Below are 115,343 nucleotides of genomic sequence, written 5' to 3' on the forward strand. Positions count from 1 at the left end.
CAGGGCATTGAGCCCGACACCGATCAGCGCGACCGCGCCGGTGGCGAGGATGCCGACATAGGGCACACCTCGTTTCGACATCAGTCCGGCCATCGCGGGCGCACTGCCGTTCATCGACATCGACCGCAGGATGCGGCCGGTCGAGTACAGCCCTGCGTTGAGGCTGGAGAACGCGGCGGTGAGCACGACCAGGTTCATGATCGTGCCCGCGCCGCCGACACCGATCTTGGAGAAGAAGGTGACGAACGGGCTCTCGCCGGACTTGAAAGCGGTGTAGGGCAGCAGCAGCGAGAGCAGCACCAGCGAACCGACGTAGAACAACGCGATACGGGCGATCACCGAGTTGATGGCCCGCGGCATGATCTTTTCGGGGTTCTCCGCCTCACCGGCGGCGGTACCGATCAATTCCACTGCGGCATAGGCGAAGATGACGCCGGTGGTGCAGAGCACGATCGGGACGATGCCGTTCGGCAGCAATCCGCCATGATCGCTGATCACGCTGATTCCGGTGTTCTTGCCTTCGATCGGGCGCCGGCCCGCGAGGAAGATGGTGCCGACGATGAGGAAGCCCACCAGCGCGACCACCTTGATCAGTGCCGCCCAGAATTCCATCTCACCGAACCAGCGCACCGACACCATGTTGATGGCGACCACCAGGGCCAACGCGACGAACGCGATCACCCACTGCGGGATCACCTGCATGCTGCCCCAGTAGTGGACATAGGTGGCGATCGCCGTGATATCGACGATGCCGGTCATACACCAGTGGAAGAAGTACATCCAGCCGACGCCGAACGCCAGCTTCTCGCCGTAGAACTCGCGAGCGTAGGAGACGAACGAGCCCGACGACGGACGATGCAGGATCAGCTCACCGAGTGCCCGCAGGATGAAGAACACGAAGACGCCACACACGGCATACGCCAGGAAAAGCCCCGCGCCGGCGTCTTTCAGTCTGCCGCCCGCACCTAGGAACAGCCCGGTACCGATCGCGCCGCCGATGGCGATCATCTGTAGTTGGCGTGGGCGTAGCGCCTTGTGATAGCCCGCGTCCTCGGCATGCAGGGCCCGTGCGGCCGGCTCCTGCGTCTCTGAGGGAGGTCGAACGATGGTCATGCCTGGGCCTTTCATGTGACGGCAGTCATATCGCTACGTAACGTACCGCTGTTTAACGGCACGTTCAATAGATGTACATGAATGTCATCTCATGAAACTCGATCGTCATACGGGCTCGGCTGACCTCGGACAGCGATCACGCCAGGTTTCGGTGTGGTTTCCTTGAGCTATGGCAGCAGGTACGGAGTTTACGATCGACGAGCTGGCGCGTGAGGCCGGCACGACCGTGCGGAGCCTGCGCGTCTATCACGAGCGCGGCGTGCTGCCGCCGCCACAGGTGAAGGGGCGCACCGGTTTCTATGGGTCCGATCATCTCAACCGGGTACGCACCATCGGCCGGTTGCTGGATCGTGGCATCAAGCTGAACGGCATCCGGGAATTGCTGGAGGCTTGGGACCGCGGCGACGACCTCGGCGACATCCTCGGAGTGCCCGACGAGGAGGGCATGGTCGAGCCCGGTGCCGTGGCCGAGATCGGCGCGCCCAGCGATCCGGGTTCGATGCATGCCGTCCGTGAAAAGGTCGTTGCTGCAACGGAACTCGCCGATCGATACCGGGATGTTCCGCATGGTCTCGCCCGGGTTGTCGCGGCCGGGATGTATGAGCCGCTCGATGCCGCCACCTACGTGGTGGCCGACCAGCAGCTCGTTCGGATCGCCGAGCAATTGACGGCGGCGGGGGCGTCGTCGGCCCAGGTGCTCGATGAGGTGGAGCGGTTGCGGGGCGATTGCGATCGTATTGCCCGGCGCTTCGTCGACGTGTTCGAGCGGACCGCCTGGCAGTCGTATCAGCAGTCGGGGCGTACGCCGCAGGATCGGGCGGTGCTGGCCGAGCGGGTGGCTGCCGCGCGGGTCGTGCCTGGTCAGGCTGCGGCCGAGCTGGTCAATCGGTTCGTCGCGTGGTACCTCGAACGCGATATCGCCGAGCTGGCCGACGAGCTGCCCGACCAGTAGAACAAGCTGTTCCTGCGGGTGGGATTGCCGTTTTGGAACTTGCCGCTAGACAGCGGCACATTGATTGATGTAACATCAAAGTCGGGATCTGGGGGCATGCACAAAGCGACGCCAATCTGCGCATGCCCCCGGAACCTGGCAGTCGGGCCGCCCCGTAGGCGCTCGCTGACTCCCGCGACGTAGCTGATGCCGTGCGCGGTCGAGATTCCCGCCGATGAGATGGCTTAGCCGTTTTCGCTCAGTCGCCGAACGCCAACGCGCGTAGCGCATTTCGTTAGATGAACGGCTAAGTGTACCCAGTTGTTGCATGTAACTGTCGCGGCACTTTCCGTTCACGTGCGAGCAACAGGGGGGTTGCTATCGGGTGTCATCGTCGGATGCGTACGAGCTGATGTAGGTGCGGGTGACCCGCACATACGCGGAGGGAACGCGGTGGCGGACAAATTCCAGTACGACTCGGTTCTGTTCTACAAGGCAGCCCAGAAGACCGGAGACGCACGCGACCGAATCAACACGGTGCTGCACACTCTGCAGGCATCGCTCAACGCGCGCGGAAACCCTTGGGGCAACGACTCACTCGGCCGCAACTTCGCGACCGGCTATACCTCCTCACGGGACAACATGATCACCGGCGCGCAGAACATCGCAGGCTCGCTCGACAACTTCTCGACCGGCCAGATCAAGAGCGCCGAGCTGCTCGAAAAGATGGAACACGGCAACCGCGACGGTTTCTCCTGACCGAGGGTCCGGCACGGATGACGATCGGACCGGCCGAGGCCGGCCGCCGAAACCCGTTGCGGGGCGGCCCGGTCGCCCGCGTGAGCCGCTGATATCGGAATAGTCGAACATGATCGAACTGCCGGGCTTCCTGGAGTGGCTCGAGCCGATTGTCGGCATGGAGTGGCCCGAGGGCAACGAAGACGAGATGTGGGCCCTCGCCCAGGATTGGCACACCGCCGCCGCCGATCTGCGCACCATCCTCGGCGATATCGACGCCGCGAAGAGCGCCTCGCTTACCGCCTATCCCTCGGGCGACGGCGTCGAGGAGATGATCAAGGGCTTCGACAGCATGCGGTCCGGCGACGGTTCGGACAAGGACCAGTCGCTGAACAAGCTGGCCGAACTCTTCGACCAGATCGGCGAATCCGCCAACGGCGTCGGCACCGAGATCGAGTACGCCAAGATGATGTACTGGTCGTCGCTGGGCCTGCTGGCCGGTGAAATGGCTGCGGCGTGGCTGTTTCCGCCGACCGCGCCCGCGGTCGAGGCGGCCGCGATCGGGCTCACCCGGCTGGCCGTGCGCATCATCGGTGAGCGAGTGGTTTCCGCGATCATCCGGCACGCGGGCAAGCTGGTCGCGTCGAAGTTGGCGCAGTTTCTGCTGCGGCACGTGGCGATCGATACGGTGCTCGGCACGCTGCAGGAACTCGGTGTACAGCAGTGGCAGGTCGAGCACGGTCACCGCAAGGAGATCAACTGGGACCAGGTCGTCGTCACCGCGGTGAGCTCGGCCGCGGGCGGTGCGGCGGCGGGCCCGTTCGGGGACTGGCTCGGCCATCGGCTGAGTTCGGAGATGAAGCCGTGGATGCGGGCCGCGATCACCGGCCCCGCGGCCGGTCTGGTGGGTGCCGGTGCGGGATTCGTCGCCGCCACCGGCACGCAGTTCGGGCTCGACACCGCACACCACGGTGTGGGCGACGCGTGGAACAACCTGAAGAACACCCAGGTCGATTGGCGGATGTTCACCGCGGGCGCCTCGAACGGCGCGATGTCCGGCTTGAACAAGGTTGGCGCGCAGCATGCTTGGGGCAACATGCGACCGGACCTGTTCAACAGACCGGGGTTCGGGGCTCGCTTCGACGATATCTTCAACGGCTCCGGCGGTGATGGGGCGAATTCGAGTGATGGTGTCCGCGTCGGGCTTCGGCCGGATGGTGCCGGACTGCCCGCCGGTGCGGGGGATGGCAGCGGCCGTGGCACGGCCGGTGACGGCGGTGCGACCAGACCCGCCGGGGACGCGAACGGCCGGGCCGGGGGAGATAGCGGCGGCCGACAGCACGGCGCGGAACCGGGCAACGGGCGGAATTCGGGCGAGAGCAACGGATCCGGCGACAGTCGGAATTCGGGCGAGACCAATGGGTCTGCCGATAGCCGTGGAGCGGGTGACGCGCGGAACTCGAGTGACACCAACGGGTCTGGCGATAGCAGGGGTCAGAATCCGGGCGAGACCAATGGGTCTGGGGATAGCCGAGGCGCAGGTGACGGGCGGAACTCGAGCGAAACCAATCGGTCTGGCGATGACCGCGTAGCGGGCGACAGTCGGAACTCGGACGGGATCAACGGGTCCGGTGACAGCCGTGGCGCGGGTGACGGCCGGAATTCAGGCGATACCAACGGATCTGGCGACAGTCAGAGATCGGGCGACGCCGGAAGTCGATCAGTTGACGCGTCGAACACGGATCGGGCGGCCGGGGATTCGACGCGGGCCCATGCCGACGGGGACGGCCGAATCAGGAACGGCGACGGCAGCGCTCGGCCAGTCGACAGTGCCGCCCCAAGCGCCGATCGCGCTGTGGTGCATGCCGATTCGGGCGATGCCGCAACCCGGCGGGCAGGCGTGGCAGCGGAGGCGGATGCCGTGCGTGGCGCGGGTTCCGACGGACGGATAGACGCCACATCGACTGGCAAAGACCAGGTTTCGCTGCACAACGGCGATGGTGTACTGGGCACCAACTCGCCTGTCCATACCGCCAACCCGGGTGCTGCTCCCGCCCATCCGACCTCGGCCAACCCTGCGACGGGGGGCGAAAGCCGCAGCACCCCAGCATCATCCAGTTCACCCCGCGCGTCGTCCGGCGAAGTGCGGGCACACACCGGCTCGGACGCGCCGCGCGTCGAGCAACCGCGGGCCGGAACTCCGGATGGACGACCGGCGGGCGACGGGCGACCGGCCACCGATCGTCCCCGCGTGAGCGATGTCCGCGGCGACGGCACCGCGCCGCGGACCAGGTCCGAGCCGAGTCGCTCCGGCGTAGCGGACGCACCCCATGGCACCGACCATCGGTCGGGCGTGCAGTCGGGTTCGAGCGGTGAGCACTCGCCGCGAGCACGGGCCGACGCGGATAACTCCGTGCCGCGGCAGGTCGACTCGCCTGCGGATGGTCCGCAATCTCGACACGAGGGCGACGGCCCGTCGCTTCTCGACGCCGCAGGTTTGCCGCCGCTCGCCCCGGTGACAGGTTCGGATTCGTCGCCGCGCGCCGATCGGACCACGTACCCGGATCCCGTCGCTGGCGCCGAGGACGACCACACCACCGCACGGCCGGATCCGTCCGACACCGATCAGCCGCGCGACTGCGCGATCCGCAGTCTCGAACTGATCCGCCAAGTCACCGGCAGCGACGTGATCGACGTGCCGACCAGGGAAATCGGCCTGGACGGCGTGTCCCAGGGCGAAATCGAGCAGGCGGCCAAGGCGCCGCTGCGAGATGTCGCGGATCACCACGAGATTCGCGACGCGCTGAGGTACGAGACCAGGCCGGACGGGAGCTTCGTGCTCGACGCCGACGGCAACCGGATCGAGCGCCCCGACGGGGTGGCCGCGCTGGTGGTCGACGTGTACGGCAAGTCCGACGAGCACAATGTCGGCGCGCACGCCTACGTGTTGCTCAAGGAGAACGGCGAGATCGTGGTGCACGATTCGACCGTCGGCCCGCCACACGACTTCCCGCCGATCCTGCCGGGCTCCGACTATCCGGTGCAGGTCACCCGGACGATCCTGTTCGACGAGAACGGAGTTCCGCACCAGCACGGTGATACCGAGGTGCCGCCGCGGGAACCGGCCATGCGCAATGTCGATGTCGGGCAACGGCCGCCCGGCGCGGACGGCGATCCGGTCGAGCCTGCGCCGGGCGCGGACGGTGGTGGCAAGAAGCCGCCCGACGAACTACCGCCACCGGCCTCGCCCGGCGATCCCGGCGACGGCTCGAACCCGAACCGCGACAACGACTCCGGCATGCCCAAGGCCCTGGAACCGGACGAGGCAGTGCTGGCCGACGATACCCATCCGCTGACTCTCGACGTCGACGGCGAGCAGGTGCCGCTGGCCCTGCATCCGGACGGCGAGGATCGTTGGCGCGCGGTGCCCGTCGATGACGGCGAACCGCCTGCGCGGCAAGAGGATTCGGGTGAGGTCGAGAGGAAGTCGCCGGTTCGCCGGGCATGGGAACGCATTCGAGACAAGATCTACATTCGCGGCTACGAGGGGGACAACCCCAAGTACCCGTCCGGCTCCGGTGAGGACGGCCGCGGGCAGACGGCGCTGCGCGATGGCGTCGCCAACGCGCCACATCTGTTCGAACCGGCTCCCACGCCCACGCCACACGTGCCGCAGTCGCCTGACGTCCCGCATGTGGGGCCCGCGCCGGATTCATCGGACAAGGCGCCCAACGTCGCTCGCATCCTGAAAGAGGGTGCGACGATCTGGAAGAACCGCGAACACCTCCCGATCTTCGGTCAGTTGTCCGGCCGAACCCCCGATGTCGCGGGCGATTTCGTGGCTCCGCGCACTGCGGACGGCGAGGAATACCGCTTCTGGGTCAGCGACGCCGACCCGGATCTGGTGCGCGAGACCATCACCGATCTCTTCGAGGTCGAACAGATTTCGGCGGACGAGGCCAGAGCCGTCCTGAAAGACGCACTCGCCGTGTCCGATCCGGATCAGCGGCAGCGGATCGTCGACGACATGGAGCGGTTGGGACTGGTCTCCGAGGACGAGGCCAGGGCGCTCGAGCAGGAACCGCCCGAGCATCCGGAGCCCATCCCCGAGCCGGATGGTCCACCGCCCGAGCACGAGTCGCTTTCGGACATGGCGGATCGGCTCGGCTTCGACCTGCCCGATGAGGATCCCGCGTCGGTGCGCCGGGTGATCGACGAGCAGGAGTACCGCACGCTGCGCGAGGCCGCGGCGATCGAGGGCCTCGCCGACGCACACCGGCGATTCAACGAGGAACAGACCAGGCCGTACACCAATGAGGAGGTAGCAGGCCAGGATTCACGCCCCGCACTCGACGAAGGCGAGCAGCGGAATCGGCCCCCCGGTGAAATCGAAGGGCCCGACGCGCGCAGGCGCGAGGAGGACGAGGACTTCTTCCTCGACGAGGACGAGTTCGACGACGATTACGCCCCTCGTCCCGCCCGCCGCGGCGAGCCCGACCCGGCCGGGGTACCCATCCCGTACTCCGACGAGGTCAGCTTCTTCGACGAAAATCCGATGGGCCGCTTCCTCAAAGAGATCAACGCGGCCTTCGCGGGCGAACCGGGTGTGCAGCAGTACACGCCGGTCGGCAACGGCGCGGACCCGCTGAAGGAGTGGGGTGATATCGGGCCGGACGACAACGAGCTCGGCCGCGACCAGGGACCGCGCGCGTACTTCGAGCACGCGCTGCGCCGTGACCAGCTGCGTGACGAATTGTCCAGCTGGGCACAGATGTTCGGGCTCGACATCGACACGGTGACCACGCAGCGCATCGATGAGCTCCGGGCCGCGAATCAGGCGCGCGCCGACCGGGTCGCCGAATTCGCCGATGCCGCCGAGATTCGCGTGCATCCCGAATCCGACGAGCAACCGCCGATCGGCGAACCGTTCGGCGACCAGGTGATCCGGATCCCGGTCGGCGAGGACGTGCCGGACCGGCTCGTGGTCATCGATGGGCCGCAGGACCGAGCCGCCGCGCTGGCCCGCGCGCTGGCCGACAATCCCGACCTCGCGCGCGCGGTGAACCGAGGTGACGTCGAGGTCGACTACCACAAGGCGCGCACCGATCGGAACGGTAACATCCAGCTCGAGCCGGTCGAGACGCCGGACGTCTATCACCATCGCGAGACGATCGATGGCCGCGATCTGGCGGTAACGCTGTTGCGCGACAGCGACGGTCAGTGGCGGCCGGTGGTGCTCGACAACGCCGACGCGCCGCACCCCGGGCCATCGGCGCCGGACGCACCACCGCGACCACGCGCCGAAGTCCGCACGGACCTGGTGGATTTGGCGCGGACCCTCGGGCTGCAGCCGGAGGCGCTGCATCCGGACCGGCTGGCGCAGACGGTCGCGGATATGAAGCTGGACAACGCCGTTCGGGCCGGACAGGTCGAGGCGCTCGCCGATTTCGCCCGCTCGATGAACGATATCGAGTCGTTCAACGACATCGGCGACGCGCGCAGCCAACTGGCCACCCGTCTCGGCATTCCCGAGGCGGAACTGACTCCGCAGCGCATTGCCGAGGCGCTGACCGACAGTTCGTTCCGAAATGCGTTGCGGGCGCAGCAAGTCGGCGACATCGTCGCGTACGCCAAGCAACTGCGCGATCTCGATCCGGACGCCTTTGCCGCCGCGCGTGATCAGCTGGCGAAGCGGCTCGGGGTCGAGCCGTCGGAGCTGTTCCCGCCGAAGTACCACAAGAACGACGCGGGCAGGCTGGTTCACGGGCTCGACGCGAAGAGCCTGGATCCCAAGAAATTGCGCAGGCTGCTCGCGCAGCTGGAGCGCGGCGGCAAGCAGGACCTGGTGCGGAGCGCGCTCACCGAGTACGCGGGCGCGTTGATCAAGATCGATCCGTACTCCGATGTGCCGCGCGGTGATCTGTCCGCCGACCCGCGGGTGACGGGCGAGCCGCCGATCCATGATCCCGAGGCGATCCACGCGCTGCGCGAGATCATCGCTGACGCACTGCGTTCCGGCGATGCGCTCGATTTCGGGCAGACTCTCGCGGATCACCCCGGCCGGCCCGAGGGCGACGGCACCTGGGATCGCGACAGCGACGCCGGGACCGGCCGACCGGATCCCAACCGGGACTGGGCCCGGCTGGTCGGCGTCGATCTCGCCGGGGCCGACGACGCGACCTTCCGCAAGGTGTACGAGGCATACCGCGACGGCAAGATCGAAAAACACGAAGGACTGAGCCCCAAGGAGCTGGCCGCGGAAATCGCGAAGATGCGCGACGAGGTTCGGCAGCGGGCGGCGCAGATCCGCGACCTTGCCGACCTGGCCGACCAGTTCTATCGGGCACCGGAGCAACTGCCTGCGGGCGAGCAGTCCGGACACCCCGGCGACGGTGCTACTCCACCGAGGTGGGACGGGCCCGACGAGAACGGTCCGGCTCCCACCTCGACCACCGACCCGCCGCCGCGCCTGCCCGGATCAGACGGTGCCGCCGAGCGTCCGGCCATCGAGGGCAACGGTCAGCGGCCGGGAGAATCTGGCGGTTCGCGGGACCGTTCCGGCACGGATAACACTGTGCGGCAGCCTGATTCGGAACAACCACCGCATGAGGCGAGGGACCGGTCAAAGACTCCCGAGGAGCCGCCGAGCGCCGAACCGGAAGTGCGCGACGATCGGTCGGATGCGGATACGCAGCCGGACCCGCGCACTCGGATCGATGAGGCGTTGTCGCGTGAGTTGGCCAAGGTGGACGAGGCTTACCGCCGCCATGCGGATGAGTCCGATGCCCAGCTGCGGCGGGTGCTCGATCATCTCGAGCAAGTCGGTCGTGAGTTGGCTGGACAGCTCGATACGCATGGGGTTGTGCCGGAATCGGATTCGGTGGACCCGCGCACTCGGATCGATGAGGCGTTGGCGCGTGAGTTGGCTGCGCTCGATGAGTCGTATCAGCGTCATTCGGTCGAGGCCGATGCCGATCTGCAGCGGGTGCTCGATCACCTCGAGCAGGTCGGTCGTGAGTTGGCCGGACAGCTCGACACGCATGGGGTTGTGCCGGAATCGGATTCGGTGGATCCACGTACCCGAATCGATGAAGCGCTGGCCCGCGAGCTGTCGAAGCTGGACGATGCATACCAGCGTCATGCCGAGTCGGCTGACGCCGAGCTGCGCCGGGTGCTCGATCACCTCGAACAGATTCGCAGCGATCTCGAGGCGCAGCTCGAACACCAGCAACTGATGGCGGACCTAGACGACGCCCATCGAGAAATAACCGCCAAGTTCGACGAGCTCGACCGCCGCCACTCCGATGGACCGGACGAAGAACCGTCCACCACCGCCGTGCTCCCGCAAGGGCCGCCATCGCGCCCACCAGGGTCAGCGAACCGCGATCCGTCAGTACACCAGGATCCCGCCGCAGCCGAGGAACCGTTGGCCGGTACTGAGCTGCCGTCGAACCGGGAGTCCTCGATGGACCCCGAACAGTCGCCGCGCAGGTCTAGTTCTGAACCGCTGACGAACGGAGCGTCCTCAACGGATTCGGAACAGTCACCACCGCGCCAGCCGGGTTCAGCCGATAAGTTCGCACCGAGTCCGGACAACGCCGATGGCGGCTCGCGTACCAGTCGAGGGCATGGCATTGAGCGGGAATCTGAGGCTGGGTCTGAGCGGTGGCCGCGCAAATCTGGGTCGTCAGATAAGTCTGCGCTGAGCCAGGGGACCGGTGATGGTGGCGCGCGTACGAGTCGAGGTGACGGCAGTGAGCCGCCGGAAACTGTTCCAGGTCAACGGCATTCACGGCCGCCGCAGTTGCCCGGTCGGGCGCTGAGGTCGCATATTCCGCATCCACCGCGGGACTACGAGTTCGAATTCCCCAACCCGGTGGACATCACGCCGAAACCATGGCCGGTACCGGACCCACAACCGCCGACGGTTCCGCCGGAGCCCCCGAAGGTTCCTCCGCAGCCGCAGCCGCAGCCGCAGCCGCAGCCGCAGCCGCAGCCGCAGCCGCAGCCGCACCCACCGGTGCCGCCGCAGATTCCGGCGCCGCCGAATCCGCCTATGCCACCACGGGTGCCGGTGCCGCCGGTCCCGCCGACGCCGCCGGTCCCGCCGGTGTCACCTGTGCCGCCGTTCCCACCGAATCCGCCGTTTCCGCCGAATCCTCCTGTCCCACCGCAGTTGCCGGAGCCACCGCACCTGCCAGAACCGCCGCAGTTGCCGGAGCCGCCGGAGCTTCCGGTACCACCGAACTTGCCTGTGCCACCGGAGCGGCCCATCCCACCGGGGCTGCCGGTGCCACCGAACTTGCCGGTCCCGCCGTCGTTGCCGCCGCATCCGCCGATTCCATCCCCCGGCGTTCCCGGCATACCCGGAGTGCCCGGACCGTCGAATCCGCTACCGGGCGGCCCGATTCCGTCGGGCGATCCGTCCGGGTCACCCCTGCCCCCGTGGACTCCCATGCCTCCACCGCCGATGGGCGGCGCGCCCCAGCTGGGTGGCAACGGCGGCCGCAATGGCGGCAACGGTCACGGCCGACGGTCATTCACCCGCGAAACCGGCAGTGACACAACAATTGTCGTGCGCCCATACGTCGGCTACGGTGTGTTCGCCGAGTTCGATCCGATGACCGGTGCTCTCCAAGCGACGCAGGCAGCCACGCCTCAATTCGGCGGCGTCTATGGCGATCTCGGCGATGCCGCGGTGGTGCTCTACCGTCACAACGGCAGACTCGGGTTGCGCGTCGGCGACCGCGACATCGATCTCGATGGCCCGGTCGCGGTCGACTGGTATCCCTACGATCAACGCAACACCAGATTCGTGGTCAGCGTCGCCGGCGTCCCCGCCTTCGACGTGATCTACCGTTCCCTCCCCACCGAAATGGATCTCGGTCTCCTGGTCCGCGACGTCCTTTCCGACCCGTCCCGCCGCGTAGCCATCTTCGCCTGACCGAGGCGGGAGGCAGCAGGTCAGCACTCGGCCCTGTGTCAAAGAACAGCAGGTAGACAACGCATTTGTGCACTGTGCCAGGTTGATCCGCCCGTTATTGCCAGGGCCGGTTCGGTTCGGTTCAATCGGTAGATGATCGATGGTGATCCGGTGTCCCTGGCCAGTCGTGGCGTGATTTTCGCGTTGCAGTCCACCCTGCGGCCACTCGGCGCGCGGCTGCCCGCCAATCGGTTCGGGGTCGCCGGCGCGCGGCTCGGATTGGCCGTCGCCTGCCGGATCTGGTTCGATCGCACGCTGCCGACCACGTCGGTCGATGTCGCCGGGCCGCGCGGTCGCGCCATGGGGGAGTGGGTCGGCGCGGTACCGCACCCCGGCCAGTCACTCATCTATTACCTGCACGGCAGCGGCTATGTCGGCTGCAGCCCGGCCACTCATCGAGGCCTGGTGTCCGAGCTGGCCCGGCGACTCGACCGCTCCGCGTTCACCCTGCGCTACCGCCGCGCCCCGGAGCATCGATTCCCCGCAGCACACGACGACGTGCTGAACGGTTACCTCTGGCTGCTCGAACAGGGCCATGCCGCGCAAGACATTGTGCTGATGGGTGATTCGGCAGGCGGCCACATGGCACTCGGCCTGTGCGTCCAGTTGCGCGAGCTCGGCCTGCCCCAGCCCAAGGCGCTCGTCGGCTTCTCGGCGCTGGTCGACTCGACCTGGACGCTGGCCGACGCCCGCCGCACGGAGGTGGACGAGGCCTTCATGTCCTTCGGCTTGGCCACCCGAATGACCGGTCTCTACACCGGCACAGCCCACTTCGACGACCCACGCCTCAACGTGGCCGCGCACGTCGGCCCCGACCTGCCACCGATGTTGTTGCAGGCCGGCGGCAGTGAGATGCTCAGCGCCGACGCCGAACACTACGGTGCCGCGCAACGCGCCGCGGGCGGCGAGTGCGAGGTGCAGCTGTGGCCAGGCATGTTCCACGTATTCCAGGTGGGGCACCGGTTCCTGCCGGAGGCCCGCGCCGCCCTCGACGGTGTCGCGCGGTTCATCGCCGAGATCGAGCGTGCGCAGATCGCCCGGGGTCCGCTGTCGGCATAGTGCCGGCCGCCGTCGATTCGCCGGACGCTGCCTGTTGTGCGTGGTTACCCGTTGTGGCACAGTCGATCGCGCGGAAAAGACGAGGTCCGACGGTAGAGCTAGGGTGATTGCATGACGGAATGGCATGCGTTGACCGACGTGGAAATCGTCGAGCTGGCCAGTCGACTGCGGTCACTCGACTGGTCATGGCGGCTCGACGACGCGGAGCAGCTGGCGTCGGCGATGGGCTGGACCGTGGTGGTGGCGCGGGGCAACTGGGTCATGCTCGACTCCGGGTTCGGGGCGGGCAGCGCCAAGCTGACCGGCCGAGACGGCCAGGTGGGCGAGATCGAGGTCCAGGTCGCCTCCGACGACGAGGCCGAACCCGGGCAGACGCGTGATGCGTTCGTGGGCATGGTCGCCGCGCTGAGCGGTGCGTTCGGTGAGCCGACCGCCCAGATCCCCGGTGCGGTACCCGAGATCCGCTGGGCAGGCGCCGAAACAACGCTCATGCTGCGCGATCCGGGCACCACGCTGGAATTGTTTCTGATGGCCAACTCCTGGCTTGCCGACCATGACGAGACCGTCGAGCTGGAGGAACAGGGGCTGCTGTGACGGGGTGGGCAGAGTTTGCCGACGGGCTGGCCGAGCAACTGGCGACGCTGCCGTCCGGCGCGGTTGTGGTCATCGGTGAGGCCCCGACCTCCTCGGACAAGAGCAGGATCGCGCAGTTCCGGCAGTTCGACGACAGCGTCTGGGCCCAGCTGTCCGGCGACCGCTGGCTCGATCCCACGGTGCAAGCGGGCGCGACCGGCCGGCATCTGATTCGCGAAGCGGGCTGGCGGGAACCCGACGCCGACCACGTCGAGAATTGGTGGGTCGAGCTGCCGTGGCCGGTGGCTTCGGCGGCCTATCGAAGGGTGGCGGACATGGTGGTGACCGGGCTGCGGGACGCCTTCCGGATCGCCGCCCCGACGGCGCTGGTCTATCAGGCGTGGAACGAAAAATCGGCGAACAGCCCGATCGAATTGCCGCTGCTCGGACTGCCCGTCGAGGCTTGACGCACGCCACCGCCCATCCGCGCACCAGCACCTCGCCGCTCGGCGATCTGTGCCAGGATTGGCGGGGGCGGCTACCTCTTCGGAACGGCCGCCGTTTCGGTGCGCAGATTGAGGAGATTTCCGCGACGTGACCAGTCCAGACGACCAGGCTCCGGACCAAAGGCCGCGCGACGAGTCGGCCCAGGAACACCTGCGCCCCGGCGGCGAGACAACCGCTGCCCAAACGGCTTTCATGCGGCGGTTCCTGGTATCGCCCGGCGCGCAAGACGGTATCGCCGAGCCGGTTGATCACGAACCCGGTGACGTCGACGACCAGGAACCCGACGTCGGCTTCACTCTCGCCGGCGCGCCGCCCACCCCGTCGCCGGTCGAGGATCCGGCCGAGCTCGCCACCGCGATCAGCCATCAGATCGTCCGGCAGTTGGCGGCCGACGGCCCGGCAGGCTGGCAGCAGTTGGAGGCGGTCTTCGCGGTGACCGTCGCGGCCGAGGTGTCGCTCGCCGTTTTCACCGACGACGAGGACCGCATGGCGCGGGCGTATCCGACGGAGGACGTGCTGGCGCTGGTCCGTCAGCATCGGCATGTGTCGGCGCAACTCAGCGACGGGCCGTGGTGGCGCTACCGCATGACGTTGACCAGCAGCGGTCAGGTCGAGGTCGATTACGACTACGGCGATGAGCCGTTCCCGGACGAACAACTCTTCGCACCGGAGATCTATCGCGCCGACCTCGAGATGTACCCGCGGGACACACTGCCGGTGTGGCTGGCGGCCTACATCGGTCACGCCGATCGGCAGTCGCGGACGCCGCAGGAGGCCGCGGTCCAGGCGCGGGCCGATCGGGACGCGGGCAGGCGCGGAGTGCTGGCGGCCACCGACTTTCCCGCGTTCCCGCTGTTGGCGGCCCGCTGGGCGGTGATCGCCGCGGGGTTCGTCGCGGCCGGTTCGCCGCTGGGACCGCGAGTGCTGCCCGCCTTGAGTTGGTTCGAAGGTTCCCGGCGCAGCGGTTCCACGCTGTACTCGGTGCCGGGTGGCCGGGCCGTGTTGTCCGGCGGGGTATGGAATGCACCGGAATTGGACGCGGTCTACAACCGCGGCGTGCCGATGCCCGACTTGTACGCGGGTGCGCCGGAGTGGGTCGCCAATCCGGTGCTGAATTCGCGTGCGGCTACCGGTCTGCTGTCGTTCTGCTACTGGTGGGAGGGTGGCAACTGGTATCGCGGTAACTCGCCGATCGCCGACGAGCTGAGTGACGCGGTGCCGGGCATGTGGTCGCCGGATTCCGTGGTCGATATCGTGTCCGGCCTGATCGCGGAAGCGCCGAGCCCGCGCCAGCGCCAAGCTGTCGCGAATCTGGTGTCCGCCGCGGAGATCGGTGTGGTCACCCGGTCCACTCTCGTCGATGTGTTCGGCGAAGACGGCTCCTTCGATATCGACGGCGCTCTCTATCAGCTCACCATGGCCGGCGTGACGATGACGGTGCCGGAGCCGATGCCGCAGGAGGACGCGATCGCCAGGGTGCGGCAATTCATCCTGGACAGCGACATGGATACCTCCCGGTATCCGATGGACGGCCTGCGCGCGGATCGGATCAGCGTCGGGTGGATGGTGTACGTGCCGACCGCGCCGGGCGAGATCGCGATCGGCCGGGCGCTGTTCTACATCGCCGATGACGGCGTGCTGGAACAGTCGTCGTCCTCGGTGGCGCCGTCGCTCTACATCGCCGAGTTCGAGCAGCGATTCCAGCGGCGACATGGCCAGGTAGACGCTTGATAGCGGGCCCGATGCCCCCAGGACTGGGGTGTTCCATTGGAGTGGTCCACCACTAGCGTTGGTGTTACGGTTTATTGACTGACGGCGGAGATCGGGTGAACTGATCATGAACTCCGCCAATGATTTCAGGATCGAGCCGGGGGTTGGCTGCCCTCACACTGCGGGAAAGGGTGCATTGTGGCGGACGAGAAATTCGAGTTCCACCCGGACGAATTCCGTACTGCCGCGGGCAAGACCGCTCATGTCGGTGACCGGATCACCGACGTGGTAAACAACTTGACTTCGACCCTTGCCGGTCGCGGTTCCCCATGGGGCGACGACAAGATGGGCAATCAGTTCGCGAACGGCCCAGGCGGCAGCGATGGCTATCATTCTTCGAAGAAGAACCTCGTCGACGGCACCACCGGTATGGCGGGCACGTTCAAAGACGTGGCCGCCAACCAGCGCAAGGTTGCCGACCAGTTGCAGCACGACCTCGATGAGCGCAATGGCGAAAGCTTCGATAAGTGAGTAAGGGTCGGTAGCCGTGGCACACGATTTTTCTCGGGGAGACGTCGCCGACCTGATGGAAGAGGTGCAATCGCAGCTCCATTCCATCGCGCGATTGCAGCAGCAACGCGTTGCGCTGGTCGGCAAGGCGACGGTGCGCGGTGGCCGGGTGACCGTCGTGGTCAATGCCGATGGTGCCGTTATCGAGACCAAGTTCGGTCGTGGTATCGAGGATTTGGAATACGCGGAATTGGCGCGTGCCGTGACCCAGGCTGCGCAAGAGGCCATCGCGGATGTGCGCCGCCAATCGCAGGAACTGCTCGCGCCTTTCCAGCAGGAACGGGCGCGCCTGCCGAAACTGTCGGATCTGGTCGAGGGCATGCCGGACCTGAGCGGCCAGATGCCCGCGCAGACGTACGCGCCGATGAGTAAACCCGATTCGTTGGAGCGGGCCATCACTGCCGGAACCGACAGCGCCGCCATGACATTCGACAATGTCGAGTCGCTCGACAATGTGAAGTCCCGGGAGCGTGGGGTCACCGATTCCGGTTGGTGATCTAGATGGACTTGTGGGACGGGCTCCTCGAAACCCTCGGGTGGGTCGCCGGTAGCGATTGGCCCGAGGGCTCGGAAACCGGCATGCGGGATCTGGCCGGTGACTGGCGCAAAGCCGCCGAAGAGCTGCGCGGCATCATGGCCGACATCAACACGGCGAAGTCCGCCGCGCTCAAGGCATACCCGTCCGGCGCGGCGCGCGATGAGATTGCGGGCGTATTCGACAAGATGCGCGATGGCACCGGTGCCAGCGGAGACGAGGCGAACAACAACCTCAAGAAGCTCGCGGAGTTCTTCGACAAGATCGGCGAATCCGCAGATGGCGTCGGTACCGAAATCGAGTACGCCAAGTGGATGATGTGGTCCTCGCTGGGCCTGCTGGCGATCGAACTCGCCGCGGCGTGGCTGTTTCCGCCCACCGCACCCGCCGTGGAACTGACCGCCATCGCCGCGACGCGGGTGACGATCCGGGTGATCGCCCGGCAAGGGCTGATGGCCGTCCTCAAGCACGTTCTCAAGTTGGCCATCACCAAGGGCGTCAAGTTCCTCTTCAAGCATGTCGCGCTCGACCTGGCGCTCGGCACCATCCAGGACTTGGGGATCCAGTGGATCCAGAAGGAACAGGGCCACCGCAAGGACATCGACTGGAACCAGGTCGGGATGACCGCGCTGTCCTCGGGGGCGGGCGCACTCGGCGGCGCGGCGGCCGGCCACGGGCTCGGACACCTTTTGAAGGGCGCCCATTTGGGCCCCGGCATGAAGGGCGCGATCACCGGCCTCGGCGCGGGCTTCGCCGGGTCGATCGCCGGGTACGCACCGCAATTCGCGATGGACCTCGCGCACGGCGGCTGGGATGAAGTGGCCAAGAACTTCGACCCGCGCATGTTCACCGCCGGCCTGTCGAACGGCGCGATGTCGGGCGGGAACAAGGGGCGGGCCACCAAGTTCCACTTCGACCGGATGGGCGCGCCGATCGGTGTCGGGCCGACGAACGGGGCTCGGATCGGCGGCCTCGGACCCGAAGGCCTTGGTACGCACAGCAATGGCGGTCCGGACATGCGTCCGGCGGGCACCAATGGTGCGAGCACGACGCATGACGGTGGGGTCGGCCAGGGCGAGCACGGCGGCACGAGTGGTGACCGGACCGGCGGAGACAACGTCGGCGGCGGGGTCAACAATCGCAGCAATGGTTCGGGTGACGGGTCGTCCACGCGGACCGACGACACCTCGCAGGGTGGCGACTCGTCCCGCACGGGCACCTCGGATCGGACCTACAGCACCGACAGTGATCGGCCGCAGGGCGGTGGTTCGGAAAGTCGTGGGACCGACGGTGGTCAGCAGCAGGGTGGTTCGGAAAGTCGTGGGACCGATGGTGGTCAGCAGCAGGGTGGTTCGGAAAGTCGTGGGACCGATGGTGGTCAGCAGCAGGGTGGTTCGGAGAGCCGTGGGACCGATGGTGGTCAGCAGCACGGTGGTTCGGAAAGTCGTGGGACCGATGGTGGTCAGCAGCAGGGTGGTTCGGAGAGCCGTGGCACCGACGGCGGCCAACAGCACAACGGCGCGTCCGAGAGCCACGGCGGTTCGTCGGAGCAGCACGCCGGAGCCGACGGTGGCGGCGCGGATCGCAGCCGGGCGGGCATTGCCGACGGTGGCACCACGCACGACAGTGGCACCACACACGACGGTGGCACCAGCGACACGGGCACCGGTGCCGATCGGTCGGTGACACCGCAGCACACCGGTGCGGATCCGGGAAGTGCTGCGGCAACGCATAATTCGGGTGATGCGGGGCGCGGCGGTGACGGCGCGACGGCGCGGACCGGCGGTGACGGCGCGGCAGCCCGGTCGGGCGGTGACGGCGCGGCAGCCCGGTCGGGCGGTGACGGTGCGGCGCCTCGGCACAGCGGTGACGGTGCGGCGCCTCGCCAGGCCGGCGACAGCGCGGCACCTCGGCCCACCGGCGCTGAACCAGCGCGTGGCGGCGAGACCCGGCCACAGTCGGGCTCCGAACCGCGGGCGGGCGACTCTCGGACCGGATCGCCGGACGCCAAGCCGAGCGTCGATCGTCCCCGAGGCGAATCACGCGCGGGCGTCTCGGAATCGAATCCTGCTCGGGCAGGCAAGGATTCGACTCCCGGTGTCCGCGCGGAGTCGAGCGGCTCCGAGGCGCCCCGCGCACCGGAACGTACGGCAGGCGCGGCGGACGAGCATGTGCAGGTACACCCTGATTCTGATGAAAACGCACGGCCGCACCAGGATTCGGACGAGAACGCTCGGCCACACCAGGATGCCGATGGGCCGGAAGTCAGAAATAAGCCGGAAGCCGGTGTACCGCAACAGGATCGGACGCACGCCGGTGCCGAGCCGCACGCCAGGGACGAAGCGGGCCGCCCGCACGCGAACGACTCTCGGCCGGCCGGCGACGCTCCGGGCCGGGCGGGCGACGGCGATCCCGCGCGACGCAGTGACCACGGTGACGACCCCGAGAACCGCCAGCATCACGACGACGTAGGGATCGTCCCGGTCGCGGACGCGGGCGCGGCCGCCCATCCGCGGCAGTCGGGAGCCGACGGCACGCCGCGTCAGCATGGCGCCGACGGCGACGCCGCGACGCCGCGACAGGACGGCGACGCCGACAGCAAGCGACCGCTCGAGCCCGACGATCCGAATCGCGGCAAGTGCGGCGAGCTCTCGCTGCGGGAACTCCGTGACCGGTTCGGTGATTCGATCCGGCTGCCGGAGCGGACAATTGGCGCCGACGGCATGACCTCACGAGAACTGGTCGGCGCCGCGGGCGGGCAGCTGCGCGAGTTCGCGGGCGGCCACGAGGCGATCGAGCGGCGGCTGCTCAAGATGGGCGACGGCGCCACGGCACTGGTCGTCGACACCTACAAGGGTCCGCGCGACGAGCACGGTGTCGGCGCGCACGCGTACCTGATGGTGAACGAGGGCGGCCAGATCAAGGTGCACGACCCCAGCATGGGTGCCGACCACGGCGCCCCGCCGCGGACACCGAAGGAACTGCACAGCGCCAGCGCGATCATGTTCAAGCCGGACGGCACGCCGGTCGACAAGGTGCCGAGCCGCATTCGGGACGAACTGCTCGCCCCGCAGCGTGACCTCGCCGATGCGGGACGGATCGGTAATCTGCCCGGCCAGCACCACGATTTCTTCCCGGCTGATCGGCCGGTGCCGCAGGGTATGCAGCGCGGCGCGGACGGACTGTTGCGCCAACCCAGTGACCCGCCTCAGGTCTACCGCACGCCCGACGGCGTCTGGCATCACGTCGACGATGCGCCGGGCACGTTCCGCGACAAGGGCTTCAACCTGACCGACGGCCACCGATGGATCAAAGACCATCTTTCGGGCAAAGACCTGGCGTTCAAGGCCGAGGTCGCCGAGGAAGGCGATTATCCGGTCAAAGATCCGGATGCGCTGAAAGCCTTGGCCGACGAGTCCGCCGAGCGGATCAGGCTGGGCAAGCTCCGTACTGATGCTTACGATTTGCTCAAGCCGCACATGGACGAGTTCAACGTCCGGGGCAAAGAGAACAAACTCGATGTCAATAAGCTGAGTGAGCGGAACCTCAAGGACACGGTTTCCGAGATCAAAGAGGAGATCAGGAAGCAGACGCGACTCCCGGAAAGCGATCCCCGGCATCTGACACCCGAGCAGAAAGCCGACAAGCTCACGCGCCTGTACGAAATGGTGGACAACGCGAAAGAATACAATCTCCGCGGCAAGGAGATGGTGGCGAGTTCCAAGCGGCTCGGCGAGTTGGGCGCTACCGCATACGGTTTCGACCCGGATCTACATCCGGGCGCAGTGCAGATCACCCCATTCGAGGGCGCGTTCGACGGCAACAACTCCGTGGACATCGCGGTTTTCATTCCTCGGGACGGCGACACCCCGGCCCGGCTGGTGGTGATCGAGGCCAAAGGTGTCGGCTCGGAGCTGGGCAGTGCGACGACTCCCGCAGGCCGGGCGCAGCAGGGCTCGCCGGAGTACCTGCGACGCACGCTCGCCATCGATGAGAATCTCCGGACGATTCTGACCGAGCCCGAAGCGGATCTGCTCGCGCGGCCAGAAGGCCCGGCACTGCTGGACATTCGTAAACAACTGCTGGAAGCGCACCACGACGGCACGTTGGACATCGAATACCACAAGGTGCACGTCGATATAAACGGTAAAGCGGACTTCGCGAAATTCAAGCTCGACCACAATGGTGTGCGGGTGCCGATGCACGATATCGGCGGCGTCGTATCCAGGGACAGTCTGCAGCCGCAGCATCAACCCACCGCGTCGACGCCGGATGCGGGCGCTCCCGACCCCGTAGGGAACGGACCCACCCAGCATTCGCCGGATAACCCGGTCACTCATCCGGATGATCGCCGCGGTCGCTGTGGTGAATTGTCACTGCAAGAGCTGCGGGCGCTGTACGGCGAGGACCATGTTCAGCTGCCCGAACGCGCGATCGGCCCGGATGGCATGACCCCGGAGGAACTGCAGCTGGCCGCGGGTGGTCACCTGCAGCCGACCACCCATGCGGACGCGCACCAGCGACTGCTCGACCTCGGTGACGGCTCGTCGGCGTTGATGGTCGACACGTATTCGGGTTCCCGGGACGCATACGGCGTAGGCGCCCACGCCTATCTCCTGGTGAACCAGGGTGGCGAGATCATCGTTCGCGACCTCGGTGCCGGACTGGCCGATCACCGCTATCCGCCGCAGGTTTCGCCGAACATGAGCGGTTCGCACGCCATCGTGTTCGACGGGCAGGGGCGTCCCGAACATTCGCTGAACGCGGCGGATCGGGCGCGGTTGACCGCCGATGCCGGAGCGCATACGAATTCCGGCGACCGATCCCGGGTCGGCCAGCCCTTCGACGGCCGGCCGCATGACGACGGCAACCTCCCCCGCAACGACGACACCGATGGCCTGATCTCCCGGCCGAAACACGAGGATGCGGAGATGCCGCCCCGCGTGCAGGTCGAGCAGGCCGAAGCACTGCGCAGGCTCTCCGATCAGTACCCGCAGGACGAGGCGCTGCGTGCGGAAGCCGATCGGGCGGCCGAGCGGGTGCGCGAACTCGCCGATAAGGGGCTGATTCCCGAGAACGATGGCTCGGGAATCAGGAAGCCGCTCGAAACGCCGAACGCCGCCGACCCGGTCACTCGGCCGATCGACCATCCCGAGTCCGAGGGTGCCCCTCGGCAACAGCCTGCCGACAGCGCCGGTCCGAACAAGACACCGGAATCTCCTGCTCATCCAGCGGCCGAACGTGCTCCGCGGCAAGAACCTTCGGACAGCACGGGCCCGAACAAGGCGCCGGAATCGCCGACGCCGAACGACCCTGGCGACGGCCGTTCGCGGGATGTGCATCCGGCGGATGCCTCTCTGGCGCAAGAACATCCGGTGTCCGAGCCGCGTCCGCGTCCGGGCGAGCAGGACAAGCCGCTGCCCGACTCCCACCTGCCGCGCGAGCGGGAATCCGCGTCGCATATGCTGCCGCCCCGTCGCCCGGCGGAAGTGCCCCGGCTGCAAGGAGATCCGGCGTCCGAGCCGCGTCCACGCCCGGGCGAGCCCGGCAAGACGCCGTCGGACCACTTCCTGTCCCGCGAGCGAGAATCGGCCTCGCACATGCTGCCGCCGCGTCGTCCGGGGGCGGATCCGGTGCACGGAATGGACGGCAGCGTCCCCCATGACGGTGGGCAGCCGGAGCCGCACATCGTCGACAAGTGGACGCCGCTGGACGCGGCACAGGTCGGCGAGGAGTTGGCCAAGGAGACCGGGCTGAAGGTCTACGGGTTCGACCTGCCCGGCTTCGATGCCGAGGTGGCGCGCGAGATCGCCAGGGGCGTCGTCGAAATGCGGGCCAAATATCCGCACGTCGTCCTCGGCGGCGTCGGTGTCGGTAGGTTCCCGAGCGGGAACCTGGCGGAGCTGATTCCGGGCCGCCACCCGGAGACGGGCGTGCGGTACGCGCAGTCGATCAAGTTCAATCAGGAACTCGTCGGAAGCCTGGACGCGTTCCGGAGCAAAGTCCAGGCGGGCGTGGACCTCGGACGGTTCGATCAGTCCGGCACCACTCGTCCCGTCTACAAAATACTGTTGCACGAATTCGGTCACGCGGTGGATTTCCACGGACAGCGCACGGCGTTGCGACCGCTGCACCCGAACGATCCGCACTCGCTGACCTATACCGACAAGGTCCTGCAGGATCACTACCGGCACAAAGCCGAGCTGGACCCGGCGGTCCCCAATACCAGTGCGGGATACCGCAGCTGGCTGAAACAGCTCGGCCCGTACAGCTTCGATGAACACGGTGTCTTCCGGCCCGGCGAAGCCGTCGCCGACGCCTTCCGCGACGTAGAACTGCACGGCGACCGGGCGAGTGAGCCCGCACAGGTCTTGCACAAGATGCTGACCGACTTGGCGAAATTGGGACCCGACGTGCTGGCCCCACGGCTGCAGGGCCTCGACGGTGTGCCGCATCCGGCGGACCAGCCCGCGAGGATGGCGATCGACCCACCGCACGATCCCGACGCCGCCGGGAACGACAACGGCCGACACGAGAGCGTCGCGGACTGGACCGACCGCATGCGGGCCGAGACCGCCGAGTGGACGGCGCGAATGGCCGCCGAGCACGCGGCGGCCATTCGACACCTCGCGGATACCGAACCGGTGGACTGGGCCACCCGGATGCGGGCCGACCACGCCGAATGGCGAGCGCGAATGTTGGCGCTGCGGGCCGAGTTCGCCCGCGACATCGCCGACGGCGTGTTGCCGCGGCCGGTGGTGGAGGTGCCGCTGGAGGAGGCGGGCAAGCACCGCACTCCCGAGGGTGAACTCCCGCATCCGGGCGATGTGAAAGTGGCACCGCGCGAGGATTCGTCCGCACAGCCGGAGCCGGAGGGGGCAGGCGGCGGGAAGAAGCCGCCGGAATCGCCACCGCGCGTTGGTGATCCGGGCGAAGATGGCGCGAACGATCGCGATCGGCAGCCCGGCGACGGTGCCCCGCCGCAAGAGTCCGACGGCACCCCGCCGCATGACCCCGATGGCACGCCGCCGCACGAGACCGATGGGACACCGCACCCCGAGGACCCGTTCGACGCGCGTCAGCACGAGCTGAACGCCGAGCGAGACCGTGTCGTGGCTGCACGGGACGCGCTCCAGCAGCAGCGCGATCAGCTGGCAGGCCGCCTGCGCGTCTCGTCGGAAAATGACTGGGCGGCACTGCATCCCGACAATATTGCGCGAACGTTGGAGGAGTTGCGCGGACGCACCATGGAGGTGCGCACGGAGATGCCGCGCGAGCATGCCCGCATCGATGAGCTCGAGCAGCTGGCCAACCGGGTCGCCGACGCGAACAACGACATCGCCAGGATCGATCGCGAGCTGGCATCGCTGGATGCCGAACGTGCCGCCGCGCGACTCGAGACCCCCGAGGGCGAATACGCTCGCTTGCTCGAGGAACGGCGTGCGCTGGACCATGAGCGCGAATTCGCCAGGGCGCAGCGCGATGAGCTCGCCGCATACCTCGGGTTCAAGGATTTGACCGGCCCCGCCTTCGAGCGCCGCATGCTCGAGCTCTATGACGAGGCGCAAACGCGGCGGACCCGGATCCCCGGCAACCTGGACTCCCCGGAACGGATCGTCCGGGACCAGGTGAGCGGGTCGGAGCGCGATTCGCATCTACGTGAGATGCGCAAATTGGGCGATGCCATGCGCGAATGCGAGCGTCTCGACGCGGCCATTGCCGAGAAGGACGGGCGCCTCGCGCAACTGCGGGACGAGGGCGTCGTCGGCGAGCGCCCGCGCTCCGGCGATATTTCCAGCGTCCTCGATCGGATGGCAGCCGAGCACGCCGACCTCCTGCGCGAGGTCGAGGCGCGCCGGTCGGTGATGGAAGAGCTGGCCCGGCGTCTCGGGATTCCGCTATCGGAGCTCGGCCCGCGGCCCCGTGATGTGGCAACGGCGCTGGAGTGGCTTCGGTCGCGCACGATGCGGGCCGACAACGGCGAGCAGGCCGAGCGCCATGGCATGTTCGATGCGCTGGAAGCTGCCGCGGTCGACGTGCTCGCCGGCGAACACGAAATGGGCAAGCTGCGCGACGAGATGGCTCGGCTCAACGATCTGTGGCAAGACATCGTCAAGGCCGAGAGCAAAGACGGCTGGATGGTCACCGACCGGGTCGGCATCATCCCCGGTGAGCGTCCGCGCATCATCGTGTTCGGCCCGCGCGCGGAATTCGAGCCGTCGCGCACCGGCCACGACGACGCACTGGCACACGCCATACGCACGGAACCTGCTGCCGCACAGGCGATGATGCGGCATCCGCAGATCGAATACCGGCGGATAATCGTCGAGCCCGACGGCACCGTGCGTCAGGAACAGCTGGGTGGCCCACCCGTCGAGCGCACTGCCACCGGATGGCGCAACGGCGACCCCGGCCTGCTGGTAGTGCGCTGGCAAGACTCGGACGGCCGATGGCACGCCGTCGATCCGAGCGTGCCGAACCGGCGCACCAATCGCGGTCCCGAAGCGCCCGAGAAATACGACCCGGGCAATCCGGATTGGTGGGGCGGCCTTTCCGACTACATCAATGACCTGGCAACGCCGTTCGCCGATATCCCGCCGGGGCATATCGCGAAGAACATGCTCGAACTGAATCCGATGAACGTGGAGACCCGGTACTTCGACAACGGCGTACCGGCGGACGACATCGTCAGCCTTCATCTCGGTGGCGATATCGCTTCTATTCAACGGAATATCCGCACCTTGTTCATGGCGATCGACCATCCCGCGGTCCGGGACTGGATCCATCGGCATCCGGCGATCGGCGACTGGGTGCTGGCGCGTCCGTGGCTGAAGCGGTTTTTCCCGGTCGGCACCATGTGGTCGTCGTTCCAGTGGCATCGGCCGCCGGAGACCAACTTTCAGCCGATGTACCGCACCTGGGAGCCGGCCGAGCATGCCAGGACCGAGATTCCGGAGTGGCTGCGGCCTGCGATCGATCAGGAGGTCGCGAACTGGCGGCGGGTCCAGGAGTGGGCCGACGGCGAATACGACCGGTTCCGGGCCGACGACCAGCTCGCCGACCGCATGGTCGAACCGCTCGCCGAGTACCGGCGGGAACAGATGCGGGTCGGCGCACAGGATTTGGTCGATCGCATCCGGAAGGAACTGGTCGATGCGCACCGCGGTGTCGACCCGGGCCAACCCGATGTCGACCGGCGGGTGCAGCGGATCAATGAAGCCATCAACCGGATCGCCGACGATTCCTTCGACCATTTCGCCACCGATGATCGGGTCGCGATCAGACACACGATCGCCGATATCCGGCAACGCCTGCTGGACATCAGAAACGAGCGCTCGATCACCGACGCCGACATCACCCGGATCGTCGACGAGCTGACCCCCGGTATCCGTCCGCTGCCACCGAAGATCGAAGAACACAACTGGCCCGACCCCTTCCCGGAACGTCCGCAACCCGACGGCGCCCCGCCGCGACCCGAATTCCCGGCCTTCACCAGGGACCAGATTCAGCAGATCCTCAATCATCTGTTGACCGACGAGCACCCGGCCAGCGATTACGCCGATCCCTATGGCACGCCGAGGACGCGGCGGATGGATCAGGTCGCCGATGTGGCCGAGGCGATCAACCGGATCGTGGACGGTAATCCGCTGCCCGCGGATGTGGTCCTCATGCTCGACGCACTCGCCGAATCCAACTTCTTGCGCACTCCCGCGCCGCCTAACGAGCGCTGGACCTGGCATGACGCGAACGCGCACGCGGTCGCCGAGGGCTTCCATTGGGACGCGAACCGGCCGCCGCTGACCGGTGATCGCGCGGGCATTCCGTACGCGCCGGAACCGCTCGCCGCGCCGGAGCCGTTCCTGCCGCGTGATCGGTTCGAGCTGCAACTGTCCGACGCCAGACAGCGTTGGGAGGCCCGCTCGGTCGCGCTGCTCGAGGCGGTACGGCTGGCCGGGATCGATCCCGAGGCCCTGTTCGGCGCCGCCGATCCCGCCGACCGGCTGGCCAACCTGCGGAACCAGCAGCCGGATGCGGCCGGGCGGCAGCGGATCGATGACGTGTCGCGCGCGTTGCGTGACTTCGACGACGCGGGCGCCGAGGTCACCCGCCTGGAGCAGCGCCTCGCGCAGCACGACGTCAACCTCGACCGCGCCCGCGCGGCGGCCCGCGGCGAGCGGCCGGAATTGCCTGCGTCGGAGCGGGATTCGACCGAGCGAGCAGCGGATCCCGAGCAGGCGGCGGCCGCCGATCGGCAGCGCAGGGCAGCCGAGCAGCAAAGGGTTGCCGAGGAGCAACAAGAAGCCGAGCGGCAGCGAAGCTACGCCGAGGCGGATGCGCGGCAGCGGAGCAATGAGATCGATCGGCTGGAGCGGGCGAAGGCCGACGCGGTGCGGGCCAGGGACGAGGCTGCGGAACAGTTGCGGCAGGCGGGTGATCAGGCTGCGGCAGAGGAGGCGTTCGAGCGGCATCGTTACGCGGAACGTGATGCGGCCGAGCGTGATCAGCAGCTCACCGATCAACTGCGGAAAGACACGTTGCTCGAGGCGGGCGCGGAGCCGCTGGACGGGGTGCCGCAGATAGGCATCGTTCCGGGTGATCCGCCGCAGGCGGTGGTCGTGGTGCGTGGTGCGTCGACGGACCCGACCACGTTGCTCGAGCGGGCTGCGGCGCAGCACCCGGAGCTCGGCGATCTCGTCGGGCCGAACCGCGACAACGTCACGGTCTACCGCCTTGTCCCCGGGGAGGACGGTCGCACCGAGGTGCACCGGACCGATCCGCCGGAAGATCCCGCGCAGTCCGCGGAAGCCTTGCAGCGCCGGCAAAGTGAGGACGAGGCGGATGCGCGGCAGCGCAGTAACGAGATCGATCGGCTGGAGCGGTCGAAGGCCGAGGCCGTGCGTATCCGGGACGAGGCTGACGAGCAGCTGCGGCAGGCGCGCGATCAGGCCGAGGCCGAGGAGGCGTTCGAGCAGCAGAAGCATGCCGTGCGTGACGCGGCCGAGGCGGATCGACTGCTGACTGATCAGCTGCGGAAAGACACGTTGCTCGAGGCGGGCGCGGAGCCGCTGGACGGGGTGCCGCAGATAGGCATCGTTCCGGGTGATCCGCCGCAGGCGGTGGTTGTGGTGCGTGGTGCGTCGGCGGACCCGATCACACTGATCGAGCGGGCCGCGGCGCTGCACCCGGAGCTTGCTGATCTGGTCGGGCCGAACCACGACAACATCGTCGTATTCCGCCTTGTCCCTGGGGAAGACGGCCGCACCGAGGTGCACCGGACCGATCCACCGGACGCGCCACCGCTGGCCGCACCCCGTCCTGAACCCGACGCCCCGAGCGATGGTGGCGGCGCGAAGAAGCCGCCGACCGGCGACGCGCCGGAACCGGGTGAGGTGGAGAGCGCTCCGGTAGCGGATGATGCTGCGGCACAGATCAAGTCGGGCGAAGACCCGAGCGCGGCGGACAAGCCTGAAGTAGCGGCGGACAGGCCCGCGAGCCAAGCGAATAGGACTGGGGGAGAGGCGGATAAGCCCAGCGAGGCGGCCACGTCTGTGCGCGAGCCCGCCGAGGACGGCGCTGCGAACAAGCCGGAGCCGCGCGCCGCAGGCGACGAGGATGGCGCCGACACCGGCCACAACCGTGTGCCCGAGGGGGTAGCCGACGCCTATGCGGACGCGGTGGCCCGGCGCGATGAGCTGGGTGCGCGCCTGCGGGAACTGGGCAGGCAAATGATGTACCAGTTCCCCGAGGGGGCGTTCGATCCGGCCAACCTCGAGGCGACCACTCGCAAGCTGACCGAGATCGCCATGATCGGCGCCGATTTCGACCGTGGCGACGAGATCCTCCGTCTCGCTCCGGAATTCCTTGCCGCGGATGCGCGCGTGCGTGAACTCGGCGGTGCCGCACCGGAACTGACACCCGCTCTGCAGGCCGGTGACCCAGGTGATCCGAGCAGCCCGGGCGATCCAGGCGTTCCGAGCGGTCCGGGCGACCCGGGCGGTGCTCCCCGTCCGCCGGCGGGCGAGCAGACCGGGCAGTGGTCGACGGTGGGCGAACCGCGCCCCTACGAACCATCTACCCGGACACCGGAATTCGAGGAACTGGTCAACCGGATCGCCGCAGCGGCCGATAACGGCCAACGCCTGCTCGATCAGGCGCGCACGACACTGCGCGGACTCGGCGTGAATCCGGACGGCCTGAATGCCCGCGAGCTGGAGCAGGCTGCTCGGGATGCCGCGGACAACGCCGCGGCCCGGGTCGCGGAACTGCAAGCCCAACAGCATGTTCCATCCGAAGAGATGGTCAAGTACTTCGACGATCTGCACGCGGCGCAGCAGCACTACGGTGAGGTCACGCGGGTGACCGGCGAGCTGACCCGGACGCTGGGGCAGTACCACGAGTCGGTGCGGACCAAGCACGAACTGCGTGCCGAGGCGGCCGCGGTGATTGCACGCGACGTGCTCGCGTCGGAGGGGCGGCCGCTGCCCAAGGCGGACGGTATCGCCGTGCTGCCGGGCGAGGCGCAGCGGTTGCTGGTGGCTTCACCGTTCCGGGCGCCGGAACACATCATTGAACCCGGTCTGCGCGCGCGGCTGGCCGAACAGGGTGTCGAGGTCGTCTACCGGCAGGTGCTGGTCGATGATCAGGGTCGGGTGTCCGTCGTCGATCTGGTGCCGCCTGGCGGTCCGGATCCCTCGGGCGGACCGATCCATACGCCGCCCCAGCCCGGTGGTGGCACACCGGCACGGACCGGTTCGTCGAATGACGGGGCCGGAGCGAACAGGTCGCCTCGCGAGGAACCTCGCCAGGACAACGGATCGCGGCCCGGCGATGTGAAAGCCGAAGAGATACCGGAGAATTCGGTGCCCGAGCCCGCGACCGGTGGCGACGATGGTGGCCACAAGCCGCCGCAACCGCCGACGCCGCCAATGGCAGGCGACCCCGGTGACGGTGGTTCCGATTCCGGCGGTCACCGGCCACCGGAGGGCGGTCCCGCCGACGAGCCGAGCGAAACGAACTCGGACGCTGCGGCTCTCGCGCAGGCGGTGGCTCGGGTGGAAGCGGCGCCGGAGTCCGGTGAAGTGGTCCGCGTCGAGGTCCTCAGTGAGGGCGCGCTGCTGATGGCCGAGCGGGTCGAGCTGATCACCCTCGACGACGGCACGCAGCTGATCCGCAAGACGCTCAGCAATGTTCGGCACGCCGACGCGGAAGTGCTTGCGGCAGAGGTCGGTCGGGCCGTTGGTGCCGGCGTGCCGCACATCGTGCGGGTCAGCGACAACGTGATCTACATGCAGTTCATGCCGGGCGATTGGGCCAGTGCGCAGCACCCCGGCGCGTGGAGCCCGCAGCAGACCGGGTTGACCGAGACGCCGGGCGGCGTTCGGCTAGGCCTGCTGGACACGTTGATTCGGATGCCGGACCGCGGCATGACGAACTGGCTGGTCACCGCGGCCGGACTCATCAGCGGCATCGATCACAGCCTCGCGTTCGGCAACGGCAAGCGCCCGGATGCCGAGACCACCAGCGGGTTCGCCCACCACTTCCTCGAGCGCGGCCCCGACGGTACGGTGCGGTGGCTCCAGCACGACCTGAGCGCGGCCGAGCTGGCCGAGATCCGCGGCCGGATCGAGGCGCTGGCACCGGCCTTCGCCGAGCACCCGGACTGGCATCAGTCCGTCCTCGACCGGTTGACGAAGCTCGAGGAGAACGTGCGGCCGGAGACCGATCCGCCCGCGTCGGACGGATCGTCCGGCAGGCCGGACAAGCCGGGTGACGGTGGGCCGGGACGACCGGGCGGACCGCAGGTTCCCGGTGGTCCCGAGCGGCCGGGTGGCTCCGAGAATGGCAGCAGCACAACGAGATCCGAGGGTTCTCCGGAAGCCGCGGGCACGCATCGACCCGAGCCGATTCCACAACCCGACCCGAGGCACGAGGCGGACGACGCCCAGCGCCGAGCCGAACTGACCGCGGCGCGCGACCTCGCCATCGAAGACCACGACGTCGCGCTCCGCAGGCGCAACGAGCTGGCCACCTTCCTCGGCGTGGATCCGTCCGACGATTTCGCGGCGCTCCGGCCGGGCGACAACCTCGCCGACACACTGCGGGAGTTGCGTCAGCACCGCGTCGAGGGGATGGAGCGGTCGCCGCACGAGGCGCTCCGGATCAAGGAACTGGAGCGGCTGGCCAATCGGGTGCCTGAGGCCGAGGAACAGATCGGGCGGTTGAATGACGAACTGGCCCAACTGGATGCCGACCGTGGCTCGGGCCCGCTGGAAACCAGGGAGGCCGAATACGACCGCCTGCTCGATGAGCGCGGTGCGCGGGCTCGGGACCGCGAATCCGCCCGCGCGACAAGGGATGAACTCGCCGCGCGACTGAATGTGACCGAGCTGACCGGCGATGCGTTCGACCGGCGGGTGCTCGAGCTGTACAACGAGTCGCGCTCCCGGACCGTGCGGATGCCCGGCAGCCTCGACAGCCCGCCAAGGGTGGTGCACGAGCCGGTGGCCGGGCCCGAGCGGGAAATGCGCGACCGGGACATCCGCCGACTGGTCCAGGCCGTCGACGAGTTCAACCGGCTCGATCAGATAGTCGACGGGATCGACGGCAGGCTCGAGGAACTGCACCGCCAGGAGGTGGACCGGGACCGCCCGCTGGCCGATGACGTTGTCGCCGCATTGGATCGGCTGGCGCGCCAGCGGGCCGCGATCTTCCTCGACAGCAGGCCGCGCCGCTCGGTGCTGGAAGAGCTGGCGGAGCATTTGGACGTTCCACTGGCCGATCTCGGCCCCGATCCGCGACAGCTGGCCGAGACGATCGAGCACCACCTGGGGATCGTCGACAGCACCAATCCTGAGCGACCGCGCATGCTCCAGGAACTTGCGGACGCCGCCGCCGACGTGATCAAGGCCGACACCGCGATGCGGCGCGTGCAGGACCAGATGACCCAGCTCACCGAGCGGTGGCACGAGGTCGTCGCATGGCGCGACGAGATCGGCGCCGAAGGTGGGCGGATGGCGACCGACCGGGTCGGCCTCATCGAGGGCGGCGAGCGCCCCCGGATCGTGGTCTTCGGTCAGCAGCCGGATACGGCACGGCCGCGCGGCGGCCACGATGCCGCGCTCGAACATGCGATTCGTACGAATTCCGCTGTCGCGCAAGCGATGTTGCGGCACCCGCAGATCGAGTACCGGCAGACCGCCCCCGGGCAGGAGTCCGTGGTCCATTCGGGTCCGCCGGTGGAGCGCACGGCGACGGGCTGGATCAAGGGCGAGCCGGGCATGCTGGTGGTCCGTTGGCGCGACAGTGCCGGGGACTGGCATATGGTCAACCCGAGCAGGCCCGACTGGTCGACCAATGTGCGTGAGGACGGCACCCTGGCCTCGCGGCGTGAGCTGGACGGCTACAACCCCGGTGATCCGGATTGGTGGGCCGGTCTCGCCGACTTCATCAATGACCTGGCAACACCTTTCGCCGATATCCCGCCGGGACACATCGCGAAGAACATGCTGCCGATGAACCCGATGAGCGCGCCGGTCGAGTACTTCCAGGACGGTGTCCCGGCCGACGACATCGTCACCATCCACGTCGGTGGTGATTTCTACGCCATCCAGCGGGATATCCGTACCCTGCTCGCGGCGATCGATCACCCGAAGGTGCGCGACTGGATCCATCGGCACCCGGCGATCGGTGATTGGGTCGAGGCCAGGCCGTGGCTGCAGAAGCTGCCGCCGTTCGGGACGGTGTGGGCCGGGTTCGACTGGCACAAGCCGCCGGAGACGAATATCCAGCCGATGTACCGGGATTGGGACGAGGGCGAGCACTCGCGTCGCTATGACCACGTCGAGATCCCCGACTGGTTGCAGCAGCAGTTCGACCAGGAGGTTGCCGACTGGCAGCGGGTGCAGGACTGGGCCGACGGTGAATACGACCGGTTCCGCGCCGATCCCCAGCTGGCCGACAAGATCGCCGATCAGTTGGCGCACTACGGCGAAGATCAGCAGACGGGCGCCGCGCGCAAGCTGATCGACCTGGTCCGCAAGGAGCTGGTGGACGCCCACCGCGGCATCGATCCGACCCGGCCCGACGTCGCCGAGCAGCTGGCCAGGATCGACCAGCAGATCGACGACCTGGCCGGACGCACCGTCGGCATGTTCGAAGGCAACGATCGAATCGCGGTCCGCGACACCATCGCCGACATTCGGAACCTGCTGCTCGACGAGCAGAACACCGGTCGCATCACCGACGATCAGCTCAATCGAATGGCCGAGGAGCTCGCGCCGCACATGTGGCACGACATCACCGCCGAAGGCGCGGTGCCGCCGCCGCGCTTCACCAGAGAGCAGATCCAGCAGGTCATCGATCACCTGATGAACGACGAGCATCTGGTCACCGACTACGCCGATCCCACCGGCCAGGTGGTGCGCAAGCGGATGGATCAGCTGGCCGACGTCGCCGAGGCGATCAACCGTCTGGTGGCGGGCGAGCCGCTGAAGCAGGACATCGTGCTGCTGTACGACGCGCTGGCCGAATCGGAATTCCTGCGCGATCCGGAGAACTGGAAGAAGACCTGGCACGACGCGAACACGCACGCGGTCGTGCTCGGCTTCCACTGGGACGCGGACCGGCCGCCACTGACCGGCTGGCGCAAGGATATTCCTTACGCCGTCGCACCGTTGGCCGAGCCGGCACCGTTCCTGCCGCGCGACCGCTACCAGGTCGAATTGTCCGAGGCGCGAGCCGTTTTGGATGCGCGCACCGACGCGCTGCTCGCGCTGGAACAGCGACTCGGTATCGACCCTGCTTGGCTCTTCGGCTCCGATGAGCCCATCGACACCCGATTGGCGCAACTGCGGTCGCAACAGACGGACGCGGACGGCCGCCGCCGAGTGGACGACCTGACGCAGGCCTACCGCGACTTCGAGGACGCGACGGAGAACGTCCGCCGCCACGAGCAGAACATCGAACGCCACGACCTCGCGCTCGAACAAGCACGTGCGCTCGTGCGCGATGGGCAGCGCGAACTCCCCAACCCGGTCGCCGAGACACCGCAGCAACCTGAGGCGACGCAACACGATTCGGACGCGCAACGTGATGCCGCCGCTCGACAGGAAGTGGAAGATCTCCGGGAGCGTCTCGAATCGGAGTTGGTGCACGCCCAGGATCGGCTCGATCGTGCCGAAGCAGCGCGCGCCGCGGCCGCCGCGAGCCTGTCCCTGACGATCGAGCCGCACGAGCTGCGCTCCGAGCGCGAAATCGAAGCGCGCGCAGAAGATTTGCGCGCACGGACATTGGACATCACCCAGCAGCAGGCCCGCCTCGACAAGGTCGCCGAACTCGAGCGCGCGGCCAAGGACTACCTGATCGCCGAAGCCGAGGTGGGTCGCATCGAAGCGGAGCTGGCACACGCCGAGACCCGCGCCGAAGAACTGACACCACTCGACCCGAACACCGGCGACCGGCCCCGTCCGACCGAGGAGAACACGAACCAGCAAGAACCACTGGACGATTCGACCCCCACGCCGCATCGTGACAGCGACGACTCCGATCCCGCTGAGCAGTCGGCTGATCCTGACTCGGCGGTGAGTCGTGATCGCGACGACTCCGATCCCGCTGAGTTGTCCGGTGATTCGGGGTCGGCGCGGGATAGGACTCGTGAGTCCGACGGGGACTCCGATCGCGATGATTCCGACAGTGACGATTCCGGGTCGGATCCGGATCGCGGGACTACCGATGACGGTTCGAATCGGGATCGCGGCTCCGACAACGGCGGCGACGATGGCGGGGATGCTCGGTTCCGCGGTGGTGAGCCGGACCCGGCGATGTTCCGTTCGCGCATCCCGCATCCGCCGCATGAGTACGAGTTCGATTTCCCGCCGGAGGTAGGGCCCCCGCTCAACATTCATGTACCCATGCCGGATCTTCCGGAGCCGCCGCAACCCCCGCACCCACCCGCACCCCCGCACCCGCCGGTTCCGCCGCACCCGCCTGCTCCACCACGGACTCCGGTACCGCCGACACGGCCGCACACGCCGCGTCCGGTTCCGCCGACCACGCCGACGACACGGCCGACGCCGCCGACAACTCCTCCGACGACGCCCCCTACAACGCCGCCGACGACGCCTCCGACGACGCCGCCGACGACGCCTCCGACGACGCCGCCGACGACGCCTCCGACGACGCCGCCAACGACGCCTCCGACGACACCGCCTACAACTCCTCCGACGACGCCGCCTACAACACCCCCGACAACTCCTCCAACGATGCCCCCGACAACGCCACCGACGTTGCCGGATCCGACGCAGCCCCCCTCGCAGACTCTTCCCCCATACCCGGGAGAGCCTGGGGCAGCGCCATTCCCAGGTCAGCCATCACTTCCGGGGCAACCCGGATACCCGGGCCAGAACGGCCAGAATGGCCACTCGCCGAACCCGTGGCCGTCCAACGGCTCACCAGTCGGTGACCAGCAGCAACCGCCGATGGCCCCACCGATGATGCCGCCGATGGCAGGCTCACCGGCCGGCACCGCGGGCCAACGCAATGGCGACCGCCGCCGCTGGAATGGCGAGAACCCCTCGCCCAGTGGCGAAATCGTCATCCAGCCACTAGACGGCGGCCGCCTGGCCACCTTCGATCCGGAAACCGGCTCGTTGCGCGCGGCAGGCACGGCCACCAGCCCGGTCGGCGGCGTACTCGGCTACTTCGGCGACGTCCTCGCCGTCTTCTACCGCAAGGCGGGCCGCCTGACATTGCGCTTGGGCCCCAACGAGTTCGACCTCGATGCCCCCGCTGTCGACGTCGGCTGGCAGCATCTCGGCCCGCAGCAAGCACGTTTCCAGGTGCGCGTCAGTGGCGAACCCGTCGTCGATTTCCCCTACCCGCTCGGCGGCGCCGGTACCGACCTGGGTTTGATGATCCGCGACGTCCTGGCCGACCCGCGACAATGTGCCGGAGTTTTCCACTGAGACAGACGAGGAGGAACCATGCTCTTGGACTACCCGACCGAGGACGAACTGCGGCAGAACTTCGCCGAGGCACTGGCTTCGGTCCGCAGCGGCGGCGGCGTCTCCTCGGACAACGGCCTCGACCTGCGCACGGTGGAAGCACTCTGGCAGATAGCTGACGCCCATCCCGCAGTTCCCGACGAACTGATCGCCGCCGCGAACGCCGCCTTCGCGGGCCAACTGGACGGTACCAACGCGGCCGCGCGGCAGGCCGCGATCGACCGTGCGTTCGAGCAGGACGAGTGAGCGAGCCGAGCCGCAGCAACCCCGTGGTCATCGGCAAACTCACTGGTCAAAGCGCGTTCAGCGCAAGCGTGCCACCAAGATTCGGGTCTGTACATGCGGGGTCGACGCTAGTACCCATAGAATTGGCACGCTGTAGGAACTAGCTGCGATGCCGACGTGCGCACACAACGTCAGCAGCGTCGTAGCTACGAGGAGGGCCAGTAGCGGATGAGAGATCCAGTGCACGAGCGCCGTTCGATGCGCAGGGCAGGCGGGTGGCCTGTCCCGGTCGTGTCGGTCTGCGGCCGTACTCGGAACTGTCCGCCGGCAGGAGTGTGACCAATGGGTGACCCGAAGGACGACTGGAAGGGCTTCAAACGGCCCGGCGCCCTCAAATTGACTGATGACGTTGCGAAACAGGCAGCGACCTATTGCGCCGATATGCTCGACGTCATCGATCTTGTCGCGGCAGATGTCAGCAGAGTCGTGCCGACCCAGCCTGAAATGTTCGGCCATTTACTCTCGGGGCATCAGTTGACGGACGAGTTCGTCAAGGCCGGCAAGAGGTTTCGTGACGAGGTCCTGGACAGCCATAAGAAGATTTTGACGGATATGGCCCAGTCGTTCCTGATCGCGGGCAACCATTACAAAAATGCGGACGAACAATCGCAGACCGATCTGGACGCGATCAAGAACAGTCGGGAACCCAGGGAAGGCATCGTCCGTGTCGGGCAGTCCTGGCAGGTCGTCCTGTGCACCACAAAAGGCGATGTATACGGTTGGGCCGACACCCCGGTCCACGATCCGAGCAACTACCAACGGGCCACGCCGGACGACAAGGGTAACTGGCAGGTCGGCAAGTACGGGGGATTGCCTTCTGGTCTGCAAGCTACCGATAAGGGGGCTGCGATCAGTGCGGAACCTGCCGTATCGCTGATATACGAAGATTTCAACAAATTGTTTTCCAGCCTGGGTGGCGTGTACGCAGCCAGGGATGTGTCGCAGGGCTGGAATATTATGGCCGGCAAGCTGGACGCGGGGTTCACCGACTTCAACGCGAATATCTCCGGCCTGGTGGACTCGGAGAAATGGACCGGTTACGGCGCCGAGAGTGCAAAGAACGCGGTGCACGTCTATACCGCCACCGGCAAGGCCTTGGTCCAGACCATGTACAACATGGGCACGATTTCGCTGGACGCGTACAACTGGGGGAAAACAACTCAGGTCAATATGCCGAGCCAGCCGGCTGCGTCGATGTCCGATCGAAACAAGATTCTGGAATTGGGGCTGGCCCGCGCGGCCTACGGCGGCTGGTATGAGCAGGGCATGGCCGCGACCTCTGCCGCCATCCCGACGATTCCCCTTCCGCAAGGCCCCAAACCGCTGCAGAACAACAGCACGCCGGGAACTCCGGGTCCCCCGGGGCCTCCGGGTGCGCCAGGCAAGGCGAGTCCCGGCGCCCCCGGACTGCAGAACCAGCAACAGCAGGAAGAGCAGCAGCGCAAGCTCCAACAGCAGGCCGATGAGCAGCGCAAGGCCCTGGAAGACCAGCAACGGCGGGCACAGGAACAGCAGGATCAGCGCGAGAAGCTGCAGCAGCAGCAAGAACAGCAGCGCGCCACCCAGCAAGCCGCGCAGCAGGCGAGCCAGCAGGCCACCCAGATGGCGTCGCAGATCGGGCAGCAGCTCTCGCAGGCCGCCCAGCAGATGGGGTCGCAATTGGCCACTGCCGCACAGCAAGCCGCGCAGCAGGCAGGCTTGGCCGGACTGCCTACCCTCCCGAGCATGAAGGATCTGGAGGAGCAGGCGAAGAAGGCGCTCGGCACCGCCTCGGCGAAAGGCGCAGGCGGTCCTGGTCCAGGCAGCGCGGCGAAGCTGGGCGGCGTCGGTCAGACCCTGGACAAGGCCGCCAAGCTGTTCCCGCGTGCCGAGGCGACGACAAACGCCGCCGCGACCGGCGCGCGAGCGGGCCTCGCGTCGAGTGCCGGAATGGGCATGGGTCCCGGCCCCGGCCCGGGTGCCCAGGGGCAGCAGAAGGAGCACAAGCGAGCCGACTATCTCGACTCCACCGAGCATCTCGAGGATGCGATCGGCGAGGCGCCGGTAGTGGTCAAACCCATTGTTGAACAATGAACCGCACGTGGAACTTTACCGACCTCGAACTCTTTGCCCTGTGGGAACGGGCAACGACGACGTGGCTGCCGTGGCCGTTGGTCATGACCGCTCGGGTGCGCACCCGCAGCGAATTGGATTCGCAGATGCGGCAGGCGCTGAATCGGGTGGAACGTGCGCACCCGGAGTTCATCGATACGGTGTTGGCGACACTGCTCGAGCCTGATATCCAGATCGCAGTGCACGGATCCGACGGCAGCGACAGTATGAAACCGGATACGCTGGTGCGCGTGTACGCCGCCCGCCGTGGCGATACCGGCTACGTGGTAAGCCAGAAACCCGGTGAAACCTATTGGCACAGTGGCGGATATACCGTCACCGAGTGCGATGCACTGAGATTGGCCGATCTGGTGGTGCAAGCAATTCCCGAGGCCGAGGCCGGTCGGGAGGCGGACTACATCCTGCCGACCGAAGACCGGGCCGAAGAGTTGGATTATTCATTCGCCAGTTCCGTTGTGCAGGATTCCTTCACAGACTCGGTGCACTCGCGCTCCGCACGGTTTGTGGCCGCCCCGGACCAATTTGTGGGCACTATCGACATCACCCAGGGCCGCTCCCGGTTCGGCCCGCGTGGAGTTACTCGCCATCGACTCGACTGGCGCGACATCGAAGGCGACGGTCGTTATGTCGTCATTCCCGAGGGGACCCCGGCGACGGCGGTCGCGGCGGACAGCAAGCGGTTCGTGCAGTTGATCAACGGCCGAATCGCCGAGGTGGTCCGTGCCATCAAAGACGAGCGCGCATAAGGAGTTGTTAAGGAGTTGACATGCGTGAGACGCTGTTATTGATCCCATGTTCGGAGAGGGAGCGGCCGTGACGGTACCCAATGGCGATACGCCACCGGAGTTTCCGACGGAATTCGTCGTGACCTCGCTGACCGGTTCGATTGCCGTGCGCACCACCGAGCAGGGGCTGCCGCTGGGCATCAAGCTGGACCAGGATCAATTGCGGCGTGATCCGGCGGCGTTGGCGGCCGAGATCTTACGGCTCTGCAAGCAGTCGGCGAACCGGGCCGGGATGGCCCGCCGGACGCAACTGCGAGACGCGGGCTTCACCTCCGAGATGCTGGCGATGACCGGGCTACCCACCGAGCAAGAGGTGGCGCGACAGGAGATCATCGAAGAGCAGGAGTACGAGACCGAGCCGCAGAGCTGGCTTCGATCAGTCTGACCAGGACGGGAATTCGGGAGGTAGTCATGGTCGACACGATGGACGAACTGATCGCGCGGGTGCAGCAGCAGATGTATCGGCTGCGTGACCTCAACGAGGCGACCACCGGCATCTTGATGACCGAGACGTCGGAGGACGGCGCGGTCACCGCCTCGGTGGACGGCAACGGCGCGCTGGTCGAGCTGAGCCTTTCCGGTGCGGTAGCGAAGCTTTCGCCTGCCGAGTTCGAGCAGACACTCGTCGGCACCGCGCGGGCAGCGGCTTATCGCGCCTTCGCCGAGCGAGCCCGGCTGGTCACCGCATATAACGAGGAAAGTGCGGCGAGGTGATCGAGAAATTACGCCGTGATCAGCGCATACATGCTTCTCTAGGTAAGGTCTGACGAAACGCCTTATGGTGTTTCGGGATTGGATGTCAAGTCATGAATCACATTGAAGTTGTTCCAGATGCGGTTCGGGCCTACGGCTCCGCTTCGGCCGCGATGGCAGCGGGCGTCGCCTCGGCCGGCGCGGTGGACCAGGCGGCAACCATCGCCACGGTCGTGCCGGTGTTCGGCCTGATCGGCCAGGAATTCCTCGCCTCGTTCGCGTTCGCGCAGGCGAACCATCTGAGCTCGGTGGCCGAACTGGCTGCGGTGCACGCGGGTACGGCGTTGACCGCACACCAGGCCGCCAGCACCTACGAGTCCGCCGATGGCGAGTCCAGTATGGCCATCGGATCGGTCAACTCGAAGTCATGACCATTCCCGGGGCCATTCCACCGCCGGGTGCGGAGCCGCTGGATCCGACCGTGCTGGATCTGTTGCGGGGCAGTTCCTTAGCCCCGATGCTCGACCAGCCGGTGAACCACATCCTGCAGGACATGGGGCTGCCGAACCTGCCCGAGATGCCCTCGTTCATCCACATGCCCGAGATGCCGCCGCTGCCGCCGCTGGATCTCACCGCGCTGATGCGACCGCTGACCGATCTGGCGGCCGCGTTCGGCAGCGGAAAGCTCGGCGCGCCACCGGCACCGGCCCCGGTCCCGACGAGCGCCGACGGCACCCAGAACGCTGCGGCGCCGCCACCGCCGATGGACCCCACCCAGCTGTTGACCGGTATCTCGACCGTCATGCAGACCGTGATGCAGGTCGGCACCTCCGCCATTCAGACGGTGATGTCGGTGTGGCAGGGCATGGCGGCGATGGAGGCGGCCAAGAAGTCGGGCGAGGCCGCGACGGACGCGGGCAAGCTGGAGACCCAAAGCGTCCAGGAGAAGGTGGGTCTCACCAACGCGGCGGGCAGCGTCTTCGTCGGCGCCGGGCTGATGTCCGCGGTGGTGGCGAAAATGTCCACCACTCTCGCCCTGGCTCCGCTGTACGCGGCAACCCCGGCGGGACAGGTGTTCCTGGCGGCCTCGGCGGTCGAGTCGATGGCCGAGGCGCTCGGCATCACCGTCAAGACCAAGGGCGAACTGCTCGGTCACAGCGCCACCATGACCACGACCGGGACGAAGGTCCCGATCACCAACGCCCCCAAGGGCGTTGCCGGTGCGGGCGGCGCCGACCAGCTGAGTCAGCTGATGAGCATGGTGACGCCGCTGATCAGCACCGCGAGCACGGCGGCGCAGTCGCTCGGTCAGCTCGCCCAGGCGAGTTCGGCGCTCAGCGCGCCGAAACCCGTCGTCGACTCGAAAACCCATGAGAGCAGCCAACTCTCCGATGACGAGAAGGCGAAGGCCGAAGCCGATGCCGCGAGTGGTGTCGGCGGCCCCGGCGCGTTCGGTGGCCCCGGCCCCGGCGCGGCGGGCGCACCTGCCGCTCCGTTGAACCCGTGGCAGGGCACTCGAGTCGCGAGCGGTTCGATGGGCTCGCTCAGCGGGCTGAGCGGTGTGGGTGGGTCGAGTCCCGCCACCACAGCGGCGATGTCGACCGGTGGCACCGGCGGCATGGGTGGCGGGATGCCGATGTCCGGTGTCGCCGGTGCCGGACTCGGCAAAGACGGCGGGTCGAGCACCGATGCGCTGCGCGGCCAGCTGGTGACCAGCCAGCACGGCGACGAAGTCGTCGGCCGGATCGAAGGGGTCTCGTTGCCGGTGGTCGGCGCGGCCGACACCACCTCGGAACTACCGCCGGACAAAGAACTCACGCTCTGACTTTGAGGAGGGTCTCATGAGTAGTGACAGCGCGTTCGCGAGCGTTCAGTTCGACGCAGTCGCGGCCGGGGAGGCATCGAGTGGACTCGATGTGCTCGCCGACCGGTTGGCCGCGGATCTGCAGGCCGCCGAACAGGCATTGACGATCCAGCCGGCGGGGGCCGACGAAGTCTCCGGCCGGGCCGCGCAGACCGGGAACGAGGTCGCGTCCTCGTACTTGGCGAGCGCCCAGGCCAGCGTGACCGAAATGCGAAAGCTGGCGGCCACGTTGCGGATGCACACCAACGAGTTCAGCCAGATGGAAAGCGACAGCGTCGCGGACTTCAACGCGGCAGGCGGCACGTCCGCCTGAGGCACGGGTCCGCGGAAAGGCCTGTCTTGGAAAGGCACAGCGCAGCAATGATCGAACCACCGAAGCCAGGGTTCACCGGCGTGGTGTGGGAAGCTCGGCAGCCGGATCGGCTCGCCCGAGACCTCACCACGGGCCCGGGCTCTCTGCCGATGGCCGAGGCAGCCGCCGAATGGGCGCGGCTCGCCACGGTTTTCGGTGCGGCGGTGCTCGAATACGAGCGGGTCCTTGCTTCGCTGCGCACCGCGTGGCAGTCCGGTCGTAGCGGCGAGGTTATGGAAACGGTGACCAAGCTGCGGGATTGGCTGGTGGACGCGGCCACCACCGCGACAACGAACGCCACCCGGCTGCAGACTCAGGTCGCCGCGTACGAGGTGGCCAGGCTGACCATGCCGAACACCGCGGACATCCAGCAGATCCAGCAGGTGCAGGACATGCTGAAAAGTATGGGCGCCATGCTCGGCGCACCGATCCAGGCGATCGCCGCCGACACCGACGCGGACGCGGATATGGCGAAAGCCGTTGCGTCGCGGGTGATGCGGAGTTACGAAACGGCCGCTGAGCCGTTGGCGACGCCGTGGCAGCATCAGGAACCGCCGAAGATCGCGCCGGAACAGGCGCTGGCCGCCGAGCAGTCCGCCGCCGCGGCGGCGGCTGAAGCACCGAAAGTGATGCCGAGCTTCAGCGGCATGCCGATCGGCTCGATCGCGATGCCGACCTTGCCACCGAGGGCACTGTCGTCCTACCGCGCGCCGGTGTACTCGCAAGCCACCACGACCACCGAGCCGACTACCAAATCGACCCAGGTCGGCGCGACGAACGCGACCGGCCAGACCGCGCCGATGGCGCCCGGCGCGATGGGTGGTGCAGGCGCATCCCAAGATTCGGCCCGGTTCCCGCGCGCCAGCTTGGCGGGCGAGGCGGACCAGATCGGGCTCGAAGGCGAAATCCAAGCCGCGCCAGCGGTTCTCGGTGGCACCGAGTCGGTGACCAAGGCGCCCGCCGAGACTCGGACCGAAACCGGCGGTGCGCCGTGACCACGCTGACCAACGACGCGTTGCTCGCCGTCGCCGACCGGCTCGGGGTACAGACCCTGCCGCTGGCGCTTTCGGTTGGGCCGCAGCAGGATTCATTCGAGGAATGGCAGCGCGCGCAGGAGTACGCCGTAGCCACCCTGATCGGCGACGGCCTGATCGACGCGCACGGCGAGGTGGTTTCGGAACTGGCCGAAACGCTGTTCACGCTGGCCGTGCCGGAGCAAGAGCTGGTGGCCCGCATCTACACCGAGAATGGTCCGCGCCGAGTCTGCGTGGTGCGTCGCGGTGACGCGCACGCGGTCGCCGTCCGCTCCGGCGACGACTTCGAGGTGCGGCAGGTGTGGACCGATGGGTCCGCGGCCGATTTGGTGCGGCCACTGCTGGCCGCCATGGATCCGTGCCAGCCCGCCGAGATCCCCAATTTCAGCGTCCCGGCCGCAGAGCTGGCCGAGCGGCTCAATGCCGCCGCCACCTCCAGCGAGCTCACCGACGCTCTCTATGCCCTGGGTGCCACCGAGCGCGACGCCACCACATTGGGGCTCACGTTCGGTGCGACGCACGCTTACGCCGAGATCGTGGCGTGCGCCCATGAGGATGGCGTGACCACGCGAGCGCCTGGTGCCGTCGCCGTGTATGACACCGCCCGCGGGCGGATTGTCGCGGCGCCGACGGTTTCCCCGGATCAGCAGGTCTGGTCCACGGTCACGCCGGGTTCAGACCACCGGGTTGCGCAAGCAGTCGCCACGTTGATCGAGGGGCTGCCCGGGGGGAGGTGGCTGCCTCAGTAGTTCTCGGGTGGCAACTTCGGTTGCTCGTAGTTCAACGAGATCGTTCTCCTGCGAACGGTTATCACAATGACGAAAGGTCAATGAAATGGCACTCACCAACCTCGGTGGCTCGGGTCAGACGGTCGCCCTCGATTCGGCTGGTATCAACAACGTTCACCAGCAGCTGACGGATTCGATCAAAAACCTCCGCGACTCGGTCAGAGCAATCGACGATGCCGCACAGGCATGTACGCGAACGGGCTGGGTGGGTGAGGCGGCGGATGCGTTCACCAAGGTTGCCACCGTCTGGCACGACGAGACCACCGATCTGAACAATCGCTTCGACCGGTTCTCCGCGGCTGTCGAAGAAGGCAGCACGCACCTCCAGAAAATGGACGCGAACCACGGCTGATCAGCCCGCTCTGTTTAGAACTCACCATTCGAAGGAACTGAATCATGACTTCTCTTACTTACGATCCCGATGCTATGAAGAAGCTGTTCGGAGATCTGCAGGACCACGGCGGAAAAATGAAGGCCGAGATCGACGCGCTCAACGACGCCGCGAAAAACTTCCACAACAACCTGGCCGGTGAGCAGGCCAAGGCGGGCTTCGACGGCATGCACAAAGACCTCCAGCAGGGGCTCTCGGACACCATCGAGAAGCTGAACAAGCTCGCCGAAAACGTGGAGAGCTCGCTGCAGCGCGCGCTCGACGCCGATGGCAAGGTCGGCGACGGTTTCGCCGCTTACAACCACTGACATGTCCGTCACCTGACGGCCGGCCGGAACAGCCAGTTCCGGCCGGCCGTTCCGGTTTTCAAGCCAGCACAGTGGTTTTCAGGCTCATCGCGCGGCGAGCGATTCGCCGATGTAGTGCATCTCGTCCGGCGTGGTCACCATGAACACGGTGGCGCTCGCGGTCGCGGTGCGCACGGTGATCCGGTTCGGTGCGTCTGGATCCTGGACCAGCGTGACGTCGGCGTCGATCGACCCCGGCGGCTGATCCGGCGTGCGCACATGCACGATGGTCGCGCCGCCCGCGTGCGTGGTCGGCGCGATCCCGTCGAACACCACGACCGTGGTGCTCGGGTAAGGCGCGGCGGGTAGCGGCGGTGCGGCGGGTGCGTGATAGCTGGCGCCCGCGGACCGCGGTGCGATCGAAATCACATGCGGCGCATCGAGATTGGTCACCATGGTGTGCCAGGCGTCCGGCCTGGCGGTATGCACGATGGCGTGCGCGCCGAGCGCGGTCGCCCGCAGGATCACCTGCTGGGCCAGGTCCAGGTTGCCGATCACCTCCAGGTGCCGGGTGCCCTCGCCGACCAGTGGTACCGCGATGCCCTGGCCGACCTCGTCGGCCCCGATCAACTGCCCGCAGCCCGCGGTCGGCACCGCGATGTCGGTGAGCGCGGTCATCGTGCCGCGATATCCGGTGTCCGCGCCCCAGCGACCGCCCGACCCGATCGGCAAGGTGTCCAACAGGATTCGCAGCTGATTGCCCGGCAGTTCGCGCAGGCCGGGCAGTGGCGGCTCCTCCGGTTCGAAGGTGGTGTCGAACCGGACAACGGCATTGAGCACCACAGTGCCGGCATGGTCGGCGCGGGTGTTGTGCCGCTGCGCACCGGGACGCAGCCGCAGGATCACCGTGGTGGACAGGCTCTGCACCGTCCAGATGTCGGCCAGCCCGCGCGGGGCGATCAGGTCCGCGCCGATCTGATAGTGCGTCATATAGCGGCCCTGGTACTCCAGGGACCGCGGCGATTCGGCGAGCTGGTCGAGCTCGAAGCCGTGGGTGAGTTCGCGGACCGCGGTGTTCATTTCGGTGGCGGTCAGCACCGAGGTGGCGATGTCGTGCGCGGCGAGCCGGTTCGCCACCCGACGGGTGGCGATCATCGCGGTGCGCAGTGCGCCCGTGCCGCCGCCACCGCGCTTGTCCACCGCCTCGGCATTGGCCAGCGGATCCAGCCGCAGCACCAGCCACAGGGTGCGGTGGGCGATGGCGGGCAGCGGGCCGAGGATGCTGTCGTACAGATGCGAGATGATGCCGGTGCCCGCCGTGCGCGCACCCGTGCTGACGATGTCGACACCGGCCAGGGTCAGATCGAATTGATCGAGGCAGCTGGCGATCTCGGTGAGCGGAAGCAGCTGGTCGGTGCTCAGCTCGCCACGGCGAAGCAACGTCAACGTGTCCGGTGGCGGATCGATCCGCAGCATGGTGAGCAGCAGCTCGCCGTCCCAGCGCACGCCGTAACCGCCGCCCTCGCTGAACGGTACATCGAAGGCGGGTGATTGGGTCAGCAGATCGGCGGGCCGCCCGGTGCGCCGCCGGGCCAGTGCGGCACCGATCCGCCCGGCCGGGGTGCGGTCGCGGATCGGCAGCAGGAAGATCACCGCGAAACCGATACCAGCGCCGATCGCGCCCCACAGCGAATGCGTTGTGGCGAGCACGATCCAGGCCACCGTGGCGGCCAGCACCACCACCGGCACGACCACCCGCAGGGGATAGACGCGGAAGAGCCAGAACTCGGGGTCGCGCAGCGTGTCGTAGGCCGAAGCCGGGTCGGCCGGTGGCGCCGGCGCACTATCGCCTTCCGGCTCGGTCGCCCCGTCGGGCCTGGTCTGCTGCTCAGTTGTCGTCACCGCGTTGTCCCTGTCTGCCACCCGTACAGCCACCACCCATGACCATGAAATCATCGGTTCAGGGCCGTCCTGGAATTACGGTACCGTGTCGATCAAGATGGTTCTCGACAGTTCATGGAGACCTTGTGCCGGCACAGCTGACCACCCGAGCCCAGGTCAACGGGTACCGATTCCTGTTGCGCCGACTCGATCACGCGCTGGTGCGGCGCGACGTGCGCATGCTGCACGATCCCATGCGGTCCCAGGTGCGTTCGCTCATGGTCGGTCTGGTGCTCGGGATACTCGTGATCGCCGGTGCGGCCATTCTGAGCTTTCTGAAGCCGCAGGGTGCGGTCGGCGACTCGGTGATCGTGTCGGGCAAGCAGAGTGGCGCCTTGTATGTCGTGGTGCAGGGCGAGAACGGCACCAAGACACTGCACCCGGTCCTGAACTTGGCCTCGGCCCGGCTGATCACCGGCAGCAATGCCGAGCCGAACGCGGTGAAAGACAGCAAGCTCAACGACATGCCGCGCGGACCGATGGTCGGCATCCCCGGCGCGCCGAGCGCGCTGCCGGGATCGTCGCAGGGGCCGCGGTCGGAATGGGCGCTGTGCGAGACGATCACGCTGTCGCAGGGCGGTAGCGCGGCCTCGGCCACCGGCGGCACCACGACGGTCATCGCGGGCCACCCCGCCCTCGGCGATCGGACTCGCACGGTGGGCAAGGACGAGGCGCTGCTGGTGAAGCGCAGCGGCAAGACCTACCTGGTCTACGACGGCAAGCGGGCCGAGGTCGACCCCGGCAACTCGGTGCTGGTGCGCGCGCTGAACCTGCCTGCCCACCGGCCGCGTCCGATCGGCACCGGAATGCTCGGCGCGACAACGGAAGTCCCGCCGCTCGCGGCGCCGCAGATCCCGCAGGCCGGTCAGCCGGGCCCCGGGCCGCTGTCGAATGTTCCGGTCGGTGGCGTCATCTCTGTTCGCGATGCCGGCGACGGCAAGCCCGGGCTGTATGCCGTGCTGGCCGACGCGCTGCAGCCGGTGAGCCCGTTCACCGCGCAGCTGATCCGGTTCGCCGACTCACACGGGATGAGCGATATCCCGACCATGCCGCCGGACGTGCTCGATCGGGTGCGGGTGGTGCGTGATGTGTTGCCGATCAACGACTTTCCGGTCGAGACCCCGAAGATCCTGAATGCCGAGGACGCCCCGGTCACCTGCGTGGCCTGGTCCAAGACGCCGGGCACGGCCCCGGCCAACCGCAAGGTCGACGCGGGTGACGGACCGGCCGAACGCGCCTCGGTCACCCTGCTTGCCGGTGTGCGCGTGCCGATCGCGGAATCGGCGAAGGCCGTCGACCTCGCCACCGCCGACGGCACCGGTGACCGGGTGGACGCCGTGTACGTCCCGCCGGGCAGCGGCGAGTTCGTTCAGGTGACCGGCATGGATCCGGGCAGCCCGCGGCGCGGCAGCCTGTTCTACGTCGCCGATAACGGTGTCCGCTATGGCATTCCGGATATGGCGACCGCGGGCGTGCTCGGTCTCGGCGACACCCCGCGGCTCGCGCCGTGGGCGGTCATCGGTCAGATGGTTCCCGGCGCCACGCTGTCGCCGAAGGAAGCGCTCATCGCGCGCGATCAGCTGCCGCTGGAGCCGCAGCACTAGCCGTGCAGCGTCGGCTGCCGTTCATAACCTGAACGGCAGCCGTATGTCAGCCGGTGAAGCCGACATTCAGCGAGGCGAGGATGCTGGAGAGCGCGGCGTGCATATCGGGCGCCTCGATGCGCATCAGCATCTTCTCGTCGATATTGGCCAGATCCAGGGTTTCGTCGTTGGCCAGCCGGAATTCGCGCTCTTCCTCGGCGGTCTCGATGACGTTACGGATGAACCGGCCGTTGCCCGCCAGGTCGACGCCGCGGCGCGGCTGACCGCTCTGGTCGGTGCTCTGCAGTTCGTAGAGCTGGGTGCAGGCGGTGACGAGCAGCGCGAGCGCCTCGTCGGACAGCTCCGAGTCCCGCTTGCGCGCGATGACGTTGCCGATCTCGCCGAGCTCCGCCGGGGTGTAGGACGGGAACTGCACGCGCTTGGAAAACCGGGATGCCAGACCATCGTTGGCGGCCAGCAGGCGATCGATCTCGCCGTCGTATCCGGCGATGATCACCACCAGTCGGTCGCGGTCGTTCTCCATCCGGGCCAGCAGCGTATCGATGGCCTCCCGGCCGAACGAGTCGCCGCCCTGCAGGCCGGTCTGGATCAGCGTGTACGCCTCGTCGATGAACAGCACGCCGTCCATCGCGCTGTCGATCAGCGCCTCCGACTTGACTGCGGTGCCGCCGAGATGCTGGGCGACGAAGTCGACGCGTTTGGCCTCGACCACCTTGTCGGTCTTCAAGATGCCGACGCCGCAATAGATCTTGGCGACCACCCGGGCAATGGTGGTCTTACCCGTGCCGGGCGGGCCGGTGAACGCGAGGTGCTGACCGCGCGCCCCGGCGGCCAGGCCCTTCTCGGCGCGGATCTTCGCCATCTGCGCGCTCGACTGCAGCTTGGCCACCTGGGTCTTCACCGAGGTCAAACCGATCTGGGAGTCCAGTTCGGCGCGGGCGTCGGCGAGGATCTTCTTGGCCCGATCCTCGGTCTCGGCCTGCTCCATGGCCTTCATCGACGGCGCGGAGGCCGGATCCCACTTGTCGGTGCGGGCGTCGATCGTTTCGCGCGAGGTGACGCTGATCCGATAGGTGCGGTCGCGCATCGCGGCGGTGTTCGCCTCGAAATCCGGTGCCTGCGAGTAGACCTTCTCGAACAGCCCCTGCGCCACTTCTTCGTTGCCGGATTCGCGCAGGCACAGGCCGCGGCAGAACATGGCGGTCGACCGAGCGGCCGGGATCGGGCCCGATTCGGCCTGTTCCATCCGACGGATCGCCTCACCGAACAGACCGAGCTGCGCGCAGGCGGTGCCGACCATGACGTTCGCGCCCGCCGCGAGATACGGGTCATCCCACTCGGCCGAACCGGCCAGCACGGTCATCACATCGGACCAGCGCTGGGTGTTGTAGTGCATGACGCCGCGGACATAGGCGCAGATTCGGTTATCGATCGCGCGATCCGGGTCGCTCAGCTGAGACCTGCGGTACGTGTCGAGTTCGTCGAGCACCCGCTCGGCCTCGTCGTATTCCTTCTCCGCGATGAGGAACGCGGCCCAGGCGAGCCAGATCTCGGTGTAGCTGGCCAGCGGGTAATCGATATAAAGGCCGGGCAGGAACCGGCCTGCCAGGTCACGCGGCTGCAGGCCGAGCCTGCGTTGCTCCCGGTAGAGCGTGCTCGTGCTGGTCTTGTGCATGTTGAACAAGACGTCCTTGGTGAGCTCGCCCGCGGCGGCGCGGCCGAGCCAGGCGTCGCACATGGTGGGATCCCACTCGGTGGCGCGCTGGAAGGCGAGTTTCGCGTACTCGAGATCGCGCGCGGACTCCTGCCCCTCGATGGACAATCCCAGCGACAGAATTCCGGCGTCGAAGGCGCGTTGTGCTTGGCGATTGCCGGTCATGGCTGTCGGACCCCGAAGTCTTCGTTCGTAGTAGCGGATGAGTTCTTTATGCCCCCCAGACTACCGATCGCGCAGTGCCTGGTCTGTCCGTTACATTAGGTTCAGCTGCCCAGAGGTTGCAACGCATGTGTTGTCTAGGTGAGAGTTCTACGGGTGTCGAAGTCGTTCACTCAGAAGACGTTCCACCCAGTGCCGTCGAGGCGTGAACAATCGTCAGTGGAGAGGCCGGGGGTCCGGGGTCGTTGATCGAGTCACCAACCAGTGGCACGCGCGCCGCTGAACCGGAGTTGAGTCGGGTTTCTGTCATCGGCGGGAACACTCAGCTCGATGTCGGGCTGCCCGCAACCGTGCCGATCGCAGGCTTCATCGGCGACCTGGTGGCCCTGATCGAATCCCGCAATCCCGACCAGTTCGACGCCGAGGACGACTCGGTGCCGCTGCAGGCCCAGCATTGGACGTTGGCGCGGGTCGGCCAGGATGCGTTCGCACCGAGCCGCACGCTCAACGACGCCGACGTGCACGACGGTGAGTTGCTGGTGCTGCGTTCGGTCACCGCGAAGGAAGCGCCCGCGCTCTTCGACGACGTGATCGACGCGGTGTCCCGGCTCACCGCGGAGGAATTCCGCAGCTGGACCGGCGGCTCCGCGCGCTGGATGGGCCTGGTCTCCTCGGTGCTGACGGTGCTCACCGTGTTGGCGTTGCTGGTCAATTCGCGCGGGCACGGCGATCCGCTCGCCCCCGCGTTCGCGCTGTCGGCCGTGGGCATCGGGGCCTTCGTCGCCGCGGGCTTCGCCGCGCGCAAATACCTCGACCAGCTCTCCGCCGTCTGGTTGTCGCTGGACGGTCTGCTGCTGCTGTTCGGCGGCGCCGCGCTTTTCGTGCCCGGCCCGCTGGGCAGCGCACATCTGTTGCTGGGCTGTTCGGTGACGATCGTGGCCGCCGTGCTCGGCTTTCGGATCATCGGCGCGGGCGCGACCTTGTTCTCCGCCGCGGGTGCGCTCAGCGTGATCGCGGGTATCGCCGCCGCGGTGCTTCTGGTCTGGCATCCCGCGCTGCCGAAGCTGGCCGGTGGCCTGGTGGTGGTCGGCATCGCGCTGCTGTCGATGGTGCCGCGACTGGCCGCCGGGCTGGCCCGGCTGCCGATCCCGCCGGTGCCGACCGCGGGCGGAGCGATCGACCCGGCCGATCATGAACAGCGCCCGACCATCGAGGGCATCGGCGCGATCGGCGCCACCGCGCTGCCGTCGGCGTCCGGCCTCGGCGAGCGGTCCCGCGCGGCCAACCAGTACCAATCCGGCTTGATCACCGCGTGCACGGTGACCGCGGTGATCGGCGCGTTCGGCGCGGCCGACCCGCTCGGCTCGGACCGCTGGCAGGGCATCGTCCTTGCCATCGTCACCGGGATCATCCTGTGCCTGCGCGGCCGTTCCTTCGCCGATCTCACCCAGGCCGCGACGCTGATCGGGGGTGGCTGCGTGACCTTCGTCGGGCTGGCCGCCGGTGCGGCGCTGGGCAACACGGAATTCGAACTGCTGGGCGTCGGCCTGCTCGTCGCCTTCGCGGCGGGCACGGTGGGCTTCGGCGTGATCGGACCGCATATCGAGGTCACGCCGATCACCAGGCGGATGATCGAAATCTTCGAGTACCTGCTGATCATCTCGTTGATCCCGCTGGTCTTGTGGATCATGGGCGTCTACTCGATGGCCAGGAACATATGAGTGCGGGAACCGATGGGACCTAGCGCTTTCCGTCGCAACCTGCTGCGGATGGCCGGTGCCGCCGCAGTGGTCGGCCTGGTGAGCGCACTCGCATCGCCCGCCGCCGCGATCTCGCCGCCCGGCATCGATCCGGGCGCGCTGGGTATCGCGCAGGCGTTGAGTGGTCATCCCGCGCCCTTGGAACCGACCCAGCAGGCCGACCAGTGCGCCGAACCGGCGCTCACCGGCTCGCCGCCGAATGAGCCGCCGATCTCGCAGCGGGTGCTCGATCTGCCTGCGGCCTGGCAGTTCAGCCGGGGCGCCGGGCAGAAGGTCGCGGTGATCGACACCGGGGTGCAACGGCATCCGCGGTTGGCGGCTCTGCAGCCGGGTGGCGATTACGTCTCCGATTCCGACGGCACCGTCGACTGCGACGGGCACGGCACCCTGGTGGCAGGCATCATCGCGGCGCAGCCGAGTCCCGGCGACGCGTTCACCGGGGTCGCGCCCGATGCGGAGATCCTGAGTATCCGGCAGCTCAGCCTGGCCTACGAGAAAAAGGATCGCGGCGGTGAGAAGCCGCCCGGCACCATTCGGGCCGACGGCTACGGCAGCGTGCTCACCCTGGCCGCGGCGGTGGTGCGTGCGGTCGATCTCGGCGCCACCGTCATCAACATCTCCGAAGTGGCGTGTAGCCCAGCCGGATCCGACACCGCCGACTCCTCGCTCGGCGCCGCGGTGAAGTACGCCTCGGAACGCAATGTCGTCGTGGTGGCGGCCGCGGGGAACGTCGAGAACAACGGTCCGTGCCAGAAGCAGAACGACGGTTCCGGCTGGGACTCGGTCAACACCGTGGCCAGCCCCGCCTGGTTCTCGCCGTATGTACTCGCGGTGGCCTCGGTGGACGCGGACGGCAAGCCGTCGGACCTGTCGTTGCACGGCCCGTGGGTCGGCGTCGCCGCGATCGGCCGCAATATCGTGTCGCTGGACAGCAAGGGCGGCGGCGTCGGCCTGGTGAACGGCGTGCAGACCAACGAGGGCATCCGCCCGGTGGACGGCACCAGTTTCGCGGCGCCTTACGTCGCCGGGCTGGCTGCGCTGGTACGGTCCCGATTCCCGAATCTCGATGCGCGACAGGTGATCGACCGCATCATCCGCACCGCGCAGGCGCCGGGCACCGGCCGCGACGACGCGATCGGCGCCGGCCTGATCGACCCGCTCGCCGCGCTCACCGCGCAGCTGCCCGACAAGTCCGTCAGCGACGGCGCCGATGTCGCACGGGCGATCGCCGCACCTGTGATTCCGCCCGGCCCCGACCCACGGCCGCGCCGGGTCGCGGTGATCGGCTCGCTGACCTGCCTGACCGCCTTGGCAATTGGTATCGCGGTATCGATTCCGTACCGCCGCCGACGGCGGGAGATCGACGCCGAATTCGACCCGTAGCGCAGGCTGCCCGCCGAACGCAGACAGCTCGACCGATCGAAGGACTCCATGGCTACCGAAGGTTTCGTACGACGCCCCCGGATAGCGCCGCCACGGGCACCCGGTGGTGAGGTGGCGCTGACCCCGCCGCCGGAGATTTCGCGCGCGCTGCCCGCCCCCATAATGATGAAGCTGATGCCCGTCGTCATGGTGGTCGCGGTGGTCGGCATGATCGCCATGATGGCAATGATGGGTCGCAACCTGCTGGCCAATCCGCTGTCCATGATGTTCCCGATGATGATGCTCATGTCGATGGTCGGCATGATGGCCGGCTTCCGCGGCGGCTCGGGCAAGCGGGCGGTCGAGCTCAACGAGGAACGTAAGGACTACTTCCGCTACCTGGATCAGATCCGTAAGGACGTGCGGCGCACCGGCAATAAGCAACTGGAGACTCTGGTCTGGAGTCATCCCGACCCGGCCGACCTGCCGTCGCTGATCGGGACCAGGCGGATGTGGGAGCGCAGGCCCAACGATCCCGACTTCGGGCACGTCCGGGTCGGCATGGGCAGCCACCGGCTGGCCACCAAGCTGGCGCGGCCGGAAACCGGTCCGCTGGAGGACCTGGAGCCGGTCTCCACCGTCGCGCTGCGCCGGTTCGTGCGCACCCACTCGGTGGTGCACAGCTTGCCGACCGCGGTGTCGATGCGCGCCTTCCCGGCGATCAACATCAGCGGCACGCCCGAGGACGCGCGCATGCTGACCCGGTCCATGCTGATGGAGCTGGTCACCTTCCACGGTCCGGACCATCTCGCGGTCGCCATCGTCTGCGCGGACCCGGACGGGCCGTGGGCGTGGGCGAAATGGCTTCCGCACCTGCAACATCCGACCCTGCGCGACGGCATGGGCTCGGCCCGCATGATGTACACCTCGCTCGGCGAGCTGGAGACCGCGCTGTCGGCCGAGCTGATGGAGCGGGGGCGTTTCATGCGCAACCCGCAGCCCACCCAGGGGCGGTTGCACCTGGTGGTGATCATCGACGACGGATACGTCAACGGCAACGAACGGCTGATCAGCGAATCCGGACTGGACTCGGTGACCGTGCTCGACCTCACCGCCCCGGAGGGCGGGCTGGCGGCGCGACGCGGGCTGCAGCTGGTCGCCGTCGACCGCGACGTGTCGGCCCGCAGCGCGGCGGGCGTGGAGAAGTTCGCCACCGCCGACGTGGTGAGTTGGGCTGAGGCCGAGGCCTTTTCGCGGACATTGTCGCGCTACCGGCTGGCCACCGCCGCTCAGATCGTCAGCCTCGGCGAGGGCTCGACGGCCGATCCGGGGCTGATGGCCCTGCTGAAGATCCCGGACGCGGCGCAGATCGACCCGGCCCGGGTCTGGCGGCCGCGCACCGCGCGGGAACGGCTGCGCGTGCCGATCGGCATCACCCCCGACGGCACCCCGGTGGAGATCGACATCAAGGAGTCGGCCGAGAACGGCATGGGCCCACACGGCCTGTGCATCGGCGCGACCGGCTCCGGTAAATCGGAATTCCTTCGCACCCTGGTGCTTTCGCTGGTCACCACGCACTCGCCGGACGCGCTGAACCTGGTGCTCGTCGACTTCAAGGGTGGCGCGACCTTCCTCGGGCTGGATTCGCTGCCGCACGTCGCCGCGGTGATCACCAACCTGGAAGAGGAACTCTCCCTGGTAGACCGCATGAAGGACGCGCTCGCCGGTGAGATGAACCGGCGGCAGGAACTGCTGCGCTCCTCGGGCAACTACGCCAACGTCACCGACTACGAGAAGGCAAGGGCCGCAGGCGTTCCGCTCGATCCGCTGCCCGCGCTGTTCGTCGTGGTCGACGAGTTCTCCGAACTGCTGTCGCAGAAGCCGGACTTCGCCGAGTTGTTCGTGATGATCGGCCGACTCGGCCGCTCGCTGCACGTGCACCTGCTGCTCGCCTCGCAGCGCCTGGAGGAGAACAAACTTCGCGGCCTCGAGTCGCATCTGTCCTACCGCATCGGCCTGCGTACCTTCTCGGCCAACGAGTCGCGCGCGGTGCTCGGCATCACCGACGCTTACCACCTGCCGAGCGTGCCCGGTGCCGGATACCTGAAGAGCGACGCCTCGGATCCGTTGCGGTTCAACGCAAGCTACGTGTCCGGCCCGTATGTCGCGCCGGTCGGCACGGTGACCGGCGAGGACGGCGCCCCGGTCGGCGGCCAGCGGCTGGCGGTGTTCACCGCGTCGCCGGTGGAGATGCCGGAACCGGTCGAGTCCGACTCCGCGCTGGATCTGCCGCCGTCACCGATGAACCCGATGCTCGAACTCCCGCCGCCACCGTCGGCCTTCGGCGCGCCCGGCTCGGAGGAGGGCATTCCGGACTCGCTGCTCGACACCGTCGTCAAGCGACTGACCGGGCACGGCCGCCCGGCGCACGAGGTGTGGCTGCCGCCGCTCGACGAATCCCCGACGGTGGACATGCTGCTGCCCGACCCGGATTGGCGCTCGCCGGTCAACCGGCACGGTCAGCTGTGGATGCCGATCGGCGTCATCGACAAGCCATACGAACAGCGCCGGGACGTGCTGACCATCAGTCTCGGTGGCGCACAAGGCAATGTGGCGGTCGTCGGCGGTCCGCAGTCCGGTAAATCGACCACCCTGCGCACCATCATCATGGCCGCCGCCGCCACCCACACCCCGCAGCACGTGCAGTTCTACTGCCTGGACTTCGGTGGCGGCTCGATGGCGGGCCTGGTCGGGCTGCCGCACGTCGGCTCGGTGGCCGGTCGCCTCGACGGCGACCGGGTGCGCCGCACCGTCGCCGAGCTCACCTCACTGATGCGCCAGCGCGAGGAGCGATTCGCCGAGCTGGGCATCGAGTCGATGGCAGAATTCCGGCGGCGCAAGTTCGCCGCGGCGGCGCACGTGCCCGACGGCGCGGCGTCGGCCGGTAATCCGTTGGCCGACGACCGATTCGGTGACGTATTCCTGGTGATCGACGGCTGGGGCGCGATCCGCGAAGAGTTCGACGTGCTGGAGTCGCAGATCACCGCCATTGCGGCACAAGGCTTGTCGTACGGGATCCACCTCATCATCGGAGCGTCCCGGTGGGCCGAGATCCGGCCCGCGATCAAGGATCAGATCGGCACCAGGCTCGAGCTGCGCCTCGGCGATCCGACGGACTCGGAGATGGGGCGGCGCACCGCCGTTCAGGTCCCGGTCGGTCGCCCCGGTCGTGGTCTCACTCCGGACCAGCTGCACATGCTGATCGCCCTGCCGCGACTGGACTCCGACTCCGATCCTGGCTCGCTGGCCGACGGTGTCACCCGGGCTCGGCTGGAACTCGCGGAGCTGCACGCGGGCAGGCGCGCGCCGGAGGTGCGGATGCTGCCGGGGCAGCTCGACCGCGACGAGCTGCTTGCCGCCGCGCGGGAGCTGGGCATCGAGCTCAGCCCCACCAAGGTGGTCGTCGGGCTCGGCGAATCCGAATTGCAGCCGCTGGTCCTGGATTTCGGCACCGAGCCGCATTTCATGGCCTTTGCCGACGTCGAATCCGGCAAGACGACGCTGCTGCGCAACATCGTGATGGGCGTGGTGGAGAATTCCACCGCGGACCAGGCGAAGATCATCATGATCGACTACCGCAGGACCATGCTCGGCGTGGTCGAGGGCGAGCAACTCGCCGGGTATTCCACCTCGTCGCAGACCTGCGGGCCGATGATCCAAGAGGTCGCGCAGTACCTCTCCCAGCGGATCCCGGACTCCGATATCACCCCGCAGCAGCTGCGCGATCGCAGTTGGTGGGAGGGCCCGGAGATCTACATCGTGGTCGACGACTACGACATGGTGGCGACCGCCAGCATCAATCCCTTTTCCCCGCTGATCGAATACCTGCCGCAGGCCCGCGATATCGGCATGCACTTCGTGGTCACCCGGCGTATGGGTGGCGTCTCGCGCGCGCTCTACGACCCGATCATCGGCGGCATGAAGAACCTGTCGGTGGAGACGCTGATCATGAGCGGCTCCCGGGACGAGGGCAAGATCATCGGCGAGATCCGCCCGAGCAAGCTGCCACCGGGGCGGGGCACGTTGGCCTCGCGCAGTAGGGAGCAGGAGATGGTGCAGATCGCCTACCTGCCACCGACCATCTAGGGCTCAGTTATTGGCCTGGGCTCTCCGCGTATTCAGGCCGGACTGGGTGCCGCGGCAGTGGCGTTGGCGGCCGGCGGTGGGGAGCCGGCCAGGTCAGCCCGTACCCGGCGAGTTACCCATGTGCCAACGAGATATCTTGGTGCGTGGGGATGAAATCCCAACTGTTGGTGCGTCGTTCGAAGAGTGCACGGGAGGGTCCGGTCGCGATCGGGCCCGCGATGCGGGCGAATTGGAAGCCCTCCCTGCGGTAGTAGTCGTGCAGTTCGGTGTTGGTGGTCCACGCGTCGAGGCGAACCCAGTCGCGTTCCTGTTGGCGCGCAAGCATTCCCGCGTGGGCGAGTAGATGGTGACCGATCCGGTATCCGGCGAAGCGCAGGTCGACGATCATGTAATGGACGACGACCGCGTCGGATAGTTCCCACGGTGACCACAGCCCGGGGTCGGCATGGTGATCGACGGTGATGGTGCCCGCGGGTTCGCCGGCTACCTCCGCGATCCAGGTCTCGCCCGCGTCCAGCGATCGGCCGACCGCTCGCGCGAATATCTCGATCGGTTTGCCGCGGCCCGCGACCGTCCACTGATCGGAGCCGCGCGCGGTCAGCCACGCGGTGCGTTGCAGCCGTAGTCGGCAGATGAAGCCCAGATCGCCAATTGTGGCCTGGCGGAACGCGATGTTACTCATGCTGACGGCACACCTGGCTCATACGGCACGCCGAGCGTGCGTCCGATAACGCCGAGACCCTCGGCATCGCCGAGCTGATAGGCGAGCCGGTTGCTCGCGGCGATGGAGCGATGGCGAGTCGCCCTGGTGACTCGCTCGTGATTGGCGCCGATGCGCAGGTGGTCCAGCAAGATCGTGCCTGCCGCCACGCCGAGCACGGTGGCTTCCTCGGCGGAGGCGGGCCGCGCGGTCAAGGTGTCGCGGTGCGCGGTTTCCGCGTGACCGCGATCGGCCAGCCGCCGGGTGGTGCCCTCCGGGATGTCGTGCGGGGAGTCGATTCCGGTGGCCTCGGCCAAGTCTCGCGGGTAGAAGCTGACCTCCCAGGACCACGGCTCGTTATCGAGGAACTGGACGACCGTCCGGGCCAGCACCCAGGAATCCTCCGGCACGCCGAGCCATAACGCGACCGCCGGACCGGCCGGCTCCATCTTCGCACTGAACTCCTTGGACGGCATCCGGTGCGCGGCGCGCGCGATCTCCTCGAAGATATCGTGCGGCGATTTCGGCCGGTCCTGTCGAATATGGTCGGTGACAACCGATTCCAGGACCTCCTGGTTTCGCACGATGGTGCCGCGGGAAGTCGCTGTGTAGACGAGATTTTCGGTGACCAGCACCTGAATCGCATTGCGAGCGGTCGTAAGCGAGACCTGCATGTGCTCGGCCAGCTCCGTGTGGCTGGGCAACCGATCACCCGGTTTCCACTTGCCTGCGCGGATCTCCTCGCGGAGGAGGTCTGCGATCCGGTGGTACGTCGGACCGTCCGCCATCTTGCTCCTCGGTTGGTCGTGCAGGTAACGAAGTGTACTCTTCGTGACTTCCTACGGCCCGGTAACGCTTGACAGGTGCCTTCAGAGGTTTATTGTAATGAACGTCCTGATCCGGTGTTGTGCGGCGATGACGGCGAGGCAACGTGGCAGGTTCGGATACAACAGTCGTAATGGCTCTTCCCGGCACACTGCGGTGTACCGATTCGGTGGTGCAGTCCCACGTTCCTGGACTGCTTCCCACCTCGGATCTACTTGTTCGGGCGTGTCGTGGACACCGCGTAGTCGGCGGTCCGCTGCTCTGGTTCGCCCGCGATCTCGCGGTGCTGCACGAGCGGCGACTGGTCGGCCGCGGCGGTTCGGTGGACACCGACCCGCTGGTCGTCCTCGAAATCGAGCGCCGCAGAGTCGAATTGGTCATGGCTATCGACGACTGGGTCGCCCGCAGCGTGCCCCAGCACCGACTCGGTGCGACCCTGCACACCGAAACCGTCGGCGCGGTCATCGACCGCCTCGCCGAATCCTCGGTCCGCGCGCACCACGCGCTGATGACCCTCGACGCCCACGACGAAAGACTCCACGGCGCATGGCATCACCTCGCCGAACTCGCCGACGCCTACGACGACCTCGTCCGCGACATCCTCGCAGGCAGACGCCGCCTCCCCGAGTGGTAACCCCACCCCCCTCCGTCCCCTCAGCGGGTGCGAGTTTGCTGGATCGCGAGTCCCACAGAGCGTGCATACTCCTCACAGGGCCTGTAGCCCCTGTGAGGAGTATGCACGCTCTGTGAAACCCCCTCCTCACCAATAGGTTTCACGACGGCGGAGTTCTCGGGGCGCGACCGCGGCCAGGTCACCCGGCGAAACCCCTTCGGTGCACCCATTGTGTTCGCCTCGCACCTTCTGTGTGCTGGGTGAGCAGCGCGCGCAGTGGCTGTACGGCTCACACGGCCGGTTACGCCGCTGTGAAGGGTGCGGGCACTGTATGAAAGCCTCTGCTCACCACCAGGTTTCACCACACCACAGCCCCCTTGTGACGCAACCAAGGCCAGGGGGCCACCTCGGGAACCTATCCGGGCACCCACTGTGTGAGCCTCACAGCAGCTGTACGGGGTGTCGGGCTGACACAGTGGGTGCCCCGGGGCTGTCTTGACCACCTCGGGAGCCGGGATTGGCTGATTCTCGAAGTTCTCGAAACGCCACCACAGCCAGATGACCACCTGCACAACGCGACACCGCGCGCCTGACCGGTAACTAAAGCCGGGGACGGCAGGCGACGCGCCCAGCACTATTCGGTCATTCCCTTGGATAAGTACACCTATCCGGGTAAGTGCACCTGAGGACTTCCCAAGGTGACCTGTTCATGAAAGCTGAAGACAGTCCCCGGTTTTCCCTGAAGTAGTGTGGGCGCGCCGTGTGCCGTACCCGGCCTTAGGTGCACGTCAGGTGCGCGATGTCACGTCCCCGAGGTGGTCATCTGGCTGTGGTGGCGTCTCGAGCATTTTCAAGATCAACAGAGTCGTATGGTGGCTGTTCAAGATCGTTTAGCGACCCTATGACTCGACTCGATGCTCGCCTCGTGTGCCGTGCCCCGCTTTGGGTGCACGTCAGGTGCGCGATGTCGCGTCCCTGAGGTGGTCATCTGGCTGTGGTGGCGTCTCGAGCATTTTCAAGATCAACAGAGTCGTATGGTGGCTGTTGAAGATCGTTTAGCGACCATATGACTCGACTCGATGCTCGCCTCGTGTGCCGTGCCCGGCTGTGGGTGCACGTCAGGTGCGCGATGTCGCCCGCGAGGCGCTCCGGGTCGGTATTCCCCGAGATCTGCACTCTTACTCGGGATCTGCACTCGGAATAGGGCCCTAGGGTCGGTGCTGATCCCGAGTGAGGGTGCAGATCTTTGGCGTAGGTGGTGCTAGCCCCCGTGTCACGTGACGGTGTGACACGGGGGTGTTTCAGGGTTGGTAGCGGCGGTGGTCGGTGGCGAAATCGTCGGCGATGGTGGCGGCGAGTTCGACGTAGGCGCGTTTGGTTTGTTTGTGGAGGCGGTGTAGGTCGATCTCGGCGCCTTCGGACATGTGTGCGTCGAACGGGATGATGTGTACGGCGCGGCAGCGGGACAGGAAGTACTCGCGTAGTTGTTGGATGCCGACATTCGGTGATCCGGCGCGTGGCGAGTTGATCACGACTACCGCGTTGCGGACCAGGTGGTCGTGTCCGTGCAGCGACAACCAGTCCAAAGTTGCTGCGGCACTGCGGGCTCCGTCGATCGCGGGGGAGGAGATCAGCACCAGGGAATGGGCCAGATCGAGTACGCCCGACATCGCCGAGTGCATGAGTCCGGTGCCGCAGTCGGTCAAGATGATGTTGTAGAAGCGCTGCAGGATACGGGCGACCGCGCGGTACTCCTCCTCGCTGAACGCCTCCGACGCCGCTGGATCGCGTTCGCTGGCAAGCACTTCCAGTCGGCTGGTGGCCTGGGACGTGTGCCTGCGGACATCCGAGTAACGCTGGATCGACGGGTCGAGCAGCAGGTCGCGCACGGTGGACCTGGTCTGTAGCGGCACCCGCTGCGACAGTGTGCCGAAGTCGGGGTTGGCGTCCACCGCGATCACTCGGTCGCCACGAATGGACGCGAAGATCGACCCGATACCCATTGTCGTGGTGGTCTTTCCGACGCCACCCTTCAGCGACAGCGTCGCGATCCGGTAGTCGCCGCGCACTGGTTGCCTGATTCGCGCGACCAGTTCCTGTAGTCGCAGCTCCTCCGCGGACAGGCCTGGATTGATCGCGCCACCCGAGACGTGATGCACAGCCTTACGCCAGCCGCTACCCGGCGACTTCTTGGCCCGCCGCATCGGTACGTCGTCCAATGACGGCGGCGGCCCGGACTGATACTGCACACCCGGTTGGTACTGCCCACCCGGCGGGATCTGCCCTGGCGGGCGGCCCCACTGTCCCGGCGGCGCAGGCGGTGCGCCGCCAGGCGCCTGCCCGCCCATCTGCGGTCCGGCGAACCCGCCGGGCGCCCGTGTCGGTACCTGAGGCTGCTGCGGCCCGAGCTGCTCGCCGCCCGGCGCCTGCCCACCCACCAAAGGCGTTGTCCGGCCAGCGGTTTCGTCGGTCGGTGCTGGTGTTCCTTGGTTGCGCCAGGGTTCGCCGGGTGCTTGCGGGCCGCGTTGTTCGCTGCCCGGTGCTTGTCCGCCCGCGAAAGGTGGTGTCTGACCGGTGGTTTCGTCGGTCGGTGCTGGTGTTCCTTGGTTGCGCCAGGGTTCGCCGGGTGCTTGCGGGCCGCGTTGTTCGCTGCCCGGTGCTTGTCCGCCCATGAAAGGTGGTGTCTGACCGGTGGTTTCGTCGGTCGGTGCCGATGTTGCCTGGATGCGCCACGGCTCGCCGGGTGCCTGCGGGCCCCGCTGTTCGCCACCCGGAGCTTGTCCGCCAACGGAGGACGGTGTCGGCGTGATGATTTCGTCTGCCCACACCGGGGCCGCCGCGTTGCGCCACGGTTCCGCCGCCGCCGGCGGGCCTGGCTGCTCGCTGCCTGGTGCCTGGCCGGCGGCCGCGGGGGATGGGTAGCCGGTCTGGCCGCCCGGTGCCTGCGGACCGGTCGACGGCAGTGCGAAGTCGTTCGGCTGCGGTGCTTGCGGGCCGGGCTGGTCGACAGCTCCCGGATGCCCCTCGATCTCGGAGGGCAGGCGGTGTCGTCCACTGTTTGTCGTCCGAGACGTTCCGGCGTTGGACGAGGGCACCCAACCTGGTGCCTGCCGACCGGAGTCGCGTTGCGGCGGACCGGATTCTGCCCGCTCGGCGCTACTCGGTGTCGATTGTCCGGTCAGCCAGTCGGGGGGTTGCGACGCTACCGTGCCGTTCGGGCTTTGCTCGGCGGCTGGGCGATCAGGCTGCGGTGCACGGTGTGGGCCGGTGTCGCCGGGTGTCTGCGGTCCGCGCTCCGGGCCCGACGGTGTCGAGCCCGCCGCCGGTGCTCGGCTCGGGAGTTCCTGAATCGGCGGTGTTCCAGGAGGGGACGCCGCACCGCGCTCGGGTGCGTGCTGCGTGCCGCCTCCGGTGCCAGGCTCCGGAGTTGTTGTCGCGCTTGGTCGCTCGGTACCAGGTGCGCGGCCCGGCTCCTGCGCTGCCGGAGGCGTTGCGGGGCCTGGTTGTTGGGTCGCTGCGGTGTCGCGCGGCGACTGCGGTTCCCGGCTCGGGGCAGGTGGTTCCTGTCCGCGGTGCGGTGGACCATCGACCCCCCGCGTCGGTGCCTGCTCGGCGGGTGGCGCTGCCGATCGGCCGACCGGCGGATTGCCCTGCGACGGTGGGGGATCGGGCAACGGTGGACGCCGGGGCGATTCGACCGGGCCGGTCGTCGGCTGCTCGGGCCGCGGTCCGGCCAGCCACGGCGGCGGGCCACTGGACTCGGGCGGTGCGGAACGCTCGGCGGATGCTTGCGACACACCGGTCGACGCCTGTGGCGGCTCGGCGGTCGGCGCCTGCTGCGGCGGATCCGGAAGTGGCGGTGGTGGCGGCAGATCGGGCCGTGCCGACTGGTGCCGGGTGGTCAGCTCGTCCGATGCGGGCGGCTCGGCCGCAGTACGCCTGCCGAGCGGCTGGAAGGCCGGCGGCGGTGGGCCAGGGTTGCGGGTAGGCAGCCCCTGCGCGGGCGCTCCGGTGCGCTGCTGCGGCGCTTCCGTGCGGGGTGCTTCGGCGCCCGGTGCGTCCGGCCGCTGCGGCGGACCGGCCTGCCACGGGTCGTCCTGGCGCGGCTGGACGTACGCGTCCAGACCCGGCTGGCGCCACGGGTCGTCGCGCGGAGATTCGGGCTGCGGCGCCTCCGGCCCGCGCGGCGTCGGTTCCGGCGCACGTCCCTGCGGTGCGGGCGGCTGCTGCTCTTCGGCGGGCTGCTCGTTGTTCTTGTCGCGACCCCAGCGCCTGCCACGCTTCTCTTGGCGCCGTCTGCGGCTCGGTCCCTCTTCGATCAAATCGTCGGAGGGTAGGTTCTGTACCGGCGCTTCGTAGCCGACCTGTGTGACATCGCTCTCGGACAGCCACGGCGGCAGCATGGGGAGGCCGTCATTATTACGGCTCACTGGTCCCCCTCGATCTGCTCGACCCTTGTTACCTGGACAGCGGTCAGTTTACGCGACGTCCGGACACGGCAGCGGGGCAGGAGGGCAAGGCGTGCGGGCCTGGATTTCATGCTCTGATCGGGGCGGAAAGACTACCGGCGGCCGGTGCTGGCAGGGGGCATTTTTGCCGGAACCATCCGGTACCGGTAAGCTGGAGCGGCGGTGCACCTATGCGCCGACTGTTTGTGTGTCTACCGGTCACTTCGACCGACAGATCCATGTAAGCAGAAACAAGCCAAACAAACCAGGTTGAGCGTAACCGGGATCGCGGAGGACATGGCGAAGAAAGACGGGGCCATCGAGGTCGAGGGTCGAGTTGTCGAGCCGCTGCCCAATGCGATGTTCCGGATCGAGCTCGAGAACGGTCACAAGGTTCTCGCGCACATCAGCGGGAAGATGCGGCAGCACTACATTCGTATCCTCCCCGAGGACCGTGTGGTCGTCGAGCTGTCGCCCTACGACCTGTCGCGCGGCCGGATCGTCTACCGCTACAAGTGAATCGAGTGGGCGACCGCTGCTCGCAGAGAGCGCTCGCCGGAAGTCGATTCACTTGGTGTTTTGTGGGGGTGCAACCCCCACACTCCGCACGGCGGGCTTCGCGTCCGGACCCCCGGAGGGGGCTCGGTAAGGTGGGACCTCGCCGACGTAGGCGGACCGTCGCCCGATAGGGCGGCACAACAGAGACTTCCCCAGCCGTCAGGCTGGGGAAAAACTGTGTTCACACCCGTGTGAACCACAACAAGATTGGACGGACGTGAAGGTTCAGCCGAGCGTCAAGAAGATCTGCGAGAAGTGCAAGGTGATCCGCCGTCACGGTCGGGTCATGGTGATCTGCGACAACCTGCGCCACAAGCAGCGCCAGGGCTGATCGAACGGGGGCAACCCCATACCGATCCGAGGCTTGCCGAGGGTCGAATCGACGCAGCACCAGCCGGGCACCGATCACTGATCGGCTTGGCCAATAAAGAAGAACTCCCAGCTCCAGCCGCACGCTGCGGTATTCCGGGTTCGCTCGGAAGGCGTGTGCGCCAACCACCGGTACGGAGGCCGGTGCCCCAACAAGACGCGGGGACGGACAGGGAGCAGACCTCCGCAACAGTTGAAGGAACCTGCCACATGGCACGTCTCATGGGCGTTGATCTCCCGCGCGAAAAGCGCATGGAGATCGCGTTGACCTACATCTACGGCGTCGGCCGTACCCGCTCCAAGGAGATCCTCGCGGCCACCGGCATCAGCCCGGACCTGCGCAGCAAGGACCTCAGCGACGACCAGGTCACGCAGCTGCGTGACTACATCGAGAGCTCGCCCGAGCTCAAGGTCGAAGGTGACCTGCGCCGCGAGGTGCAGGCCGATATCCGTCGCAAGATCGAGATCGGCTGCTACCAGGGCCTGCGTCACCGTCGTGGCCTGCCCGTGCGTGGTCAGCGCACCAAGACCAACGCGCGCACCCGCAAGGGCCCGAAGCGCACCGTCGCCGGCAAGAAGAAGTAGGGGATAACCGATGCCTCCGAAGTCCAGGGCCTCCGGCCCCAAGAAGACCCAGAAGTCGCGTCGCCGGGAAAAGAAGAACGTCCCGCACGGCCACGCGCACATCAAGAGCACGTTCAACAACACCATCGTGTCGATCACCGACCCGGCCGGCAACGTCATCTCGTGGGCGTCCTCGGGCCACGTCGGCTTCAAGGGTTCGCGCAAGTCGACCCCGTTCGCCGCGCAGCTCGCCGCCGAGAACGCTGCCCGCAAGGCGCAGGAGAACGGCGTCAAGAAGGTCGACGTCTTCGTGAAGGGCCCGGGTTCGGGCCGCGAGACCGCGATCCGTTCGCTGCAGGCCGCGGGCCTGGAGGTTGGCACGATCTCCGATGTCACCCCCCAGCCGCACAACGGCTGCCGTCCGCCCAAGCGTCGTCGCGTCTAGCGGGAAAGGAAACAGATAAAAAATGGCTCGTTATACAGGCCCCATCACCCGCAAGTCGCGTCGTCTGCGCGTCGACCTCGTCGGCGGCGACCAGGCGTTCGAGCGTCGCCCCTACCCGCCCGGCCAGCACGGCCGCGCGCGGATCAAGGAGAGCGAGTACCTGCTCCAGCTGCAGGAGAAGCAGAAGGCTCGCTTCTCCTACGGCGTCATGGAGAAGCAGTTCCGCCGGTACTACGAAGAGGCCAACCGCCTCAAGGGCAAGACCGGTGACAACCTGCTTCGCCTGCTCGAGTGCCGTCTGGACAACGTCGTGTACCGCGCCGGTCTGGCCCGTACCCGTCGTCAGGCGCGCCAGCTGGTTTCGCACGGTCACTTCACCGTGAACAACCGGAGCGTCAACGTTCCCAGCTTCCAGGTGACCCAGTACGACATCATCGATGTCAAGGAGAAGTCGCTCAGCACGCTGCCGTTCCAGGTCGCGCGCGAGACCGTCGGTGACCGTCCGGTTCCCGGCTGGCTCCAGGTCATTCCGGGCCGCCTGCGGATCCTGGTGCACCAGCAGCCCGAGCGTGCCCAGATCGATGTGCCGCTCTCGGAACAGCTGATCGTCGAGTACTACTCGAAGTAACACCAGGTGCGAAGGGCCGTCCTGGTTAAACCCCGGACGGCATACGCGCAGGTGTGGTCCATCGAATCGGTGGACCACACACAACCCCTTAAACGAGGCGTCAAATAGCGGGCGCCCAAACAGGAGGATGATCCTAAATGCTGATTTCACAGCGTCCGACACTGACCGAAGAGGTCGTTGCCGAGAACCGCTCGAAGTTCACCATCGAGCCGCTCGAGCCCGGTTTCGGTTACACCCTGGGCAATTCGCTTCGGCGTACCCTGCTGTCCTCGATTCCGGGGGCCGCGGTCACGAGCATTCGTATCGACGGCGTGCTGCACGAGTTCACCACCGTCCCCGGCGTGAAGGAAGATGTCACCGACATCATCCTGAACCTCAAGGGTCTGGTCGTGTCCTCGGAGGAGGACGAGCCGGTCACGATGTACGTGCGCAAGCAGGGCCCCGGTACCGTCACCGCCGGTGACATCGTGCCGCCGACCGGTGTCGTCGTACACAACCCGGACATGCACATCGCCACCCTGAACGACAAGGGCAAGCTGGAGATCGAGCTCGTGGTCGAGCGCGGTCGTGGCTACGTCCCCGCCGTGCAGAACAAGGCGTCCGGTGCGGAAATCGGCCGGATCCCGGTGGATTCGATCTACTCGCCGGTGCTCAAGGTGACCTACAAGGTCGAGGCCACCCGTGTCGAACAGCGCACCGACTTCGACCGTCTGATCCTGGACGTGGAGACCAAGAACTCCATCAGCGCACGGGACGCGCTCGCCTCGGCGGGCAAGACCCTGGTCGAGCTCTTCGGCCTGGCCCGTGAGCTCAACGTCGAAGCCGAAGGCATCGAGATCGGTCCTTCGCCGGCCGAGGCGGACCACATCGCCTCGTTCGGTCTGCCGATCGAGGACCTGGATCTCACCGTCCGGTCCTACAACTGCCTCAAGCGCGAGGGTGTGCACACCGTGGGCGAGCTCGTCGCCCGCACCGAGTCGGACCTGCTGGACATCCGCAACTTCGGCCAGAAGTCCATCGACGAGGTCAAGGTCAAGCTGCACGCGCTCGGCCTCTCGCTCAAGGACAGCCCGGCGTCGTTCGATCCTTCGTCTGTGGTGGGTTACGACGCGAGCACCGGAACGTGGAGCGACAGCGGCACGTTCAGTGACACCGACGGTGGCGAGCAGGACTACGCCGAGACCGAACAGCTCTAGGCCGCTGGGGTAGGCACCCCGGCCCGGCCTCACACAAGGAGAACAAACAATGCCCAAGCCCAAGAAGGGTGCTCGCTTCGGCGGGTCGGCGTCGCACCAGAAGGCGATTTTCGCCAATCTGGCGACGGCGCTCTTCGAGCACGGTCGTATTTCGACCACCGAGTCCAAGGCCAAGGCGCTGCGCCCCTACGCCGAGAAGCTTGTCACCAAGGCGAAGGGCGGCACCCTGGCCGACCGTCGCGAGGTGCTCAAGGTGATCCGCAACAAGGACGTCGTGCACGAGCTTTTCGCCACGATCGGCCCCTCGTTCGAGGGGCGCGAGGGCGGCTACACGCGCATCACCAAGACGCTGCCGCGTAAGGGTGACAATGCGCCGATGGCCATCATCGAGCTGGTTCGCGAGAAGACCGTGACCAACGAGGCCGACCGGGCTCGTCGCGTCGCGTCCTCCAAGAAGACCGAAGAGGCCCCGGCCGCTGAGGTTGTCGAGGAGACCGCTGACGAGGCTGTTGCCGAGACCGCCGAGGTCGAGGCGCCTGCTGCCGATGAGGCCGCTGAGGACAAGAAGGACGAAGACAAGGCCTGAGGTCGCGTCCAGTTCTGCACGAACCCGCCGCCCGCTTACGCGGGTCGGCGGGTTCGTTCGTTGACCAGGAGATCGAAGTGAGCGCGGAGGACTCGATGCTGTCGGCTGCCACGTCGTCGGATTCGGCGGAACCGAAGCAGGATTCGGTGTCGGCCGACGTGACCGTGCGTCCGTCGAACCGCTTCCGGCTCGATATCAGTTACGACGGAACCGATTTCACCGGCTGGGCGCGACAGCCCGGGCTGCGCACTGTGCAGGGTGTGCTCGAGGAGTCGCTGAGCAAGGTGTTCCGGGAGCCGGTGCAGCTGACCGTCGCGGGCCGCACCGATGCCGGTGTGCACGCCGAAGGGCAAGTCGCGCACTTCGATACGGCCGCCGAGGTCGACACCGACAAGCTGGTGCATCGGATGGCGCGCTTCCTGCCGAAGGACGTGCGTATCAAGGAGATTCGGGTCGCTCCGCCCGAGTTCGACGCTCGCTTCTCGGCGATTCGCCGTCACTACGTGTACCGGCTGACCACCGCGCCCTACGGTGCCGAACCGCTGCAGGCGCGCGGCATCGTCGCCTGCCGCCACGACGTCGATATCGACGCCATGCGCGCGGCATCCGGAAAGCTGTTGGGCCTGCACAACTTCGCCGCCTTCTGTCGTCGACGTGAGGGCGCGACCACGGTCCGCGAACTGCAGCGTTTCGACTGGGCCCGGCACGGTGATCTGCTCACCGCCTACGTCAGCGCGGACGCGTTCTGCTGGTCCATGGTGCGCAGCCTGGTCGGCGCCGTGCTCGCGGTGGGCGAGGGTCGTCGCACCCCGGACTGGGTCGGCGCGCTGCTGACCGAAACCGAACGTTCCAGCTCGGTCACCGTCGCTCCCGCGCACGGTCTGAGCCTGGTCGCTGTCGACTATCCCGCCGACGCGGACCTCGCCGCCCGGAACGCGCAGACCAGAGAAATGCGCACGGTGCCGTCCGGCGACGGTTGTTGCGGCAGCTGAATCGCGCACTCCGAGGTTTCGCTATGCCGGAATAGGAACGTTGGCACGGTGGTTCCGCAAAGCATGACAAACGAGGGTCTCGGACGGTTCGGTGTGTGGCGGGCGTACAACCTTTTCACCCCGGAAGACGCGCAGGAGCTGGAGAAATCCGGTTATGGCACGCTGTGGCTGGGGTCGTCGCCGCCCGCTGATCTGTCGACCGTCGAGCCGTTGCTCGAGGCGACCGAGACGATCAACGTGGCCACCAGCATCGTCAACATCTGGTCCTCGCCCGCGAAGCAGGCCGCCGAGTCGTTCCATCGGATCGAGGCGCGGTTCCCCGGACGTTTCCTGCTCGGCGTCGGCGCGGGTCACCCCGAGCACACCGGCGAGTACCGCAAGCCCTACGACGCCCTCGTCGAATACCTCGATGAGCTGGACGAATTGGGTGTTCCGGTCGAGCGCCGCGCGGTGGCCGCACTCGGCCCGCGGGTGCTGAAGCTCGCTGCGGCACGCTCCGCGGGCCCACTGCCCTACTTCGTCCCGTCGACGCATACCGCGCAGGCCCGCGCCACACTCGGCCCGGACGCCTGGATCGCCACCGAACACAAGGTCGTGCTGACCGACGATGCGCAACAAGCACATTCGCTCGCCGACGGCATCGTCGGCTTCTACCTCGGTCTCACCAACTACGCCTCGAACCTGACCCGGCTCGGCTTCACCGATGAAGAACTCGCCAACCCTGGCGGCCGCGTCTTCGACGCCGTCATCGCCCACGGCAACGCGGACCAGGTTGTCGCCCAGCTCAATGCGCACCTCGACGCAGGCGGCAACCACGTCGCGATCCAGGTCCTGAACGAGGACTACCTCGCCGCGCTGCGCACGCTGGCCCCGCTATTGAACGCGTAGAAGCGATGGGTCGCGCCCGGCGACAACTGATTTCGCGAGAACAGGGGTAACTCGTCGGGCACGGGCCAACTCGGCCACTACCGCCCCGCCGGCCGCCAACGCTACTGCTGCGGCACCTAGATCTGGCCTGAATACTCGGAGAGGCGGAACAGCCCTAAGGGAGTGTTAGGAAGCGGCTTGGAACGTTCCCTTTCCCCTGTGACAGCAGACACACTCGATCTCGGCTGACGCGCTGATGCGTCGAAGAAGGAGATCTTGTGACTACGACAAAGCCCGTGAGCGAGCGGCGGGTCGTCGCGAATGTGCTGCGCGGATCCATCGGCAACCTCGTCGAGTGGTACGACTGGTACGTCTACGCCGCGTTCAGCGTCTACTTCGCGAAAACGTTCTTCCCCAAGGACGATCCGACGGCGCAGCTGCTGTCCACCGCCGCCGTTTTCGCCGTCGGCTTCCTGATGCGCCCCATCGGCGGCTGGCTGCTCGGCCGCTACGCCGACAAGTTCGGCCGCCGCTCGGCGCTGACGCTGTCGGTGACGGTGATGGCGGCGGGTTCGCTGCTGATCGCGGTGACTCCCGGCTACCAGACCATCGGCCTTGCCGCGCCCGCGATCCTGCTGATCGCCCGGCTGCTGCAAGGCCTTTCGGTCGGCGGTGAATACGCCACAAGCGCAACGTATCTGTCCGAGGTCGCCTCGTCGGGCAAGCGCGGGTTCTACTCGAGCTTCCAGTACGTCACGCTGGTCGCCGGTCAGCTCGTCGCGCTCGGCGTGCAGATCATCCTGCAGCAGTTCTTGACCAGCGCGGAAATGAACAACTGGGGCTGGCGCATCCCGTTCTTCATCGGTGCGGCGGGCGCGCTCATCGTGATGTGGCTGCGACGCAGCATGGACGAGTCCGAGCAGTTCCAGGCCGCGGCCGCGGATCCGGAGAACCGCGTCTTCATCACCGACGGAATCGCCGAGCACGCCTACCAGTACGGCAAGGACAAGGCCGCCGAGTTGGCCGCCGCGAAGCGAGGCGAGCCGAAGCCGCCGCCCGCGCGTGGTTCGCTGCGGATGCTGCTGCAGTACCCGCGCGAATGCCTGCTGGTGATGGGGCTGACGCTCGGTGGCACGGTTGCGTTCTACACGTACACGACCTACATGCAGAAGTTCATGATCAACACCTCGGGCCTCTCGAAGGGCACGGTCGCCTGGATCAACTTCATCGCCCTGCTCGTGTTCGTGGTGCTGCAGCCGCTGGCGGGCGCGCTGTCCGACCGGATCGGGCGGCGCAAGCTGCTCATCTTCTTCGGCGTCGCGGGCACGTTGCTGACCGTGCCGATCATGACCGTGCTCGCGCACACCACCAACGTGCTCGCCGCGTTCGCGCTGATGATGCTGGCTTTGGTGATCATCACCGGCTACACCTCGATCAACGCCATCGTGAAGGCGGAGCTGTTCCCGACCAAGATCCGTGCGCTCGGCGTCGGTCTGCCCTACGCGCTGACCGTCGCCATCTTCGGCGGCACCGCGGAAACCATCGCTCTCTGGCTGAAGCAGGCGAACCACGAATCGGTGTACTTCTGGTACGTCGCCGGGTGCATCCTCATCTCGCTGGTCACCTACTTCTTCATGCGCGAGACGTCGGACTCGTCGACCATCGATACCGAGCAGCCCACCGCCACGGACGCCGAGCCGGCTCGTCCGTTGGCCCAGCATGCGTGACTGACCGCCCGCCACCCGCGCCGATCGACCCGCTGTGGGACGATCGGCGCGTGCGGCTTGCGGTGGTCGAAGATGACGACGGCGTCGGTGACGCGCTGGTCGAGGCGTTGAACGCCCGGGGCTACCGGGCCGAGCGCAAACGACGCGGCGCGGATCTGCTGATGTCGCACCGTGGCTATGACGCGGTCATTCTCGATCTGGGTCTGCCCGATGCCGACGGGCTGCAGGTGCTGCGGCAGTTGCGTGAGGTGAGTCAGGTGCCGGTGCTCATTCTGACCGCGCGTAGCGACGAACGGTCGATCGTGCGGGGGTTGCGCGGCGGGGCGGACGACTACCTGGTGAAGCCGCCGCGGATCGCGGAATTGATGGCCAGGCTGGAGACCGTTACCCGGCGCGCGGCCGCCGCGGCGCAACCGGCGCAGGCGGTGGTGGTCACCGGGGACGTGCGGGTGGATCTGCAGGCGCGGGTGGTCGAGGTGGGCGGTGCGCCGATCACGTTGACGCAGAAGGAATTCGAATTGGTGCAGGCGCTGGTGGAGCGGCCGGGTGCCGCGGTGAGCCGCCAGCAGCTGATGGATCGGATCTGGGGCGACGCGTTCGTCGCGGTCTCGCGGTCGTTGGATGTGCACATGACGGGGCTGCGCGCGAAGCTGAATCGGCCGGGGCTGATCACGACCATTCGCGGCTACGGATATCGGTGGGGGCAGTGACCAGGGGTACGCCATGCGGCGTCGGCTGCTCATCGCGCTGACCGTGTTCGCCGCGATCGCGGTGCTGGCGTTCGCCGTCCCGCTGTCGCTGACGGTGGCGACGAGCCGAACCCAGCAGCTGGTGCTCGCCCGCTCCGGGGACGCCGACCGGTTCGCCAACCTCGCGGCCGCCGCGTCGACCGCGGGCGACAGTCGCGCGCTGTCGGACGAGGTGGGCCGCTATCACGAGCTGTACGGCGAAAACGTGCTGGTAGTCGATGCCAAAGGCGCGACAACCGCCAACGGCGGCGCGAACATGGACGATCCCGGTATCGGCGCGGCGGTGGCGGCGGCGCGGCGCAATCAGCGACCGCACGCGGCGGACCAGCTGACGCCGTGGGGTGCGCGGACCATGCTCATCGCGCGGCCGGTCGGCACCGGTGTGCAGGTGAACGGTGCGGTGGTGATCGAGGCGTCGACCGCGCGTGCGCGTGCCGATATCGCGCGGACCTGGGCGTTGATCGTGCTCGGCGGTGCGGTCGCGATGGCCCTGTTCACCTTGCTGGCACTGACTTTGAGCCGCTGGGTGTTGCGGCCGCTCGCGGCGCTCTCGCACGCGGTCGCCGATCTCACCGCGACACTGCCCAAGCCGCGCGTCGCCGCGGCACATCCGGTGTCGATCGCCAGGCATCACGGCGGTCCGCCCGAAATGCGTGCTGTAGCGGAATCTTTCGACGCCATGGCGCTTGCGGTCGCCGACTCGGTGGATGCGCAACGCCAGCTCGTCGCCGATACCGCGCATGCCATGCGGAACCCGCTGGCTGCCTTGACGATTCGACTCGACTCGCTGGAGCATGCGGTACCCGGCAATGCGGCGAACACGTTTCGCAGTGCCAGCACGGAGGTCGAACGGCTGACCGCGCTGCTCGACGGCCTGCTGGCGCTGGCCTCCGCCGAAACCCCGGCCGCCTTCGACCTGACCGAGCTCGACGAGGTCGACAATCATTGCGACGCCGTGCAGGTGGTCGCCGATCGCTTCGACGCGTGGCACTCGGCATACGAGGCCGCGGGGCAGGAACTGCGCATCGGTACGTCGGCCGAGCACGCCGATGTCGCCGTCTCCGCCGATGTGCTCGCGCAGATTCTCGATGTGCCGCTGAGCAATTCGTGTCGTTACGCGGGATCCGGTACGCGAACCATGGTCAGCGTGCGTACCGAGCCCGGCTGGGTCACCCTCACTGTCCACGACGACGGCACGGGTGTCCCCGCCGACGAGATCGACCGGCTCACCACCCGCTTCTTCCGCGGCTCGACGGCCATCAGCGGCGGCTCCGGCCTCGGCCTCCCCATCGCCGCCGCCCTCGCCCAAGCCCGCGGCGGCACCCTCACCGTGGCATCGATGAACCCGCACGGCCTCGCTGTGCACATCAAGCTGCCCGCAGGGGAGTCCGCATGACCGAGCGCTGGGATTGGTCGGTGCGGCCTCCTCGCCGTCGCGGCAATCGACCCGCACAATCTTGCCGTGCACGACAGGCTTCCTGCGGCGGAGCGCGCAAGATGGAGCGGAACTGGTTGGCGCGGGCGGCATCCGGTGCTATGGGCGAATGCGGGGCCCCGTGGCGATGATGGGACGGCGGGGGTTTCTCGCGCTGAGCGGTGCGGCAGCGGCGGCGGGCATAGCCGGGTGCGGGCCGAGTGGTGGCGGGCCGCTGGTGCGGTTGGCTTCGGGTGAGGTCGGCGGGTTCTACTACGCGTTCGCGGGATTGCTGGGCGCTGCTGCGGCCAGGTCGGGGGACGTGCGGATCGAGCGGGTGACTACGTCGGGGTCGCAGGAGAACCTGGCGATGTTGGCGCGCGGTCAGGTGGATGCGGCTCTGGCACTGTCGGATTCGGTCGGGGACAGCGCGGATCGGATGTTGGCGCTCGGCCGGGTGTACGAGAACTATCTGCAGCTCGTGGTGCGGTCGGACAGCTCGATCGGCAGCGTCGCGGGACTGCGCGGCACGCGGGTGAGCCTGGGTGCCGACGGGTCGGGCGCGGCGTTGACCGGCGACCGGATCCTGCGGGTGGCGGGGCTGAATCCCGAAGTGGACGTGCAGGTTTCGCATCGGCCGCTGCGCGAGGCGATGGCGGAGTTGATCGCCGGGGAGGCGGACGCGCTGCTGTGGGCGGGTGGCGTGCCGACGAGCGTGCTGGAGATCCCCAAACGCATGCGACTGGTGGACATGGGTGACCTGGCCGTGCCGATGCGCGAGCGATTCGGTCCGGCGTACGACCGGGTGGAGATCCCCGCCGACGCCTACCCCGGCGGCGTCGCCGTGCACACCATCGGAGTGGCGAACTACCTGCTCGCCGCCGCGTCCATGTCCGACGATGTCGCCGCATCGATCGTGGAACTGCTGGTGTACCAAGCTGATTCGCTGGTGCCCACCGAGGCGGCGGGCACCCAGTTCCTGGATGGCCGTTCCCTCATCGGCACCGCGCCGGTCCCGCTGCACCCTGGTGCTGCCGAGGTCTACCGCCGCTGGCACGGTTAGCGGACGTTCCGATCAACCAGCGCGGGTCAGGAGCGGACCAGCCGGGCGATGGCGTCGGTGGCCTCTTTGATCTTCGCCTCGGCCTCGGGTCCACCCGCGACCGCGGCGTCCACCACGCAGTGGCTGATGTGGTCTTCGAGCAGCCCCATCGCCACCGCCTGCAGCGCCTTGGTCATCGCGGAGACCTGAGTGAGGATGTCGATGCAGTACTTCTCCTCCTCGACCATCCGCTGCAGCCCGCGGGCCTGACCCTCGATCCGGCGCAGCCGCTTGAGGTAGTCGTCCTTTGCGGTGATGTAGCCGTGCGCGGCGTGATCGTGCGCGGTGTGGTCCTGTGGGGTGGGTGTCACCGTGTCTCCTCGCTGGCTGCCCGGTCTGCGGACGGACCGGAATTGATACCCCCCTAGGGTACAGTTTTCCGGCGGACTTGTCAGGCGGGCGCCTGGTCCGCCGGGTAGCGCGGGTGTTCCGCGGCTCGATGTGCGCCGAGAGTTTTCGATCCCCGTCGCGCGGCGGGCGCGCCGAGACGAGAGAATTGGTGCATGAGTTCGCATGCCAAGCCCGCGCTCGCCGTCATCGGCGGCAGTGGCTTCTACGATTTCTTCGACGACGAGTCGACCAATGTCGAGGTAGAAACCCCCTACGGGGCGCCGAGTGCGCCGATCGCGGTCGGCGAGGTGCAGGGTCGCCCGGTCGCGTTCCTGCCGCGGCACGGCAAGAATCACGAATTCGCCCCGCACACCCTGCCGTACCAGGCCAACATGTGGGCGCTGCGTTCGCTGGGCGTGCGCCGGATCTTCGCGCCGTGCGCGGTGGGCAGCCTGCGGGCGGACTGGGGGCCCGGCACGGTGGCGGTGCCGGACCAGCTGGTCGACCGGACCTCCGGCCGTCCGCAGACCTTCTTCGACGGCGGTGGCGTGCACGTCTCGTTCGCCGACCCGTACTGCGACGACCTGCGCACCGCGACGATCAAATCCGCCGACGACACGCTGCCGATGAAGGGCGCGGGCACCATGGTCGTCGTGCAGGGCCCGCGGTTCTCCACCAGGGCCGAGAGCCGCTGGTTCGCCGGGCAGGGCTGGGACCTGGTGAACATGACCGGACACCCCGAGGCCGTGCTCGCCCGGGAACTCGAGATGTGCTATGCCGCAGTCGCTTTGGTAACCGACCTGGACGCGGGACTGGAGGAAGGCGGCGGTGTGCACGCGATCGACGTCTTCGCCGAGTTCAAGCGCAACCTTGCCCCGTTCAAGGACCTGATCCGTCGCTCGGTGGCTGCGGTCTCCGACACCGACACCTGCGATCGGTGCCGCGTCCATACCGGAGTGTCGCTGCCTTTCGAGCTACCGTGACCCAGGTGGGGTGCCGAACAAAGGTGCGGTGAATGAGAGTGCTGGTCACCGGCGCGGCCGGTTTCCTCGGAACACACGTGTGCAAGGTCGTGTCTTCCGCTGGGCATGAGGTAGTTGCGGTCGATCTGATGCTCGACGCGGTGCACGGACCCGACGCGGAGCCGCCTGCGGGCGTTTCGCGGGTGGACGTGCGCGATGCCGACGCGCTGGTACCGCTGCTGGCCGGCATCGACGTGGTCTGTCATCTCGCCGCGGTCAGCGCGGGCGGCCCGGCCGACTACGCGACGCACAACGATCTCGGCACCGCGGCGCTGCTCGGCGCGATGGAGCGGGCGAAGGTGCGTCGGCTGGTGCTCGCGTCCTCGATCGCCGTGTACGGCGAGGGCCGGTACCGCAGCGTGCGCGGCGGGCCGTTCTTTCCCGGGTTGCGCAGGCGCGCGGATATGGATCGGGGTCTGTTCGATCACCGGGCGCCGCGCACCGGAGATGTGCTGACCTGGGAGCCGGTGAACGAGGATGCGCCGCTGCGCCCGCGCGGGAGCTACGGCGCGAGCAAGGTGGCGCAGGAAAACTATGCCTTCGCTTGGGGATTGACCGTCGGCGGCGCGGTGACCGCGCTGCGGCTGCACCAGGTCTACGGCGACGGTGCGCGCGCCGGCCTGATCGGCCAGGTGCGGGCCGCGCTGGACGCGGGGCGGGCGCCGCACGTGTTCGAGGACGGTGGGCAGGTTCGGGACTTCGTGCATGTGCGCGATGTCGCTGCGGCCGTGCTCGCGGCGATCGAGCGGGCGCTGCCCGGGTTCGTTCCGCTGAATATCGCGTCGGGGCGGCCGATCACGCTGTGGGAGGTCGCTTCGATCATGGCCGAGGCGTGCGGCGGGCCCGCGCCCGTGGTCACCGGGGAGTATCACATCGGCGATGTACGGCATTTCGTCGCCGACCCCGAACGTGCCAGGCGGACACTGGGTTTCAGTGCGGTAGTGGCGCCGAGGCCGGGGCTGGCCGAGTTCGCGGCGGCTCCGGCGAAGGTGGCCGTCGCTGCCGCGAAGGTGGCTTCGGCGACAGACGTGGCGATTTCGGCCGAAGGCGCGGCGGCCGGCTGACGGTCACGGGGCCGGTGGGCGCTCGATGATATCCAGTTGGACGAGGGCGAATTCAGGCGTGCCCGTGGTGCCGCCGGATAGCGGTGAGACCGCCAGGTCGGCGACCAGCCAGTCGCCGGTATCGGTGGCCAGGCGCATGCCGGGCATTGTCACCCGTTCGGCACCGGTTCGGATGTCGTTGCGGGCGACAATGATTCGGTAACGGTCGGCGGGATGTGGCACGGTGCGTTCGTCGGTGCCGCGACCCCAGCGCAGCCCGGGAACGGGATCGGTGACCCAGCGGATCAGCCGCACCTGGGCCAGGTCGACGATGGCGAGGTAGAGGTTCGGTTGTGCGCCGCGCAGCAGGTCGAGGGTCGCGGCCTCGAACGATTTCCGTTGCGGCGCAACACTGTCCGTGACGTCGACGGCCAGGCCGACCCAGCGGTACCGGTTCTCGTCCGGATTGCGGGCGGCGAGCAACAGCGTGCGCGGTCCGGTCGGCGCGCGCACGGTCGCCGTGTCGAGCCACCGGTCGCCGGGGGCCGACCTGGCCAGCGTGGCCACGAGATCGAGTGCGCCGTCGAATCTTTCGATCAGTTCGAAGGACTCCGCGCCGATCCAGACGATGCGGTCGTGCGCGAAATGCGGTCCGAGGTCGTGCGAGAGGGCCTCGATCCGGCGGGCGCGTGCGTCGACCCCGAACGCGGCGACGCCGACCGGCGGCGGCGGATCGCCGGTGCCCACCCAGAGGCGGACGGCATGCACCCGGTGGTCCGGTCCGTGCAGCGGCACCACCAAGATGCGTTGGCCCGACCAGTTGTGCCGGGACTGCGGCAATTGCTGGTCGACGATCGAACCGGTGGTGTAGGCGGTGGCGACGAGGGGCTGTAATCGCGTGGATACCGCGCGCTGGAACGACTTCCATTCGCGCGGCGCCGTGCCGACCGCAAGCAGCGACCAGGTATCGACGTGTCCGAGCGTTTCGATGAGCAGCCAGCGCCCAAGTATCACAAATCCCCCTCCCGAGTCGAACACTATGCCACGGTCAGGCTGATAGCCAGTGCATATCGTGCCTGATTCGGCGGCATGGGTCGAGCACGGGGCCCGGTCGCGAGGTCATTGCGCGAAGTCGGCGGCGTGCGTGTGCGCCCACTGCTCGAAGCTGCGCGGCGCGCGTCCGGTGAGGTCGCGCACGGTGGGGTACAGGGTCGCCTCGTCCAGGGTGCCGTCGGCGAAGAAGCTCAGGAAGGCGTCGACATAATGCTGCGGCATGGTGGCTGTCAGCTCGGCCTCGGTCTCCTCGGTGGTGAGTCCTTGCGCGACCAGTTGCCGGTCCAAAACTGCGGCCAGCACGGCGATTTGGTCGGCGGGCAGCAAGGCCTGCGGGCCGGTCAACTCCAGGACTCGGCCGTCGAGATCGTCGCCGGTGAGGGCCAGGGCGGCCACGGCGGCGATGTCGGCGGGATCGATCGCGCCGACGCGGACATCGGGGAACTGCACCCGGACCGTGTCGCCGACCGCGAGCTGGGGCAGCCAGCGCAGGGCGTTCGACATGAACGACCGTGGCCGCAGGAACGTCCAGGCCAGTTCGGATTCGCGCACCGCCTGCTCGGACAGTGTCATGTAGCGGGAGACGGCGTTGTCCAGGTCCCGCAGTCCCGCGGCGGCGCTCGACAGGAGCACGATCCGTTGCACGCCAGCCTTTTTCGCGCGGTCGAGCAGGTCGGCCTGGTTGTCGTAGCCGGGCAGCAGGAACACTGCATGCACACCGTCCAGGGCATCGGCGAAGGTCTCCGGTCGGTTCAGATCGCCGGTGACCGCCGTGACACCGGCGGGCAGTGTGGCCTTCGCCGGATCGCGCACCAGCGCCCGTACCTGGGTGCCGGACTCGCTCAGCGCCGTCACCAGTTCGCCGCCGATGTTTCCGGTGGCACCGGTTACCAAGATCATTTCGTCTTCCTTTCGGACCGCCTCGCCCGCGTTAAGCTCACGCGATGGACACTCCGTTGCGGCTCGAGGTCATCGTGGCCAGCGTGCGTCCGGAGCGGTTCGCTCCGGTGGTCGCCGACTGGTTCCTGCGCACATTACGCGCGCACGCCGAATTCGACACGGGTGTCATAGATCTGGCAGAAACCCACCTGCCCACCGACCTCACCGACACCCCCGAGGCCGCGGCCTACCGCTCCCGCCTGGCCGCCGCGGACGCCTTCGTCGCGATCACCTCCGAGTACAACCACGGCTATCCCGCCGCCCTGAAAACCGCCTTCGACACCGCCAAACACGAATGGCGCGCCAAGCCCATCGGCTTCGTCTCCTACGGCGGACTCTCCGGCGGCCTACGCGCCGTCGAACAGTTGCGTCAGGTCGTCGCCGAGATCCACATGGTCTCGCTCCGCGAAACTGTCAGCTTCCACCAGGCCAAGCGCCAATTCGACGCCGCAGGCGAAACCCAGGACGGTGCCGCCCGCGACGCCGCAGACCGGATGCTCCGCCAATTATCCTGGTGGGCAAGAACTCTCCGCACCGCCCGAACCACCGACCCCTACCCTGCCTGACCACTGCCGCACACAGGCCCGCTCGCCGCGCACGGGCTCGCTTGCCGCGCACGGGCTCGCTTGCCGCGCACGGGCTCGCTTGCCGCGCACGGGCTCGCTTGCCGCGCACGGGCTCGCTTGCCGCGCACGAATCGTCTCGCCGCGCACGAATTGGTCGACAATTTCGCGAGCGTCACGACAAATCGCGCGCAGCGGTCCGGGCACGACACTCTGAGCCGCGCGACCATGGGCTGCGCACTGATCAGTGGGCTGCGCTCCGGTTGTGTCTGCCGCGCACTGGTTATGCGGCCGCGCGTGAAATCGCCGACGAATTCGTGCGCGTCGCGCCAGAACGTGCGCGTCGCGCCAGAACGTGCGTGGCAGGCCAGGCGCGCTGCGCCATCGTGTGCCGCGTTCCGATTAGCGTACGGCGCACCGAGTCGGCTGCCGCGCATGAAATCGTTGGCGAATTCGTGCGCGCCGAACTAGAGCGCGCGGCAGGCTGGTTGCCATCGCGCATGGCGGGGGCAGGAAGGGCGCGCGGTCAGCCTGCGCTCGGGACGGGGGCGCCGCGGCGGCCGCGGGGGTGGCCGATGTAGGTGGCTTCGCGGGGGATGGAGACGAGGGTGAGGTCGACCTGGGCGGTGCCGGTGCGCAGGATGACGTGGTTGCCGATCGCCGAGGGCTGGTGGATGGCGAGGTCGGGGCGGGTGGCGGGCCAGCCCATCGGGTCGCCGGTGACGTAGATGGTGGTGACACCGGCGTGCGGGGCGGGCGCGAGGACGCCGTCCACCACGGTCGCGGTGAAACCCGCGTCGGACTGGTGGGTTTCGACCGCGAGGGTGAGCCGCTCGGGGTTGCCGATGGTGGTGACCAGGTTTTCCCAGGCGTGCGCGCGGTCGGTGCGGATCAGGATGCGCTCGCCGACCGCGAGCGCACGGAACACCAATTGCTGTGCGAGATAGAGCTCTCCGGCCACGTAGACGGTCGAGATGCCCGCGCCGACGATGCGGACCGCGACGCCGTTGCCCTCGTCGTCGGAGCCGATCAGCTGCCCGCAGCCGGACGACGGCAGGTGCAGCGCGTCGATCACATCGATCGGGTACTCGCTCATCGGGACGGTGGCGTCCACGCCGGGCACGGCCAGCGGCAGGTGGGCGAGCAGCCCGTCGCGGTGCCGCCCGTGCATCGACACCATGCCGGAAAGCTTGCTGCGCTCCGGCAGTTCCCGCGCGGTCAGTCGCCACGCGGCGCCGATGCTCACCGACTCGGCGGAGCTACCCGGCCGCAGCCGCACCGCGACCGTGGTGCCGCGCGACGGCGCCACCCACAGCTGCGCGAGCAGGTCCGAGCCGAGCCGCTTCGGGTCGACGGCCATGCCGATGTTCACGCTGTTGCCGATTTCGGCGTAGCGCCAACGATGTTCGAGGGTGCGCGGATCGAAGCCGCTGGTGATCTGCAGGACCGCCTTGCGGATTTCCGGGGCGGTCAGGATGCGGGCGTTGCAGTCGGCGTCTTCCAGCGTGCGCATGATCCGCTGGGTCGCGATGGTGACCGCGCGGGACGCGCCCTCCGCGCCGCCGCCACGTCGTGCCGCCGCCTCCGGACAGGCCACCGCATCGAAGCTGATGGCCAACCAGACGGTGCGATGCGCGGTGGCGGGCAGCGGCCCGAGCAGCGATTCGTAGATCTTGCCCGCGGGCGTACCGGACCTGCTGCGGTGTCCGTGACTGACGATGTCGATGCCGCTCAGCAGGATGTCGTGCTGGCTCAGGCATTTCGCGAGTTCCGGCAGCGGCAGCAGGTGCGAGGCGTGCACGGTGTTGCGGGCGATCCTGGTCAGGCCGCCGGGCGGTGCGAGCACCTCGACGACCGTGACCACCCGGCTGCCCTCCCAGTACAGCCCGAGCGAGCGTCCGTCGGTGCCGCGGTAGTCGACGGTCTGGCCGATCGTGTACTCACGCTTGGTGAGGTAGCGCCACCAGGTCGCGATCCAGTCCAGCACGGTGCGCTTGGCGATCGGGATCAGCGGAATCAGTGCGACGACGATGCCCACCCCGAGCGCGATCAGCGGCTGCAGGCCGGCGATCAACGCCACTACGCCCGCGATAAAGCCGATGACCTGCGCAATCAACAGATTCTGCAGCGAGATTCGGCCAAAGAGCGGCCGCGGTCCCGCCCCGGCAGGTTCCGCCATCGTCGTCCCCCAAGTACCCGGTGTCGGCCGTTTAGTAGTGGCCGAGCTGAACAAGAGTCCTCGGGAACTGTACTGTGTTGCGCGAACGTGAGCACTGTTCGGGGGAGGAATAATGCCTTCAAAACCCACCACTCGGTGGCAGGTCAGCGGCTACCGCTTTCTGGTCCGCCGAATGGAGCACGCCCTGGTCCGCCGGGACGTGCGGATGCTGCACGACCCGATGCGCTCGCAGTCGCGGGCCTACGCGGCCGGGCTGGTTTTGGCGATCGTCGTGTTGGCCGGTTGTGGTGTCCTGGCGCTGTTGCGTCCGCAGGACAAGATCGGCGACAAGAAGATCCTGATCGCGAAGGAATCCGGCGGCGTCTATGTGCAGATCGACAACGTCGTGTACCCGACGCTCAACCTGGCCTCGGCCCGCCTGGCCGCCGATGACTCGTCCAAGCCGACGATCGTCAAGGATTCCGAGCTCGGCAAGAAGCCACGCGGCCAGCTGATCGGTATCCCCGGCGCGCCCAGTTCACTGATTTTCGACAAAGCGGGCAAGGGGCGGAGCTGGACCGTCTGTGATTCGTTGAAGACCGATGGCAGCGACGACCGCACCACCTCGGTGTTGATCGGCGATCTCGATGTCGGCGACAAGGCGTCGGAGCTCGGCAAGGGCCAGGCCTTGCTGGTGAAGGGCAAGACCGCCACCTACCTGGTGTGGAACAACACGCGGGCGCGCGTCGACATGAACGACCCGTACGTCACCGGGCCGTTGAATATCCGCGGGGCAACGCCGCGTCCCATCAGCGAAGGCCTGCTGAACTCCATTCCCGAAGTGATGCCGATCGTGCCGCCGAAGATCGACGATCCGGGCGGGATTCCCAACGGCTACTCGATCAACAACTTGAAGATCGGCACGGTCGTTCAGCGTTCCGGCAAGGCCGATCAGAATTACGTGCTGCTGCGCGACGGTCTGCAGCAGATCAACCCGTTGACCGCCGACATCATCCGGGCCTCGCAGCGAAACCCGGACCACGGCACCGCCGTCAGCGACAACGAGGTGACGCTGCCCCCGCCGTCCAAGGCCTTGCAGGTGGATACCTACCCGGTGACCGCGCCCACGATCGTTCAGCCTTCCGCTCGTCCGGTGAGCTGCCTGTCGTGGAAGCCGATCGCCGCCGCGGTGGGCAACGCCGACGTCGCCGTGCGCGCGAACCTGTCGGTGATCGACGCCACCGATCTCCCGATGCCGAGCAGCGCCAAGCTGGTTCCGCTCGCGCAGGCCGACGGCAAGGGCGACAACGTCGACTCGGTGTACTTCAAGCCGGGCTCGGGCGCCTTCATCCAGACCACCGGCATCGAAGTGGACAGCCGCCGCAAGGACAGCCTGTTCTACGTTTCCGACACCGGCGTTCGGTACGGCATCAAGAACAAAGATGCGGCGAAAGCGCTCGGGATGGACATCGACGGTGGCGTGACACCGGAACCCGCACCATGGCCGATCGTCGGTCTACTCGCCGGTGGGCCGACGATGGGGCGCGAGGAAGCTATGGTCGCGCACGACGGCATCGCTCCCGATCCGAGTCCCGCCAAGCAGCCGATCGCCTCGTCGAAGTAGTCGGCTAGCGGCCTTCCGCACCAACGGAATTCGAGGTCTCCGCAGGACGGTTCGCGGGTAGCGCGGCGATCTCGGCGCGCAACGCGCGGATCTCCTCGACCAGCACCGTGATCTCCCGGTCGGTGCGGTCGGCGGACTCCTCGACGGTCTTCAGCTGATCGATCACCCAGCTGGTGGTGGTGCCGATGGCGAAGGAGATGATGCCGATGCCGAAGGTCATCAGCACCAGGGAGATCAACCTGCCCTCGACGGTGACCGGGTAGACGTCGCCGTAACCGACCGTCGTGACCGAGACGGCCGACCACCACAGTGCGTCACCGAAATTCAGCACCTTGCTGCCCTCGGCGCCGTACTCGGCGTCGAAAAAGGCCAGGCTGCACAGGAACAGGATCAACACCGAGCTGGTGCCGACGAACACCGCCAGCCGGGTGCGGTGGGTCAACGTGTGCCGGTTCAACGTGCCGAGCACCAACACCGCCGCCCGCACCAGCCGCAGTGGGCGAAACGGCGGAACGAGCACGATCAACAGCTCCACCGGATGTGTTCGCAGGAATTGCCAACGGCGAGTGGACAACCCGAACCGCATCAGAAAATCGGCGGCGAACAGCGCCCAGATCACCACGTCTACCCGTTCGAGCCAGGCATCCAACTGTGGCGAGGCGCCGGTGTCGAGCACGAACCAGGCGTAGACGCCGAGAAACAGCACCGCGAGCGCCACCATCGGCACTGCGGTGACCTGCTCCCACGCCTGCCTGCGACTGCGCCCCTGCGCAGTGGGCGGGCTGCTGACTGCTTGTTCTTGCTGCTCCATGGGAACTACCTGCGTCGATTCGGATCCGGCACTCTGTGTACCGCTAGTTTGCGGTGCCGACGCTACAGGCACCGCACCCGAATTTCGGTCAGGTCTTGCTGCTACATGTCGTCGCCGGAGATGCCGAACCTGCGGCGGATCGGGAAGGACGCGAGCATGCCGAGGATGAGCAGGATGGCGACGGTGCTGCTCCCGATCAGGGCGATATTGCGGGCCCGGTTGTCCGGGGGCGGGGTTGGCGCGGGCACCGCGAGCTGTACCTGCTTGGGCGCGGCGGAGCGTTTCGGCGGCAGGGGCTGGGTGACTTCGGCGGTGAGCGCGGCGACCGGATCGACGGCGCCGTAGCCGACGTAGGGGTTCCAGCCCTCGCCCGGTGCGTGGGCGGTGGCCTCGAGGCGCTTGATCACTTCGAGCGCACTGAGTTCGGGGAACCGGGCGCGGACGAGCGCGGCCACACCGGATACATACGGTGCGGCAAAGCTGGTGCCAGCGTTCGGAATCAGGCCTTGCGCTTCGTATTTGCCGGTGATGGTGCCGGTGCCGCGCGGGTCGAGCGAGACGATGTTCTCACCGGGTGCGGCGATGCCGACCCACGGTCCCGGAACGGTGAACTTCGAGGGTGCGCCGTTCTCGTCGATCGATCCGACCGAGAGGACGTAGTCGTCGAAACGTGCGGGCGTGACGTTGGTTGTCACGTTCTTCCACGGGTCGCGGTCGGGATGCAGCGGGTCGACGAGGTTGGGATTACTGGGTTTGCACTTGTCGTCGGTGTTGCCCGCGGCCACCACCACGACGGCGTTCATCTCGAGGGTCGCGTAGCGCACTGCGGCACCGACCGGGCCATCGCCGATCTGCTGGTCGGCGGATACGCAGGAAACCAAGGAAATGTTGATGACCGAGGCGTGCCGGTCGGCCGCGCGACGGATAGCGGAGGCAAGCGCGTCGATGTTGCCGTATCCCTTGGCCGGGTCCTCGGGTTTCTTGTCCTGCCGACCGGGGATCTCGTACAGTGCGCTGGTCTGGCGGATCGACAGAATGCGCGCCTCTGGCGCGACGCCGTAAAACCCTTGTCCCTCTACCTGTTTCGCGGCGATGAGGCCCGCCACGATGGTGCCGTGCGCATCGCAGTCCTCGCTGACGCCGTCACCGGGGTCTGCCACATAGTCACCGCCCGCTTCCACGTCCGGTAGGCGTGGATGGCGGACGACTCCCGTATCGATGACGGCGATGAGCTGGCCCTCGCCCTTGGAGAACTCCTGGGCGCGTTTGAGATCCAGCGCCAGCTGCGGTGCCGGCACGGTCGGGCCGTCGCCGCCCTGCTGGGTGGAGTAACAGGGCGAGTTGGCCGGATGTTCGGTCTTGTCCGGCGGCCGGGCCGGGTCACCCGCAGGCAGCAAGGCCGGGTCGACCGGCGGCGGCCGATCCGCGTGTGCCACACCCTGACTCGCGCCCAACCCGAACGACATGCTCAGCGCGAGCACCACTGCCGCCGCGCCGGTGCGCAGGATCTGGTTCACAGCCCGCGGACGAGGGAGTAGAGGCCGGCTACCCAGAAGACGAGCGGGAGGACGGCGGCGACGAAGGCGTATTCGAGGAGCTCCACGCCGCGGCGCATGGGTGGGGTGGCGGATTGGTTGGGGATGATGATGCCGAAGATGAGGGCGGCGATCAGGATGACCATGGCGGTGCCGAAGACGGCGAGCGGCTGGTCCATCTCGAAACTGGCGCCTACCAACATGATCAGCACGATGCCCGCGCCGCCCGCGATGAGCACGACGGCTTGTTCGGCGCCCGCGTAGGTGCGGCTGCGGAACATCAGGACCACGGCGCACACCAGGGCGAGGGCGATGCCCTGCCAGTACGGGTCGTCGGCCATCGGGTCGGTCGCGGCCAGTGCGCCGACGACGGTGACCAGGGTGGTCGCCGCGACGAGACCGGCCAGGTACATGCGAGCGCGCTCCGACTTGACCCGCAGTGCCTCCATGGTCGGCAGGGCACGATGATCGTCGGGATCGTCCTCGGTCGGGTCGATCGGGGTGCCGGGGGAGGGGACCGGCGGCAGCGGCAGTTTGGACAGCAGCATGGAGATGCGCGGTCCCATGGCGAGTCCGGCGAGTCCGAGCGCCGCGGCGCCCGCGCCGATCGCGCGTTCCGGCTGTGCGGTGAGCAGACCGACCAGGGCGGCGGGTACCGCATACACCGCGAGGGTGGTCGCGCCGATGAACAGGGCGAGGCCGACGCCGCTGACTCGCCACGCCAATACCGCTGTGGCGCCGAGCAATACGGAGCCGAGCAGCAGGTGCGGCCAGCCGTAGTGGTCGGGCACGTAGAGCATGCCCGCGGTGAAGGCGGTCGGTAGCGCGCAGCCGCCGAGAACCAGGGCGGTCGAGGTGTCGCCGTACATCCGGCTGAGCACCATGGCCGCGACCACGAGCAGGATCGTCACCGCCAGGGCGACCGAACCGCTGACCCAGTAGGGCAGCGAACCGGGCGCGAGCAGCAGGCCGAGACAGCCGACCAGCATGGTGAGCGCGGCGAGCACCGAACCGGTGATCCGCGCGATCTTCGGGGTCCAGCTGCGGTAGTGGTCGGTGTCGGCGATCGCGACGTTGTACATGATGTCGTCGAACAGCGGCGTCGGCGCGGTGTGCGAGGCGCTCTCCAGCATGAGCAGCTCGCCGTCGCGGACGCCGTGCTCGCCGAGGCTGAGCGAATTGGAGAACGGCGGGTGACCGATCCGGGCCAGCACCCACTCGGCGGGCTCGAAGCGCTCGCCCTCGTTGTCGAAGTCGTTGGTGCGGCTGTGCTGTGCGACCATGTCGACGACGCTCGGGATCACCAGCGCGACAGGCACGTCCACCGGGATCGCCATATCCACCTGGGTGTGCTTGGCGAGGATGGTCACCCGGGCAAGATCCGGTGCGCGCACGATGCCGTGCGAGGAGTTTTCATCGATGTGGTCAAGTCGCGCGTGCGTCAAGCTTCCCCCAACTCGTCTTCTACCTCGTATTTTCGCAAACCCGAGACCCTACGTCGAGTTTGCGAACCCACGGTTCGGGCAGCAGAATGCTGGTCGAACTGTACGACATGTCGGCGGCGGCCTCTACACTGAGCCGGAATCACAGCAGTCGAGGAGGGGGATTCTCGCATCATGAGGGAACCGAGCGCCGGCGAGGTGCAGGAATGAGTACCGTCCGGTTCCAGCGACGCGCGCGCCGGGAGATGCCGCGCTCGCCCGGTGGCGAGGTCACCCTGCAGCCGCCGCCCGAGATCCCCCGGGTGACGCCGGGCAACCTGCTGATGAAGCTGATGCCGGTCGTGATGATCATCGGCATGGTCGGCATGATGGCGCTGATGTTCACCCAGGGCGGTGGCATCGGGTCGAATCCGATGAGCATGATGTTCCCGCTCATGATGATGTTCTCCATGGTCGGCATGTTCGCGGGCCAAGGCGGCGGCAAGGGTGCCAAGGCCGCCGAGGCGAACGAGGACCGCAAGGACTATCTGCGTTATCTGGACCAGGTGCGCCGCGACGTCGACACCACGGCCACCCAGCAGCGCGCCTCCGTCGAGTGGAGCCACCCCGAGCCCACCCTGATCTGGATGCTCGCGGGCACCAGCCGGATGTGGGAACGCCGGGCCGGCGACAAGGACTTCTGCCACGCCCGCATCGGCGTCGGCGGCCAGCGGCTGGCGACCCGCCTGGTCGCGCCGGAGACCGGACCGGTCGAAGAGCTGGAGCCGATCGCGGCCGTCTCGCTGCGCCGCTTCGTGCGCGCGCACTCGACCGTGCCCGACCTGCCGACCGCGATCGCGGTCAAGGGCTTCGCGACCATCGCCCTGGACGGCGACCGGGTCGAGGCCAGGGACATGACCCGCGCGATGCTGTTGCAGCTCAGCATGTTCCAGGCGCCGGACCAGGTGCTGTTCGCGGTGGTCTGCGGCCCGGACACCGCGCGCGAATGGGAGTGGACCAAGTGGCTCCCGCACACCCAGCACCCCGACGCGCAGGACGGCATCGGCACCCAGCGCATGTTCTACGGCTCGATCCGCGAGGCCATGGCCGGCCTGCAGCCGCTGCTCGGCAACCGGGTCCGCTACTCGCGTAACCAGCCCGCCAACGCGAACATGGTGCACATCGTGATCATCGTCGACGGCGGCCTGCTCGAGGCCGAGGACGATCAGCTGCGCGAATCCGGCTACGAGGGCGTCACCATCATCGACCTGTGCGGGTACGCACCGCGGTTGGCAGTGTCGCGCGGCATCAAGATGATCGTGGAGAACGGCGAGTGCGTCGGCCGCGGCGCGACCGGCAACCAGGAGCGCTTCGCGCTGATCGACCGGATCAGCCCGCAGCAGGCCCAGCAGGTGGCCCGCAGGCTCGCGCCCTACCGCGCGGCGACCCAGCGCAGCAGCGACGTGGAAACCGATGACTCCGAGGTGATTTCGACCTGGAGCCAGCTGATGGGCCTCGGCGACATCGGCATGTTCAACCCCGAACACGCCTGGCGCCCGCGCTACGGCCGGGAACGGCTGCGGGTGGCCTTCGGCGTCGGCGCCGACGGCCTGCCCGTCGAACTCGATATCAAGGAAGCCGCCGAGAACGGCATGGGCCCGCACGGCTTGTGCATCGGCGCCACCGGTTCCGGCAAGTCGGAGTTCCTGCGCACGCTGGTGCTCAGCCTGCTCGCCACGCACTCGCCGGACCAGCTCAACCTGGTGCTCGTCGACTTCAAGGGTGGTGCGACGTTCCTCGGGCTGGACAGTGTCCCGCACGTCGCGGCCGTCATCACCAACCTCGAAGAAGAGGCCGATCTCGTCGACCGTATGAAGGACGCGCTGGCCGGTGAGATGAACCGCCGCCAGGAGGTGCTGCGCGCCGCGGGCAACTTCGCCAACGTCTCCGAATACGAGAAGGCCCGCGCGGCGGGCGCCGACCTGGATCCGCTGCCCGCGCTGTTCGTGGTGCTCGACGAGTTCTCCGAACTGCTCACCCAGCACCCGGATTTCGCGGAACTGTTCGTGATGATCGGCCGGCTCGGCCGCTCGCTGCACGTGCACCTGCTGCTCGCCTCGCAGCGCCTCGAAGAGGGCAAGCTGAAGGGCCTGGAGAGCCACCTGTCCTACCGGATCGGTCTGAAGACCTTCTCCGCCAACGAATCCCGTCAGGTGCTCGGCGTGCCCGACGCCTACAACCTGCCGAACAACCCCGGTGGCGGTTATCTGAAGTCGGACTCCGGCGAGATCGTCCGGTTCCAGGCCTCCTACGTCTCCGGCCCCTACGTCGGCGGCGGCTCGCAGCGCGATATCACCGTCGCCACCCAGTCCGGTGACATCGATATCAAGGCGCGGCCGTTCACCGCCACCCACGTGGATTTCCGGGCGATCGACCGCGTTCCGCTGCCCGCCGAGCCCGGCGAGAGCGAGCAGCAGGGCGACGACGGCGAACAGGTCTCCAACGTGCACATGCTGGTCTCGCGGATCAACGGCCACGGCCGCCCCGCGCACGAGATCTGGCTGCCGCCGCTGGAGGAGGCGCCGACGCTCGACCAGCTCATCCCGCGCTCCATCCTCACCGGCGAGTACGCCGCGGTGGCCACGCTGCGCGCGCCGATCGGCATCGTCGACCGGCCGTACGACCAGCGGCGTGACCCAATGGTCGTGGACCTGTCCGGCGCCCGCGGCAACGTCGCCGTCGTCGGCGGCCCGCAGTCGGGCAAGTCGACCGCGCTGCGCACGCTGATCATGGCCATGTCGCTCACACACACCGCCGAGCAGGTGCAGTTCTACTGCCTCGACTTCGGTGGTGGCACGCTGATGAGCCTGCAGGGCCTGCCGCATGTCGGTTCTGTCGCAAGCCGATTGGACGGCGACCAGGTCCGGCGCACCGTCGCCGAGATGACCACCATCGTGCGCACCCGCGAGGCCCGGTTCCGGCAGCTCGGCATCGAGTCGATGACCGAGTTCCGCCGTCTGCGCGCCATGGATCCGTCCAGCAGCCCGGCCGCGACCGGTGCGCACGAGGATCCGTTCGGTGATGTGTTCCTGGTGATCGACGGCTTCGGCTCGATTCGCCAGGACTTCGAGGCACTCGAACAGACGATCATGAACCTGGCGGTGCAGGGTCTGTCGTATGGCGTGCACATCGTCATCGCGCTGGCCGGCTGGCGCGAGGCGCGGCCCGCGCTCAAGGATCAGATCGCCACCAGAATTGAACTGCGACTTGGTGATCCGATGGATTCCGACCTCGGTCGCAAGTTCGCCTCGATGGTTCCGCAGGCTCGCCCCGGTCGCGGTATGACGCCGGACTGCCTGCATATGCTGACCGGTCTGCCGCGCATCGATGGCAGCTCGGACCCGACCGATATCGGCCAGGCCGTCGGCGACGCGGTGGCGACCATTGCCCGGTTGACCCCGGGCCGGCCGGCACCGTCGGTGCGTATGCTGCCCGAGGAATTGGCGCGCGAGCAACTGCTCTACCTGGCGGGGAATTGGCCGTCTCAGGTCGACCAGTCGGTCAAGTGCATGCGAATCCCCATCGGTATCAACGAAGCCGAGTTGGCGCCGGTCTACATCGACTTCGCCGAGAGCCCGCATTTCATCATCATCGGCGATACGGAGAAGGGAAAGACGGCGCTGCTGCGCTCCATCGTCGAGGGCATCTGCGCGTCGAACACTCCGGACAGTGCGCGGATCATCATGGGCGACTATCGGCGCTCGATGCTTGGCATGGTGCCGGAGGGCTACCTCGCCGGATACGGCTCGACCGCGCCTCAATTCACCCAGAACATGGCCGATCTCGCCGCGTACGTCAGCAACAGGACGCCGGGCGCGGACGTGACGCCGCAGCAACTGCGGGACCGCTCGTGGTGGAGCGGGCCCGAGTTGTATGTGGTCATCGACGACTACGACCTGGTGTCCACATCGCAGGGCAATCCGGTGCAAGCCTTGCTCGAGCATCTGCCGCACGCCCGTGACCTCGGTTTCCATCTGATCATCGCCCGGCGCTCGGGTGGCGCGGGCCGCGCCATGTTCGAGGCGACGCTGGCCAGGATGAAGGACCTCGGGTCGGCCGGTCTGATCATGAGCTGCAGCCGGGACGAGGGTGTGCTGATGGGTGTGACGCGCCCGAGCGCGATGCCTCCGGGGCGCGGCACCTATGTCACTCGAAACTTCGAGGGTTTGATCCAGACGGCCTGGACGCCGCCGCAGAACTGATGTCCACCGTCGAGCTGGTTGTCACCGACACACGCGTCTGGGCGCGTGGCGCGACGACGCACTGGGACGTGCCGCCCTCGATCGTGTTGGGCAGCAACGGGTTCGACCTGGTGGTCGGTGAGTCGCTGACTCCGCCGACCCAGGTGAGTTCCGCGGTGCAGTACGTGCCTGCCGAGGCTATCGCGTTGCTGCCGCGCGTCCCGGCTGTTGTCGAGGGACTGACGGCGGTGTTCGCCGCCGTACTGGAGAACCTGCGCATTGCCGCGCCGTGTGAGCGGATCACCCTGATCTGCCCGACCGAATGGGGTGCGTCGCGTCGCTCCGTCGTGGACCAGGCGGCTCGTCGCTTCACGACGGACGTCGTGTTCGAGGACCTGGCGGTGCGCGCCGTCGCGGCGGACGAGGGCACCAGTCACAGCCGTCGCACGCTGGTGCTGGAGTTCGGTGCCCTCACCACCACGGCCACCGCGGTCATTCGCAGCCATCAGGGTGTGCACATCGAATCCTGTGAGCACCAGCCAGCTCTCGCACTGGCCGAGGTACTTCCGGAATCGCCCGGCTTCACCGCCCTGTGTGCGTTGATCGACCGCGTGCTCGACGGGCAGCCCGCCGACCTTGCGCAAACTGTCGGTGTCACCGATGCGGGGAAACTCGACCTGCTGCGCGCCGCCGTTCAACAGCGGTGTGGGGCGAGCGTCGGGTTGCGGGCACTCACCGGGCCCGAGCTCATTCGCGGTCATCAGACGGAACCGATGCACCAGCCGGAGGTGCCGTCCATCCTGTCGCAGACCGAGTGGATGCAGCCGCTGCGTGAACGCGCCGCCGCCCAGCGGCCGCCGCGTAGTGGCCTCGGTTATGTGGGCGCGGCCATCGCCGCGGTGGTCGTGGTTGCGGCCGTTGTCGTCGGCGGCGTTGTGCTGCTGAATCGATCCGACGACACTCCTGCCGCGGCACCTAACACAGCGGTGCCGAGCAGCAGTGCCCCGGCACCGACGACCAGTGCTGCCGCGCCGACCACCGCCGCCGGGCCGGAAACGTATGGCCGCATACGCTTTCAGGTCCCGGATGGCTGGCACATCGCGTCGGCACCCGACGCAACCGGCAAGTCCCGAGTGGATCTGTCCCCGGACGACGGCGCCCGCCTGCGCGTCACAGTGACGCAAACTCCGGTTGCGCCGGGCGCGAGCTACGAGCAGGTCGCGGCAAAGCTCGAGACTCAGATGAACCAGCGTCCCGCTGGCGTGATGTCCGATCTGCAGCGCGACGTCGTCTACGGCGGCCGCTCTACCCTGGCCTACACCGAACGCCCCGGTGACGGCTCAACCGTCCGCTGGCATGTACTGCTGGAGTATGGAATTCAGGTCAGTATCGGCTGCCAATACATCGGAAACGATTGGCAGTCTTTATCGACTACATGTGAGAAATTCGGCAGTTCGGTCCGCGTGATTCAGTAAATCTGTTGTGGCAGCACAACATCAGTAATGCGGCTCGACACGTCTCGACCCACATAATTCGGGCCCCCGGCGACGTGTGTGCCGGGGGCCCGAATTGGCCGAGACAGGATCTCAGAAAAGGCCTGCGAGGCTGGTGTCGGTGCTCTGCAGATCCGTGTTACCGGAGCTGACTGCCCGACCAGCGGTCTCCAGCGTGGCGTTCAGCTGGGTGACGCTGGTGTTCCACTGCGACTGGAGCTGGGCGAACGCGTCGTTGGCGTCACCCTTCCAGTAGTTGGTCACGAAGTCGGTGACCTGCTTGTGGAAGTCCTCGAGCATGCTCGAGATGTTCTTCGCCTCGGACACGATGGACTGTGCGCCAGCCTCGACCGCTCCGAAGTTAGAGGAAATCGTGCTTGGGTCGTTCGCTGTCATCTGGGGCTCCTCCTTGGTATCTGGTGTTCGGCTGATCGATCAGGGCAGCGTCAGGCTGGAAGCCTGCTGCGCCACCTGCTGGGCGAACTGCTCGTCCTGCGCCGCGAAGGCATGACCGGCCTTGGTGAGCTTGTCGGCAGTCTGATCCAGCGCGTCGTTCAGCTTCTTCGCCTGGGCGAAGTAGTTGTCCATGAGCGAATCGAATGCCGCCCGGGCTTGACCCTTCCAGGTCGCGGTGGTGTCATCCGACTTCGTGTTCAGCGCGGTGATCGCGTTCTGCAGCGCGGCGTGACGATCCCTGCAGTTGTTTGCGAACGCCTTGATGGTGTCGTTGTTCGCTTCGAGCTGTCCTGCCATTTCGGCTCCTTCTCGGTTACCCGTCTCGGCCAACGGCAGAAACCCCCAGTTGGCCTGTACATCTGATTGGACGCTCGATAGGTCTGATCGGTTCCATCCGACTCGAGAAAATTTGGATCTCCCCCTACGGAGATCAGACCCCAGCGTCCCTTGCCGTGCTCGTCCATGATGTCGGGGCCGCGGATGGGCCGCTCGACAGGTCACGGACGTGGTCTTCTTGGCATGCTTGCAACGCCAGCGCTCGGCTCCCCTCCTTCCCCCTGCTCGCTGGTGTATTGATTGGCGAGTGGGCTGGCTGCGTATACCTTACCCAACCACTATGGCTCCCGCTACAGCAGATCGTGGGCATATCGGCAGGAAAGCGTCAGGGTCGGACGGTGAGAAGGTGCTACTGACTGTTGGCGAGCACCGCGAACTGCGCCGCGGCACGTTGCTGTGTGTCCTGAAGTTGGGTGCTCCAGACATAGCCGACGTAGTTGCGGTATCGAACGGTGCAGACCCAGTCTTTGACATATCTGTCCGTCGGAATTTCGGCGCATTTGCTATCCGGCAGGTTGGGCGGCGCTTGGCGGGTATCCGGCGCGTCGAGAATCGTCGACCACAACGCTCGAGCCGAGTCGATATCCCGCGCTCGGATCAGGATGGCGCCGTCGAGGAACCTGCTGATTCCCTTGCCGAAGCTTTGGGCGATCCCCCTGCTGTAGCTGTTCGTTGTCGCCGAGTAGGCGTCGGAGAAGACGAAACGTTCGCCGTTTGCGTAAAGGTTCTTCGCGGCTGCGCGGTCGGTCTGCCAGTGTAGAAATCCTTGCAGTTCGTAGGCTGCGAGCCCGCCGACGTCGGGGACGGGTAGCTTCATCGGATTGAGGACTCGGCGGATCACCCCCGCTGGGTCGATGTCCAAGCGCAAGACCTGTTCGGCGGAGAGCGGCGTAAGCGTGTCGAGCATCGGCAGCTGTGCGGTGAAGACCTTCTCGACAAGGCCGGTCAGGGCGCCGAGGTCGGGCTGGGATATCGAGATGAATGTGTTGATCACATAGTTGCCGTGCGCGACGGACGAGCCGATCGTCGGCGTTCCCGGACGCCAATGAGAATGTGCCAGTGGATATTTCGCGAGCTGGACGCGCTCATTCTGATCTGGGGCCACGGCGAAATCGGCCTCTTCGAATTCGGCTGCGGCCCGCTCGGCGGACTCGGGGTCCGGAAATTGCATGACGGTCACCGTGGTGAGTGTCGATTCCGGCGGCACCGCAACTGCGGGCTGTGGCAGGAAATCGCTACTGCCGGAAGCGAACCCGAACAATATCTTGTTCCGGGTCGCGATCGGCACGCTCTGTTCCGCCAAGACGTTCTTGACGTCGTCGGGTTTGGTGATCTCCTGGACCCCGGTGCCGTACCGCAGCTCGGGGTCGATGTCGATACCGGTAACTACGTGGTCGGCCAGGCGTGCGACGGCAAGCGCGGCTCCGCCACGCAGTGAGTGGGAGTATTCCGCGTAGGTGTCGAGCGGCTCCGTCGGGTACTTTCCGACGTCGAGGGTGCGGACGTCGATCTCACCCGGATTTGCTGTGCCGGACACGGATGAGCCACATCCGGCAAGAGTGAGCAGCGCGACGGCAACCGCAGCGAGTCGCCTACCTCTATCGATCATTCGGCTCACTTCGCCTTCGTAAGAATCGCGTACTGCGCCGAGATACGTTGGTACGCGTCGATCAGCTGATCCGACCAGACCTCTGCGGTGTAGCGCTCGTAGGCCGCTACACAATGGAATCGGGGGACGAGCACATTCTTGGCCCGGAACTCGAGGCAGCGTGCGTCGGGAAGATTCTTCGGTGGATCGATCAGTCGATACTGTTTGCTCGATGCGCCGTGGCTATCCCGAACGAGCTGCGCACCGTTCGGATTCTGTGCGCGATAGAGGCGCCCGGCGTAGTTCGCCATCCAGTCGACCCCGGCTTCGTCGAACAGCTCCTTGTCCCGCATGACATCACTGCTCATATGTAGCGCGCCGGTGCGGTCGTACAGGCCGGGAGGGTTGCGCCAACCGTCTTCGTTCGGCCGCGGCAACGATCGGCTGAGCATGCCGTCGTGGTCAAGGGGGATGTCGGTCAGCTTGTCCGGCGGCGTGGGACGGAACTCGCGCAGCCGGGTGCCGACCGTATCGATACTCTTTTCTGCGAGTTCGACCATGGCGGGCAGGTCGACGATGTCGAGCACCTTCTTGGCTTCATCCTGGATCGAGGTGTAGATGACATACTGTCCGCTCGCCTGGAACGAGATCAGTTCCTGCGTCCCTGGTTTCCAGAACGCGGTAGCGTCCCGATGTTTGCTGAGGACGACCGGTTCGCTCATCCCCTGCTTTGCTGCGGCAGCCGGCGCGAGAGCTGCGGCGGCCAGGGTGGCGGCCTGCTGATCCGGAAACAACAGCACGGTGTTCTGGAGGCTCGTGGCGATCAACGCATCTTTTTCGGTGTATGCGGAGCTGTAGAAACCTGCTACGAACCCCGGTGCGTTCGCACGGAAACTGTCAGCGGAAAGCCCTAGCGCATATACGCTTTCGATGAATCCTCGTATTGTCGAAACGTCGGAGATGATCTGGACGGTGAATCTCGGATCGATATCCATCGGCAACGGGACGAAGCTGCCGAGCCGCTGGCCTTCGCTGAGTCGCGCACGGTCGAATCCGGGCTTGCCGATCTCGCGTGGTGCGGTCGCGTAGCTACCGACGTCCAGCTGGCTGATATCGACCGTGGCGGGCGGTGCGGGGGAGCCCGATCCGCATCCGGCCGTCCCCACCGACAGGACGACCAGCCCGGCGGCCAGCGTTCTCAGCGGACTCCGCATCGTTCCCTCCTTCGACAGACGGGCAGGAGGACGAGCCATCGAACAGTGATCCCCCCAGAGATACGCGCGCACTGGCCTAGCCTGCGGCGGACGTATCGCAGTCGGCAACATAACACCCGGGACGTCGTCCGCGACACCGCTCGAACTACTTCACGCCCACTGCAGCACATCGGTCGACGAGCGCAGGAAGTCGGCCGCCTTCAGGTCGCGGTATCGGCATCGACCATGAGACTCACGTCGCCTTCGCGAGAATCGCATACTGTGCCGAGATCCGTTGATACACATCGATGAGCTGATTCGACCAGACCTCGGCGGTGTATCGATCGTAGGACGCTGTGCAATGAAACCTGTTGGTCACCACATCCGTTAGGCGGAACTCACGACAGCGTGCAGTGGGCAGACTCTTCGGCGGATCGATCCGGCGATACAGCTTGCTCGGTGCGCTGTGGCTGTCTCGAATGAGCTGTGCGCCTTTCCGGCTTTCGGCACGGTATAGATACCCGGCGTTGTACACCAGCCAGTCGACGCCTGCCTCGTCGAACAGCTTCTTGTCTCGCACGGGATCGCTGCTCAGATTCAGCGCGCCGGTGCGGTCGTACAGGCCGGGTGGGTTGCGCCAACCGTCTTCGTTCGGTCGCGGAAGGGAGCGGCCGAGCATGCCGTCGTGGTCGATGGGGACATCGGTCAGCTTGTCCGGCGGCGTCGGCCGGAACCCGTGCAGCCGGGCGCCGACCATATCGAGACTCTGCTGTACGAGGGAGACCATGGCAGGTAGATCGGTGGTGCCGACCGCGATCTTGGCTTGGTCCTTGACTTCGGTGTAGATCACGTACGGTCCGTCGGCCTGGAACGAGTAGAGCTCCTGCGTCCCCGGCTTCCAGAACGCAAGAGCAGCTGGGTGCTCGCCGATGCCGACCGGTTCGCGCAAACCCTGCTTTGTCGCGATGGCCTGTGCGAGCGTTGCGGCGGCCGACGTGGCGGATTGCTGATCAGCAAACAGCAGCACTGCGTTCGACAGGGAGGTGGCGATCGAAACGTCGTTTTCGGAATACGCCAGGCCATCGAAACCGGCGATGAAGCCGGGTGCGTTCGCCTTGAAACTATCGACGGAAAGGTTGAGGCTGTACAGGGTTTCGATGAACGCCAGCACCGGGCCGGTCTCGGAGTAGGGCTGGAAGATGAATCGCGGGTTGATGTCCATCGGCAAGGGGATAAAGCCGCCGAGGCGCTGGCCTTCGCTGAGTCGGGCGTGGTCGAAACGGGGCTTGCCGATCTCGCGTGGTGCGGTCGGATAGCTGCCGACGTCGAGCCGGCTGATATCGATGGCGGGCCGTGGCGGCGGGGAGTCCGGTCCGCATCCCGCTGCGCCTACCGACAGGATGGCCAGTCCGGCGGCCAGCGTTCTGAGCGGTCTCCGCATCGTTCCTCCATCAGCTGACGAGCAGGAGGACGAGCCATCGAACGGTGTTCTCCACAGGGCCTATGTGCGAGCTGACCAAGCTTGTGGCGGACGTATCGCAGTCGGCAACATAACACCCGGGACGGTCGTCCCGCGACACCGTTCGAACTACTTCACGCGCTTCTGCAGCAGCGGGACCAGCTTGTCGAGGAGTGTCTGTTCCGAGCTCGGAGTCCAATTGCGGAACGCGGCCACGGCTTCGGGATCATCGAGCGGAATGACGGTGGCCCGGGTACCCGCGACCTGGTAGGGGAGCCCGCGCAGCCCGCCACCTCCGGCGTCTTCGTCGGTGCGAACCGCGAGGACGTAGCTGTCGGATGCCACCTCGAGCGAGTCTGCCGATTTCATCGCGCGCGGCGATGGTTCGCCACCCTGCGCCACGTAGTTCAAGTTGTAGACAAAGCCCAAGTCCTCGAGGAACTTCGACTGAGTGTTGCCGCCGAGGTAGATCGACACCGGTTTGCTCGAAGCGACCGAGCGTTGCACATCCACCACCGTGATGGTCTTGCCGCGGAAGGCGGGATTGGTGGCACGGGCCTGCTCGATCGACGGCAACGCACTCGCGGCGACGGTGGCGTTGGCCGCGGTGGTGGCGACGGCCGCGTTGGTGCCGGGCTTGTCGCTACCGCCGAGGCCCCAGATCCCGAGACCCGCCGCCAGCGCGACAACGACGGCGCCCGCACCGGCTCCGATGATCCATCGTCTGCGAGAGTGGGGAGCCGCCAGCGGGTGTGGTCCCGAAATCGCAACGCGCGGATCAGTATTCGGCCGTGGATCGAAGGCCTGGACGGGATAGGTGGGCGAGGTGCCCGTAGGGGCCGGGTGGTAGCCGGGGGTGAGGGCGCTCGCCGCCGCGTCGGTGAATTCGCGGCAGGTGTTGAACCGGTCGGTGGGGTTTTTCGCCATCGCTTTGGCGAAGACGTGATCGAGGGCGGGCGGCAGCGACGGATCGACCGCAGTGGCCAGCGGGGGCGGCTCGTGCAGGTGTCCCATCATTACCAGCGCGGGTTGCGTTGCCGGATAAGGGTTTCGGCCGGTGAGCAACTTGAAGAACGCACAGGCGAGGCTGTAGATATCGGCCCGGTGGTCGAGGTGGCCGCCGACCAGCTGCTCCGGCGGGGCGTAGGCGATGGTGGCGACGAAGCTGCCGGTCTGGGTTAGTTCGGTGGTGTCGTCGTTGGATTTGGCGACGCCGAAATCGGTGAGCAGGACGCGTTCTTCGTCACCCTCGCTCGACGAGAGCAGGAAGTTGGCGGGCTTTACGTCGCGGTGCAGCAACCCTTTTCGGTGCGCGTAGTCGAGGCCCTTGCCGACCTCGGTGGTAATGCGCAATGCGCGAAGCGGATTCATCGCCCGCTTGTCGCGGGCCAACTCGGCTGCTGCGTCGGTGCCGTCGACGTACTGCATGGCGATCCACAGCTGACCGTCTTCTTCGCCGCGGTTGTAGACCGAGACGATGTTCGGATGGTCGAGGCCGGCGGCGAGATTGGCCTCGCGCTCGAAGCGGGTGCGGAACTCGTGGTCGTTGCTGAGTTCGCCGCTGAGCACCTTCAATGCGTCCATGCGCGGCAGACTGGGATGTTTGGCCAGGTAGACCGTGCCCATGCCGCCGGCCCCGAGCACGCCCTGGACGCGGTACCCGCCCACGATGGTGCCGGGGCTTATCGCCATGATCCACAATCTCCTGAGTCGGTGCTCCCCACGCGGCAGCATACTGGACCGCACGCGGTGGGCTCGGTGCGTCGCATTACCGGCTGTTCGCGAAGAGCGCGTACTGTGCGGCGGCGCGTTGCTGTACATCGAGGAGCTGATCTCCGGTCACGAATCCCGCGTATTGGCGGTAGGCGACGACGCAGGTGAATCTTTTCGTGTCGAAGTCGTCGCGGTCGCGTTTGTTCTCGACACAGGTCGAATCCGGCACATTCGGTGGGGCATCGGCATCGCGCGCTGCCGGTGCGGGGGTAAGTCGTTCGGCAACGATCTTCTTCGCTGCCGCCGAGTCCGGGGTACGGGCCACGATCGTGCCGTTGGAAACGGCGAACCGATCCGCATTCATCGCACTGAAGCGTTGCTTTGCGACACTCAGATCGTCGGCATACTGGGTGATGCCGCGCAAATCGTAGAGTGCCTGGCTGCCGATCGCAGGTATCTCGACCGCGATCGGATTCAATGTGCGGCTCAGCAGATGGTCGGGGTCCCATGGCAGCTGGAACAGTTCTTCATCCGTGAGGGGTTTCAGCTGGTCCAGCACGGGAAGCTGTGCGTCGTAGGACTTTTCGGCGAGCGCGGTGAGTGCGTTCAGGTCGGGCTCGCTGGTGGAGACGAGAAAGGCGACGACATAGGGCCCATGGGCCAGGGTGGTGCGCAGAAATGGCGCGCCAGGACGCCAATGGGCGTGCGCGGTGTTGTATTTCGGCAGTGCGACCGGCCGGTTGTGCTCCTGGTTGGCGGCAAGATCCGCGTCGTAGAACTCGGCGGCCGCGGCGGTGGCTCGCTCGGCGTCGGGAAACTGCATGACCATGGTCGAGATCACCGTCGCGTGCTGTGCTGTCTTGATCGGCCAGCTGGAGGGGACGATCGACGCCTTCTGATCGAAACCCGTTGTCCGGAACCCGAACAGCAATTTGTTCCGGTCGGCGATCGGCTTCATATCGTCTTCGTTACCCAGCTCGCCGGGTGGCAGCCCGCGGGATATCTCGGCGGGGCGTTGGCCGAATTTCAGGTTCGGGTCGATTTCGTAGGCAGGCAGCACATAGTCCGACAATCGCATTGCGGCGACGTGCGGCATGCTGGTGAAATCGGGTACGTAGTCGTCATCGTGCGCATTGAGCGGCTCGGTGGGATAGGACCCGGTATCGAGTTTGCGAATGTCGACCTCGGCGGGATGCGAGGTCCCGGCCATGGTCGATCCGCACGCGGTGATGCTTGCCGCCAGCAACGCGGCGAATGGCAGGACGAACGCGCGCCTCATCGGGCATTCACCAACAACGTGTACTCGGCGGCGATCCGCTGCTGCGCGTCCAGCAGCTGATGCGACGCCGAGAACGCGGCATAGCGGTCGTAGGACACCGAGCAATAGAAGCGGATCGCCAGGTTGCCCCGCCCGATGTACTCCCGGCACTCGGCCGCGGGCAGCTCAGCCGGGGAGTCGGCTTTCTTGAATCGCTTCGTCAGACGACCGATGTCTTGCCGCAGCGTCTCGGCCGCGGCGGCATCACGGGCTCGATAGAGCTCGACGCCATTGTCCGCGTACCTGTCGGCGCCCGCTTTCTCGATGTCCCTGAGGGTACCGGTCGGGTCATTGACGAAATGGAGTGCGGTGCGGGCGTTGTACGCGCCGGGCGGATTGAGCCACGCATCTTCCTTCGGGCGCGCGATGGTGCGATTGAGCATGCCGTCCAGGTCGATCGGCAGGCTCATGAGTTTATCGGGCGGAGTTGGGTTGAACTTGCTGATGGACGGAACCACCGTGTCGAGGCTCTTCTGCACCAGCGCAACCAGTGTGGGCAGATCGACCTTTTCCAGGAAGATCTTCAAGTAGTCGTAGATCCACGTATAGACGACGAATTTGCCGGTGGCATACCAGGATCCGATCGACTGCTGGTTCGGTTGCCAGTGTGCATGTGCCGCAGGGTATTTCGGTATCGCCACGGTGGTATTGCGGTCGCTGGCCTCGTAATCGACCCGCTCCAGTGCGACCGCCGCGTCCGCGGCCTTCTGTTCGTCCGGAAAGATCATGACCGCGTTCATCAGATCGATGCCGCGCGGACCTTCCACGGTGCGGCCGAAGGCCTGGAACCCTGCGACGAAGTCCGGCGCGGCCTCGGCGAACCGGTCGACAGCCATGATCCGGCCGAGAGCGAACTTCGGATCGGTGAAGACGGTGGCGATGAACGGATTGCTGTAGGCGAACCTGGGATCGATATCCCGCGGCACCGGCACGAAATTTCCCAGCCGTTCGGCTTCGATTATGCGAGCCTGCTCGAGGCTTTTCACCGCACCCAATTGACGCGGATTCGTATCGTAATTCCCGACATCCAGCTTGCCGAGATCGACGGCAGGCGCCGGGTGGTCCGTGGTCGGCTCCTCCGCGCCGCATCCCCCGCTGACGAACGTCAACACTGCCGCCAGGACCAGGGCATACGCCGTTCTGCGCGGCGTCGTCCTCGCGCTGAGCTGCAACGTCCTCCCCTAACGGCTGTGGTTCCCGCGGAATCCTACGTCACCACCGGCCGCCACACCCGACCACAACGTTCGGGATCAGACCTCACAGACTGTTCGCCAGCAGCGCGTACTCGGCGGCTACCTTCTGTCGGACATCCGGTTCTTTGTCGCTGGTCACGACACCCACATAACGCTTGTACGAGACGTAGCACCGGAACTTGTATTCGCGGTCGGGGTCGCCTTTGCTATTGAGCTGCAAGCATTTGGCGCCGGGCACATCCTTGGGTGCGCCGAGCGTGTCGTAGTGCGCCCCTTCGCTTTCCAGCAGGGCGTCGGCCAGTTTCTGCGCGGCGGCGGTGTCTCTGGTGCGTGCGACGTAGCCGTTGTCAGCGACAGCTACGTGGTCTACGCCCGCGTCGTCGACCAGGCGCAGGTTCGCGGATTCGTCCTCGGCACGGTGCACCGTGTGGTGCGGGCCGAAGATGGCGAAGGTGGCGGGGTCGGGGGTGCGGTTCTTGCGGTCGCTGACGGCGACCCTGGCGAGCAGTCCGTCGGGATCGACCCGCAGGTCCTTGATCTTTTCCTGCGGCGTCGCCTGGAATTTGTCCAGCTGGGCGACCTCTGCGGCGAGGGTCCTGTCGACCCAACTCGTCAGGTCGGCGCTGTCGGCGCGCGGGCGCTGGATGAACAGGGAGATGACGAATTCCTTGTAGGCCATGAAGGTGCCGACGGTGGGAACGCCTGGGCGCCAATGGATATACGCGTCGGGGTACTTGGTCGACGGCAGTTTGCGGTTGTCCGGCGAGATGGCGATGTCGACGTCCTCGAGCTCGCGGGCAGCGAGTTTGGTGACCGCCGGGTCCGGGAAACGGAACAGCGCGGTGGTGACCGCGGTGGCGTCGGGGGCCGGGTTGGTCTGCCCGGCCGGGTCGGGCTGGTCGGCGCCGCTGGCGGCGTAGCCGGTGATCAGCTTGCGGTCGTCGAAGACCGGCTTGGACACCTTGGCGACGAAATCGAGCGCCTGGTCGGCGTCAGCCACCACGGTGCTGCCCCGGCCGACCTTCAGGGACGGGTCGATCTGCACGGTCGGGACCACCGCGTCCGACATTCGCATGCCCTCGAGTAGCGCGGCCTTGTCGCCCGGGTCCTGGTTGTACTGGTGGCGGTCGACCGCGTAGGTACCGACCTCTAGTTGGCGTACGTCGACTTCACCCGCGGTTGCGGTGCCCCGCACGCCGCCGCACCCGGTCAAAAGACCAGCCAATGCGATACACGACGCGGCGAGCGCGATTCGCGATGTCCGAACCATGACGGGTCCTCGTTTCTTCACGTGCTGCCACTGAAGTTACCGGACGGACGCCTGCGAGGGGGGTCGATAGTTGTCGTATTGCAATACCCTGGTTCGTGTGACGACGACCCCGGACCGCGTGCGCGGCGCAGGCCGATACCTCTGATGGATCGGCAGGTCGAGGTCGTCGTCGGAGGTCACGCGGTGGTGCGCGTCGCCGGGGCGGTCGTGGTAGTCGCGCATCGCGGGCAGGGCAGGCCGACGCCGGATTCGCCCGCCGTGCTCGCCCTGGAATCGTTGGCCGAATTGGTGCGCGAGGCGACCGAGCAGGAGCCGAAGGGGCCGGGGGCGTTGATCGCGCGCCAGGCCACCCGGTGGCTGATGAAGCACGCCGAGCAGATCAGCCCGGGGGAGCCGATCGATTTCGGCATCCTGTCCACCGCGGAAAACGGTGGGGTGGCGGTGTTTCTGCACGGCGCGGTGACGGCGGTGCTGGCCGGGAACGGCACGGTCGAGCGGTACCGGGGCGGTGACGCGGCGTTCACCGTCGACCGGGTGGCGGGCCTGCCCGCGCGGGCCGTCGCGTTGTTCGTCGACGACGCGAAGGGCCGCATCCCCGAACTGCCCGCGCAGCGCGGCATCGGCTGGCTGGTCGAGGGCATCGCGCAGGCGGGCGGCGCGATCATCTGGTCCGACGAGGTGCGCACCAGGGCGCTGTCGGGCCTGCCGCGCGCGGGCACGCGGCAGCGCGACGAAGAGGAACGGCTGCCGACCGCGCGGATCGACCACGACCCGCCGGAACAGCAGCGAGAACCGGAGCCGCACAACGGAACTCAGGCCTCGACCGCCGCGCACGGACCCGACGAGGATCTACACAATGCGCACACCGAGGTGAGCGGTACCACGCCGGCCCCGCCACCCGATCCGGAGCTGCAGCGCCGGTTGGAGGCGACGGCGAAGGCCACCGCGCTCACCGTCAAGGTGATGGGATTCAAGTGCGCCAGAGCGCATCCCAGCGATCCGCGCGCGGCGTTCTGCACCGTGTGCGGCATGCCGGTGGACCAGACCCAGGCGCTGATCGAGGTGATCCGCCCACCGCTCGGCATGCTGATCCTCGACGACGGCATGACCTACGTGCTCGCCGCCGACGCCGTGATCGGCCGCGACCCAGAGCATTCCGACGCGGCCCAGCGCGGGCTGGTCCCGCTGCGGGTGGACGACTCCTCCGGCGGCATGTCCCGCGCGCACGCCGAGATCCATCTATCGAATTGGGATGTGACCGTGGTGGATCGCGGCTCCACCAACGGCACCCGCACCCGCCTGCCCGGCTACCGCGACTGGATTCGCCTGGCCCCCAACCAATCCATGGTCCTGGTGCCCGGCGCCGAGGTCATGCTCGGCAACCGCGTCCTGCGCTTCGAACACACCGCCCCGCCGCCGTTCGGCGGCTAGCCGATCACGAATACCGTGATATGCAGGTCTTTTCGCCGTTGATCACGCCTGCGCGGAACGCGTCGACGCGGGCGAAGCCGCTGCGCACGGTGTTGCCCTGCACGTCGCTGGCCGCCAATCCGTCGGTGAGCAGGCCGGAGACCGCTTCGTCGAGATCGCCTGCGGCAAGGCCGATGTCGCCCTGCGAGGTCGGGCGGTTCGGTGCCGCGAGCTTGCCGGTGACCACGCCGGACAGGCAGGCCGCCCGCAGCCCGGTCTTCGGACCGATCAGGTCCTGGCCGTGGTTCTTCTGCACCGCGAGGGTATATCGGGAAATGAAAACGACGTAGCCGTTGTAGTCACCGGTCACCTTCAACGGCAGCGGGTCGTCGACATCCCAGTTCGAGGTGCCGCGCTGGGCGAGGGAGGGGATATCGGTGCCGATGGTGTTGGTGTCCGGGCAATAGCTGACCGGTTCGGTGGCGACACCGTTGGGGCAGTTGATCTTCGCACCGGAGTAGTCGTAAGTCGGCGACGGCTTGGTCGGCAGCAGCGCGCCGAGGGCCTTGCTGAGTTCGACCAGGGTGTCCTTGTTGATCTCGTATTCGCCGCGACCGGTGTCGCCGTTGAAATCCTTCGGCAACGAGCCGCGCCGTTGGTTGATCTCATCCATGTCGATGCGCTTGCAGCCCTTCGCGCCATCGGTGAAACCGGCCTGCACCGCGGTGACGCGTTCGAAGGCCGAGCCGTGCACGCTTTCCGGGTCGCTCGGGTCGGAGTCGCGGATGGCCACGGTGGCGGCGAGCACGTTGTTGAGGCCGTCGGTGGTGTCGATGGTGAAGTGCTTGGATTTGCCCTCGGCGACCGAGCGCATGAATGCGCCTGCGAAGCAGTCGGCCTGCTGTTCCTTCACGATCACCGGGTCTTTGGCACCGACCAGCCTGGCCATGGTCTGCACCGCGTGCCCGTACTCGTGCGCGAGCACCATGACCACGGCCATCTTGCCGAAGGTGTCGGTCATCGCGGGCAACAGCACGGAACGGTCCCAGCCGATGGAATTGTCCAATCGGCAGTAGGCCGCGTTCACCAGGTGAAAGGTGGTCTCCTTGCAGAATTCCCGCGCATCGCTGCGCGGCGCCTTCGCACTCCAGGACAGCAGCGTGTCGACCGGCTTGAAATCGCCGCTCTGGAATTCCTTGCCGAATTCGGCGTGCCAGTAGGTCTGGATGTCGTCGACGGCGTTGAGGGCCAGGGTGTCTTCGGGGCCGCCGTCGCCATTGGTGGCCTTGAGGGGGCTGTCCGGGACACCGTCGCGCGGGCCGCTCGGACCACTCGTGGTGGGCAGTCCCGCCACCTTGAACGGGTCGTCGTAAATGGAGACGGCGCGGCCGTCCACCAGCCTGGTGCAGCCCGCGACCAGCACCACAACGACCAAGACGGCGGTAATGATCGCCGTCGCACGGACTTTCGGCAAGGCTCCCCCTGAATCGGCCGGTATCGCGTTCATATCGTCGCCGGATCGGGGCAAAAGGCGCGTCGGGGGCACCGCCGATGTCCGGGTGATGGAATAGTATCCGCTGCATGTCTTCACCGGGGGCGCAGACCATCACCGTGCGCCATGATGGAAACGAACGAGTCTTCGATTCGAGCCAGCAGGTCACCATGGGCCGTGCGCCGGAGGTGACGCTTTTCGTCGACAGCCCGCTGGTTTCGCGGGTGCACGCGACGCTCGCTTGGCAGGGTAGCGCCTGGGTGCTGTCCGATAACGGAAGCACGAACGGCGTGTTCGTCGACGCGCGTCGGCTCGCCCAACCGGTGTCCATCGATCGGCCGACGCAGGTGCGGCTCGGTGACGCGATCAGTGGACCGTTGCTCCATCTATTGCCCGCCAATCCACAACCCCCGCAGCGCCCCTCGGCGCGACCGCCGCAGTCGGGGCAGCAGCCGATGTCGGGTCAGCGGCCCGCCCAGCAGTTCCAGCGCCCGGCCTATCAGCCGCCGCAGGACGCGCAGCCGCAGGTGAACGTCAATCTGACCACCCGTGCCGACACCTCGAACATGCCGCCGGTACGGGCGCGGGCCTCGACCGCGCCGATCGCCAGGGCCGATCGGCTGCCCGCGGGCGGCCTGACGATCGGGCGCACCACCGACAACCAGATCGTCGTCAACGATCCGCTGGCCTCGCGCAAGCACGCGCGCCTCATCGCGGCGGGCGACGGGCTGACCATCGAGGACCTCGGCTCGGCGAACGGCACCTTCGTCAACGGCCACCGCCAGCAGCAGGCGGTGCTGCGCGAGCGCGACATCATCACCATCGGCAACATCGACTTCGTTGTCCAGCAGGGCACTTTGGTGCTGCGGCAGAAGCCCGTGGCCGAGCAGGGTCTCGCGGTGCACGGGGTGGCGTTCACCGTCGAGGGCAACAAGCAGCTGCTGGTCGATGTGAACATGCAGGCCAGCCGGGGCACGCTGACCGCGCTGATCGGTCCGTCCGGCGCGGGCAAGTCGACGCTGTCCCGGTTGATCGCGGGCACCACCCAGCCCTCCGGCGGTGTGGTCACCTTCGAGGGCCGCAATCTGCACGCCGAGTACGAGGCGCTGCGCTCCCGGATCGGCATGGTGCCGCAGGACGACGTGCTGCACCGGCAGCTCACCGTGCGCCAGGCGCTCGGCTACGCGGCCGAGCTGCGGCTGCCGCCGGACAACAGCCGGGCCGACCGGCAACAGGTGATCGACGGTGTACTGAAAGAACTTTCGCTGACCGAGCACGCCGACACCAGGGTGGACCGGCTCTCCGGCGGTCAGCGCAAACGCGCGTCGGTCGCGCTGGAACTGCTCACCGGCCCCTCGCTGCTGATCCTGGACGAGCCGACCTCTGGTCTCGACCCGGCGCTGGACCGGCAGGTGATGGTGATGCTGCGCGAGCTGGCCGACGCGGGCCGCGTGGTGATCGTGGTGACCCACTCCATCGCCCACCTGGACATGTGCGACCAGGTGCTGCTGCTCGCGCCCGGCGGCAAGACCGCCTACTGCGGCAACCCCGCCGGAGTCGGCGCGGCGCTCGGCACCACCGACTGGGCGGAGATCTTCGCCAACGTGGCGGCCAACCCGGATCAGGCGTTCGCCGCCTACCGATCCAGGCAGGCGTTCGCGCCACCGCCACCACCGCCACCCCAGCAATACGGGTCCGCGGGCTCACCACCGCAATCCAGTGGCGGCAAACAGTTCTCGACGCTGTCGCGCCGGCAGATCCGGTTGATCCTGGCCGATCGCGGCTATCTGTCGTTCCTGGTGATCCTGCCGTTCATCCTCGGCGCGCTGTCGCTGGTGGTGCCGGGCAAGGACGGTTTCCAGCGCGGCGCGCTGAAGGCGTTGCCGGACGGCACCTTTGTGCCCACCGGCGGCGGCGAGACCCAGCAGCTGCTGGTCGTGCTGATCCTCGGCGCCTGCTTCATGGGATCCACCCTCACCGTGCGCGACCTGGTCGGCGAGCGCACCATCTTCCAACGCGAACGCGCGGTCGGGCTGCTGCCGTCGGCGTATCTGTCGGCGAAGATCGCGGTGTTCAGTTTCACCGCGCTGCTGCAGTCGGCGGTGCTGGTCGGCATCGTGCTCGCGGGCAAGAAGCGGCCGGACGAGGGCGCGGTGCTCGCCTCGGGGAGCGGGGAGCTCTACATCGACATCGCGTTGACCGCGGTGTGCTGTGTCGTTGTCGGCCTGCTGCTGTCGTCGCTGGCCAAGTCGAACGAGCAGGTGATGCCGCTGCTGGTGGTCGCCATCATGGTGCAGCTGGTGATGGCGGGCGGGCTGATCCCGGTCACCGGCCGGGTGGTGCTCGAGCAGGTGTCCTGGTTGTTCCCGGCGCGCTGGGGGTATGCGGCCGGTGCCTCGACGGTGAACATTCGTGAGGTGTTCCCCAACGCGCAGCCGGACACGTTGTGGCAGCACACGCCGGGCATCTGGGCACTGGACGTCGCCGTGCTGTTACTGATCACCCTGGTGCTCGCCGTCATCACCTGGCGGCGGCTGCGACTGAAGGCGTCGGCGGCGTGACGGGCGAGCGATTTTCCGGCCACTACCGGGGGCTCCGGACAAGAGCAAGCATCTCGGCCGCACACCAGGCACACTTATGCCTGTGACGGTGCGAGTAGGGGCGGTACATCTCGGCTGGGATGTGGTGTCCGTGGCCGCGGGTGGCGGTGGCACACCGATCCGCCCGGTCCAGGTGGAAGGTATGTGGACGCCGCCGGCGTATCTGCTGGCGGATTCGTCGGGGCGGTTACACACCGCGGGCGTGGATCGGCAGCGGCCGGACCTCGGCATGGCGATCGCGGACGTGCGTGACATCCTCGGGCATCCGCAGATCGTGGTGGCCGGGGCGACCTGGCCCGCGGAGCTGGTGTTCCGGGCCAGGATGTACAACCCGCTCGCCTCGATCGGTAAACACTTGCGCGGCAAGCCGGATCTGGTGGCGTTGCCGTTCCCGGACGGTTGGCCGGACGAGAAGGTCGAGGTGTACGCCGGTCTGGTGGAACAGCTCGACGTGACCGTCGAGCCGCTGCCGGAGAGCGTCGCGTTGTCCGGCTATGTGCGCGCGCTCGGGCTGGTGCACCCGCCGGACCAGGCCAGGCCGCACGGCATCGGCGCGACCGGTGTGTACTCCGACGGCCGGACCGTGCTGGTTGTCGCGGTGCACGGCGACGACGAGCAGCCGACCGAATCGGTCGACGTACCGGTGACCATGGAGTCGATGCGCGATGCCAGGTCTGCGGACAACGTGGTGATCGAGGTGATGGCCGCGGCCCGCTCGATCGGCGCGGACACGTCGACGGTGTTGCTGTCGGGCAACGTCTGCTTCAACGACGCGCTGCGGCTGGCCTTCCAGAACCACCTCGGCCACCGGTTGCAGGTCGCCGATCATCCGATGCACGCGCTCGTGCTCGGCGCGGCTCACCTGTTGGTGACCGATACCGAAGCAGCAGAGCCGGAGCCGTCGGGTCGGCATGCCGAGCCTGTACAGCCGCGGGTCGATCCCACCCAGTTCCAGGATCCGGGACCGCAGTACCGCGATCCGGCCGGGCACTACCGGGCGGAATCCGCACCGCAGCAGGCCGCGCCGGGGCAACGTCAGGCCGGCGCCGCACATCGGCAGGCCGAGTCCGCGCAGCGCCAAGCGGAGTCTTCACAGCGCCGAACGGACGTGCCACAACCCCATATGGATCCGTCTCCGCCGCGGACCGTGCCGCCCGTGCAGTACGGGCCCGGCTATCCGACGCAGGGCGAGGAACCGACGACCAGGATCACCCGCGACGAGGTGCCGCGGCTGCCACCGAATCTCGCCGAGCGCTTCACCCGCCCGCCGGGGCAGTATCCCGAGGAGCAGGGGCGAAGTGCGCCGCAGGGTGGGCCGCCGCCCGGTCAGACGTCCGGTGCGCGGTCGTACCAGGCGCCGCAGTCCGATGCCGAACCCGGGCGACACGGGTGGCGGGAGCCGGAGTCCGAGGACGACGACGAGGACCGGCCCCGCAAGGGGAAGCTGTGGAACAAGATGAAGGACAACCTGTTCGGGGCGCACACGGTGGTCGGCGCGCTGGCGCTGGCCGTGGTCGCGCTGCCGGGCGGCGGTGATCGGGTCGAGCTGACCGCGGCCGAGGTGACCCTGACGGCGGCACCCGCGCCGTCGTCCGCGGTCGACCCGATCGTGTGCCCGCTGACGCCGTATGTGACCAACGAGGTCAATCCGGGCATCTCGTCCGTGCGCGGTCTGTCGGCAGGCGGTGAACGCGACGACCGGGGGGCCTCGGACCAGGACTGTCGGCAGCCGGGCGTCGATACCCTGCGCTACCTGCTGCCCGGCCCGCGTCGCGCCGTCGATCCAGGGCCGCCGATCGAGATCTGACGCGATTTCGATCGTCGGATCGTGGCTGGTATTGTGGCTCGTTGGCGTATGGACGGCCGGGCAACCGGTCGTGCAATCGAATCCCGGGTCTCCACCGGCCGCCGGGAGCTTCGACCACATGCCTGGCCGGCAACACCGACTACAGACAGGGAAGCACTGTGCCTACGTACAGCCCCAAGGCTGGTGACGTCACCCGTCAGTGGTACGTCATCGACGCCACTGACGTAGTGCTCGGCCGTCTCGCCGTTCAAGCAGCGAACCTGCTGCGTGGCAAGACGAAGCCGACCTACGCACCGAACTTCGACGGTGGCGATTTCGTCATCATCATCAACGCCGACAAGGTCGCCATCAGCGGCAACAAGAAGGCGGACAAGCTGATCCACCACCACAGCGGGCACCCGGGCGGCCTCAAGTCGCGCACTGTCGGTCAGGTGTTGGAGAGCCGTCCGGACCGGCTCGTGGAGAAGGCCGTCAAGGGCATGATCCCGAAGAACAAGCTCGGCAACGCGATCGCGGGCAAGCTGAAGGTCTACGCAGGCCCGAACCACCCGCACGCCGCTCAGCAGCCCATTCCATTCGAGATCAAGCAGGTGGCCCAGTGACCGCTCCTGAGGAATTCAACGAGGAAGCCGTCGTCGAGGAATTCGACGCCGCCGAGGTTGTCGAGGACGGCGAAGGCTACGAAGAGGCCGAGGTCGCAGTCGAGACCTTCGCCCCGATCGTGATCGACCGCCCGGTGCAGACCGTCGGCCGTCGTAAGGAAGCCGTCGTTCGCGTGCGGATGGTGCCGGGCTCCGGCAACTTCGTGCTCAACGGCCGCACCATCGAGGATTACTTCCCGAACAAGGTGCACCAGCAGCTGGTCAAGTCGCCGCTGGTGACCGTCGAGCGGGCCGAGAACTTCGACATCATCGCCCTGCTGCACGGCGGCGGCCCGTCGGGACAGGCCGGCGCCCTGCGTCTGGCCATCGCCCGCGCGCTGATCGAGGTCACCCCGGACGACCGCCCCGCCCTCAAGCGGGCCGGCTTCCTGACGCGTGACCCGCGTGCCGTCGAGCGTAAGAAGTACGGTCTGAAGAAGGCGCGTAAGGCGCCGCAGTACTCGAAGCGCTGATTTTGGCCTCGCCGACCACCGTCATCCGGCACCCTGGAGGTGCCGGGGGCGGTACGGTCGGCGGGCAACCTGTACGAGAGCAGGCGTCCAGCACAGGCTGGTCGCCTGCTCTCGTGCTGTATCAGCCGCGGCGTTTCGGGTGCCCTTCGTGGCAACACCGGCTGTCGTCTTCGGACGCGCCGCGGATCCACCGATGAGGGGCTGAGTTATGGGACGTTTGTTCGGCACCGACGGAATCCGTGGGCTGGCCAACGAGTCGTTGAGTCCGGAACTAGCGCTGCGCGTTTCGGGCGCGGCCGCCCAGATTTTGAGCAGCGGCAAGGAGCGTCCCCTCGCGGTCGTCGGCCGCGACCCAAGGGCAAGCGGTGAGATGCTGGAGGCCGCGGTCACCGCGGGGCTGACCGCCGCCGGGGTGAACGTGCTCCAGGTCGGCGTGCTGCCGACACCCGCCGTCGCCTACCTCACCGGCCGCTACGACGCGTGCTTCGGCGTGATGATCTCCGCGTCACACAATCCCATGCCGGACAACGGCATCAAGATCTTCGCGGCGGGCGGGCACAAGCTCGACGACGCCATCGAGGACCGCATCGAGGCGCTGCTCGCCGAGGACAACGCGCTGCGACCGACCGGACGCGGCATCGGCCGGGTCGTCAACGCGTCCGGCGCGCGCGACCACGGGCAGGTGGTACCGGACCAGTACAGCGTCGCGGGCACCCACGAGCGGTATGTCGAGCATTTGGTCGAGGCGACCGGGCAGGACCTGTCCGGGCTGACCGTGGTGGTCGACTGCGCGCACGGCGCGGCGTCCGAGGTGGGGCCCGCCGCCTTCCGGGAGGCGGGCGCGACGGTGATCGCGATCAACGCCGAGCCGGACGGCCTCAATATCAACGACGGTTGCGGCTCAACGCATTTGGACACCGTGCAGCGGGCAGTGCGCGAGCACGGCGCCGATCTGGGGCTGGCCCTCGACGGTGACGCCGACCGGTGCCTCGCGGCCGATGCCGACGGCAATGTCGTCGACGGTGACGCGATCCTCGCGGTCCTCGCGCTCGACCTGCACGAGGCCGGTGAGCTGGCGAAGGACACCCTGGTCGGCACCGTGATGAGCAACCTCGGCCTGCATATCGCCATGCGAGAAGCTGGAATCACCTTGCTCACCACCGCCGTTGGTGACCGCTATGTGCTGGAGGAACTTCGCCGCGGCGGTTACACGCTGGGCGGCGAACAGTCCGGACACGTCATCTTCCCGAAGTTCGGCACCACCGGCGACGGCATCCTCACCGGGCTGAAGCTGATGGCCAGGATGGCGCGGACCCGGCGCAGCCTCGCCGAGCTGGCCGCCGTATTGCGAACGGTGCCACAGGTATTGGTGAACGTGCCGGTCAGCGACAAGTCGCTGGTCGCGGCGGCACCCGAAATCCGGGACGCGGTGCGGGAAGCCGAGCGCATCCTCGGCGACACCGGCCGAGTCCTGCTGCGGCCCAGCGGCACCGAGCAGCTGGTTCGCGTCATGGTGGAAGCCACCGATCCGGCTCAGGCCAGGCAGCTCGCCGACGACCTCGCCAAGCGCGTCGCGTCGGTCTGATCCGAGGGACCGCCTGGCGAGTTCTCAGCTCGTCAGGCGGTTTCGGTGAGCTTGCCGAAGTCCATGTGCCAGCGGCGGGTGGCCTGGATGGTGTCCAGCATGCGGCGGTCGTGGGTGACCAGCAGCAGTGTGCCGGTGAAGGATTCAACCGCCTGCTCGAGTTGTTCGATGGCCGGCAGGTCCAGATGGTTGGTCGGTTCGTCGAGCACGAGCAGGTTCACGCCGCGGGCCTGCAGCAGCGCGAGGGCGGCGCGGGTGCGTTCGCCGGGAGACAGGGTTTCGCAGGCGCGCAACGCATGTGAGCCGCGCAGGCCGAACTTGGCCAGCAGGGTACGAACCTCGGCGTCCGGCCAGTCCGGCATCTGCGCGCCGAAAGTATCGGCCAGCGAGGTGGTGCCACGAAACAGGCCGCGCGCCTGATCGACCTCGCCGACCTCCACCCCCGAGCCGAGCGTGGCGGATCCGGTGTGTGGCTTGATCTTTCCGAGCAGCAGCGCGAGCAGCGTGGACTTGCCGGAGCCGTTCGCGCCGGTCAGCACGATCCGGTCGGCGAAGTCGATCTGGGTGGTGATCGGGCCGAGGGTGAAATCGCCCTGGACGACCGTCGCGTCGGACAGCGTGGCCACCACCGACCCGCTGCGGGGCGCGGCGCCGATGGTCATCCGCAACTCCCACTCCTTGCGCGGCTCCTCGACCGCGTCGAGGCGTTCGATGCGACGTTGCGTCTGGCGGGCCTTGGCGGCCTGCTTTTCGGTCGACTCGGCGCGCATCTTTCGGCCCGCCTTGTCCGAGTCGACCTTCTTCGGGTCGCGGGCCTTGCGACGGGCGTTGCGCACACCGTGCTCGAGCCAGTTGCGCTGCATCTGCGCCCGCGCCTCCAGGCCCGCCTTGGTGTCGGCGAACTCCTCGTAGGCCTCGCGCGCGTGCTGGCGGGCGATCTCGCGTTCGGTCAGGTACGCCTCGTAGCCGCCGTCGTAGCTGCCGACCTGTTGCTGCGCCAGATCCAGCTCTACGATCCGATTCACGGTCAGCGCCAAGAACTCTCGGTCATGGCTGATCACCACCAGCGGCACCCGGACACCGGTGACGAACTGCTCCAGGCGGGCCAGGCCGTCCAGGTCCAGGTCGTTGGTCGGCTCGTCGAGCAGCAGAATGTCGAAGCGGGACAACAACACCGAGGCCAATCCCGCGCGCGCGGCCTGGCCGCCGGACAGGCCCGTCATCGGAGTATCCAGGCCATTGGGCAGACTGGCGGTCAGGCCGAGATCGGCGGCGACCTCCGCGGCACGCTGGTCGAGGTCGGCGCCGCCGAGTGCCAGCCAGCGCTCCAACGCGGGTGAATACTCGTCCTCGCCGCCGTCGGCGATGCGTTCCGCGGCGGCGTCCATGATTCGCTGCGCCTCGGTGACACCTGTTCGGCGGCCGAGGAATTCGAGCACCGTCTCGCCGGGCACCCGCTCGGGTTCCTGCGCGAGGTAGCCGACGGTGGCGTCGGGCGGGCTCAGCGTGATGGAGCCGGTGGGGGTGCGCCGGTCCGCGAGCATGCGCAGCAGCGTCGACTTGCCCGCGCCGTTCGCGCCGACCAGGCCGATCACGTCACCCGGTGCCAGGGTGAGATCGAGGTCGTCGAACAGGGTGCGTTCGCCGTGTCCCGCGGACAGTCCGCGCGCATGCAAAGTGGTACTCACGACTCCGCCTCGCTGGCGCTAGGCTCCGTAGTGTGCATAGGCACGCTGTGTCTTTGGTTCACTCGCTGACGCTCGCTCACGGTCCCAAGTCTGCCGTGTTCGCGC

Annotated in this window: 76 protein-coding genes (1 of these 76 cut by a window edge); 52 read left to right on the plus strand and 24 right to left on the minus strand. The window is 67.4% G+C overall.

Going from position 1 to position 115,343, the window contains the following annotated elements; translation table 11 throughout:
• Positions 1 to 1,113 carry the 5' portion of an amino acid permease gene (locus ABZ942_RS25955; RefSeq protein WP_357386233.1) on the minus strand. The gene continues 453 nt to the left of window position 1, outside the view, so only the first 1,113 of its 1,566 coding nucleotides appear in the window; the start codon lies at positions 1,111 to 1,113; the stop codon falls past the left edge of the window.
• A gap of 169 nt (positions 1,114 to 1,282) precedes the next feature.
• On the opposite strand from ABZ942_RS25955, the gene ABZ942_RS25960 reads away from it, so the two are divergent.
• From ABZ942_RS25960 to ABZ942_RS26065, 22 genes are all read left to right on the plus strand, one after another.
• On the plus strand, positions 1,283 to 2,065 hold the full coding sequence (locus ABZ942_RS25960; RefSeq protein ID WP_357386235.1) for a MerR family transcriptional regulator: 783 nt from the start codon (positions 1,283 to 1,285) through the stop codon (positions 2,063 to 2,065).
• A gap of 432 nt (positions 2,066 to 2,497) precedes the next feature.
• Positions 2,498 to 2,803 carry a hypothetical protein gene (locus ABZ942_RS25965; protein WP_357386237.1) on the plus strand — a complete coding sequence of 102 codons (306 nt, stop codon included), beginning with the start codon at positions 2,498 to 2,500 and terminating at the stop codon, positions 2,801 to 2,803.
• Positions 2,804 to 2,912: 109 nt separating this feature from the next.
• Positions 2,913 to 11,726, plus strand: a complete 8,814-nt coding sequence (locus tag ABZ942_RS25970) for a hypothetical protein (protein ID WP_357386239.1) — start codon at positions 2,913 to 2,915, stop codon at positions 11,724 to 11,726.
• A 132-nt stretch (positions 11,727 to 11,858) separates the two neighbouring features.
• Positions 11,859 to 12,824 (plus strand): alpha/beta hydrolase, encoded by a 966-nt coding sequence (locus ABZ942_RS25975; RefSeq protein ID WP_357386241.1) that lies wholly within the window; start codon positions 11,859 to 11,861, stop codon positions 12,822 to 12,824.
• 111 nt (positions 12,825 to 12,935) lie between these two features.
• The gene (locus ABZ942_RS25980; RefSeq protein ID WP_357386243.1) at positions 12,936 to 13,418 is read left to right on the plus strand and encodes a DUF6301 family protein; all 483 of its coding nucleotides are present in this window, start codon (positions 12,936 to 12,938) and stop codon (positions 13,416 to 13,418) included.
• On the plus strand, positions 13,415 to 13,864 hold the full coding sequence (locus tag ABZ942_RS25985) for a hypothetical protein (protein ID WP_357386245.1): 450 nt from the start codon (positions 13,415 to 13,417) through the stop codon (positions 13,862 to 13,864). Before ABZ942_RS25980 ends, ABZ942_RS25985 begins: the two co-directional genes overlap by 4 nt.
• A 127-nt stretch (positions 13,865 to 13,991) precedes the next feature.
• Complete coding sequence (locus tag ABZ942_RS25990; protein ID WP_357386247.1) at positions 13,992 to 15,635, plus strand: hypothetical protein; 1,644 nt, start codon at positions 13,992 to 13,994, stop codon at positions 15,633 to 15,635.
• Between the two features lie 177 nt (positions 15,636 to 15,812).
• Positions 15,813 to 16,145, plus strand: a complete 333-nt coding sequence (locus tag ABZ942_RS25995; RefSeq protein ID WP_357386249.1) for a hypothetical protein — start codon at positions 15,813 to 15,815, stop codon at positions 16,143 to 16,145.
• A gap of 16 nt (positions 16,146 to 16,161) precedes the next feature.
• Complete coding sequence (locus ABZ942_RS26000) at positions 16,162 to 16,680, plus strand: YbaB/EbfC family nucleoid-associated protein (RefSeq protein ID WP_357386251.1); 519 nt, start codon at positions 16,162 to 16,164, stop codon at positions 16,678 to 16,680.
• Between the two features lie 5 nt (positions 16,681 to 16,685).
• On the plus strand, positions 16,686 to 35,681 hold the full coding sequence (locus ABZ942_RS26005) for a hypothetical protein (protein WP_357386254.1): 18,996 nt from the start codon (positions 16,686 to 16,688) through the stop codon (positions 35,679 to 35,681).
• 18 nt (positions 35,682 to 35,699) lie between these two features.
• Positions 35,700 to 35,966: a hypothetical protein gene (locus ABZ942_RS26010; protein ID WP_357386256.1), complete on the plus strand. Its 267-nt coding sequence runs from the start codon at positions 35,700 to 35,702 to the stop codon at positions 35,964 to 35,966.
• 321 nt (positions 35,967 to 36,287) lie between these two features.
• A complete protein-coding gene (locus ABZ942_RS26015) occupies positions 36,288 to 38,078 on the plus strand; it encodes a hypothetical protein (RefSeq protein WP_357386258.1) in 1,791 nt (596 codons plus the stop codon).
• Positions 38,075 to 38,863, plus strand: coding sequence for an ESX secretion-associated protein EspG (locus ABZ942_RS26020; RefSeq protein ID WP_357386260.1), 789 nt, complete (start codon positions 38,075 to 38,077; stop codon positions 38,861 to 38,863). Before ABZ942_RS26015 ends, ABZ942_RS26020 begins: the two co-directional genes overlap by 4 nt.
• Positions 38,864 to 38,930: 67 nt before the next feature.
• Positions 38,931 to 39,287, plus strand: coding sequence for a hypothetical protein (locus ABZ942_RS26025; protein WP_357386262.1), 357 nt, complete (start codon positions 38,931 to 38,933; stop codon positions 39,285 to 39,287).
• A 26-nt stretch (positions 39,288 to 39,313) separates the two neighbouring features.
• Positions 39,314 to 39,616: a YbaB/EbfC family nucleoid-associated protein gene (locus ABZ942_RS26030; RefSeq protein WP_357386264.1), complete on the plus strand. Its 303-nt coding sequence runs from the start codon at positions 39,314 to 39,316 to the stop codon at positions 39,614 to 39,616.
• Between the two features lie 92 nt (positions 39,617 to 39,708).
• Entirely contained in the window at positions 39,709 to 40,026 is a 318-nt protein-coding gene (locus tag ABZ942_RS26035) for a type VII secretion target (RefSeq protein WP_357386266.1), read from the plus strand.
• Positions 40,023 to 41,420, plus strand: a complete 1,398-nt coding sequence (locus ABZ942_RS26040; RefSeq protein WP_357386268.1) for a hypothetical protein — start codon at positions 40,023 to 40,025, stop codon at positions 41,418 to 41,420. The genes ABZ942_RS26035 and ABZ942_RS26040 overlap by 4 nt, the downstream gene beginning before the upstream one ends.
• A 16-nt stretch (positions 41,421 to 41,436) precedes the next feature.
• Complete coding sequence (locus ABZ942_RS26045; protein ID WP_357386270.1) at positions 41,437 to 41,772, plus strand: PE domain-containing protein; 336 nt, start codon at positions 41,437 to 41,439, stop codon at positions 41,770 to 41,772.
• A gap of 47 nt (positions 41,773 to 41,819) precedes the next feature.
• Complete coding sequence (locus ABZ942_RS26050; RefSeq protein ID WP_357386272.1) at positions 41,820 to 42,806, plus strand: PPE domain-containing protein; 987 nt, start codon at positions 41,820 to 41,822, stop codon at positions 42,804 to 42,806.
• The gene (locus ABZ942_RS26055) at positions 42,803 to 43,594 is read left to right on the plus strand and encodes an ESX secretion-associated protein EspG (RefSeq protein ID WP_357386274.1); all 792 of its coding nucleotides are present in this window, start codon (positions 42,803 to 42,805) and stop codon (positions 43,592 to 43,594) included. Before ABZ942_RS26050 ends, ABZ942_RS26055 begins: the two co-directional genes overlap by 4 nt.
• 85 nt (positions 43,595 to 43,679) lie before the next feature.
• Positions 43,680 to 43,985, plus strand: coding sequence for a WXG100 family type VII secretion target (locus ABZ942_RS26060; protein ID WP_357386276.1), 306 nt, complete (start codon positions 43,680 to 43,682; stop codon positions 43,983 to 43,985).
• Between the two features lie 44 nt (positions 43,986 to 44,029).
• On the plus strand, positions 44,030 to 44,332 hold the full coding sequence (locus tag ABZ942_RS26065) for a type VII secretion protein EsxR (RefSeq protein ID WP_357386278.1): 303 nt from the start codon (positions 44,030 to 44,032) through the stop codon (positions 44,330 to 44,332).
• Positions 44,333 to 44,416: 84 nt separating this feature from the next.
• Here ABZ942_RS26065 and eccE (ABZ942_RS26070) read toward each other — a convergent pair whose 3' ends face one another.
• Positions 44,417 to 46,213 carry a type VII secretion protein EccE gene (gene eccE / locus ABZ942_RS26070; RefSeq protein WP_357386280.1) on the minus strand — a complete coding sequence of 599 codons (1,797 nt, stop codon included), beginning with the start codon at positions 46,211 to 46,213 and terminating at the stop codon, positions 44,417 to 44,419.
• Between the two features lie 125 nt (positions 46,214 to 46,338).
• On the opposite strand from eccE (ABZ942_RS26070), the gene eccB (ABZ942_RS26075) reads away from it, so the two are divergent.
• On the plus strand, positions 46,339 to 47,856 hold the full coding sequence (eccB, locus tag ABZ942_RS26075; protein ID WP_357386282.1) for a type VII secretion protein EccB: 1,518 nt from the start codon (positions 46,339 to 46,341) through the stop codon (positions 47,854 to 47,856).
• Between the two features lie 46 nt (positions 47,857 to 47,902).
• On the opposite strand, the gene eccA is transcribed toward eccB (ABZ942_RS26075), so the two are convergent.
• Positions 47,903 to 49,735, minus strand: coding sequence for a type VII secretion AAA-ATPase EccA (gene eccA / locus ABZ942_RS26080; RefSeq protein ID WP_357386283.1), 1,833 nt, complete (start codon positions 49,733 to 49,735; stop codon positions 47,903 to 47,905).
• 287 nt (positions 49,736 to 50,022) lie between these two features.
• Here eccA and eccD (ABZ942_RS26085) point away from each other — a divergent pair, with 287 nt between their 5' ends.
• The 3 genes from eccD (ABZ942_RS26085) to eccCa (ABZ942_RS26095) are packed head-to-tail and all read left to right on the plus strand — an operon-like array spanning position 50,023 to position 57,000.
• On the plus strand, positions 50,023 to 51,453 hold the full coding sequence (gene eccD, locus ABZ942_RS26085; protein ID WP_357386285.1) for a type VII secretion integral membrane protein EccD: 1,431 nt from the start codon (positions 50,023 to 50,025) through the stop codon (positions 51,451 to 51,453).
• Between the two features lie 12 nt (positions 51,454 to 51,465).
• Entirely contained in the window at positions 51,466 to 52,875 is a 1,410-nt protein-coding gene (gene mycP, locus ABZ942_RS26090) for a type VII secretion-associated serine protease mycosin (protein ID WP_357386287.1), read from the plus strand.
• A gap of 48 nt (positions 52,876 to 52,923) precedes the next feature.
• The gene (gene eccCa, locus ABZ942_RS26095) at positions 52,924 to 57,000 is read left to right on the plus strand and encodes a type VII secretion protein EccCa (RefSeq protein WP_357386289.1); all 4,077 of its coding nucleotides are present in this window, start codon (positions 52,924 to 52,926) and stop codon (positions 56,998 to 57,000) included.
• A 112-nt stretch (positions 57,001 to 57,112) separates the two neighbouring features.
• Here the strand turns inward: eccCa (ABZ942_RS26095) and ABZ942_RS26100 are convergent, their stop codons facing one another.
• Both ABZ942_RS26100 and ABZ942_RS26105 read right to left on the minus strand, forming a co-directional pair.
• The gene (locus ABZ942_RS26100) at positions 57,113 to 57,682 is read right to left on the minus strand and encodes a GNAT family N-acetyltransferase (protein ID WP_357386291.1); all 570 of its coding nucleotides are present in this window, start codon (positions 57,680 to 57,682) and stop codon (positions 57,113 to 57,115) included.
• Positions 57,679 to 58,488, minus strand: coding sequence for a GntR family transcriptional regulator (locus ABZ942_RS26105; RefSeq protein ID WP_357386293.1), 810 nt, complete (start codon positions 58,486 to 58,488; stop codon positions 57,679 to 57,681). Before ABZ942_RS26105 ends, ABZ942_RS26100 begins: the two co-directional genes overlap by 4 nt.
• A gap of 170 nt (positions 58,489 to 58,658) precedes the next feature.
• Between ABZ942_RS26105 and ABZ942_RS26110 the strand changes: the two genes are divergently transcribed.
• On the plus strand, positions 58,659 to 59,159 hold the full coding sequence (locus ABZ942_RS26110; RefSeq protein ID WP_357386295.1) for a DUF4254 domain-containing protein: 501 nt from the start codon (positions 58,659 to 58,661) through the stop codon (positions 59,157 to 59,159).
• Between the two features lie 1,280 nt (positions 59,160 to 60,439).
• Here the strand turns inward: ABZ942_RS26110 and ABZ942_RS26115 are convergent.
• Complete coding sequence (locus ABZ942_RS26115) at positions 60,440 to 63,568, minus strand: AAA family ATPase (RefSeq protein ID WP_357386297.1); 3,129 nt, start codon at positions 63,566 to 63,568, stop codon at positions 60,440 to 60,442.
• A gap of 315 nt (positions 63,569 to 63,883) precedes the next feature.
• Between ABZ942_RS26115 and infA the strand changes: the two genes are divergently transcribed.
• The 13 genes from infA (at position 63,884) to ABZ942_RS26180 (ending at position 74,744) form a co-directional block, all read left to right on the plus strand.
• A complete protein-coding gene (gene infA / locus ABZ942_RS26120) occupies positions 63,884 to 64,105 on the plus strand; it encodes a translation initiation factor IF-1 (RefSeq protein WP_003418601.1) in 222 nt (73 codons plus the stop codon).
• A gap of 256 nt (positions 64,106 to 64,361) precedes the next feature.
• Complete coding sequence (gene rpmJ, locus ABZ942_RS26125; RefSeq protein WP_011207363.1) at positions 64,362 to 64,475, plus strand: 50S ribosomal protein L36; 114 nt, start codon at positions 64,362 to 64,364, stop codon at positions 64,473 to 64,475.
• A gap of 248 nt (positions 64,476 to 64,723) precedes the next feature.
• Positions 64,724 to 65,098 (plus strand): 30S ribosomal protein S13, encoded by a 375-nt coding sequence (rpsM, locus tag ABZ942_RS26130; protein WP_218473860.1) that lies wholly within the window; start codon positions 64,724 to 64,726, stop codon positions 65,096 to 65,098.
• A 10-nt stretch (positions 65,099 to 65,108) separates the two neighbouring features.
• A complete protein-coding gene (gene rpsK, locus ABZ942_RS26135) occupies positions 65,109 to 65,522 on the plus strand; it encodes a 30S ribosomal protein S11 (RefSeq protein ID WP_040731638.1) in 414 nt (137 codons plus the stop codon).
• Positions 65,523 to 65,544: 22 nt separating this feature from the next.
• Entirely contained in the window at positions 65,545 to 66,150 is a 606-nt protein-coding gene (rpsD, locus tag ABZ942_RS26140) for a 30S ribosomal protein S4 (RefSeq protein WP_357386299.1), read from the plus strand.
• A gap of 137 nt (positions 66,151 to 66,287) precedes the next feature.
• Positions 66,288 to 67,346: a DNA-directed RNA polymerase subunit alpha gene (locus ABZ942_RS26145; RefSeq protein ID WP_014981770.1), complete on the plus strand. Its 1,059-nt coding sequence runs from the start codon at positions 66,288 to 66,290 to the stop codon at positions 67,344 to 67,346.
• Positions 67,347 to 67,395: 49 nt separating this feature from the next.
• Positions 67,396 to 67,932 (plus strand): 50S ribosomal protein L17, encoded by a 537-nt coding sequence (rplQ, locus tag ABZ942_RS26150; protein ID WP_357386302.1) that lies wholly within the window; start codon positions 67,396 to 67,398, stop codon positions 67,930 to 67,932.
• Positions 67,933 to 68,027: 95 nt separating this feature from the next.
• On the plus strand, positions 68,028 to 68,924 hold the full coding sequence (gene truA, locus ABZ942_RS26155) for a tRNA pseudouridine(38-40) synthase TruA (RefSeq protein WP_357386836.1): 897 nt from the start codon (positions 68,028 to 68,030) through the stop codon (positions 68,922 to 68,924).
• A 63-nt stretch (positions 68,925 to 68,987) separates the two neighbouring features.
• Positions 68,988 to 69,812: an LLM class F420-dependent oxidoreductase gene (locus ABZ942_RS26160; RefSeq protein WP_357386304.1), complete on the plus strand. Its 825-nt coding sequence runs from the start codon at positions 68,988 to 68,990 to the stop codon at positions 69,810 to 69,812.
• Positions 69,813 to 70,069: 257 nt separating this feature from the next.
• On the plus strand, positions 70,070 to 71,518 hold the full coding sequence (locus ABZ942_RS26165; protein ID WP_357386306.1) for an MFS transporter: 1,449 nt from the start codon (positions 70,070 to 70,072) through the stop codon (positions 71,516 to 71,518).
• A gap of 50 nt (positions 71,519 to 71,568) precedes the next feature.
• On the plus strand, positions 71,569 to 72,228 hold the full coding sequence (locus tag ABZ942_RS26170; RefSeq protein WP_357386838.1) for a response regulator transcription factor: 660 nt from the start codon (positions 71,569 to 71,571) through the stop codon (positions 72,226 to 72,228).
• Between the two features lie 13 nt (positions 72,229 to 72,241).
• Positions 72,242 to 73,663 (plus strand): HAMP domain-containing sensor histidine kinase, encoded by a 1,422-nt coding sequence (locus ABZ942_RS26175; protein WP_357386308.1) that lies wholly within the window; start codon positions 72,242 to 72,244, stop codon positions 73,661 to 73,663.
• Between the two features lie 148 nt (positions 73,664 to 73,811).
• A complete protein-coding gene (locus tag ABZ942_RS26180; RefSeq protein ID WP_357386310.1) occupies positions 73,812 to 74,744 on the plus strand; it encodes a TAXI family TRAP transporter solute-binding subunit in 933 nt (310 codons plus the stop codon).
• A gap of 26 nt (positions 74,745 to 74,770) precedes the next feature.
• On the opposite strand, the gene ABZ942_RS26185 is transcribed toward ABZ942_RS26180, so the two are convergent.
• A complete protein-coding gene (locus tag ABZ942_RS26185) occupies positions 74,771 to 75,094 on the minus strand; it encodes a metal-sensitive transcriptional regulator (RefSeq protein WP_357386312.1) in 324 nt (107 codons plus the stop codon).
• Between the two features lie 192 nt (positions 75,095 to 75,286).
• On the opposite strand from ABZ942_RS26185, the gene ABZ942_RS26190 reads away from it, so the two are divergent.
• Together ABZ942_RS26190 and ABZ942_RS26195 are read left to right on the plus strand one after the other, a co-directional pair.
• The gene (locus tag ABZ942_RS26190; protein ID WP_357386314.1) at positions 75,287 to 76,096 is read left to right on the plus strand and encodes an S-methyl-5'-thioadenosine phosphorylase; all 810 of its coding nucleotides are present in this window, start codon (positions 75,287 to 75,289) and stop codon (positions 76,094 to 76,096) included.
• A 32-nt stretch (positions 76,097 to 76,128) separates the two neighbouring features.
• Positions 76,129 to 77,199, plus strand: a complete 1,071-nt coding sequence (locus ABZ942_RS26195; protein WP_357386316.1) for an NAD-dependent epimerase/dehydratase family protein — start codon at positions 76,129 to 76,131, stop codon at positions 77,197 to 77,199.
• A 3-nt stretch (positions 77,200 to 77,202) separates the two neighbouring features.
• Here ABZ942_RS26195 and ABZ942_RS26200 read toward each other — a convergent pair whose 3' ends face one another.
• Positions 77,203 to 78,192 (minus strand): GAF domain-containing protein, encoded by a 990-nt coding sequence (locus ABZ942_RS26200; protein ID WP_357386317.1) that lies wholly within the window; start codon positions 78,190 to 78,192, stop codon positions 77,203 to 77,205.
• A gap of 105 nt (positions 78,193 to 78,297) precedes the next feature.
• On the minus strand, positions 78,298 to 79,131 hold the full coding sequence (locus ABZ942_RS26205) for an NAD(P)H-binding protein (protein ID WP_357386319.1): 834 nt from the start codon (positions 79,129 to 79,131) through the stop codon (positions 78,298 to 78,300).
• 44 nt (positions 79,132 to 79,175) lie between these two features.
• Between ABZ942_RS26205 and ABZ942_RS26210 the strand changes: the two genes are divergently transcribed.
• Positions 79,176 to 79,736 (plus strand): NAD(P)H-dependent oxidoreductase, encoded by a 561-nt coding sequence (locus ABZ942_RS26210; RefSeq protein ID WP_357386321.1) that lies wholly within the window; start codon positions 79,176 to 79,178, stop codon positions 79,734 to 79,736.
• 523 nt (positions 79,737 to 80,259) lie between these two features.
• On the opposite strand, the gene eccE (ABZ942_RS26215) is transcribed toward ABZ942_RS26210, so the two are convergent.
• Positions 80,260 to 81,912 (minus strand): type VII secretion protein EccE, encoded by a 1,653-nt coding sequence (eccE, locus tag ABZ942_RS26215; protein WP_357386323.1) that lies wholly within the window; start codon positions 81,910 to 81,912, stop codon positions 80,260 to 80,262.
• 112 nt (positions 81,913 to 82,024) lie between these two features.
• Here eccE (ABZ942_RS26215) and eccB (ABZ942_RS26220) point away from each other — a divergent pair, with 112 nt between their 5' ends.
• A complete protein-coding gene (gene eccB / locus ABZ942_RS26220) occupies positions 82,025 to 83,515 on the plus strand; it encodes a type VII secretion protein EccB (protein WP_357386325.1) in 1,491 nt (496 codons plus the stop codon).
• Positions 83,516 to 83,519: 4 nt separating this feature from the next.
• Here eccB (ABZ942_RS26220) and ABZ942_RS26225 read toward each other — a convergent pair whose 3' ends face one another.
• The 3 genes from ABZ942_RS26225 to eccD (ABZ942_RS26235) form a co-directional block, all read right to left on the minus strand.
• Positions 83,520 to 84,326: an ion channel gene (locus ABZ942_RS26225; protein ID WP_357386327.1), complete on the minus strand. Its 807-nt coding sequence runs from the start codon at positions 84,324 to 84,326 to the stop codon at positions 83,520 to 83,522.
• 101 nt (positions 84,327 to 84,427) lie between these two features.
• Positions 84,428 to 85,843 carry a type VII secretion-associated serine protease mycosin gene (gene mycP / locus ABZ942_RS26230; RefSeq protein ID WP_357386329.1) on the minus strand — a complete coding sequence of 472 codons (1,416 nt, stop codon included), beginning with the start codon at positions 85,841 to 85,843 and terminating at the stop codon, positions 84,428 to 84,430.
• Positions 85,840 to 87,306: a type VII secretion integral membrane protein EccD gene (gene eccD / locus ABZ942_RS26235; protein ID WP_357386331.1), complete on the minus strand. Its 1,467-nt coding sequence runs from the start codon at positions 87,304 to 87,306 to the stop codon at positions 85,840 to 85,842. Before eccD (ABZ942_RS26235) ends, mycP (ABZ942_RS26230) begins: the two co-directional genes overlap by 4 nt.
• Before the next feature lie 203 nt (positions 87,307 to 87,509).
• On the opposite strand from eccD (ABZ942_RS26235), the gene eccCa (ABZ942_RS26240) reads away from it, so the two are divergent.
• Together eccCa (ABZ942_RS26240) and ABZ942_RS26245 are read left to right on the plus strand one after the other, a co-directional pair.
• Positions 87,510 to 91,544, plus strand: coding sequence for a type VII secretion protein EccCa (eccCa, locus tag ABZ942_RS26240; protein WP_357386333.1), 4,035 nt, complete (start codon positions 87,510 to 87,512; stop codon positions 91,542 to 91,544).
• The gene (locus ABZ942_RS26245; RefSeq protein ID WP_357386335.1) at positions 91,544 to 92,998 is read left to right on the plus strand and encodes a type VII secretion-associated protein; all 1,455 of its coding nucleotides are present in this window, start codon (positions 91,544 to 91,546) and stop codon (positions 92,996 to 92,998) included. Before eccCa (ABZ942_RS26240) ends, ABZ942_RS26245 begins: the two co-directional genes overlap by 1 nt.
• Positions 92,999 to 93,109: 111 nt before the next feature.
• Here ABZ942_RS26245 and ABZ942_RS26250 read toward each other — a convergent pair whose 3' ends face one another.
• The 9 genes from ABZ942_RS26250 to ABZ942_RS26290 all read right to left on the minus strand — a co-directional run bounded on the left by ABZ942_RS26250 (position 93,110) and on the right by ABZ942_RS26290 (position 103,542).
• Positions 93,110 to 93,412, minus strand: coding sequence for a WXG100 family type VII secretion target (locus ABZ942_RS26250; protein WP_357386337.1), 303 nt, complete (start codon positions 93,410 to 93,412; stop codon positions 93,110 to 93,112).
• A 39-nt stretch (positions 93,413 to 93,451) separates the two neighbouring features.
• The gene (locus tag ABZ942_RS26255; protein WP_357386340.1) at positions 93,452 to 93,769 is read right to left on the minus strand and encodes a WXG100 family type VII secretion target; all 318 of its coding nucleotides are present in this window, start codon (positions 93,767 to 93,769) and stop codon (positions 93,452 to 93,454) included.
• Between the two features lie 388 nt (positions 93,770 to 94,157).
• The gene (locus ABZ942_RS26260; protein ID WP_357386342.1) at positions 94,158 to 95,345 is read right to left on the minus strand and encodes a hypothetical protein; all 1,188 of its coding nucleotides are present in this window, start codon (positions 95,343 to 95,345) and stop codon (positions 94,158 to 94,160) included.
• Between the two features lie 77 nt (positions 95,346 to 95,422).
• Positions 95,423 to 96,610, minus strand: coding sequence for a hypothetical protein (locus ABZ942_RS26265; protein ID WP_357386344.1), 1,188 nt, complete (start codon positions 96,608 to 96,610; stop codon positions 95,423 to 95,425).
• A 232-nt stretch (positions 96,611 to 96,842) separates the two neighbouring features.
• Entirely contained in the window at positions 96,843 to 98,030 is a 1,188-nt protein-coding gene (locus ABZ942_RS26270) for a hypothetical protein (protein ID WP_357386346.1), read from the minus strand.
• Positions 98,031 to 98,177: 147 nt separating this feature from the next.
• A complete protein-coding gene (locus tag ABZ942_RS26275; RefSeq protein ID WP_357386348.1) occupies positions 98,178 to 99,740 on the minus strand; it encodes a serine/threonine-protein kinase in 1,563 nt (520 codons plus the stop codon).
• Between the two features lie 76 nt (positions 99,741 to 99,816).
• Complete coding sequence (locus ABZ942_RS26280; protein ID WP_357386350.1) at positions 99,817 to 101,040, minus strand: hypothetical protein; 1,224 nt, start codon at positions 101,038 to 101,040, stop codon at positions 99,817 to 99,819.
• Positions 101,037 to 102,251: a hypothetical protein gene (locus ABZ942_RS26285; protein WP_357386352.1), complete on the minus strand. Its 1,215-nt coding sequence runs from the start codon at positions 102,249 to 102,251 to the stop codon at positions 101,037 to 101,039. Before ABZ942_RS26285 ends, ABZ942_RS26280 begins: the two co-directional genes overlap by 4 nt.
• Before the next feature lie 85 nt (positions 102,252 to 102,336).
• A complete protein-coding gene (locus ABZ942_RS26290) occupies positions 102,337 to 103,542 on the minus strand; it encodes a hypothetical protein (RefSeq protein ID WP_357386354.1) in 1,206 nt (401 codons plus the stop codon).
• 144 nt (positions 103,543 to 103,686) lie between these two features.
• Here ABZ942_RS26290 and ABZ942_RS26295 point away from each other — a divergent pair, with 144 nt between their 5' ends.
• Positions 103,687 to 104,973, plus strand: a complete 1,287-nt coding sequence (locus tag ABZ942_RS26295) for an FHA domain-containing protein (protein WP_357386356.1) — start codon at positions 103,687 to 103,689, stop codon at positions 104,971 to 104,973.
• A 4-nt stretch (positions 104,974 to 104,977) separates the two neighbouring features.
• Here the strand turns inward: ABZ942_RS26295 and ABZ942_RS26300 are convergent, their stop codons facing one another.
• On the minus strand, positions 104,978 to 106,426 hold the full coding sequence (locus ABZ942_RS26300; protein WP_357386359.1) for a metallopeptidase: 1,449 nt from the start codon (positions 106,424 to 106,426) through the stop codon (positions 104,978 to 104,980).
• Between the two features lie 107 nt (positions 106,427 to 106,533).
• Between ABZ942_RS26300 and ABZ942_RS26305 the strand changes: the two genes are divergently transcribed.
• The 5 genes from ABZ942_RS26305 (at position 106,534) to glmM (ending at position 113,550) form a co-directional block, all read left to right on the plus strand.
• Positions 106,534 to 109,005 carry an FHA domain-containing protein gene (locus ABZ942_RS26305; protein ID WP_357386360.1) on the plus strand — a complete coding sequence of 824 codons (2,472 nt, stop codon included), beginning with the start codon at positions 106,534 to 106,536 and terminating at the stop codon, positions 109,003 to 109,005.
• Between the two features lie 76 nt (positions 109,006 to 109,081).
• Entirely contained in the window at positions 109,082 to 110,851 is a 1,770-nt protein-coding gene (locus tag ABZ942_RS26310) for a hypothetical protein (protein ID WP_357386362.1), read from the plus strand.
• A 158-nt stretch (positions 110,852 to 111,009) separates the two neighbouring features.
• Positions 111,010 to 111,453, plus strand: coding sequence for a 50S ribosomal protein L13 (gene rplM, locus ABZ942_RS26315; RefSeq protein ID WP_107654232.1), 444 nt, complete (start codon positions 111,010 to 111,012; stop codon positions 111,451 to 111,453).
• Positions 111,450 to 111,965, plus strand: a complete 516-nt coding sequence (gene rpsI / locus ABZ942_RS26320) for a 30S ribosomal protein S9 (RefSeq protein WP_357386364.1) — start codon at positions 111,450 to 111,452, stop codon at positions 111,963 to 111,965. The genes rplM and rpsI overlap by 4 nt, the downstream gene beginning before the upstream one ends.
• Positions 111,966 to 112,173: 208 nt before the next feature.
• Positions 112,174 to 113,550 (plus strand): phosphoglucosamine mutase, encoded by a 1,377-nt coding sequence (gene glmM / locus ABZ942_RS26325; protein WP_357386366.1) that lies wholly within the window; start codon positions 112,174 to 112,176, stop codon positions 113,548 to 113,550.
• 32 nt (positions 113,551 to 113,582) lie between these two features.
• On the opposite strand, the gene ABZ942_RS26330 is transcribed toward glmM, so the two are convergent.
• Positions 113,583 to 115,238, minus strand: coding sequence for an ABC-F family ATP-binding cassette domain-containing protein (locus ABZ942_RS26330; protein ID WP_357386369.1), 1,656 nt, complete (start codon positions 115,236 to 115,238; stop codon positions 113,583 to 113,585).
• Positions 115,239 to 115,343: the final 105 nt, after the last annotated feature.

The sequence above is a fragment of the Nocardia sp. NPDC046473 genome, from assembly GCF_040645995.1.
Classification (GTDB): domain Bacteria; phylum Actinomycetota; class Actinomycetes; order Mycobacteriales; family Mycobacteriaceae; genus Nocardia.

Bases quoted from the DNA above. Each gene is read 5' to 3' on its own strand.
- ABZ942_RS26295 (WP_357386356.1), top strand. From the start codon at position 103,687: ATGGATCGGCAGGTCGAGGTCGTCGTCGGAGGTCACGCGGTGGTGCGC.
- ABZ942_RS26305 (WP_357386360.1), top strand. From the start codon at position 106,534: ATGTCTTCACCGGGGGCGCAGACCATCACCGTGCGCCATGATGGAAAC.
- truA (WP_357386836.1), top strand. From the start codon at position 68,028: ATGCTGTCGGCTGCCACGTCGTCGGATTCGGCGGAACCGAAGCAGGAT.
- ABZ942_RS26105 (WP_357386293.1), bottom strand. From the start codon at position 58,488: ATGGCGGACGGTCCGACGTACCACCGGATCGCAGACCTCCTCCGCGAG.
- ABZ942_RS26100 (WP_357386291.1), bottom strand. From the start codon at position 57,682: ATGAGTAACATCGCGTTCCGCCAGGCCACAATTGGCGATCTGGGCTTC.
- glmM (WP_357386366.1), top strand. From the start codon at position 112,174: ATGGGACGTTTGTTCGGCACCGACGGAATCCGTGGGCTGGCCAACGAG.
- ABZ942_RS26030 (WP_357386264.1), top strand. From the start codon at position 39,314: ATGGTCGACACGATGGACGAACTGATCGCGCGGGTGCAGCAGCAGATG.
- eccA (WP_357386283.1), bottom strand. From the start codon at position 49,735: ATGACCGGCAATCGCCAAGCACAACGCGCCTTCGACGCCGGAATTCTG.
- rpsK (WP_040731638.1), top strand. From the start codon at position 65,109: ATGCCTCCGAAGTCCAGGGCCTCCGGCCCCAAGAAGACCCAGAAGTCG.
- ABZ942_RS26225 (WP_357386327.1), bottom strand. From the start codon at position 84,326: ATGGAGCAGCAAGAACAAGCAGTCAGCAGCCCGCCCACTGCGCAGGGG.
- ABZ942_RS25980 (WP_357386243.1), top strand. From the start codon at position 12,936: ATGACGGAATGGCATGCGTTGACCGACGTGGAAATCGTCGAGCTGGCC.
- rplQ (WP_357386302.1), top strand. From the start codon at position 67,396: ATGCCCAAGCCCAAGAAGGGTGCTCGCTTCGGCGGGTCGGCGTCGCAC.
- ABZ942_RS26110 (WP_357386295.1), top strand. From the start codon at position 58,659: ATGGCTCTTCCCGGCACACTGCGGTGTACCGATTCGGTGGTGCAGTCC.
- eccB (WP_357386325.1), top strand. From the start codon at position 82,025: ATGCCTTCAAAACCCACCACTCGGTGGCAGGTCAGCGGCTACCGCTTT.
- ABZ942_RS26255 (WP_357386340.1), bottom strand. From the start codon at position 93,769: ATGGCAGGACAGCTCGAAGCGAACAACGACACCATCAAGGCGTTCGCA.
- ABZ942_RS26040 (WP_357386268.1), top strand. From the start codon at position 40,023: ATGACCATTCCCGGGGCCATTCCACCGCCGGGTGCGGAGCCGCTGGAT.
- ABZ942_RS26050 (WP_357386272.1), top strand. From the start codon at position 41,820: ATGATCGAACCACCGAAGCCAGGGTTCACCGGCGTGGTGTGGGAAGCT.
- ABZ942_RS25975 (WP_357386241.1), top strand. From the start codon at position 11,859: ATGATCGATGGTGATCCGGTGTCCCTGGCCAGTCGTGGCGTGATTTTC.
- ABZ942_RS26290 (WP_357386354.1), bottom strand. From the start codon at position 103,542: ATGGTTCGGACATCGCGAATCGCGCTCGCCGCGTCGTGTATCGCATTG.
- ABZ942_RS26015 (WP_357386258.1), top strand. From the start codon at position 36,288: ATGGGTGACCCGAAGGACGACTGGAAGGGCTTCAAACGGCCCGGCGCC.
- ABZ942_RS26160 (WP_357386304.1), top strand. From the start codon at position 68,988: ATGACAAACGAGGGTCTCGGACGGTTCGGTGTGTGGCGGGCGTACAAC.
- ABZ942_RS26065 (WP_357386278.1), top strand. From the start codon at position 44,030: ATGACTTCTCTTACTTACGATCCCGATGCTATGAAGAAGCTGTTCGGA.
- ABZ942_RS25960 (WP_357386235.1), top strand. From the start codon at position 1,283: ATGGCAGCAGGTACGGAGTTTACGATCGACGAGCTGGCGCGTGAGGCC.
- ABZ942_RS26210 (WP_357386321.1), top strand. From the start codon at position 79,176: ATGGACACTCCGTTGCGGCTCGAGGTCATCGTGGCCAGCGTGCGTCCG.
- ABZ942_RS26045 (WP_357386270.1), top strand. From the start codon at position 41,437: ATGAGTAGTGACAGCGCGTTCGCGAGCGTTCAGTTCGACGCAGTCGCG.
- eccCa (WP_357386333.1), top strand. From the start codon at position 87,510: ATGAGTACCGTCCGGTTCCAGCGACGCGCGCGCCGGGAGATGCCGCGC.
- ABZ942_RS26005 (WP_357386254.1), top strand. From the start codon at position 16,686: ATGGACTTGTGGGACGGGCTCCTCGAAACCCTCGGGTGGGTCGCCGGT.
- mycP (WP_357386287.1), top strand. From the start codon at position 51,466: ATGGGACCTAGCGCTTTCCGTCGCAACCTGCTGCGGATGGCCGGTGCC.
- ABZ942_RS26310 (WP_357386362.1), top strand. From the start codon at position 109,082: ATGCCTGTGACGGTGCGAGTAGGGGCGGTACATCTCGGCTGGGATGTG.
- ABZ942_RS25970 (WP_357386239.1), top strand. From the start codon at position 2,913: ATGATCGAACTGCCGGGCTTCCTGGAGTGGCTCGAGCCGATTGTCGGC.
- rpsM (WP_218473860.1), top strand. From the start codon at position 64,724: ATGGCACGTCTCATGGGCGTTGATCTCCCGCGCGAAAAGCGCATGGAG.
- ABZ942_RS26245 (WP_357386335.1), top strand. From the start codon at position 91,544: ATGTCCACCGTCGAGCTGGTTGTCACCGACACACGCGTCTGGGCGCGT.
- infA (WP_003418601.1), top strand. From the start codon at position 63,884: ATGGCGAAGAAAGACGGGGCCATCGAGGTCGAGGGTCGAGTTGTCGAG.
- ABZ942_RS26175 (WP_357386308.1), top strand. From the start codon at position 72,242: ATGCGGCGTCGGCTGCTCATCGCGCTGACCGTGTTCGCCGCGATCGCG.
- ABZ942_RS26195 (WP_357386316.1), top strand. From the start codon at position 76,129: ATGAGAGTGCTGGTCACCGGCGCGGCCGGTTTCCTCGGAACACACGTG.
- ABZ942_RS26180 (WP_357386310.1), top strand. From the start codon at position 73,812: ATGCGGGGCCCCGTGGCGATGATGGGACGGCGGGGGTTTCTCGCGCTG.
- ABZ942_RS26035 (WP_357386266.1), top strand. From the start codon at position 39,709: ATGAATCACATTGAAGTTGTTCCAGATGCGGTTCGGGCCTACGGCTCC.
- ABZ942_RS26270 (WP_357386346.1), bottom strand. From the start codon at position 98,030: ATGCGGAGACCGCTCAGAACGCTGGCCGCCGGACTGGCCATCCTGTCG.
- ABZ942_RS26020 (WP_357386260.1), top strand. From the start codon at position 38,075: ATGAACCGCACGTGGAACTTTACCGACCTCGAACTCTTTGCCCTGTGG.
- ABZ942_RS26265 (WP_357386344.1), bottom strand. From the start codon at position 96,610: ATGCGGAGTCCGCTGAGAACGCTGGCCGCCGGGCTGGTCGTCCTGTCG.
- ABZ942_RS26280 (WP_357386350.1), bottom strand. From the start codon at position 101,040: ATGAGGCGCGCGTTCGTCCTGCCATTCGCCGCGTTGCTGGCGGCAAGC.
- ABZ942_RS26010 (WP_357386256.1), top strand. From the start codon at position 35,700: ATGCTCTTGGACTACCCGACCGAGGACGAACTGCGGCAGAACTTCGCC.
- ABZ942_RS26060 (WP_357386276.1), top strand. From the start codon at position 43,680: ATGGCACTCACCAACCTCGGTGGCTCGGGTCAGACGGTCGCCCTCGAT.
- eccE (WP_357386323.1), bottom strand. From the start codon at position 81,912: ATGGCGGAACCTGCCGGGGCGGGACCGCGGCCGCTCTTTGGCCGAATC.
- ABZ942_RS26205 (WP_357386319.1), bottom strand. From the start codon at position 79,131: ATGATCTTGGTAACCGGTGCCACCGGAAACATCGGCGGCGAACTGGTG.
- ABZ942_RS26275 (WP_357386348.1), bottom strand. From the start codon at position 99,740: ATGGCGATAAGCCCCGGCACCATCGTGGGCGGGTACCGCGTCCAGGGC.
- ABZ942_RS26145 (WP_014981770.1), top strand. From the start codon at position 66,288: ATGCTGATTTCACAGCGTCCGACACTGACCGAAGAGGTCGTTGCCGAG.
- rpsD (WP_357386299.1), top strand. From the start codon at position 65,545: ATGGCTCGTTATACAGGCCCCATCACCCGCAAGTCGCGTCGTCTGCGC.
- ABZ942_RS26190 (WP_357386314.1), top strand. From the start codon at position 75,287: ATGAGTTCGCATGCCAAGCCCGCGCTCGCCGTCATCGGCGGCAGTGGC.
- ABZ942_RS26250 (WP_357386337.1), bottom strand. From the start codon at position 93,412: ATGACAGCGAACGACCCAAGCACGATTTCCTCTAACTTCGGAGCGGTC.
- eccCa (WP_357386289.1), top strand. From the start codon at position 52,924: ATGGCTACCGAAGGTTTCGTACGACGCCCCCGGATAGCGCCGCCACGG.